The following is a 115,343-nucleotide window of genomic DNA, read 5'->3' on the forward strand; positions in this document are numbered from 1 at the left end:
AAGGTGAGCCCTCCACTCAAGCCAAACTGATTATTAATGCGATCAAAGAAGTACGTTCCGTTACAGATATGGGATATATTAATATCAACACCAATGCGGGATTGAATGATCATATCCGGGGAATTGTGGATGCGGGTCTTGATCTCATGCGAGTAAGCACAATTAGTGCATTGGACGACCATTACAATGCGTATTACAAGCCGCGCGGATACACGCTGGCTAATGTGGAAAAGTCACTCCGTTATGCGTCCGATCAGGGAGTGTATACGTCCATCAACTATTTGATTTTTCCGGGTGTAACAGACCGGGAGGAAGAAATTGAGGCAATGATTGAATTTGCCAAACGCACTAAGCTCAAGCTGATTCAAATGCGTAATCTGAATATTGATCCTGAAAGCTATCTGGAGTTGATTCCACCGGCTCAAGGGGAGATACTTGGTATGAAGCAAATGCTTGAGATTTATCGTGAGGAACTGCCGGATGTGGTTATCGGTTCTTACACTCATGTGCCGCCGCAAGGGCTGGCACGTCCCAAATTTGCCAGAACCTAAACGGTCGGGAGTTATTTGAAACACACCGATCTTACACTGTTTTGTGTGCTAAAAAGATGTTGAAACACTTATATTCAAGTGCTATAATTTGAACATGTGTTCATACAACTCTGGGCTGATAGGACGTTCAGGGCGGAAAGAGGTGAAAGTTAATGCAACAGGCTATTCAACCGAAGTATAACGTAACTAATGTTACTTGCGCTTGCGGGAATACGTTTGAAACTGGTTCTGTAAAGGAATCTCTGCGTGTGGAGATTTGCTCCGCTTGCCATCCGTTCTTCACAGGTAAGCAGAAGTTTATTGATGCTGGTGGACGTGTGGATCGTTTCAAAAAGAAATACGGTATGTAATAAGTTGCCGCAAGAGATAAAGTTATTAGAGCCTTCTGCAATTGCAGGAGGCTCTTTTTGTCGTTATTTGCTATTTGCATTTTGTGCAACCATGAGATATACTTATTTTCACCGTGCTAGATGGGGAGGTAGCGGTGCCCTGTAACTCGCAATCCGCTATAGCGAGGTTGAATTCCTGTTAGAGGTGTTGTTGATGTGAGGCTGGTCCCTGCGCACAATGTTGACGGTTGGGTCCTCCGCAATGAGTACTTGTGAACCTGGTCAGGTCCGGAAGGAAGCAGCCATAAGCAAGTCCACTCTTGTGCCGGAGGGTTGCCTAGCCCGAGTTGTTGCTCAGGGTTGCCGCTCGGATCACAACGATCAATAACAGGTGCACGGTATATACTTAGGGATTGAAACATCTTGGCGATTATGCGAAGGTGTTTTTTTGTGCTTATAATTTGAAATGTGTCTGGTTTAGATTCGGACGGGAGTATAGTATAATGAAGTGACCATAAATGGTCATGAAAGTGAATGGGAAAGAGGGAACGCGCATTGGAACATATAGCGTTGTACCGTGCTTGGCGGCCGCAGGCTTTCAAGGACATGGTAGGACAACAGCATATTATCCAGACATTGCAGAATGCCATCCGCGAAAATCGCACGTCCCATGCCTACCTGTTCAGTGGTCCGCGAGGAACGGGTAAGACCAGTGCCGCCAAAATTTTGGCCAAGGCAATCAACTGTGAGCATGGACCTGCGCCGGAACCTTGCAACGAATGCGAAGCCTGTAAACGGATCACGGCCGGAGCGGTCATGGATGTGCAGGAGATTGACGCAGCCTCTAACCGGGGTGTTGAAGAGATTCGTGATTTGCGCGATAAAGTCAAATATGCGCCCACAGAAGTGCGGCACAAGGTTTATATCATTGATGAAGTGCACATGCTGACGACGGAAGCGTTCAATGCGCTGCTCAAGACGCTGGAAGAGCCGCCGCCACACGTAATGTTTATATTGGCTACGACAGAGCCGCATCGGATTCCCGCGACAATTATTTCACGTTGCCAGCGTTTTGACTTTCGGCGAGTATCGCTGGAGGAGCAGACAGAGCGGCTTGACCTGATATGTCAACAGGAGAACATCCAGGCTGATTTGGATGCACTGCAATATATTGCACGTCTTTCAGATGGCGGGATGCGAGATGCGGTTAGCGTTTTGGACCAGATATCCTCGTTTACTGATGGCAGGGTTACGTATCAGCAGGTGCTGGATATGACGGGCGGGATCGCATCCGAGCAATTCGGTAAATTGGCCTTGGCATTACTGAAAGAAGATGTGGGCACAGTGCTCCAATTGATCGAGAACTTTATGCAGGAAGGTAAAAGTGCGGATAAGTGTATGGAGAATCTTCTGTACTATTTCCGAGATCTGCTAATGATCAAGATGGTGCCGCAGGCGACCAAAATGACAGAGCGAGTGCTGAATCCGGAGCAGTTTAAGGAAGTGGCAGATGCTTTTACCAAGGAGCAGCTCTTTGCAATGATCGACACCCTTAATCGTTATCAAGGTGAGATGAAATATGCCGTTCAGCCCCAAACTTTATTTGAGGTAGCTCTATTGAAGTTATGCAGCATTCCGGGGGAAGCGGGAACTGCTGCTCAACCGACTGTACAGCGCTCTGGTGCTGCTGCTGGTCAAGAAGAAGTGGCCGTGTTAAAGCGCCAGCTTGCTGAGCTGGAAAAGAAGCTGGAACGTGCAATGCAAGGTGGCTTGGCCGCTGGAGTGGGTCAGGAGGCATCTTCAGGCGGTCGTCAGGCTTCTGGTGGTCGTGCCCCTGCTCCACGTCTTTCAGCGCCAGCTAAACTTCCTTCTCAGTTGGATCGCTATATCGCTGAGAAGTCAAGCGAAGCGTTCGCAGCGGTGGGGCGCAAGTGGAGCCAGATTTTGCAAGGGGTAAAAGAGGCGAAAGTTACGGTTCATGCTTGGTTTATGGATGGTGAGCCGGTTTCTGTGTTAGAGGACAGTGTGCTGGTCGCGTTTAAAAACAACATTCATCGTGAAACTACCGAAAAGCCTGCCAATAAGCAGGTCATCGAGAAGGTTTTGCATGAGCAGTTGGGTCATCCTTATCGTTTGGTAACGATGATGCAAAAGGATTGGAATGCTGCGATTGAAGGAGTTTCTGACCAGCCTGCCGAAGAATTGCAACTGGAGCCGGAGCATGATGCGCCGGGAAAGTCCAAGGAGCCCTGGATTGATGAAGCGATTCAGCTGTTCGGGGAAGACCTGGTAGTCATTAAAGAATAATGAAATGTAGATGTATACTTCATTAAAGGAGATGATTGAAATGAACAATATGAACCAAATGATGAAGCAAGTGAAAAAGATGCAGGAACAAATGCTGAAAGCCCAAGAGGAGCTTGGTGGGAAAGTAATCGAAGGTTCTTCTGGTGGCGGTGTGGTAACTGTAGAGGTAAGTGGACATAAAAAAGTGTTGTCCATCACAATCAAACCGGAAGCTGTAGATCCTGATGATGTAGAAATGCTGCAAGACCTCGTACTCACTGCAGTCAATGATGCTTTGTCCAAAGCGGATGAACTGGCTAATGATGATATGGGTAAATTTACAGGTGGTATGAAAATTCCGGGCTTGTTCTAGTCTACTCATAAAGGAGAAACACGCTATTGCATTATCCCGAGCCGATTGCAAAGCTGATTGATGCTTTTACGCGCCTGCCGGGAGTAGGCCCAAAAACAGCTGCCCGGTTGGCTTTTCACGTACTGAAAATGAAAGAAGATGATGTGATTGATTTCGCCAAAGCGCTGGTCAATGTAAAACGCAATCTTCGCTTTTGTTCAGTCTGCGGCAATATTACGGACACGGACCCTTGTCGGATCTGTCAGGATAAAACGAGGGATGCTTCCGTCATTTGTGTTGTTCAGGATGCCAAGGATCTGGTGGCTATGGAGCGTACCAAGGAGTTTGATGGTTTGTACCATGTGCTTCACGGGGCAATCTCTCCGATGGAGGGGATTGGTCCTGAGGATATCAAACTCAAGGAGTTGCTGACCAGGCTCAGTGATGAACGCGTCAAGGAGTTGATTCTGGCTACGAATCCGAACATTGAAGGAGAGGCCACGGCTATGTACATTTCACGGCTAGTGCGTCCTTTTGAAATCAAGGTTACTCGTATTGCTCACGGTTTGCCTGTGGGCGGGGATTTGGAGTATGCTGACGAGGTCACCCTGTCCAAAGCACTAGAAGGCCGCAGAGAGCTCAATTAGTAGGTGTAGTTATACGTTATAAGTTCTGAGACTGAAATGTCCTTGGGACATCCTTGATTTGCTTAGGGAGCCGTTACGGCTCCTTTTTTATTTGCATGAATAGATGGCTTTATAGTCGTTTCTGGTTCTAAGTTTGTCCTTTGTTCAATAAGTATGAATAAGGTGGTCTTGCAGACTGTACACATAATTCAGCTTGTGAGGAGGATGAATGAATGTGGGAACGGATGAAGCAAAATTTCCGTCGTCAGGAGAATGGGAAGACAGAAGCGGAGTATCGCCAGGAATTGTTTGCTCAGATTCGAGCTTCGCATGCGGAATGGTTAAGAGCACATCGTTTATTTCATGAAGCTACGGGTAAGGATGAAATCGACTACGCCATTTTTGTTCTGGAAGCTGCGGAGCGTAAATATCAAATACATTTAAAAAGCGCAAAGCAGCAAGGGCTACATCGTTTTCATCTGCCAGCAGATGAACCGGGGTATGCCAATGATGCTGACCGGGTTCACAAACGGAGAGCGGAATGAGAGGGGTAGTCTGGCTTGTCTTGATTGCCTGTGCCGGATTACTGATGTACCTAATCCTCAAAAAACGTCTGAGGATCGGTTGGTTTGTAGTATTCGGAGCGCATATGGCTCTGGCAGCTATTGCACTGTATGTTATCAATTATTCAGGGTGGATTACACAGGTGTACATTCCGATTAACCCAGTGACGATGGGAGCAGTAACGATATTAGGCTTGCCAGGAATTGCGCTTTTACTGGGATTGAAAATAATATTGTTCGGACAGGCTGTCTGAAAAACATTATTGTAGCAGTTGTTAGGGAAGGGGAGTGTGCAAAAAAAGATGGGGTTTGGTTAGTCTAATGCGGTATTGTTTTATTTTATAAATTATAGTTGACGACGAATTCTGAAATGTGATACATTAATTCTCGGCCTTTAAAGCCCGGGAATTTTTTTGTGTGAGCAATGCTTAAATGAAATTGAAAATAATTTTAAAAAAGTGTTGACTTAAATCCCGATCGTATGTTATATTAATTAAGTCGCCGCTGAGATGCGGTGGTGAAACAAAGTGAAATATTATGAAGGTTTGATCTTTGAAAACTGAACAACGAGTGAGTAAACTGATTTTGTTCGCAAAATCAAACAAAGAGATATTTTATCTCGTCAGTTTCAAAATGAGCTAATCGCTCTTTCTATAACCAGCTTCGGCTGGTCTTTAATGGAGAGTTTGATCCTGGCTCAGGACGAACGCTGGCGGCGTGCCTAATACATGCAAGTCGAGCGGGGTTAGTTAGAAGCTTGCTTCTAACTAACCTAGCGGCGGACGGGTGAGTAACACGTAGGCAACCTGCCCACAAGACAGGGATAACTACCGGAAACGGTAGCTAATACCCGATACATCCTTTTCCTGCATGGGAGAAGGAGGAAAGGCGGAGCAATCTGTCACTTGTGGATGGGCCTGCGGCGCATTAGCTAGTTGGTGGGGTAAAGGCCTACCAAGGCGACGATGCGTAGCCGACCTGAGAGGGTGATCGGCCACACTGGGACTGAGACACGGCCCAGACTCCTACGGGAGGCAGCAGTAGGGAATCTTCCGCAATGGGCGAAAGCCTGACGGAGCAACGCCGCGTGAGTGATGAAGGTTTTCGGATCGTAAAGCTCTGTTGCCAGGGAAGAACGCTTGAGAGAGTAACTGCTCTTGAGGTGACGGTACCTGAGAAGAAAGCCCCGGCTAACTACGTGCCAGCAGCCGCGGTAATACGTAGGGGGCAAGCGTTGTCCGGAATTATTGGGCGTAAAGCGCGCGCAGGCGGCTCTTTAAGTCTGGTGTTTAATCCCGAGGCTCAACTTCGGGTCGCACTGGAAACTGGGGAGCTTGAGTGCAGAAGAGGAGAGTGGAATTCCACGTGTAGCGGTGAAATGCGTAGAGATGTGGAGGAACACCAGTGGCGAAGGCGACTCTCTGGGCTGTAACTGACGCTGAGGCGCGAAAGCGTGGGGAGCAAACAGGATTAGATACCCTGGTAGTCCACGCCGTAAACGATGAATGCTAGGTGTTAGGGGTTTCGATACCCTTGGTGCCGAAGTTAACACATTAAGCATTCCGCCTGGGGAGTACGGTCGCAAGACTGAAACTCAAAGGAATTGACGGGGACCCGCACAAGCAGTGGAGTATGTGGTTTAATTCGAAGCAACGCGAAGAACCTTACCAGGTCTTGACATCCCTCTGACCGGTCTAGAGATAGATCTTTCCTTCGGGACAGAGGAGACAGGTGGTGCATGGTTGTCGTCAGCTCGTGTCGTGAGATGTTGGGTTAAGTCCCGCAACGAGCGCAACCCTTATGCTTAGTTGCCAGCAGGTCAAGCTGGGCACTCTAAGCAGACTGCCGGTGACAAACCGGAGGAAGGTGGGGATGACGTCAAATCATCATGCCCCTTATGACCTGGGCTACACACGTACTACAATGGCCGGTACAACGGGGAGCGAAACCGCGAGGTGGAGCCAATCCTAGAAAAGCCGGTCTCAGTTCGGATTGTAGGCTGCAACTCGCCTACATGAAGTCGGAATTGCTAGTAATCGCGGATCAGCATGCCGCGGTGAATACGTTCCCGGGTCTTGTACACACCGCCCGTCACACCACGAGAGTTTACAACACCCGAAGTCGGTGGGGTAACCGCAAGGAGCCAGCCGCCGAAGGTGGGGTAGATGATTGGGGTGAAGTCGTAACAAGGTAGCCGTATCGGAAGGTGCGGCTGGATCACCTCCTTTCTATGGAGAATCGTTTCCTGCAATGGAAACATTCAAATATGAAGCGTAAGCTTCAAAACTCAGGTTTAGGCCTGTTACTCACTCGTTGCTCAGTTTTGAGAGTTCAAACTCTCAAGCGTTTGGTGGCGATAGCGGAGGGGTTCCACACGTACCCATCCCGAACACGACCGTTAAGCCCTCCAGCGCCGATGGTACTTGGACCGCAGGGTCCTGGGAGAGTAGGACGCCGCCAAGCGCAACCACTAAAGAATAATTTTTTTTGGTGGTTTATTATGGGCCCTTAGCTCAGTTGGTTAGAGCGCACCCCTGATAAGGGTGAGGTCGGTGGTTCGAGTCCACTAGGGCCCACCATATAACTTTATATTTCCTTTTGGGGCCATAGCTCAGCTGGGAGAGCGCCTGCCTTGCAAGCAGGAGGTCAGCGGTTCGATCCCGCTTGGCTCCACCAAAAGATTTATCATTGCACCTTGAAAACTGGATACCGAAACGAAATTGCGTTTTAGAATATTCCTTTAAGCTGATCTTGTGTAAACAAGTGAAATAGAGGTAGCAGATATCGACATTTTCTTTTTATGAAAGAAAAGTCTAGGTTAAGCTACAAAGAGCACACGGAGGATGCCTAGGCGCCAGGAGCCGACGAAGGACGTGGCGAACAACGATAAGGCCTCGGGGAGCTGTAAGCAAGCTTTGATCCGGGGATGTCCGAATGGGGAAACCCGGCTGTCTTCATCGACAGTCACTACTCACTGAATTCATAGGTGAGTGAGAGGCAGACCAGGGGAACTGAAACATCTAAGTACCCTGAGGAAGAGAAAACAATAGTGATTCCGTCAGTAGCGGCGAGCGAACGCGGATTAGCCCAAACCAAGGAGCTTGCTCCTTGGGGTTGTGGGACGTCTCACATGGAGTTACAAAGGAACCGGTTAGATGAAGAGGTCTGGAAAGGCCCGCCAGAGAAGGTAAAAGCCCTGTAGTTCAAAACCCGTTCCCTCCGAGACGGATCCCGAGTAGTGCGGGGCACGTGAAACCCCGTATGAATCCGGCAGGACCATCTGCCAAGGCTAAATACTCCCTGGCGACCGATAGTGAAGCAGTACCGTGAGGGAAAGGTGAAAAGCACCCCGGAAGGGGAGTGAAATAGATCCTGAAACCGTGTGCTTACAAGAAGTCAGAGCCCGATCTATGGGTGATGGCGTGCCTTTTGTAGAATGAACCGGCGAGTTACGTTCCCGTGCAAGGTTAAGGTGAAGAGCTGAAGCCGCAGCGAAAGCGAGTCTGAATAGGGCGAATGAGTACGTGGACGTAGACCCGAAACCGGGTGATCTACCCCTGTCCAGGGTGAAGGTGCGGTAACACGCACTGGAGGCCCGAACCCACGCATGTTGAAAAATGCGGGGATGAGGTGGGGGTAGCGGAGAAATTCCAATCGAACCCGGAGATAGCTGGTTCTCCCCGAAATAGCTTTAGGGCTAGCCTCGGAAAGAAGAATCGTGGAGGTAGAGCACTGATTGGGTGCGGGGCCCGCAAGGGTTACCAAGCTCAGTCAAACTCCGAATGCCATAGATTTAGTTCCGGGAGTCAGACAGTGAGTGCTAAGATCCATTGTCGAAAGGGAAACAGCCCAGACCATCAGCTAAGGTCCCCAAGTGTGTGTTAAGTGGGAAAGGATGTGGAGTTGCACAGACAACCAGGATGTTGGCTTAGAAGCAGCCACCATTGAAAGAGTGCGTAATAGCTCACTGGTCGAGTGACTCTGCGCCGAAAATGTAACGGGGCTAAACACACCACCGAAGCTATGGCTTGATGCTTTGCATCAGGGGTAGGGGAGCGTTGAATGCGGGTTGAAGGTGTACCGGAAGGAGCGCTGGACTGCATTCAAGTGAGAATGCCGGTATGAGTAACGAAAAGATCTGTGAGAATCAGATCCGCCGAAAGCCTAAGGGTTCCTGAGGAAGGTTCGTCCGCTCAGGGTAAGTCGGGACCTAAGGCGAGGCCGATAGGCGTAGTCGAAGGACAACAGGTGGAAATTCCTGTACCACCGTAATCCGCTATGAGCGATGGGGTGACGCAGTAGGGTAGTAACGCGGACTGATGGATGTCCGTCTAAGCAGTGAGGCTGGTGTGTAGGCAAATCCGCACATCGTGAAGGCTGGGCTGTGATGGGGAGCGAAAATTATAGTAGCGAAGGTCATGATCTCAGACTGCCAAGAAAAGCCTCTAGCCAGGAGAAGGTGCCCGTACCGCAAACCGACACAGGTAGGCGAGAAGAGAATTCTAAGGCGCGCGGAAGAACTCTCGTTAAGGAACTCGGCAAAATGACCCCGTAACTTCGGGAGAAGGGGTGCCTCGGTAGGGTGAATAGCCCGAGGGGGCCGCAGTGAAAAGGCCCAAGCGACTGTTTAGCAAAAACACAGGTCTGTGCGAAGCCGCAAGGCGAAGTATACGGGCTGACGCCTGCCCGGTGCTGGAAGGTTAAGGGGAGTGGTAAGCCTTCGGGCGAAGCTATGAACCGAAGCCCCAGTAAACGGCGGCCGTAACTATAACGGTCCTAAGGTAGCGAAATTCCTTGTCAGGTAAATTCTGACCCGCACGAATGGCGTAACGACTTGGGCGCTGTCTCAACGAGAGATCCGGTGAAATTTTAATACCTGTGAAGATGCAGGTTACCCGCGACAAGACGGAAAGACCCCATGGAGCTTTACTGCAGCTTGATATTGAATTTGGGTACGATCTGTACAGGATAGGTGGGAGCCGTTGAACCTTGAGCGCCAGCTTGAGGGGAGGCATCCTTGGGATACCACCCTGATCGTATCTAGGTTCTAACTTGGTACCGTGATCCGGTGCGAGGACAGTGTCAGGTGGGCAGTTTGACTGGGGCGGTCGCCTCCTAAAGAGTAACGGAGGCGCCCCAAGGTTCCCTCAGAATGGTTGGAAATCATTCGAAGAGTGCAAAGGCAGAAGGGAGCTTGACTGCGAGACCTACAAGTCGAGCAGGGACGAAAGTCGGGCTTAGTGATCCGGTGGTACCGCATGGAAGGGCCATCGCTCAACGGATAAAAGCTACCCTGGGGATAACAGGCTTATCTCCCCCAAGAGTCCACATCGACGGGGAGGTTTGGCACCTCGATGTCGGCTCATCGCATCCTGGGGCTGAAGTAGGTCCCAAGGGTTGGGCTGTTCGCCCATTAAAGCGGTACGCGAGCTGGGTTCAGAACGTCGTGAGACAGTTCGGTCCCTATCTGTCGTGGGCGTAGGAAATTTGAGAGGAGCTGTCCTTAGTACGAGAGGACCGGGATGGACGTACCGCTGGTGTACCAGTTGTTCCGCCAGGAGCACCGCTGGGTAGCTATGTACGGAAGGGATAAGCGCTGAAAGCATCTAAGCGTGAAGCCCCCCTCAAGATGAGATTTCCCAATTAGTAAGACCCCTTGAAGACGACGAGGTAGATAGGTTGGGGGTGGAAGTGCAGTAATGCATGGAGCTGACCAATACTAATCGGTCGAGGGCTTATCCTAAGATAAGACGCAATGAAGTTTCGGATCCAGTTTTCAAGGTGTAACCTTGGAATTACGCTTGATATTCAATATCATTTTATTGATAATCTGAATATCTTGTAGAATTTCACTAAGCGAGTCCGTTTATATGGAGAGATACCCAAGTGGCTATAAGGGGACCCTCTGCTAAGGGGTTAGACTGCGTAAGTGGTGCGAGGGTTCGAATCCCTCTCTCTCCGCCATTTAGGACAAGCTAGTAAATTATGTTATGGCGGTGTAGCTCAGCTGGCTAGAGCGTACGGTTCATACCCGTGAGGTCGGGGGTTCGATCCCCTCCGCCGCTACCATACATACCCAGGAGGCTTAGCTCAGCTGGGAGAGCATCTGCCTTACAAGCAGAGGGTCGGGGGTTCGATCCCCTCAGCCTCCACCATTGTGCCGGTGTAGCTCAACTGGTAGAGCAACTGACTTGTAATCAGTAGGTTGGGGGTTCAAGTCCTCTCGCCGGCACCATTTTTTTTGAAAAATATAGGGAACTGTGGTGTAGAGGCCTAACATGCCTGCCTGTCACGCAGGAGATCGCGGGTTCGAATCCCGTCAGTTCCGCCATTTTTCAGCTTAGTATTTTCGCCGTACTAAAGTGGGAAGGGGTATCCCTCCGCACTTTATTTTTTTGCCAATGGATATGGCTCGGTAGCTCAGTCGGTAGAGCAGAGGACTGAAAATCCTCGTGTCGGCGGTTCGATTCCGTCCCGAGCCACCTTTATATGGAGGATTAGCGAAGTGGCCAAACGCATCAGACTGTAAATCTGCTCCCTTACGGGTTCGGTGGTTCGAATCCATCATCCTCCACCAGTTTTACGAGCCATTAGCTCAGTTGGTAGAGCACCTGACTTTTAATCAGGGTGTCGAAGGTTCGAGTCCTTCATGGCTCATCAGAAGTCATCAACTATAAGTTGATGGCTTTTTTTGTATTGTTATAAGTTATGTTTTTATATAGCTTTTTATTTTAAGGTATCGACGGGTTATAATGAGTTCATTATGTTCGCTTAGTGTTTAATCTATATTCTAAAAAAAGTGAAGTGGTGATCGCGTGACTTTGGATACAGAATGGATTCAGCAACAGCTTCAGAATATAATTCAAGCGCCTTTTACCATAGTGCCTTGGTGCCCAGAAATGATGGCTGAAGGTGAAACAGCCGATTCAGTTATACCGGATAGATCGTTTGTTAGTGAGAATAAATTATATTTTCCGTTTCGTGCATCGGTAGGTGAACTGGCTGCTTTTGCGGTAGAGGACAGATATTTGACGGATCGAGAACGGAAGTTGATAGAAGCGTTACTGGGGAACATGGAACAAGTCTGGCAGAATGGTTCACGCTTGTCGATCAACCCAGCCTATAGCGAGGAAGAGCGGATGAATCGTTTTGGACAATGGCTCATACAGCAGGCTGCCGACCTAAACAGTGAGGAAGAAGTTCCCACTGAATTGGAGCTTCGTGATTCGTTATCAGCGTGTATGGTGCCTTTTTTACTGAATGGCGAGGGAACACAGGATGGGGCTATCACCTATACGCAGCTTCATCGATTGTTAGCGAGCTATTTTGGAGGGGAAGTGCTGCTTACTCCATTAGACGAACAATCTTGGCTGATTCTCGCAAAAAAGGAGCTGTTATTAGGAGCCGACGATGAACGGGATAAAGATCCTGAGACTAGAGAGGCAGATTTTGCGGAACCGCTGGAGGAGGTACTTACGGCTTTTAGCTTGGGGTTATATGAGCTTATCGCGAATGAATGGGTCGGTGTATTCCATTTGGCGATTTCCAAGCCTTCGGTCCCTTTGCAAAGTTTCCCCCACGAGCTGAATTTATTATGGGAGACGATCCATCTTGGCAAGCTTTTTCATGTAACAGAGCACATCCACCTTTCATGGGAGCTTCATTTGGAGAGACTGTTAAATCGCATTCCCAAGGAGCAGCGTGTACTATTTTTGGAGCAGGTAATGAAGTCATCTGTCATACTGGAAGACTCAGAAACGATGGCTACATTGGATATCTTTTTTCAACTGGATTGTAATGTGAGTGAGACAGCCAAGCGTCTGTATGTTCACCGTAATACATTGATTTACCGTTTGGACAAGATTAAACAGGAGACCGGATTGGACGTGCGGACGTTTAATGATGCAGTTTTGGTCAAACTATATCTGCTATTGTACAAAGTGACAAAAAGGAAATAGCATTTTTGTGCAGTTTGCGAATAGCCAGGGTTTAGGTACTAGGGTAAGATACAAGTAGAAAATGTATTCGATTTCAAAACTTGACCTTGGGGAGGCAAAAGCTATGGCTGGCGTACGTTTAGAGCATATTTTTAAGAAATATCCGGGTGCAGAAAAAGCTACGGTTGTTGATGTCAATTTGGACATTCAAGATAAAGAATTTCTCGTATTGGTTGGTCCTTCTGGTTGTGGGAAGTCTACTACACTTCGTATGATTGCTGGTCTGGAGGAAATTTCGGACGGTAAATTGTACATTGGTGATCGTGTTGTGAACGATGTGGCTCCAAAAGACCGCGATATCGCGATGGTATTCCAATCCTATGCCTTGTATCCGCATATGAATGTATACCAAAACATGGCTTTTGGTCTGAAGCTCCGCAAGGTTAAAAAGGAAGAAATTGATAAACGCGTACGTGAAGCAGCTAAAATCCTTGATATTGAGCATCTGCTGGATCGCAAGCCGAAAGCGTTATCAGGCGGTCAGCGTCAGCGTGTTGCCTTGGGACGTGCGATTGTGCGTGACCCACAAGTCTTCTTGATGGATGAGCCACTGTCCAACTTGGATGCCAAGTTGCGTGGTCAAATGCGTGCGGAAATCACGAAGTTGGCTAAGCGTCTGGAAACGACCGTTATCTATGTAACACATGACCAGGTTGAAGCCATGACGATGGGTGATCGGATTGTAGTTATGAAGGATGGTATCATTCAACAAGCTGCATCCCCGGATGAACTGTACAACCGTCCAGTGAATCTGTTCGTTGCTGGTTTTATCGGCTCTCCTACAATGAACTTTATCTCGGGTAAGCTAGTTGAAAAAGAAGGTGCATTGCATTTCACAGCACCAGGTCTGGATCTGTTTGTACCTGAAGGTAAGGGACAGATTTTGAAAGCGAAAGGCTACATTGGCAAAGAAGTGATCTTGGGCATTCGTCCTGAGGATATTCATGAAGAGCCTGTATTCTTGGAGGCTTCTCCGAACACGATCTTTACATCCACTGTGGATGTAACGGAAAATCTCGGTCATGAAATGCTGTTGTACCTGAGCGGTGCTGGAAACGATACGATTATTGCCCGTGTAGACGGACGTTCCAATACTCGTGATGGTGTCAAAGCGAAGTTGGCTGTTGATATGAACAAAGTTCATATTTTTGATAAGGAATCGGAATTGAGCATTTTGGTTGGCGAATAAGATCAGCCTCTGGAAGAGAGTCGCAGTTTTCCCAAGCGGAGAACTGCGACTCTTTTGTATATCATATCCGCTACTAGCTTCGGCATTGCATTCAATGGAAAATTCCGATACGATGGGTGTACAATGGTGCAGGTCTAGATTTAGACAAGGTTCGTTGGCAGGAGTTCCAGATTGGGGCCTCCAACTGTCGGGATAGGGATAGCCTGGAATCCCATTGTTAAATCAAGTGAAGTGTGGACTCATTCAGGATAGACTGCGTGGGGTTGTATGGTTAATAGAATAATGCTACATAAATCAAATGGCGTATAGAATCCGGTTTTTGCAGATGAGGAGAGAATACAATGGCTAAACAGGTAAAGGTATCCGAGCTTGTACAGCAATTCCAAATGGAGGTTATTTCCGGTGAAAAGGGTCTGCGCAGACTGATCACCGTGGACGATTTGAATCGCCCAGGCCTGGAGATGGCCGGGTATTTTGAATATCATACACAGGAGCGGGTACAGCTTTTGGGAAGGTCTGAGCTGGCCTTTCTGGGTATGCTGCCTCCTGAGGAGCGACGGGATCGAATGGAGCGTTTGTGTACAGAGCTGACTCCATGTATTATCATCACACGTGGCCTGGAGGTACCGGCCGAGCTAGTGGAGGCAAGTACAGAGCGAGATATTCCTGTACTGCGGACTAATATGGCGACGACGATTTTATCGAGCCGTATCACAGGTTTTCTGGAAAGAAAGCTGGCACCTACGGCAACTATTCATGGCGTATTATGTGACGTGTATGGCGTGGGAATGCTTATTACAGGCAGTAGTGGAATTGGTAAGAGTGAAACAGCACTGGAACTTGTCAAACGTGGGCATCGCTTGGTAGCAGATGATGCGGTAGAAATCCGGCAAACGTCCGATTTTCAGTTGCATGGAACAGCACCTGAACTCATTCGTCACCTGCTTGAAATTCGAGGTGTAGGCATTATTAATGTGATGACACTGTTTGGTGCTGGTGCAGTTCGTAATAATAAGCGAATTACACTGGTTGTCCGCCTGGAGGCATGGCAACAGGACAAGCAGTATGACCGTCTCGGTCTCGATGAAGAAACTACACGCATTATTGATACAGATGTTCCACTCGTTACGATTCCAGTTCGTCCAGGCCGAAATCTGGCTGTTATTATCGAGGTAGCGGCGATGAACTATCGTTTGAAACAAATGGGAGTTAATGCAGCCCTGCAATTTACAAACAAGCTGACTGCTACGATTTCTGAAGATATGGAAGAGATGGATTAAGGTTCGTTCGGTTGCAAGGAAGGACAAGGAGTGAGAGAAACATATGTCAACGGCAACATTACTGCTGAATCCGATTGCTTTTTCAATCGGGGCAATCAAGGTCCATTGGTATGGGCTTATTTTGGGGCTGGCGGCGCTTGTGGGTTTATATCTCGCCATCCGTGAGGGAAAAAGATTCGGTATTCCGCAGGAATTCTTTATGGATATGCTGCTTCTGGGTGTTCCATCGGCCATTATTGGAGCGCGTATTTATTATGTAGCCTTCAAATGGGAAGACTACCGGGATAATCTATGGGATATCTTTAAAATTTGGAATGGCGGTATCGCGATATATGGTGCCTTGATTGGTGCCATTATATGTGCGGTTATTTATTTCCGTTATAAAGGGTATAACTTCTGGCGTGTTGCTGATATTTGTGCGCCGGGTCTATTAATCGGTCAAGCGATTGGACGCTGGGGTAATTTTGTCAATCAAGAGGCTTACGGTGGACCAACGGAGGAGACTTTTTTGCGCAGTCAGCTGCATCTACCGGATTTCATTGTGAATCAGATGAATGTTAATGGGGTGTTTCACCATCCTACGTTCCTGTACGAATCGCTGTGGAGTATCGTGGGCGTGATTTTGCTGCTTGTGATTCGCCGGATGAAATTTGTACGTGCGGGTGAAATGTTTGCATTTTACTTCATTTGGTACTCTATTGGTCGCTTTTTCATCGAGCGGGTGCGGACGGACAGCTTGGCCTTTCAGGGACCGGACTGGCTGGCTTCCTTTGTGAATGCTCTGTGGTCCCCTATGGTATGGCTAGGGTTTGAACCGGGGTACTTGGACCCGAATTACGGTAATGTACGGATCTCACAGTTGCTTGCTATTTTCATCATTGTGGCTGCCGTGATTTTTATCTTGGTTCGTCGTCGGAAGGGCTCGGCCGTTGCGAGATATAGCGACCCGATTGTCTCCAGCAAGACGGGGATTGATCAGGTACCTGATATGACGCCAGAACAAGTATCCCGTCCTGGGCAGGATGCGGTTTCTCCAACAGCCACAGCGGATAAGCTATCTAAGGAAGACACGGATGAGAACAAGAAGGAGCATCTATGATAAATACGATTTTGTTTGATTTAGACGGTACCATTATGGATACGAATGAGTTGATAATCAGCACATTTCTACACATTTTGAACCATCCAGATGCGGATCCGCTAACGCGGGAGCACATTATTCCTCATATGGGGGGAACGCTGGACGATCAACTCCGTACTTTTACGGGATTAACGGATGTATCTGAGCTGGTTAAAGACTACCGTGCTTATAATCAAATTCATCATGATCAAATGGTTAAGCCATTTCCATATGTTATTGAGGTTATTCAGGAGCTACGTGCACGAGGAATTAAGCTGGGGGTTGTGACAACTAAAATACGACCATCCACGATACGTGTACTTAACCTGTTTAATCTGACTTCCTCTATGGATTACATTGTGACGGTAGACGATGTGGAACATCCGAAGCCTCACGCGGAGCCAGTGCTCAAGGCTTTGGCAGGTTTGAATGCTAAAGCGGAACATACGTTGATGGTTGGAGACAGTTCCTTTGATATTTTGTCAGCTCAGGCGGCAGGTGTGAAATCTGCGGGAGTGGCCTGGTCGCTCAAGGGTGAGGAAACTCTGCGCGGATATGGACCAGACTACATGCTATATGATATGAGGGATTTGCTGAAGCTGGAACTTCAAGGTGTCAATGTATCGTGAGAAAGGTGAACCGCTATCCTGTAGAAGGTCCCAATGCATTGTGGCAAATTTATCGGACGGTGAGCCCTTGGAAAGGCGTTAAGAACTTCATTTTTATACAGATTGCCCGGTATTGTCCTGTGCTTTCTCTGAAAAATGTTATCTACCGCAGAATGCTGGGGATGAAGGTTGGGCAACATGCAGCCTTCGGTCTGATGGTGATGGTGGATGTTTTTTTTCCAGAGCATATCACAATCGGGAACAATTCGGTCATTGGATATAACACGACCATACTGGCTCATGAATACCTTATACAGGAGTATCGCATCGGTAAAGTGGTGATCGGGGATCGTGTGCTGATCGGGGCAAACACAACCATTTTGCCGGGTGTTACCATCGGTGACGGGGCTGTGGTAGCGGCCGGAGCGGTTGTGCATAAAGATGTACCGGCAGGTGCTTTTGTAGGCGGTAATCCATTGCGTGATTTAAGACGCTCTGGTGTGGATGAGTAGTCAATAGTACATTAAGAAAGGCCCCTTGTATATTAAGGGGTCTTTCTTGTGCAGTTTTTCTGTATAATAAGTGGGTAATACATGTTGGTTATGTTTAAAAATTGATAATAGATATTTTTGCAAAGCGATATGGGAGCGTGTTGATTTGGTCAAAAAAGAACGTATACCAGAGCTTGATATTTACCGGGGAATATTAATTGCGGCCGTCATTACCATCCATGCAACTTCAATGGCTTTGATTGATGCGCGTCATTCTCTATTGTTTTATCCTTTTTTATTTTTAAATATGTTTAGCAGCTTCGCAGTGCCTGTATTTATTTTTGTGAGCGGTTTTGTTCTATTTTACAATTATGTCGATCGGCCACTTCGTGGAAAGAGTATGCTTTTGTTTTTTCGAAAAAGACTGATGTTTATTGTGTTACCCTACGTTTTATTTTCTCTTATGTACTATTTGACCTTGGTGACACGTGGGTTGATGCCGCTTAGTGATCTTCCGCTCGTGCTGCTAACGGGAAAAGCGTATACGCATTTGTATTATGTCATTATCATCATCCAATTTTATTTGGTCTTTCCGCTGTTGTTGTGGGGAGTGCAGCGTTTACGTCATTGGTTATCGAGTCCGCGGAGAGCAGCTTTTGTCATTTTGACAGTAGGGTTAGTCATTCAATGGGGGTTTGTACTACTGAACAAATACGTTTGGCAAGAGGAGAGAGGAAGCCTTGCGATTACGTATATCAGTTACTTTGCCTTGGGTGCCGCTGTAGCGATTGGATATGAAGGGTTTAAAAAGTGGCTTTTTCCAGTCCCAGGCACGGTAATAGGTCGCGGTCGATTGATCAGCTGGTGGGCCCTGTGGGCGGCTTGGTTATTACTGGGGGTCGTTTATGTACAAGTATGGTTTGTAGCCTACCGCAAAGCCATTTATGCAGACTCACTGGTCTATGAACTGCTACATAATGCATATGCTCTCGTATCTGCATTGGTGCTGTTTCAGTTATCGGTTTTTTTATATCGTCATACTAGTGATAGACTGCGAATGTTCATCAGTTGGCTGGGAGCATGTTCTTTCGGTATTTATTTACTTCATCCGGCGTTATTACGAGTGTATCGCAAACTGGATTTGCATGGTACACCCATAGAATATGTCTTCTCTGTTGCTGGCGGATGGGTGTTGGCGCTGTTTGGAACATGGCTGATTGTGACGTTGTTTTTTCGATATGTACCATTTTCATGGATCGGTTTGGGGACAGTTCCGAAGTTTCCATCCCAGAGTAAAGATGAACAGGCAAACTACTAAATACTTTGACTTAGACTGTTGGCTTAAGGCTGACAGTCTTTTTTTAGGATTCATGTATTTTGCATTGGATAAAATATAGAGAGGGACAGCGACTTGTCCGGGCTGTAAAAATGGGCTTCTACGTTTGGTTGACGTTCATAAGTAGGGCATGATAATATATCGAATATACTTTAGTTTGTTAGCACTTTACCATGATAAAGATATTGTGAAATCATGAGGTGATAGAGATGTCTAAGCCAAAAGGATTTGAGATTCCTGTAGGGGTTCGAGATTATCTTCCACGTGCAGTGTCGAAGCTGCGGGCCATTGAACTGAATGTACTCGCATGTATGGAGCGTTGGGGTTACCGTCAGATTATGACGCCTACGATGGAATACTACGATACAGTGGGAGTGGCTAGTTCTACTTCTGATCGGAAGCTGTTTAAATTGCTCAACAACCGGGGGACTACGTTGGTACTTCGTTCTGATATGACTGCTCCGATTGCACGGGTGGTGTCTTCGTTGCTAAAGGAAGAAGAAGTACCGCTTCGCCTGTCCTATCACGCCAATGTATTTCGAGCGATTGAGGAAGAGGCAGGAAGAGAGGCGGAGTTTTTTCAAACAGGCGTGGAGCTGGTAGGGGATGATTCACCTGAGGCTGATGCAGAGGTTGTAGCATTGGCCATTGCATCATTGCAGGCAGCGGGTGTTAACTCTTTTAAAATTGCCATGGGACATGTGGGATTCCTGAACGGGTTATTTGAAGAGATCATTCCAGGTCGCCAGGCTGAACAGCAAGCACTAAAAGAACTGTTGCTCAGTCGTGATGTAGTGGGCTACCGAGCGGCGATTGAAGCTTTAGGTTTGGCCCCCGCGCATCGGGATAAGCTGGAGGCCATTCTTCGGCTTCGTGGTGGGAAGGAAATTTGCGAGCAGGCTACCCGCCTTAGTGTGGAGCAGCAGACGATTCAATCCATTGCACATTTGTGCGAGGTGTGGGAAGTGCTGGAGGCATACGGCGTATCTGAGCATGTGTTAATTGACCTTACCATGATCGGTGATTTTTCATATTATACAGGAATGACTTTTGAGGGCTATGCAGCGGAAATTGGGTTTCCGGTATGCAACGGAGGTCGTTATGACAATCTGCTTCAGCAGTTTGGGCGATCGGTACCGGCAACGGGATTCGCATTGAAGACGAACCGAATCGTCGATGGTGTGGATGGAATTTCAATTGAGACGAAGCGTCCGATATTTATCCGTTATGACGAGCAGGAACGACAAGAGGCGCTATCCGCCGCAGCACAGCTACGTGCAGAGGGTTTTACTGTGGTGACAGGACTCACGGGGGGACCGGAGGATCGACGTCGTGAGCAGCAGGATCTGTACGCAGAGGTATACAGCTATACAGCTGAAGGAAGACGGCCCGTACAAAGGGGGGAATTGTCATGACGGAAACATTGAAGGTAGCCATGCCGAAGGGACGGATTTACAAGCAGGCTTCCAAGTTGTTCCGCCAGGCAGGGGTTCCAATTCCACTGGATGTGGACGAAACCCGCAAGTTGGTCATCCCATTGCCTGAGCTGGGAATGGAATTTATTATGGCGAAGCCCGTCGATGTTCCTACGTATGTGGAGTATGGTGCAGCTGACATCGGCATTGTCGGTAAGGATGTTTTGCTGGAAGAAAACAAGGATGTATATGAGCTGCTGGATCTGGGGATTGCCCGTTGCCGGATGTCGGTAATTGCTTTACCTGATTGGCAACCAGGTATTCGTCAGCGGGTCGCTACCAAATATCCAAATGTGGCTTCCCAGTATTTTCGGGAGCAAGGTCAGCAGGTGGAGGTCATTAAGCTGAACGGCTCCATCGAGCTGGCGCCGTTAATTGGTCTGGCAGATCGCATTGTAGATATGGTGGAGACAGGACAGACCTTGCGGGAGAACGGATTGGTTGAGCAGATTAGCATACTGGATATTACCAGTCGTTTGATTGCCAACCGGGTCAGTTACCGGATGAAAAATGGTCCGATTCAGGCGTTGTGTGATCGATTGCATCAGGTGATCCCAACTGAAGTAGTACCGAAGGATTAAAGGAACGGAGCAACGGTTCAGGAACATTCTGCAAGCAAGCAGCAGGTAGGGGGAATGAGCAAATGAAGATCGTAGCAGCCCGTGATTTCAGCCTCCAACGAGAGGTGGATTACGGAACACCGGAGCAAAACGAGGCCGTGCGTACGATTATTCAATCGGTACGCCAAGAGGGGGATGAGGCTGTCCTGCGGTATACGAAAGCGTTTGATGGTGTATCGCTGACAGCGGAGCAGCTTCGTGTGACAGATGAAGAATTGAAGTCGGCTTATGACAAGGTAGAGCCTTCATTTATACAGGCAATTCGAGAAGCGGCGGATCATATTCGCGCTTTTCACCTCAAGCAAAAGCGTAACTCATGGATGGATTTACAGCCAGACGGTAGCTTACTCGGTCAAATCATCCGGCCGTTGAAACGTGTAGGCGTGTATGTTCCAGGCGGTAAAGCCGCCTATCCATCCTCGGTGTTGATGAATGTCATTCCCGCTCAGGTGGCTGGAGTACCGGAGATCGTCATGGTGACACCCCCGGCGACAGGCGGCAAGGCAGGGATCGACCCCTATACACTGGTAGCTGCGGCAGAGGCTGGTGTAACGGAAATATTCAGGGTTGGCGGAGCGCAGGCCATTGCCTCTCTTGCATACGGGACACATAGTATTGAACCGGTCGATAAAATTTGCGGTCCCGGCAACATTTATGTAGCGCTGGCTAAGCGAGAAGTATACGGTGCAGTGGATATCGACAGTATTGCAGGACCGAGTGAAATTGTCGTATTGGCTGATGACACGGCCAATCCCTCTTATGTAGCGGCTGACCTACTTTCACAGGCAGAACATGACGAAATGGCCTCAGCCATACTGGTTACGCCCTCGCAACGCTTGGCCGAAGAAGTATCAGCCGAGGTAGGGCGCCAATTGGCGGAGTTGCCGCGCAGAGATATTGCTGCTGCATCGGTAGAGGCATACGGAGCCATCATTGTCGTTGACAATTTGGAAGAGGGCATTCGTATTGTCAATCGGCTTGCGCCCGAGCATTTGGAGATCATGACAGAGCAGCCGATGGAACATATGGGGATGATCGAAAATGCAGGAGCTATTTTTCTGGGAGCGTACAGCTCGGAGCCGGTAGGCGATTATTTTGCCGGACCTAACCACATCATCCCGACTAATGGAACGGCGCGTTTTTCCTCGCCAGTGGACATTGATGATTTTATCAAGAAGTCGAGTATGATCTATTACAGCAAGGAAGCACTGCTGCGCAATGGAGAGACCATTATGCAGCTTGCCCGGCATGAAGGGCTGGAAGGCCACGCACGGGCGATACAAGTTCGATTGGACAATGAGAAGAAGGCGGTGGATGGCGATGGGGAACGAAAATAACGAAGCAGGGCGTACAGGCAGTGTCAGCCGGAAAACGAATGAAACAGACATTCAGCTGTCATTTGCAGTAGACGGGACAGGGCAGGCAGAGATTGAAACGGATGTTCCTTTTTTAAATCACATGCTAGATTTGTTCACCAAGCACGGACAATTTGATCTTAATGTACAGGCCAGAGGGGATGTGGATATCGACGACCACCATACCGTCGAGGACATTGGGATCTGTCTGGGGCAAACCTTGCTGGAAGCATTGGGTGATAAAAAAGGCATAAGGCGCTATGCCAGCGTCTTTGTACCGATGGATGAGGCGCTCGCGCAGGTTGTTATTGATCTGAGTAATCGACCTCATTTTGAGTATCGTGCAGAGTACCCGTCTCAGCAGGTAGGCAGCTTCTCGACAGAGCTGGTGCATGAATTTCTATGGAAATTTGCGTTGGAGGCTCGCATGACGTTGCACGTCATTGTTCACTACGGGCAAAATACCCACCATATGATTGAGGCGGTGTTCAAAGCGCTGGGGCGTGCTTTGGATGAGGCGACCTCCATTGATCCGCGGGTGACAGGAGTGCCTTCAACGAAGGGAGTGCTGTAGTCCATGTCCATTGCCATTGTGGATTACGGCAGAGGGAATCTGCATAGTGTGAGCAAGGCGGTTGAGCGCCTTGGCTTTGAGGCTGTAGTGACAGGAGATGCTCAAGTGATTCGTGCCTCCAGCGGTGTGATTTTGCCGGGTGTAGGGGCCTTCGGGGATGCGATGGAGCATCTGCGTTCCAGCGGATTGGATCGGGTTATTCAGGAGGTTGCAAGTGCTGGACAACCGCTGCTCGGTGTTTGTTTGGGAATGCAGCTATTGTTCACTCGTGGTGAAGAATACGGCAGTCATGAAGGACTTAATATTTTACCAGGCGAGGTCGTTCGGTTTGCTCCTGATCTGGGCGTTAAAGTGCCGCATATGGGCTGGAATCGTCTGCGTATGACTCAGCCGGAGCACCCGCTGTTGCAGGGCTTGGAGGAAGGGCATGTGTATTTTGTGCATTCCTATCATGCGAAGCCGGAGGTCGAAAGTGATCTGCTGGCGGTGACCGACTACGGTGGGCCCGTAACGGCTATCGTGGGCAGAGGCCATGTGTATGGCATGCAGTTCCATCCAGAGAAAAGCGGAGAAATGGGGATGCGCCTGCTTCGTCAGTTTTTGGAACTAGCAGAAGCGAAAAAGCGAGCGTAACGATTCGTGAGTCTGCATTTTGTGGTACGCCAACTTTGGTCGCTGATTGATGTAAAGGCATATAGATGTTGAATAGCTCACAAGGGGGTCTTAACTTTGTTCACGATATACCCGGCGATTGATATTCGCGATGGCAAATGTGTACGACTGGTACAAGGTGATTATAACCAGGAGACAATATACAACGAAAATCCGGTGGAAGTAGCACGAGAATGGGAGCGCTTGGGCGGCTCCTACATTCATTTGGTTGATTTGGACGGTGCCAAAGCAGGTCAACCGGTGAATGATGCGCTCATTGGACGGATTGCTTCTGCGGTGCAAGTACCTGTACAAGTGGGCGGCGGCTTACGTACGCGCGAGCATGTGGAACGGCTGTTGTCGCTGGGCGTGAGCCGGGTGATTTTGGGCACGGCAGCTATTGAGGATCGTGCTTTTACGGAAGCGGTATTGGGTACCTACGGTGATCGTATCGCCATCGGTTTGGATGCGCGGAATGGCTATGTGGCTACACGTGGGTGGCTCAAAACCTCGGAGGTCCGAGCAGATGAATTGGCTGCTGAGCTGGCCTCCAAGGGAGCTGAAACATTTATTTTCACAGACATTTCCCGCGACGGAATGATGCAAGGCCCGAATGTGGAGGCGATCGCAGCGCTTGCCAAAAGCAGTGGGCGAACCGTGATTGCATCCGGCGGTGTCAGCAAGATGGATGATCTAATCACACTGAGCACCTATGCGAAGGAAGGCGTAGGCGGAGCTATTGTGGGTAAAGCATTGTATACAGGGAGCATTGATTTACAGGTTGCCGTACAAGCTGTAGCAAAGGCATAGGGGGAGTAGGCATGCTGGCTAAACGTATTATTCCCTGTCTGGATGTAAAGGATGGCAGGGTGGTTAAGGGCGTTAATTTTGTGAACTTACGCGATGCAGGTGATCCGGTGGAGCTGGCTGCGCTTTATGACCGGGAAGGGGCGGACGAAATCGTGTTTCTGGATATATCCGCTTCGGTTGAAGGTCGCGCCACGATGGAAGAAGTAGTTCGCCAGACAGCCGGGGAAATTGCCATTCCTTTCACTGTAGGTGGCGGGATATCTCATGTCGATGATATGAAACGCATTTTGCGTGCCGGTGCTGATAAAATTGGCGTAAATACGGCGGCTGTTCGTAACCCGCAGCTGATTGCGGAAGGTGCGCGCAGCTTTGGTTCACAATGTATCGTTGTTGCCATTGATGCCAAGTACAATGAGGCGTGGGGCGAATGGGAGGTATACACGCACGGAGGCCGCACGCCATCGGGTATTCGAGCCTTGGCCTGGGCTAAGGAAGCAGAGCAACTGGGAGCCGGTGAGATTCTGCTGACCAGCATGAACGCAGATGGAACCAAGGATGGCTTTGACCTGCCACTGACTTCCGCTGTTTCGGATACCGTAGGGATTCCAGTGATTGCTTCCGGCGGAGCCGGCAAACAGGAACATTTCTATGACGTGTTTACGTCAGGTAAAGCAGATGCTGGATTAGCAGCAACGATTTTTCACTATAAAGAAATCGGGATTCCTGAGTTGAAACGAGATTTGAAGCGCAGAGGAGTGGAGATACGATGAGCAACGAATTGAACCAACAGCTATCTCTGGAGCAGATACTGGATAATGTCCGCTGGAATGAGGCCGGGCTTGTCTCGGCGATTGTGCAGGATGATGCTACGCTTCAGGTATTGACGCTGGCCTACATGAACCGTGAGTCGCTGAAACTGTCTTTGGAGTCAGGAGAGACCTGGTTCTGGTCACGTTCCAGACAGGAGCTGTGGCATAAGGGGGCAACTTCAGGGAATACGCAGAAGATCTCTTCCATTCAGCTGGATTGTGACGGCGATGCTCTATTGGTGCGTGTCATTCCGAGCGGTCCGGCCTGTCATACAGGCGCAACGAGTTGCTTTTCTCGTGATATTTCCGTGCCAGGGACAGCTGTAGTAGCTGGGGCAGGAAATGCAGGAGCTCAAGTGCAGGCAACCCGTACCAATGCTATTTCCAGTGCTTCAGAAGGCCGCTTTGAGGTGCTTGCCCAGTTGGAGGCAATTATTAAGGAGCGCGAGGAGACACGTCCTGAAGGAGCCTATACGACCTATCTTTTTGATAAAGGCGTAGACAAAATCCTGAAGAAGGTTGGCGAAGAAGCCTCCGAGACGATTATTGCAGCCAAAAACAAAGATAATGAGGAGTTGCGCCTGGAGGTCAGCGACCTGATTTATCACCTGCTGGTGCTGTTGCAGGAGCGCAAGCTACCACTCGATGACGTGCTGGCTGAGCTGAATCGCCGTCATGAACGCCCTCGTCGTGATTAGGACGGGTATTGTAGGGTTTGAAAAGGGGAGGGCTACATGAAAATTGACTATCATACGCATCATTCCCGCTGCGGGCATGCGATAGGAAGTCTGGAGGAGTACGTACAGCAGGGAATTCGACTGGGGCTGGATCAGCTCGGTTTGTCCGATCATATGCCGCTGCTGCATGTAGAACCGGCCAACTATTATCCAGAAATGGCGATGCCTATGGATGAGCTGCCTCGATACGTGGAAGAATGCTTGGATTTGAAGGAACGCTACAAAGGGCAAATTGATATTCGTGTTGGTTTGGAAGGCGACTATATCGAGGGCTGGGAACGCGAAATTGAAGATATCATCCATGCATACCCATGGGATTATGTGATTGGCTCCGTCCACTTTCTCGGTGAGTGGGATGTCACCGACTTCCGTCAGGTACACCATTGGGAAGGCAAAAATGTGCTGGAGGTATACCGCACATATTATGATGCGGTTTCCAAGGCGGCCGCTACGGGTTTATATGACATCATGGGTCATTTGGATGTCATTAAACGTTTCGGCCATCATCCGAAGCCGGAGGAAGAGGATGAGCTACGTGAATTGGAGCGCTCCGCACTCTCAGCGGTGGCCCGCAGCGGTCGGGCCATGGAACTGAATGCATCGGGGCTTTCCAAACCCTGTGCCGAAATGTTTCCGAGCCGACGCATGCTAGAGGAAGCTTTCACGCTAGGTATCCCGTTGACCATCGGCTCGGATGCCCATGATCCGGCAAAGCTGGCTGAGCACTTGGAGAAGGCGCGAGCGCTTTTATATGAAGTTGGCTATCGCGAGCTCGCTGTATTTCAGCACCGTGAACGTTCACGGGTTCCGTTAGCGCTATAATACTTATTTATTGGGTCTTAATGTTATATCTAGTTGCTAGCCGAACGCGCCTTTCATACAGGGGAAATGCGCTCGGCTATTTTGCGTATTTTTGCATATGTATCTATTGGGGTACGAGTACGGAACCGTTTTTTGGAATGAGGTAGGATCGACTGTCAAGTCGTTTTGAAGTTGTGGTATACTGAAGGGTATGAACATGCCAGTTACTTTTAAAGGAGGTGCCTTGGTTATTTATGAAAGGGAAACATCTGCGAGTTTCGGAACCTAGCCCTAAGATTATTGCTTTGCGTTTCGACGCATCTTTCTTTTTTGAGAAAGCTGTGCGCTCGCTTGATCGCAATCATTATGACAAGGCATTGAAATATTTTCGCAAAGCCGTTGAATATGAACCGGATAATCCGGTGAATCATTGCAATATGGCGGGTATATTATCAGAGATGGGGGATTATGCAGGTTCGAATGAGATCCTGTCCTCTGTTCTGAGTGACGTAGACTCGTCGATGACAGAATGTTATTTCTATATGGCGAATAATTACGCTAATATGGAGCAGTTTGAAGAAGCGGAAAAAGCATTGGTCACGTACCTGGAGGAGGACGAAGAAGGCCAGTTTCTTGATGAAGCCGAGGAAATGATGGAGCTGCTCTATTATGAGCTGGACCGTCCAACGAAGCTGAACCGCATTAAGGCCCGGCAGGGAGTGGTCGAGCATGATCAGGCCCGTGTTCTGCTGGAGGAAGGGAAATTTGCTCAGGCAGCCCAACTGCTCAAGCAAATTTCGGAGGAGCAACCGGACATGTTCGCTGCGCGGAATAATCTGGCGCTAGCGTATTACTACATGGGATTGTTCCAAAATGCTAAGGCTACCATTATTCAAGTGTTGGAGGATGAGCCGGGTAATTTACACGCATTGTGCAACTTGGCGATTTTTTATCAGCACGAAGGCGGCGGCCCAGAATTGGATCGTCTGGTTCAAACCTTGGCGGTCACTATACCGTTTCAGGAGGAGCAGGTGTTCAAGCTGGCGACCACTATGGGGATTCTCGGGCGCCATGAGGAGGCTTACAGGCATTTCCGCAGGTTGCTTCATAGCAATGGAGAGAACAATGCGGACGCTTCTTTGTACCATTACACAGCGGTGGCTGCCAGCAATACGGGAAGATATGCGGAAGCTCGGCGGTTATGGAGTCATTTGCAAAAGCAGGATGCTTCCTCGGAGGTTCCAAGGTTTTTCCTATCCAGATTGGAAGAGCTTCAGCAGGAAGGTACACCGCTGCAAGTGCTCAGCTATCACTATCATCTCCCGTTTGAGGAGCAATTCCGCATGTGGGAGAAGTTTGGCGCTGAGCAGGTGCCTGACAGTATGAAGAAGGACCCGCTAATCCGATCATCTTTCTTCTGGGCCTTGCGCCACGGAGACCGAGCGACTCAGCTACAGGTTATTCAGGCGTTAAGCTTGATCGGTGACGATGAAGTGCGTCAGGCACTGGAGTCCTTCGTAGAAGATCCTGATCAGGAGAGTGAACTCAAACGCCGTGCTTTGCAAGTATTGCAAGAGCTGGCAGAGCAGGATGTGCACCATACACACACGGAAACAGAACATCCTGAGCGGTTAGAGGCTGAGCAAGATCCGCATACAACTGAAGGTGACATTTCTGCTTCACCAGTTGATCCACAATGGCAGGCCGTGCTGGACAAGGTACTAACCGTCATGAGCAAATCATCCGATACGGCCATGCAGCATGATTTGAGATCACTTTGGCAGGAGTATTTGGATCGGCTTGCTCCAGAGGTCCCGATGGTTCAGCATACTGAGGGATGGGCAGCTGCACTGGAATATTTGACAGCCAAATTGCATCATCATTCCGTCACCTATCAGGAAGTAGCTGACCGCTATGGTATTTCCGTATCGACCGTAAGCCGCTACGCACGTCAAATTGACAGCGTGTGTGGTATCAAACAGAAGCTAAAGCAGCCGCTCTCCACGTTTAAAAAGCAGGTCTAACATCTGCTCCAAACATCACTTAAAGGAGGCAACAAACGTATGTATAAATCCATAATTATTGGTACAGGTCCTGCAGGCTACACAGCCGCTATTTATTTGGCACGCGCCAACATGAATCCGCTGATCATTGAAGGAATGCAGCCCGGTGGGCAGCTTACCACAACGACTGAAATTGAAAATTTCCCGGGTTTTGAGCAAGGTATTCTCGGACCTGAGCTGATGGATAACATGCGCAAGCAGGCCGAACGTTTTGGCGCTGAGTTTACTTCCGGTTGGGTAGAGGAAGTCGATTTCAGCAAGCGCCCTTTTAAAGTGAAGGTAGAGGGTAAAGGCATCATTGAGGCGGAGTCGGTTATTATTGCTACAGGCGCGTCCGCCAAATATCTCGGCATTCCGGGTGAGCAGGACAATGTAGGTCGCGGAGTTAGCACATGCGCAACTTGCGACGGCTTCTTTTTCCGTGGGAAAAAGATTATCGTGGTCGGCGGTGGCGATTCAGCCATGGAGGAAGCGAGCTTCTTGACCCGTTTCGCTTCCAGCGTAACCTTGGTCCATCGTCGTGACGAATTGCGGGCATCTAAAATTATGCAAGACCGCGCACGTGAAAATGAAAAAGTACATTGGGCATTAAATCGTACTCCTCTGGAAGTTGTAACAGGGGAAACTGGCTTAAAGGGCTTGAAAGTACACAATAATGAGACCAACCAGGATGAGCTGATTGAGGCAGATGGCGTGTTTGTGGCGATTGGCCATACACCGAACACAGGCTTCCTGAACGGACAAATTCATACCGATGAACACGGCTATATTGAAGTGAAGCCAGGCACGACGGAAACGAACATCCCGGGTGTTTTTGCCTGTGGGGACGTGCAGGATAACCGTTATCGACAAGCCATTACGGCTGCGGGAACGGGATGTATGGCGGCTATGGATTGCGAGAAGTATCTTGAAGGCAGCGCTGTCCACGACTGGAGCGAAACACTGGATCAATAAAGAGTGTCTATAATACACAAAGTGGCTCATGTGAGGGGCTAAGCCCCCTCTGTTAAGCCCCGTTGTTTGTTCAGGAAGAGAAAGCCTGGTGCATTTGCACAGGCTTTCTCCTTTTTATGATTATTGAATTTATAAATTTTCAGCGGAGCTGAACAATTCTATAATCGCAAGAAAAATTCCGTTAAGCGTGGTCTGGCTTCCTTGAAAGTACGTCAATAGACGTTTTTCTTACGGAGGCATGAGTTTAAAAGTTCAGCTAATCGTACATTTTTCAACAGGTAAGTGTCCTTGACCGTAACGGGGGCTTCAATTATAGTTGGAACGTAGGATTACTCCTACGAGGCAGGAATTTTAAGCATATATTTTATACCAGATTTTTAAGTAAACATAAAGGTGGCTTGGAACATGTCTGAAAGTATCTATGTAGGTGTCGATTTGGGCGGTACCGCGATTAAAGTCGGCATTTGTAATGAAGACGGACAGCTTTTGCACACATATGAGGGACCAACCGAAACCGATAAAGGTGTAGACGTTGTCATCGGTAATATCGAAAAATATGTGCGGCATATTGTTGAGCAATCTCCTTATGAGTGGGATCAACTAAAAGGTGTCGGTGCAGGTGTTGCAGGTTTTACGAATGTTCGTGATGGTATTATTGTCCTCGCTCCTAATATTGGCTTTCGTGACGTACCGATCCGTGCGCTCCTAGAGAACCGGATTGGCAAGCCTGTAAAAATAGACAACGATGCGAATGTTGCTGCGCTGGGTGAGGCTTGGGCTGGCGCAGGCAAAGGCATAGAAAACTGTGTATGCTATACCCTGGGAACAGGTGTAGGTGGCGGTATTATTATAAATGGTAGAATATACCAGGGTTCTTCGGGTATGGCTGGGGAAATTGGACATATCAGCGTCGTGCCTGATCTGGAGGCTATTCAGTGTGGATGCGGCAAAATGGGTTGCTTGGAAACTGTATCTTCCGCAACAGGCATCATTCGTATGGCCAAGGATGCTGTGGAACGTGGCGACCGGACCTCTCTGGCGCTGGAAGATCACATTGCTGCCAAGGAAGTATTCGATGCTGCTAAAGCCGGGGATGAAGTCGCGTTGCGTATCGTGAACCGGGCTGCCTTTTATTTGGGGAAATCGATGGCAGCGGTTGCCGCTGTGCTTAATCCAGAATTGTTTATTATAGGCGGCGGTGTTTCTAAAGCAGGCGACTTTTTGTTTGAAGAGATGCGTCGCGTATACGCCAAGCTGGCACCTGAGCCGCTTCAAAAAGGGGTATATATCGTACCAGCGGTTTTAGGCAATGACGCGGGTATCGTAGGGGCTGCTGGGTTGCTGCTGCGCTCTTAATCCGGGGTTGACGATAGGGGTAATGACATAGAGCAAAGAAGCAAAAGGAGAGGGAAGTCCATATGACAGATAATTTAAAAAATGCTGCACCGTGGGCAACGCTCATTATTATTACAGGGATGTCAGGCGCAGGGAAGACCATTGCGGTGCAAAGCCTTGAAGACTTGGGCTTCTTCTGCGTTGATAATCTGCCCCCTGTGCTGATTCCCAAATTTGCCGAGTTGATTGAGCAGTCTAACGGTAAAATTGGCAAGGTGGCTCTCGTCATTGATCTACGCGGACGAGAATTTTTCACCGCCTTGTCAGAATCGCTAAATTATATTAAAGATCATTTTACGATTCATTGTGAAATTTTATTCTTGAATGCGAATGACGGTGTTCTTGTACAACGGTACAAGGAAAGCCGTCGACGGCATCCGCTTGCTCCAGATGGTATGCCTTTGGACGGGATTCGATTGGAGCGTAAGATGTTGGAAGAACTCAAAAGCTCCGCTACACAGGTTATTGATACCAGTACGATGAAGCCCGCAACCTTAAAGGCGAGGATTATTTCGAGATTTTCCCATCTGGAGAGCAGTATGCTGTCCGTGAACATTACATCTTTTGGCTTCAAGTATGGTATTCCCATTGATGCCGATCTTGTATTCGATGTGCGCTTCCTGCCTAATCCCCACTATGTGGACCAACTACGTCCACACACGGGACAGGATAGCGATGTATATGATTATGTTATGAAGTGGCCGGAGACCCAGGCGTTTCTAACCAAGTTGTTGGATATGTTGCACTTTTTGATTCCGCAGTATCGCAAAGAAGGTAAAAGCCAGGTCATTATCGGTATTGGCTGTACTGGAGGTAAGCATCGTTCAGTTGCAATATCGGAGTATTTAGGAAAAATGCTGGGTGCCAGCGAGACAGAATCCGTTTCTGTTTCGCATCGGGATGCTGATCGGGACCGGCATTAATGAGGTGAAATCATGAAAGAGACCGGATCACAACGGGAGCGCCCACGTATTGTTGTTATGGGCGGCGGAACCGGCTTGTCCGTCATGCTGCGGGGCTTGAAGCAAAAGCCGCTGGATATTACGGCTATTGTTACAGTCGCTGACGATGGCGGAAGCTCCGGGATATTGCGCAGTGAGCTGCAGATGCCCCCTCCAGGGGATATCCGCAATGTGCTGACTGCCTTGGCTGACGTGGAACCAGTAATGTCAGATATGCTAAAATACCGTTTCGGTGCTGGATCAGGATTGTCAGGCCATAGTCTGGGGAATTTGATCTTAGCAGCGATGACTGATATATCGGGGGATTTTGTAACGGCGGTGCGTGAGCTTAGCCGTGTATTTGCTGTCCGGGGGCGTGTACTGCCAGCGGCTGAAGAAGGCGTTGTGCTCAGCGCCGAGATGGAGGATGGCACGGTGATCACCGGGGAGTCCAAAATCCCGGAAGCGGGCGGACGCATCAAACGTGTTTTTCTTGAACCGACTCACGTGGAGCCGTTGCCTGAGGCTGTGGAAGCCATTAATGAAGCCGATGCGATTCTGATTGGTCCCGGCAGTCTATATACCAGCATTTTACCGAATCTGCTTGTGCCAAAGCTTGCTGAGGCTGTGGTGAAATCAGATGCGATCAAAATATTTGTCTGCAACGTGATGACCCAGCCAGGGGAAACCGACGGCTATACAGTGGGAGATCACCTGCAAGCGATCTATGAGCATGTTGGGCATCACCTCTTTGACTATGTCATTGTGAATAACGGGGAAATTCCACCCCAAGTACAGGAGATGTATGCCGAGCAGGGAGCTAAGCCTGTTCAGGTAGACATGGGCGAGCTGGCTGATCGAGGATATAAAGTAGTGGCAGATACGTTAGTTCTGTTCCGTACGTATTTACGGCATGATGCCGACAAACTGAGCCAGCATATTTACCAATTGGTACAAAACTGGATGTTAAGAAGGAGGTGAGTCCCTTGTCCTTTGCGGCACAAACGAAAAAAGAGCTTACGATGATTGAAAGCCAGCCCTGCTGTGAAAAAGCGGAACTGTCTGCGCTCATACGTATGCTCGGATCCGTACAACTGTCGAATAAAAGGGTGATATTGGACGTGTCCACAGAAAATGCCGCGATTGCAAGGCGGATTTACTCCTTGATCAAAAAGCATTTTCAACTTCACATCGAACTGCTTGTACGGAAAAAAATGCGCTTGAAAAAAAATAATGTGTATATTGTCCGTATCCCCAATGGTGTACAAGAGCTGCTAAAGGAGCTTTATATTGTCTCAGAAGGGTTCTTGTTCACTGACGGGATTAATCGTGATATCATTCGGAAAAACTGTTGTAAGCGGGCTTATTTGCGGGGTGCCTTTATGGCAGGTGGCTCTGTGAATAATCCAGAGGGGTCGTCTTACCACCTTGAGATTTCTTCGATGTATGAGGAGCATTGTCAGGCGTTAGTTGATCTCGCTAATGAGTTTCATCTCAACGCCCGCTGTATTGAGCGAAAAAAAGGCTTTATCCTTTACATCAAGGAAGGCGAGAAGATCATTGAGCTGCTCAGTATCATTGGGGCGCACCAAGCCTTGTTCAAGTTTGAGGATGTACGCATTATGCGCGATATGCGCAATTCCGTAAACCGTATTGTTAATTGCGAAACAGCGAATTTGAACAAGACGATCGGAGCCGCTGTCCGGCAAATTGAGAATATCAAGCTGCTGGAGAGGGAAGTTGGTTTGGAGACCTTGCCGGATAAGCTGCGTGAAGTGGCAGAAATTCGACTCGCTCATCCCGATTTGAATTTGAAAGAAGTCGGGGAAATGCTCAAAGGGGTCGTGAGTAAATCGGGTGTAAATCATCGACTTCGCAAAATTGATGAGATGGCTGACAAAATCAGGGGGGAAAACGGCCTGATTCCGTAAAAAAGGGTCTGTGGGGCTCTTAGCCCCGGTTTTTTTAGTTTTTTTTCTAGTGTCTGTCCCGGGTTAATGTTATAATGTGATAAATAAAATGGAGTAAATAGCGTCCAGATTTATTTGATGAGGGGGTAAGCTGACATGTCAAAACATCCAGTAGTCGTACGCTTGAAAACAGGACTGCACGCCAGACCTGCTGCGCTGTTCGTACAGGAAGCGAATAAATATTCATCAGAAATTTTTGTGGAAAAAGAAGACAAAAAGGTTAATGCCAAGAGCATCATGGGTATTATGAGCCTCGCCATCAGTACAGGTACTGAAATCAATATTAGTGCCGAAGGTGCGGACGCCGAACAGGCTGTAAACGCTTTAGTAAGTCTGGTTAGTAAGGTTGAGCTGGAAAATCAATAAACGAACATCTGCTTTGTGATATGATGTATCTCTTAGTGAAAGCCCCCTTGGGGGCTTTTTTTTGTATCCAGAGAAAAGTATTCAACCCGTCCCACCATTAAGCTATTGATGTATATTTATTTGAATATAGCGACCGCATTAAGTCCAAGCTACAAATAATTAAAACCCCTGTGGTATGCCTTGTTTCGGAAATTTATACCGCTTGACTGCAACCTTTTCCCGTTTTTTCCGTCTGGAAGGTACAAACATTTTCAAGAAAGAGGTTGAGTACGATGAGAGTTTGGACAAAAACAGTAAGCACAGCAATTCTTGCAGGAGCATTATTAGCTGGAGGAGTAGCAGGAGGGCTGTGGACGGGGGCTGATCGCGCTTATGCTGCAACGGCGACGACGGCGAATGGTGTAATTAACGTGAGTGGAAGTGGTGAAATAATGGCTAAGCCAGACATCGCTTATCTCTCCATTGGGGTGCAATCGGAAGGAAATACTGCTGCTGCTGCTCAAAAAGCTAATGCTGCGAAAATAAACAAGGTCACACAGCTGTTAAAAGGAAAATGGAGTATCAGTGCAGACGATATTCAGACAAGCCAGTTCTCTGTACAACCTAACTATACCTATAACGAGAAAGAAGGACAGAAGCTCAAAGGCTACATGGCCAACCATACACTTTCTGTGAAATATCGCAACTTGGACAAAATTGGTCAGCTGCTGGATGAGGCTACAAACTCCGGTGCAAACAACGTAGATAATATACAGTTTTCCGTAGAGAATCCTTCTTCTTATGAGGAAGCTGCTATTGCAAAAGCGTTGGATAACGCTCAATCCAAAGCCAGTGCCGTAGCAAAATCAGCTAAACGCGGCTTAGGGGCTCTGGTGAATGTGACAGTAGATGGCGGGGAAGCTCAGGTTTTCACACAACGTGAGAATGCCATGTCCAAAGCGCTCATGGATATGAGTGGCGGAACAGAGATACAGTCGGGCCAAGTAACGGTGAAAGTCCAAGTGTCTGCCCAATATGAGATGAACTAGTATAGGCCATTAAACGGAGCCGCAAGCGCCTGCAACATTGCAGGGTGACTTGTTGGCTTCTTTTGTCTATTGAAACCGTTTTGTAATGAGTCTGTCATAGCTAATGGCTGTTAGGTGTACAGATTGAAATCAGTGAGTGTACAGATTGTAAACTACATACAATAGGGTATAGATATAATAAGAAAAGTGATCAAAACACATAGATAATACAGATTCACAATAGGAGGAATACTTACGATGAACAAGCATACGAAAAAATGGTGCTCAGCACTGCTGGCAGCGGGAATCTTAGCAGGGGTTGCGGTCGTTCCCGTTTCCTATATTGAGGCAGCTTCGACCAAACAGCAGCAAGCGACAACACAGCAACCCGGGATCGCCATCCAATGGAATGGTAAAACGTTGGCCGCTAAAGGTGTACAAGTGAACGGGAACACAATGATTCCAGTGGCAGCACTGCGTGATAGTTTGGGAATTCCGGTGAGCTATGACACCAAGGAAGGGACATATACAGTGGGGAGCGGGTACAACAAGCTCTATATCGTGGTCTCCTCCTCGGATGCCTATGCCAATGTGAACGGGATCAACACGCGCAGCATGGATGCCAAAATGATCGCCGGGAAGCTATATATTCCTATGAGTCTGCTGAAAGACTATCTGGGTATCGATGCGCAGTGGAATGCAACTCAGAAAACAGTAACATTGAGTAAAAGCCAGCTAAATCCGATCACAATTGCATCTCAGACGCTTCCAGCTTCGAGTAATGCAAAGGTATCCTATAAGATTAAGTATCCGCAAATCAGCGGCAGCCAGCTGAATCCTGAGGCTCAACAGGCCATTAATAATATGCTTAAAAAGCATGCAGAGACAGTATTGGCAGCAGGCAAAAAGATGGTGGCAGAGGGAGAGGTTACAGCAGAAAGACCGTATGATTTCGAAAATGATTTTGCAATTGCCTATAATAAGGACGGTATTCTAAGTGTGATTATGCAGGACTACTCGTATACAGGTGGCGCACACGGTATGACGGCACGTAAAGGATATACGTTCTCGCTTGCTGATGGTAAGCTGTTGCAATTGTCTGACGTATTGAAGGCAAATCCTAACTACAAAAAGTTCCTGAATGCTGATTTGAAGAAAAAAATTGATGCGCTCCAGGCTGGCGAAGGTTTTGAGAAATTTAAAGAGTTGGCCGCAGATCAGAATTTTTATGTGACCAACAGTGGAGTAACCATCGTGTTTGATTTGTATGATTATGCGCCATACGCTTATGGAATTCCGGAGTTTACTTACTCGTTCGCTCAACTGCTGCCTCAGGGCGGTAAGCCTTTTGCGGGACAAAATCAATAATCTGGATTAGTTATATATTGAAAATTAATAGTAAATAAAAAAGACTGCCTACCGGATACGAAAATCCGAGGCAGCCTTTTTATTTACCAGCTATTCAGAAGAAAACCACTTTTCTTATACACCTTCTGGAGAGGAGCTAGTTAACACTTTATCAATAATACCGTATTCCTTGGCATCATCAGCGGACATGAAATAGTCACGGTCTGTGTCTTTTTCGATGCGTTCCAGTGGTTGACCTGTGCGATCTGCGAGAATGCGGTTCAACTTGTCACGCATTTTCAGAATGCGACGGGCGCGAATTTCGATATCCGTTGCCTGTCCTTGTGCACCGCCTAGTGGCTGGTGAATCATAATTTCACTGTTTGGCAAGGCAAAACGTTTACCTTTGGCACCTGCATTCAGCAAGAAAGCACCCATGGAAGCAGCCATACCTACACAAATGGTAGATACGTCAGGTTTAATGTATTGCATCGTATCGAAAATGGCCATACCAGCTGTGATGGAACCGCCAGGGCTGTTAATATACAAGTGAATGTCTTTTTCAGGATCTTCAGCAGCCAAAAACAGCATTTGGGCAATAATTGAGTTGGCTACAACGTCATTGACGTCCGAGCCCAACAAAATAATGCGATCCTTCAACAGTCTGGAATAAATGTCATAGGCGCGTTCGCCGCGGTTACTTTGTTCTACTACCATAGGAACATAGCTCACGTCAAAAAACCTCCCTTAAATCGTTAGTGGATTTGGTGGATATGCCGAATACACATCCCTATTTATAAACTGTTACCGTATTAACCACATGATAAACAATTTCAAACAAAAAGTCAAAGAAAGTCAAACTATTGATTAAAAAAAAGAACGCTTAGCGCTCTTTTTGGTTAAAAACATTATATGGAACATTTAGCCAATCATATAAAACGACGCGCCCGCGAGGAATCGAACCTCGATCTCAGGCTCCGGAGGCCTACGTCATATCCGTTGGACCACGGGCGCAAAGATGAATCATTACAAGCAACCAACTAATTAATTGGAAACAAAGATGATTATATGATATACGGCATTGAATTGCAAGCTTTTATTACGTGCGCATATTCACATAAAAAGTTGAGAAATATAGGTTCAGATAGACTTGCATGTGAAGCAAATATTGGGTAAGATATACGTGGGACTTAAAAAGTTATCCCGGGACATTTTAAGACCAGTTAGAGATATAGCATAGAGACAGAACTTAGAAGTGTGCGGGAGTGGAAAGCATGCGAAAGATATTAGAAATACAGAAGCAGCTTCTGCCCGACCTCATGGATGTTTTGAAAAAAAGGTACACGATCCTGCATCAGATTATGTTGTCCGAAGTTATCGGACGCAGAACACTGGCAGCTTCACTGGATATGACCGAGCGCGTACTGCGCGCTGAGACTGATCTCCTTAAAGCGCAAGGGCTAATTGAGATTGAGAGTGTGGGCATGAAGGTGAGCAAAGCAGGACTGGATCTGCTGGAACAGCTGGAGCCGATTGCGAACAACTTGTTCGGCCTGTCCCAATTGGAGGATCAGATTCGTCAAGCCTACGGTTTGAGGAAGGTGGTTGTCGTTCCAGGGGATTCGGATGCTTCACCGTTAGCGAAGCAGGAACTGGGCCGTGCTGGCGCAAAGGCGCTGCTGAGTGTTATGGATGACGAGGACGTGGTCGCTGTAACAGGTGGCACGACGATTGCAGATGTGGCGGAACAACTGGCATTACCTGCTAACGGCCCGCTTAAGGGCGGATGGTTTGTACCGGCACGCGGGGGTTTGGGAGAGAGCATGGAAATGCAGGCAAATACAATTGCCTCCACGATGGCTCGCAAGGTCGGCGCTCAATACCGTCTGCTCCATGTACCGGATTTGCTCAGCAATCATGCTTACAACTCCTTGCTTGAGGATACGAATATTCAGGATATATTAAGCCTGATTCGAGAGAGTCGTATTATCATTCACGGGATAGGCAACGCCATAGCAATGGCCCACAGACGCAAGCTTGACCCTGAAACCTTTGCCCAGATCAGCAATGAGGGTGCGGTCGCCGAATCGTTTGGTTATTATTTTAACGAAGACGGCGTCGTTGTTCACAGAATGCTGACGCTCGGACTCCGTTTGGAGGACATCAGGCGTACGGAGACGGTGTTAGGTGTGGCTGGAGGCAAGAGCAAGGCTGCTGCTATTCATGCAGTATTGCGTTTCGGACAGGAAGACATTCTTGTCACCGACGAAGGCGCTGCTGCCGAGATTGTAAGCCGTTATTTAAGAGATTGATAAGGTTTTTTAATTGTGTTGTCTTGACAGGCTTTCGGGTCTGTCTTGAATATATAAAACTAAACTAAACGAACTTTGGGAGGAACTCACTCATGACAGTTAAAGTTGGTATTAACGGTTTCGGACGTATTGGACGCCTTGCTTTCCGCCGTATTCAAGACGTAGAAGGTATTGAAGTAGTAGCAATTAACGACTTGACAGATTCCAAAATGCTGGCACATCTGTTGAAATATGATACAACACAAGGTACTTTCCAAGGACAAGTAGAAGTACATGACGGTTTCTTCAAAGTAAACGGTAAAGAAGTTAAAGTTTTGGCTAACCGTAACCCTGAAGAATTGCCTTGGGGAGACCTGGGCGTAGACATCGTTCTGGAATGCACAGGTTTCTTCACAACTAAAGAAGCTGCTGAGAAACATTTGAAAGGCGGCGCTAAAAAAGTTGTTATCTCCGCTCCAGCTACTGGCGACATGAAAACTGTCGTTTACAACGTAAACCATGAAATTCTGGACGGAACTGAAACTGTAATTTCCGGTGCTTCTTGCACAACTAACTGCTTGGCTCCTATGGCTAAAACACTGCAAGACAAATTTGGTATCGTTGAAGGCTTGATGACTACAATTCACGCTTACACTGGCGACCAAAACACTTTGGATGCTCCACATGCTAAAGGTGACTTCCGTCGTGCTCGCGCAGCAGCTGAAAACATCATCCCTAACACTACTGGTGCTGCTAAAGCAATCGGTCTGGTTATCCCTGAGCTGAAAGGTAAATTGGATGGTGCAGCTCAACGTGTTCCAGTACCAACAGGTTCCCTGACTGAGCTGGTAACAGTTCTGGAGAAAAACGTAACTGCTGAAGAAATCAACGCAGCGATGAAAGAAGCTTCCGATCCTGAAACTTACGGATACACTGAAGATCAAATCGTTTCTTCTGACATCAAAGGTCTGACTTTTGGTTCCCTGTTTGATGCAACTCAAACTAAAGTTCTGACTGTTGGCGACAAACAACTGGTTAAAACTGTAGCTTGGTACGACAACGAAATGTCCTACACTGCACAATTGATCCGTACGTTGGAATACTTCGCTAAATTGGCTAAATAAGAATTCCTTATCGAGCAACATCATAGAGCGGAAACAGGTGTTATTGTTTCCGCTCTTTATATATCAAAATGTGCCTTAAATTCCTGTTTCGTAAAATTATAAGGGTGCGGAGGAATATGGAGATGAACAAAAAGAGCGTACGTGATATAGAACTGAATGGAAAACGGGTGTTTGTTCGTGTAGATTTTAACGTTCCGGTTGAGGATGGTAAAATTACCGATGACAAGCGTATTCGCGAAACCTTGCCAACCATTAACTACCTAATTGAAAAAGGTGCAAAAGTTATTTTGGCGAGTCACTTTGGACGTCCAAAGGGTCAAGTTGTTGAATCCATGCGTCTGACTGCTGCTGGTGTGCGTTTGTCAGAACTGCTTAATAAACCTGTTGTTAAGGTGGACGAAGCAGTTGGCGAGGCTGTTAAAGCGAAAGTGGCTGAACTGAAAAACGGCGATGTGCTATTGCTTGAAAATGTACGCTTCTACCCAGGAGAAGAGAAAAACGATCCTGAACTGGCGAAGCAATTTGCTGAGCTGGCTGACATTTTCGTGAATGATGCTTTTGGTGCAGCACACCGTGCTCATGCTTCTACAGAAGGTATCGCGCATCTTCTTCCGGCTGTTTCCGGCTTGCTGATGGAAAGAGAGTTGTCTGTTATTGGTAAAGCCCTGTCGAATCCAGATCGTCCTTTTACAGCCATTATTGGCGGTTCCAAAGTAAAAGACAAAATTGACGTAATCGACAACCTGCTGAACATTGCAGATAACGTAATTATTGGCGGCGGTTTGACTTATACATTCTTCAAAGCTCAAGGTCATGAAGTAGGTCAATCTTTGCTGGATGAATCCAAACTGGACGTAGCTCTTGGATTTATTGAAAAAGCGAAGAAGCTTGGCAAAAACTTCTACCTTCCTGTGGATATCGTTATTTCTGACGATTTCAGCGCTACAGCGAACACGAACATTGTGGACATCGACGGCATTCCTGCAGATTGGGAAGGCGTGGATATCGGACCGAAAACTCGTAAAATCTATGCAGATGTTATCAAAAACTCCAAATTGGTTGTTTGGAATGGACCAATGGGTGTATTTGAAATCGAGCCTTTCGCTGGCGGTACTCGTGAAGTAGCGGAAGCTTGTGCTACAACAGAAGCATACACCATCATTGGTGGCGGTGATTCTGCGGCTGCGGCTGAAAAATTCCACTTGGCTGACAAAATGGATCACATCTCCACTGGCGGCGGCGCATCCCTGGAATTCATGGAAGGCAAAGCACTTCCGGGTGTTGTTGCACTTAACGATAAATAATCAAACGCATTACGCGTAATAAAGGCTTTAGGGCACCTAATAGTTAGGAGTTGAAACCATTGAGAACACCGATTATCGCGGGTAACTGGAAGATGTTCAAAACCGTACCAGAAGCTAAAACCTTCATCGAAGAGATCAAAGGTAAAGCAGAGGTTGCAGGAGTGGAGAGCGTTATCTGTGCTCCATTTACAAATCTTCCTGCTCTGGTTGAAGCAGTAAAAGGTACATCTATTAAAATCGGCGCACAAAACCTGCACTTTGCAGAAGATGGCGCATTTACAGGTGAAATCAGCGGCGGAATGCTGAAAGATCTGGGCGTAGACTACGTTGTGATCGGACACTCCGAGCGTCGTGAGTATTTCAACGAAACAGACGAAACGGTGAACAAAAAGGTTCATGCAGCATTCCGTCATGGCCTGACACCAATCGTATGCGTAGGCGAAAAGCTGGAAGACCGTGAAGCAGGTCAAACCAAAGAAGTTGTAAAAGTGCAAACTGTAGCAGCTTTTGCTGGTCTGGCTAAAGATCAAGCGGCACAAGTTGTAGTTGCTTATGAGCCAATCTGGGCCATCGGAACAGGCAAATCCTCCACTTCGCAGGATGCGAATGAAGTGATTTCCTACATCCGTAGTCTGATTAAAGAGCTGTATGATGAAAATACAGCAAATGCTGTACGTATTCAGTACGGTGGTAGTGTAAAACCTGAAAATGTTACTGAGTACCTGGGTCAAAGCGATATCGACGGCGCGCTCGTGGGCGGTGCCAGTCTTCAACCGGCGTCGTACATCGCGCTTGTTGAGGGGGCGAAGTAAGATGACAGCACCAAAACCGGTAGCTTTAATTATTATGGACGGATTCGGACTGCGTGACACTGTGGAAGGCAATGCGGTTGCACAGGCCAATAAACCGAATTACGACCGGTATTTAAAACAGTATCCACATACTACTTTGACGGCTTCTGGTGAAGCGGTGGGTCTGCCGGAAGGACAAATGGGTAACTCCGAAGTAGGTCACTTGAACATCGGCGCAGGCCGAATCGTATATCAAGATTTGACTCGTATTTCGAAGTCCATCCGTGAAGGCGAGTTCTTCGACAATGAAACATTGGTTAAAGCCGTGCAGCATGCGAAGAAGAACAACACTAAACTTCACTTGTACGGACTTCTGTCCGACGGTGGTGTGCATAGCCATATCAGCCATCTGTTCGCTATGCTGGATCTGGCTAAAAAAGAAGGATTAACCGAAGTGTACATTCATGCTTTCATGGATGGACGTGACGTTATGCCTGATAGCGGCGTAGGCTTTATGCAACAACTGGTCGCTAAAATTCAGGAAGTGGGCATTGGCCAAATTGCAACCGTACAAGGACGCTATTATGCAATGGACCGCGACAAACGTTGGGAACGTGTTGAGAAATCTTACCGTGCAATCGTATACGGTGAAGGTCCTCAATATACCGACCCACTCGAAGCATTGAAGGAATCGTATGAAAAATCAGTGTTCGATGAATTTGTGGAGCCAACTGTTATTGTGAAGGCTGATGGAAGCCCTGTAGGGCTGGTTGAAAGCAATGACTCTGTCGTATTCCTGAATTTCCGTCCTGACCGTGCGATTCAATTGTCTCAAGTATTTACCAATGAAGATTTCCGTGGTTTTGACCGTGGGCCACAATGGCCTAAAAATCTGCACTTTGTTTGCCTGACCTTGTTCAGTGAAACGGTTGGAGGCTTTGTTGCCTATGAACCGAAAAACCTGGACAACACGTTTGGCGAAGTGCTGGTACAAAACAACAAAAAGCAATTGCGTATTGCTGAGACAGAAAAGTATCCGCACGTTACTTTCTTTTTCAGTGGCGGACGCGATGTGGAGCTTCCTGGCGAAACTCGTATTTTGATCAACTCGCCTAAAGTGGCTACATATGATCTGCAGCCTGAAATGAGTGCGTATGAAGTAGCGGATGCTGCTGTTAAGGAAATCGAAGCCGACAAGCATGATGCGATTATCCTGAACTTTGCCAATCCGGATATGGTTGGACACTCCGGTATGCTGGAACCAACAATTAAGGCAGTAGAGACAACGGATGAGTGTGTTGGACGTGTTGTAGATGCAGTTAAAGCCAAAGGCGGCGTGGTAATTATCATCGCTGACCATGGTAACGCAGATATGGAAATTGATGAGCAGGGACGTCCGTTCACAGCTCACACAACGAATCCGGTTCCGTTCATTTTGACTGACGAAAATATCGTTCTACGTGAGCATGGAATTCTGGCTGACGTAGCTCCAACGCTTCTGGATTTGATGCAACTTCCGCAACCTGCGGAAATGACAGGAAAATCTATGATTGCATCCCGCAAGTAAGCTTGATTTAATAAGTATAGGCTTGACCAATAAATTATGAATTACAAAGGAGATTAAGTACAAATGACTATTATTTCTGACGTGTACGCTCGCGAAGTCCTCGACTCCCGTGGTAACCCTACGGTTGAAGTTGAAGTATATCTGGAATCCGGTGCGATTGGTCGCGCTATCGTTCCTTCTGGTGCGTCCACAGGCGCTCACGAAGCTGTAGAGCTTCGCGACAACGACAAATCCCGTTACCTGGGTAAAGGTGTTCTGCAAGCAGTTAAAAACGTGAACGAAATTATTGCTCCTGAAGTAATCGGCTTGGATGCTGTGAACCAAGTAGAAATCGATACATTGATGATCAAATTGGATGGTACTCCAAACAAAGGTAAACTGGGTGCAAATGCAATTCTGGCTGTATCCATGGCTGTCGCTCGCGCTGCTGCTGAAGCTCTGGGCTTGCCACTGTACACTTACCTGGGTGGATTCAACGCTAAACAATTGCCAGTACCAATGATGAACATCGTTAACGGTGGTGCTCATGCCGACAACAACGTTGACGTACAAGAATTCATGGTTCTGCCTGTAGGCGCTCCTACATTTAAAGAAGCTCTGCGTGTTGGCGCAGAAATCTTCCACAACCTGAAATCTGTACTGAATTCCAAAGGCTTGAACACAGCTGTTGGTGATGAAGGTGGTTTTGCTCCTAACTTCAAATCCAACGAAGAAGCTCTGTCCACTATTATCGAAGCAATCGAAAAAGCTGGTTACAAACCAGGTGTTGACGTATTCCTCGGTATGGACGTTGCCTCCACTGAGTTCTTCAAAGATGGCAAATACACTTTGGAAGGCGAAGGCAAATCCTTCACTTCTGCTGAGTTCGTTGACCTGCTTGCTTCTTGGGTTGATAAATACCCAATCATCACAATCGAAGATGGCTGCTCCGAAGATGACTGGGAAGGTTGGAAATTGCTCACTGAAAAACTGGGCAACAAAATCCAATTGGTTGGTGACGACCTGTTCGTAACTAACACTGAGCGTCTGGCTAAAGGTATCGATGAAAACATCGGTAACTCTATCCTGATCAAAGTAAACCAAATCGGTACGCTGACTGAAACATTCGATGCTATCGAATTGGCTAAACGCGCAGGATACACAGCTGTAATCTCTCACCGTTCCGGTGAATCCGAAGACAGCACAATCGCTGATATCGCTGTTGCAACAAATGCAGGCCAAATCAAAACTGGTGCTCCTTCCCGTACTGACCGTATTGCGAAGTACAACCAATTGCTCCGCATTGAGGATCAACTGGGCGAACTGGCTCAATACCATGGCCTGAAATCTTTCTACAACCTGAAAAAATAATATTGCGAAAAATGCTGACAGCCTCTTAGATTGATGGTTTATGATCACGAAGTCTGAGGCCCGAAGCTTTTACGCATGAATTAACCAGACCTGCTCGCTATATGCAAGCAGGTCTGGTTTTTGTTATGAATAATGTATCTATTATCTACACAAGCTTAATGGCTAAGTGTCTTACTGTAGCTGTTGTTATCTACTGGAAGCTGTGGTAGAATAAAAATAGTGTTTTGCGTTAATTTCCGGCTATTTAAAGCATGATATGTGCATGTTTTCATAAAAGAGGCTGTGTTGTTTTGCAAAACAGATGTATAAGCTCAGGAGGTGGGATTTTTCATGGAAATCTTTTTGAAAGTGCTGCTCGTTGTGTTCTCGATTGCTGTTATAGCGGTTGTTTTACTGCAAAAGGGGAAAAGCGCAGGTTTGTCCGGTGCCATCTCTGGCGGTGCTGAGCATCTGTTCGGCAAGACCAAAGCTCGCGGTATGGATTTGATTTTACAACGCGTAACTGCTGTTTTGGGTGCATGTTTTATGATCGTTTCCGTTTTGGTTGCATTTTTCGCAAAATAAGATAAGTATATACCTTAAGCCTTCGTTTCATGGGAAACGGGGGCTTTTTTGGATTTTGGACAGGCAGGGATGCCGTCGATTAAATTCGTGTATACTAGGGTATGAGTATATTAAGAGCCTTGTATCAGGAACAAGGAACATGCGGATTTATTACTGAAAATTAAAGGTCACCCGAGGTGGACAAAATTATGATAACAGAGCAACAACTACTTGATTTCATGCGCGAGACCGCATACAAGCCTATGACATACCAGGAGCTGGAGCAACATTTTGATGTTAAGGATGCAGAAGAGTTTCGTGAATTCCTTAAGCTCTTGAACGCATTGGAGGAAGACGGGAAAATTCTGCTGACCCGCACAAACCGTTATGGTGTTCCAGAACGGATGGATTTGCAGCGCGGGCGTTTGCAGGCCCATGCCAAGGGCTTTGCTTTTTTGATTCCAGAGGACCGGGAGCACCCGGATGTATACATTCATGCTAACGACTTAAAGAGCGCAATGAATGGAGATACGGTACTGGTAAGAGTGACGTCAAAGGGACCTGCGGGTGGCCGATTAGAAGGCGAAGTTGTGCGAATCGTGAAGCGCGCAGTGCTTCAGGTAGTCGGTGTGTTTCAGAACCACGAAGCATATGGTTTTGTTTTGCCTGATGATAAACGTATTAATCGGGACATTTTCATTCCTAAGGACAGCTTCAACGGAGCTGTGAACGGGCAAAAGGTCGTCGTGCGTATTGTGAGCTATCCGGAAGGACGTGCAGCGGCAGAAGGCGAAGTGCTGGAGGTGCTGGGTCATAAGGATGATCCGGGCGTCGACATATTGTCCGTTATTCGCAAGCATCAGCTCCCGGAAGCCTTTCCGGATGAAGTGATGGCGGAAGCGGATCAGGCTCCTGATGCGATTACGGAAGAAGAGATCATACGTCAAGGACGGCGTGATTTGCGCGATAAGATCATTGTTACCATTGACGGTGAGGATGCCAAAGACCTCGATGATGCGGTTAATGTAGAGCGCTTGCCGAACGGAAACTACCGTCTGGGCGTTCATATTGCTGACGTAGGGTATTATGTGCGTGAGAATTCCAAGCTGGATCAGGAGGCATATAACCGCGGTTGTAGTGTGTATTTGGTTGACCGCGTCATTCCGATGCTTCCACATCGACTTTCAAACGGAATATGTTCATTGAATCCTCAGGTGGATCGACTGACTTTATCCTGTGAGATGGAATTCAATGAGCATATGAAGGTCGTAAAGCATGATATTTTCACCAGCGTGATTAAAACAAAGGAACGGATGACCTACACGAACGTTCGCAAAATCCTCGAAGAGGAAGATGCAGAACTGATGGAACGCTACAAGGACCTGATTGATGTATTCCGTACGATGAAGGATTTGGCGTTGAAGCTGCGTGCAAATCGGATGCGCCGGGGTGCGGTTGATTTTGATTTTGATGAGGCCAAAGTGATTGTAGATGACGAAGGCAAAGCTGTCGATATTGTGAAAAGGGATCGTACGATAGCCGAACAAATTATCGAAGAGTTTATGCTGGCGGCCAATGAAACGGTAGCCGAACATTTTCACTGGCTTAAGGTACCGTTCTTGTACCGAATTCATGAGGACCCCGATCCAGAGAAGCTGCAAAATTTTATGGCTTTCGCAGCTAATTTTGGTCATCAGATCAAAGGTCGAGGAAATTCCATTCATCCGCGTGCACTGCAAACATTGTTGGAAGACATTCAGGGTACGAAGGAGCAAACGGTGCTTAGCACGATGATGCTGCGTTCGATGAAGCAGGCAAAGTATGATGCAGAGTCAACAGGACATTTTGGACTGGCCGCGGAGTATTACTCTCATTTTACATCACCGATTCGTCGTTACCCTGACTTGGTAATTCACCGTGTTATTCGTGAGGTGTTGGAGAATGGCGGGGCTTTGACAGATGAGCGTCAGGAATACTTGACTGCACGCATGCCAGACATTGCTCAGCAATCCTCCGAGCGTGAACGTGTGGCTGTGGATGCAGAGCGTGACACAGAGCAAATGAAAAAGGCTGAATACATGCTGGACAAGGTTGGCGAGGAGTTCGAGGGGATCATCAGCAGTGTAACCAGCTTTGGGATGTTCATTGAGCTAGACAACACTGTCGAGGGTCTGACGCGTCTGAGTGCACTTACGGACGACTATTATCATTTTGACGAGCAGCATATGGCGTTAATCGGAGAACGCACCTCTAAGGTGTTCCGCATTGGGGATGAGGTTAAGGTTCGCGTCGCACGTGTGAATATGGAAGATTACACAATTGACTTCGAACTCGTCGATATGAAGCAACGGCAACGCCGTGAACGGACGGGTGGCTCGGGCCAGGGCGGAGATTTTACACGTGGCGAGGGCCGCGGTAAAGGCAGGGGCCGAGAAGGACGTGACCGCAAGGGCGGCAAGGACAAGGCTGGTAGAGAGCGTAAAGGCGGCCGTGAGACGGCTGGAAAGCCTAAAGAGGGCGGCAACGGAGGCATCAGCACTGCAGGTCGTGCAGGTCGTGGTGGCGGAAACGGTGTCGGTACAGGCTCGACAGGCAGCTTCGGCTTTGGTAGTGGCAAGGGCGGATACAATTCGCCAGCATCCGGGGCAAGCAAGCGGCGGAAGAAGACGTCTACCAGCGGGATATTCATTGGTGATGCAGCTACCCCAGGTAGTGATGCCAGACCAGGTGGTGAAGGCGCAGCACGTCGCAAGCGGAAAAAAAAGGGCGCTAACGGCGGGAATAGCACCGCTGGGTTTGTGCGGAAAAAGAAAAAATAGGTTGATATAACTTACTGTTAGGAGATTGGGGCTTCCGAGAGCAGTGAATGAAGCTTACGGATGCTTAGGTATATGAGCGGTTTCTGTCTGTAGTAATGGATAGAAGCCGCTTGGTTTTAGTGTGCTATACGTGTAATGAGAAATGTAGAAGGCTTGACCTTTCTTGCTTTTACCCTCCGAAATTTGTTACAATATATTTCTAGGTAGCTCTTTGTAGCAAGAATTCTAGATTGAATCTAAGTTATTCATAAGGAGTGGTATTCATGGGTAAGAAGGCAGATGGGAAAGTGCTCGCCCAGAACAAAAAAGCTTCCCATGACTATTTTATTGAGGACACCTACGAGGCGGGCATGGTGTTAACGGGAACGGAAATTAAGTCTCTGCGGAATGGTCGCTCTAATATAAGCGATGCTTTTGCTACGATCCGTAATGGCGAAATCCATATTCACAATATGCATATCAGCCCTTTTGAACAAGGTAATCGTAACAATCCGACTGATCCGACGCGCACGCGTAAGTTGCTGCTGCATAAAGAGCAGATTCGTAAGCTTATTGGTCTGTCCAAACAGGAGGGCTACACCATCGTGCCTCTCAAGATCTATGTTCGCAACGGTTATGCCAAACTGCTGCTTGGACTGGGTAGAGGTAAAAAGCAGTATGACAAGCGAGAAACGGCTGCCAAACGTGATGCGCAGCGTGATATCCAACGTGCTCTACGAGAGAAGCAAAAAATTGCAAGATAAGTTACTGCTGATTAGAATGGTACAAATTACGTGGATAAGTTACTTGTTCCTGTAATGGTGCTATTTTATCAAGCTATAATGGCTTCAATCCGTTTCGTTATGACATGTAATATGTTATACTAACGAAGTAGTAATTTTTCAATGCATCTTGATTTAACATGGTTCGAGTGTTGAATCTTAGGATTCAGCTTTTGATATTATGCACTTATGCTCCGGTATTTCCGGATTTATCCGTGGAGCCCTTTTATAATAAGGGGGCGTTTATGGATTCGACGGGGATAGTTCGAGCATGGGTAGCGGGTAGTGGGGACGCGTCCACTTCATCAACGCTAAAGCCTATTAAACGGCAAACAACAAAACAACTACGCTTTCGCAGCTTAATAACCTGTGAGCGTGCTCCTCTCCTGCATCGCCCATGTGCCGGATGTAGGGGCTAACCTATAGTGGGATACGCTGCCACATCTCCGCCTGGGGTGTGCTGAAGAAGACAATCAGGCTGACCCAACGTATAGCCGGTTACGGGGCGATACTCGGGTGACATCAAAACTGTGACTACACCCGTAGAAGCTTATGTGTCGTTATCTTCGGACAGGGGTTCGACTCCCCTCGCCTCCATCGATCAAATCCACAACTTGTAGCTTAAAGATGACTTCTACATGTTCTTTGTAGACGATCACCTTTTCTACATAGCTGCCGATGAACTTCTTGATCTCAGGAAGGTTCCGGCTGGTGATGTGGTCCTGAAAGCCAGAAAGCAGTTGTCGCAGAGCATCCTCTGTGATGGCTGCTTTTTCTTTTACCTGCTGAGCCTCAAGCAGTTTCGTTTCTAGCTCAATCTTTTGCTGCTCCAGTGAGGACAACTTTTCAAGAATGGTAGGATTGTTCAGACCGCCAGCCACCGCATTTACAATGTTATCAATCTGGCGCTCCACACCTTCCAGACTCTTGGTCAGGCGTTGTTGATCGGCTTTGACGCTCGTTTGCTTGGAATTCTGGTACTCATTAAGCTGTTTAGCCAGAACAGGGATAGCCTGATCGTTAAAAATCTTCTCCTGAAGCTGAGCCAGCACGTAGGCTTCAATGTATTCGCGGCGCAGCTCAGGGTTTTTACATGCCTTTGTCCGATCACGGTTACCGCAACGGTAGGTGACATATTTCAGTTTGCTTCTACCGCTGTATTTGGTATTGCCCATCATGGCATACTGAATACCTACGTTTTTCAAACATTCCCCACAAACAATGAGTCCGCTAAGCAGGTATATTTCTTTTGCCTTGTAAGCGCCAGGTTGGCGCTTGTTTTGATTCATCTTTTCCTGTGCCTTCTGAAAATCTTCCTTGGTTACAAGCTGTGGCATACCACCTTCGACACGAATCACATCTTCACTATTTTTATGCCGATTGCCGTTTCGTTTACCAGCCGCATCCTTGCTGTCGGTGAGGTTGAAAATGTAGGTGCCTGTGTATTTTTCATTGCGAAGAATGGTACCTAAGGTTCCCTTGCTGATCGGTTTCCCATAACGTGATGTGTAGCCTTGCTCTGTTAGTTCCCTAATGATCTGGTTGTACCCATGACCAGCGAGGAACATCGAAAAAACAGTTTCGACGATGCCACATTCCTCTTCATTAATGATGTATTTCCGTGTTACAGGGTCTACTGCGTAACCAATAGGAGGCAGACCGCCTGTATGCTTGCATTGGTATGCGGTTTCTTTCATTCCTTTCATGACCTCACGGGCCAAGTTTTTAGAATAGTATTCAGCCATACCCTCCAGCAACGATTCTAGAATGACACTTTCGGGGGAGCCGTCTAGGTTTTCGGTGACGCTGTACAGTTGAATGCCATTTAATTTCAATTTGCGTTTGTATTTAGCGCTGTCATATTTGTCCCGGCTGAAACGATCAAGCTTATGGACAATAAGTACCTCAAATAACCCCTTTTCACTGTCTGCAATCATCTGTTGAAACTGTGGTCGTTTGTCGGAGGTTGCGCTTTTGGCGCGGTCGATATAGACTTTAACGAGTTCGAAGCCTTTTTGTTTGCAGTAGGCTTCAATGGCTCGAACCTGAGCGTCGATGGATTCATCCCGTTGGTTGTCACTGGAAAAGCGAGCGTAAGCTGCGGCGCGTTGAATAGTCATTGGTATAATTACCCCTTTCGATGTAGGCGAAATGATAGTAAATAGAAATCAAAGGCTGGCTCCTCAGAAAAGAGGAGCACAGCAAGATAAAGATAAAGCGAGCCTATTGGTTCAGCGTTGCTTTTTGAGAATGGTATCCAGCATCTGCACAGCAGGAAGATAGTAACATTCCGTTGTTTCCCGCACTTGGTCGATTTGGTTCCACGACGTCGTATCTGGATCAGTACAGGTGTGTTTCAGCTTATGCCTTGAAATACGAGTGACGTAATGTGTGAGTATGATGATCTCCCCCGATGGCTTATTTTTTATTTTGACTAATAATCTCTATGGTCAGTTGAGCTGCTGCAACGATGAGGGCCAAGATTAACTTTTCCAATTTAAAACAACCCCCTTTCCTTCATGCTGACATAGCCATCCTGGCCCAAAATGATATGATCCAGTAGCTCGATACCGAGCAATTCCCCACTCTTTTGAAGCCTTATGGACATGGAAATGTCTTCGCTACTTGGCGTAGGGTCCCCCGACGGGTGGTTATGACAAGCGATGATGGATGCTGCATTGGAAAGAATGGAAAATTTGAAAACCTCCCTGGGATGCAAGATAGATGAATTGAGCGTGCCAAGTGAAACCTGCTGTAAGGCCAGCGGCTGGTTTTTGGTACTCAGCGTGAGAATACAGAAGGACTCCCGATCACAATCACCAATAAACTCTCGAAAGAGTTGGACGGTATCGTCCGGCTTATGAACTTTGCGACCTGAAAACAGCATTGACTTTTCTCGAATTAACTTCAAGTGAATCACTTGAACTCGCTTCATAGTGTTATTCATGTGATAACCTCCAGAGCAGAATATTATAAGATAGACGCTGTTAATAGGCCCATCCTATTTATAATTTCTGTTTGAAGCCTTATTTGAAACGTTTTAACGTGCTTTTAATAACTTGTATTCAAATATACTTAACTAAAATCATCTCGTGATTCATTGGTAAACCGGAGATGACATTCCAAATCAATAGAGCTTTCATCTACATGTAACCATTCGGCAACCGAGCGGACAACACTAGACGTGTAAAAATGATGTTGTTCGAAGGTTATAACATAGTCATGATCTCCGGGCTCAAAGGTAATGAAGTACCATCCATCCTGAACGCTCCAATCTTCGCAGGTACCCTGTAAATGCTTGGTCAGTTTGAGTATAGAAAGGTCATCGAGATGTACTTGATCACAAGGAATGCGGATAACGTAATGCCCTAGGATGCAGACACTCGAATAGATGTATTCTAGCAATTCACTGATTGTGTACGGTTCATTATAAAATTTCATAGTGATTACCCCCATATGATAAAAGTTTTTGGAAAAACAACATAGAAAATGATTACAAACAAATGAAGCTCGTTTAAGAAATCGTGCTCAGTGTCGTGGCGTTGTAGCGACCCGAAAGGAGCGTTTGTGAAATCCTGTGCCACGGCCTTCTTTCCTTGCAGGACATGGCTTTTTTTAGGTTTCGTGGCGTTTGTGACCCTTTTTCTGAAAAAATTCTCTTTTTATTTTTAGGTGATTAAGAATGAAAAGATTTGTCAGGGGGGAAAAGAAGCCACAAGCGCCCCGCTTTCTTCAAACCCCTTACCAGGCAAGGAGTCCAGGCGTGGCGTGCCTTTGATTTACCTGCCACACCTTCGTCCCTGACTGTCCTACAACGCCTCGGATTACCGTTTAATCCAGGTCATCAATGTTATCAACGACTTGGACTTGAGTGCTTTTCATCCAAGAAGGCTTAGGAGCGAATTTCAGGCAAATGCCTTTGATTAAACGTTCCCCGCCGGACTTATTGGTTTCAAATACAATTCCTTGTTCATTCAAAACTTCTTTTACTTTATTCGTCAGTTGCTGGTTGCTGATGTTGGACAGACCGTTATGGCCTTCACGCTGACACCAGTCTACAAAACCAGCTTTTAGATTCTTGTTAAGCAGTCTACTCTCAGGATTAGCTTCAATCATATCCTCAACAAACATTTGAACAGGGTTGATCATTTGGCTGTACTGGTTAGCCAGTTGTTGTACCTTTTTCGACTTTGTAAAACGGTATGAGTGTTTACGTAAACGTTCCAATCCTTTTAACGCGAAGTTCAAAATACCAGCACCCTCCTTCATCAGCTTGTCCTTCAAATTCGGATCTTTTTGCTCGTCTGTAAATGTCTTTTCAAAGGGAAGGATGGTCATTTTACGTATTAGTCCGTAGCTTTTGTCCTTGGAGTAGGGCAGGTTGTTCGTTGCAAATATGAGCTTACAAAACAGCTCCTGCATGTAGCCCTGTTTGAACTTTTCTTCCGTACGAACGGGATCGCCGGAAGCGATAGCCTTTAGGTAGCTCGTTTCAATCCCCTTACTGCCTACTTCATTCTCGGTGGTGATGTTGACCAGTTTGTTAATCATCTCGGAACGGGCAAAAGGTTTTTCCAGGTCATTTAAAGAGAGAGCCGATGTATTACGTTCTCCAATCAGGCTTTTCAGCACATGAATGAGTACAGACTTCCCGTTAGATCCTTTGCCGTAAAAGAGAAAGACTTGCTCGGCTTGGGTGGATGTGGTCAGACAGTAGCCAAAGATTTCGGCAATGAGGTCAATACGCTCCTGGTCCTGATCGAAAATATCATTCAAAAAGGCTTCAAATTTTGGACATGTAGCTTCAGGGTCATACGCGATGGGAACCTGTACGCTGGAATAGAACTTAGGATCATGATCGTCCAACTGGAAGTTACGTAGGTCAAGCATCCCATTTTTTAGGTTAATGTAGTCGCGCTTGCCGTCCATTGGATGTTCCCGTGTGCAATCACGTGTCAAGGCAGTCATGTACTCCGCTTCGATTTTAGAATTCCAGAAATAAGGAACCCAAGTGTGAAGAATTTTTCGTACATTCTTTTTGAGTACATCGGGAAGTTGATCCCGCCATACTCCAGAATTGTAAACATAGTAACGTTGCTCAGGAGCTACAAAAATAGTTTTGAGGTAATGACGACGGATGAATTCAGAAAATAGGTTAGGGTTTAAGCGTGTCGGCTTATTGTTATTATCTAAGGTAAAGCCAACGTCTTTCGGACCTATATTATGCAGAGACTTCAGTTTGGACGTTTTGGACATGTAGGAATTAGGACGAGTACTTTTTTTGGTTTTGGGTTGACTTAACATTTTAGCAGGACTATTCACGATGATTCCCTCCTCATTTGTACGTACATGGTTTTGGAAGCAAGTGGCGATTTGTTGTTCATTACAGCCAAACGTGCGGCAGCGCGTAGGTGGCTTCTTGTTCTGCTGTAATTGACGAATGCGATTCTGACTATGTGTGTCGTGTTTATCAGAAAGCGCAGAAAACTCTAATGCTAACTCCTTTGGGAGTAACTGTACCCACTTAAACCAGGTTTCTTCATCCAGACCCTGTTGTTGCTGGGTGACGTAATCCTGGGCAAAACGGGGGCAACGACCGTACAAGGTTTTCAGGTTACCTTGTACGTTGGTTTGTGCAGATGCAAACGTGTTTTTGTTGGTCGGCACCCGAGTAGGATGCTGAAAAATCCATGAGGGTGCTTCTGCCAGCAATGCACTGGCCTTTAGGGTTCGATGATCCATTGGTATTGACCTCCGTTTGTATGAATGGATGGGGGAAGAACGGTCTGACGTCCACTTCCCAACACGTTTACTTCGCAATGTGACTCCGTCGGGTGTCGCTCTACCCAACTAGTGAACGACGAACCTTCCGGGATTTTGTACAAGTATCTCATTCCTCCACTAGGGGTACTGAATTGCCATGTAGAGGGTACAAACCCTTGGGAAAGGCGCTCTAGGATGTCAAATCCCTTCTCTCCATCCACATCGATGCCGATGATGCTGCTATTTTCTCCTAGTACCAACCCGATGTTACATGACGGGCATTTGGAGAGCCAATGGTTAATCTTGGCTTGGGATGGTGGCGCAGCCTCTTGCCATCCCTTAAACAAAGGAACTTTTCCAGGATGTCTGCACGTTTCTTTATGCCTCTCAGACATCCCTTCGTGATTGTGAGGGCAAAGTGGTATGACAGGTAAGCCCATGGCAGCGTATTTGTAAAAGTAACGCCGTATTTCCTCCGTACGATCTGTAGCATTCTGACTATTTGGGTTGTTCATGATGTTATTCCCCTCTCTGTTTTCTAAACCTTAACCGCATTTCTATCTCTTGAAGAAGGTAAAGCGGCTAAGCGTATTTGGTTATCAAAGAACTTGTTGCAAGCTTGTTCAAGTTAATTTGCGTTGCTTGCATAATAAGAATATCAAAGATAAAAGGACGTTTTTTGTAGTTGAGTAGGATTGAATTTTTGAAAAAAAATGAATAGGGATATTGAAGCTCCCCTGTTGTGTTTTTGAGAGTATTTAAGTTCCCAAAATTCTATCAAGGGCGTTGCTTTTTATATGAATTTCTCGTTTTTTTGAGGTTTTACGTTAAATTTCTCCCGTTTTGAAAAATAACTATAGTTGAATCAAGGGAATTTTTAAAAAAAGAGCGATGAGGAATTACTCCTCACCGCTCAAATTAAGGTTCTTCTCTTTTTCTTTCTTTTTCTTATCAGCTATCTGTCGTAGTTTGTCGATCTGTTTTATGGAAAAATATTTAATAATAATTTTAATCAAATATTTCTTGGATAGGTGTTCAAGGGATTCAGCCATTTCTACTTTGTCTTCTTCTTTTAGCGCCTTATTTTTATTCGTTCTTTCTCGTTTCAGCTTTCTTAACAAGTTATTCGTTTCTTGTGAAACTTCTTTAAGTATTTTTAGAACTTCATTATACTTAGCTTGATTGTACAAGTGCTTTATTGGCTGGTTAGTTATTAGGATTTCCTTAACGATCTTAGCCGCGTGCTCATCTTGTCCTGATATTGTTAATAGAATACGATTATCCAAAATATCAACTTCAAAATCAGCATACAGGATATCTGCTTTATTAATAATTGCCCCTATATTATTGCGTAGTTTCTCTCTGCTTCTTTTAATGGCTGGATTCATCGTTGTAGTCTCTCCCTTCTTGAAAAGTATATATGGAAGCAGGCTAAAAGTTAAGAAGGACTTACGATGACTTACAAAGTGCAAAAAAAGACGAGATTTTACAGCTCGTCTTTCTGTACATCTAGCTCCTATTAAACTAGTAGCTAGATCCGTGTTTAGTTTTTAACAAAAACTCCATTAGCGTATTTGTATTCCTCGTACAGTCCCTGCGAACCGTATGGAAGTAGGAACTGATTGCCAGACATTAAAATATCCGATTGTCCCATACCACTCCACATCAGTTCTAATGGTGAAGTTCCTTGTTCTGAAGCCATGAAATTATATGTGAGTATCCACACATACATGTCGGCTTGCCCATCGCTGGCGACTACAACAATTTCAGGCGTTCCATCTTGAGTAAAATCGTGTTCTTTGACAGCCAGGGAGTAACCAGGCAACAGGTCTCCAAATTCATCAAAGGGACTACTGCCTTCTATGGAAGGCAAGGATATGTTCCAGCCCTGCCCCAAAGCATGATCCACAACTTGTGCTTTCACGCCATTGGGATGATCCAAACCCAGCACAATGTCCATGTTATCCCCATCTAAATGAACAGGATAGGTGAGATCAGCAGCAGGAGGAGTCCAGTGGTTGAAGTTTTTTAAGCTCACCGTTGGGACGGCATCGGATGTTGGCGCTGTTTTCTGTGCTTCCTTCACAGGTGTTGTAGCTACCTGCACAGAAGGAGCGGGTTCCTGTTCAGATGATTTGGCTTCGACTTTGGTTTGAGTCGGCGGTTCTGACTGAGGGGACGTTGATGTGGAAGAAGTAGAGGCGTTTTCTTGCCAAGCCTCTTTATCCGAGGATGGGGGACTTCCATCCAGTTTGGAAGTAACCTCTACTAAAAAGTAAGTCCAGTCCGACAGTTCTTGCCCATCTCCATCAATATCATAAGCAACGGGAGTGAATTGATTTTTGGAAAACACTTGAAATACGGTTTGAATGTTGATGCTCACACCTTGATCGGTGTATGTGGCTTGGTACATAACGTATTTGTTTACATCTTCTTCGTTGCCGTCCTTGTTGACCTGTTTCCAGACGACATTGCTAAAATACTTATCATTGCTCAGGGCTTCGTCCATCGTATGATGGGTGCCGCCTGGAACCGTAGCATCTTTAACCCAGGTGACGTATGGATTATCAAAGCCTCCGCGTGATGCAATGACAAGCAGTAAAATGAGAATCGCCACAATCCCCGCACTTACTATGCCAAATATTTTTTTAGGCTTGTTGCTTAGGACTTGGGGAACGATGGAACTTTGTCCCGTTTCTGTGTTGTCGGAATGCTTTACTTGATTGATCGTATTGGCTAGAACTTGAATGAATGAGTTTGCATCACCGTTAGAACCAGTTAGGATGTTCAGGTTGTTTCCTGAGCGTTCGCAGATTTGAATGTTGGTGTTAAAGGTGCGCCACAGAAAAAGAGCAGTCAGGAGTAAAGGTAAAAAGTTCATGGTGATCAGAGTTACGAATACAAACAAAATAGCAAATACCAGGTCAAACCAATTGATCTTGGAGCCAACAGCTATGGAGTTGATGTGGGTGAGCGGAATGTCCTGAGTCGATGGTTGTAAGGGAAAAGCGCCTAAGATGAGGTTTTGTCTAGTGAGCAACAGCTTTTCGCCCTCTAATGTAGCGGTTGTTCTCTTTTTTAAGTACGTAAGATAACTGAAACCCCCGTTCCATTCAAAAGTAAAATTTTTGGGTGTGGATGGAGTTTCTTCGGCCTTGGTTAGCATTTGAGGTACACCTTTCTACATTAATTTAACGTAGTTAATGAAAATAAATATAAGTTATGAGATTTGTACTATTATGAATTAGTCCAGTTTAGTTATTTGTTGTTTTGTGCAAAAGGCCAGCTTCGGGCTGGCCTTGTTTCCTATCTTTGGAGGGAAAACCTACCAGCTCTACATCCAAAGGTTTCTAAAGATCCATTTACGAATGATCACGGCGAGAATAGCACCAAATACTATACCCGACCCTACATTTGTATCCGTAAGGTAAGCGCCGATTAGCCCAAGGACTGCTCCCCCAATAGCCCATTTTAACAACATTGTCTTCAACCCTTTCAGTATGAAATAGAAGATGATTAAGACGACTTGTCACCTATGCAGAATACTGGTGACATACAATTTGGCCTACTGCTTAAGAGCCAAGCGTACTGACTTCATTTAAACTTAATCCTGGCAAATGCCTAAACTAAGAATCTTTTCCTACATATAAACCAGTCCTTTTTATCATTGTTATTTCCGTTTTTACGTCTTTGGATAGTCAAATTGTACCATAAACAATCCCTTTGGAATATATATTTATAATTATATATTCTATTGACTATTGGAGTGAGGATTACTTGTAGCTATGTTTACTGTAAGGTGATTAATTTGAAAAATATAATGGTATCTATCGGACAAACCATTAAAAACTATCGAAAGAAACGTGGCTGGAGTCAAGAAGAACTGGGTCATCAATCTGGTTTGCATACAACTTATATTGGGAAGCTTGAGCGAGCCGAAAAAGTTTGCAGTGTAGAGGTTCTTGCTAAAATCACAGAATCTTTTGAAGTTAGCCTTACGGAGTTTTTTAGTCACATTCAATCTCCTAATATTAGCGAATCAGAGGAGAGGCTTTTGAAAATAACGAATGAAATTCGCTTTATGGAGAAAAAAGAGCAGGAGCGAGTACTTAAAATTATTGAATTGATATTGGAGGGTTATTAAACCTTCTTTTTTTGTTTGGATTTATTTTCAGATGATTTTTGACTTTAAAAGCATAATGCTATCCTGCTTATGCGTTTAGTTAACCTTTCAGATACTTCTCATTTATACTTATTTTTGTTTCCTGAAAATGAGTGTAAAACTTCATGTCACGAGTTGATTGGTTGGCTTGGTCTGTAAAAGCCTGCTGGAGTGAGGAATCCTCCGTAATAAAGTAATCCCTTCCTTTCTGCTTACCAAACAAGGAAATCAATGCATATTTAAAGCTGGCGGGATTACAAATGCCTCCGGTACCCAAAGGGAGCAGCTCAACGGTCTGTCCAATGGTAAGTTTTTGCCCCACCTCTGGCTGCTCGTCCAGCAATGAGAGTAGACAAGCGAACAGGACGTCTGCATTGGAGCGTAAAGTGATTTTCTCCAAGTCATAGTATTCTGTTTTAACGTCATTCCAAGAAAATTGCCAGATGTGAGGCTCATTGGTGGTGTAGCTGCGGTCTACATTTTTGTAAGCATGACGGTTGCCATAGGCTTTTAGAAAGCGGTCGAGCTGTATGCGGTTGTGTTCGCCAAAGGAGAATTTGGGTAAGATAGCGCGGAAAAAGCTGGAGTAGTTTTCAAGGTCAAGTAACGAACGTGACAAGCTACGGTCGTTTCCCTGGTGATTGATTGTTTGAAGCAATTCATACATGGCTTGAAGGCGATGGGAGTCCGTGATTTCGTATTCGTCAGGACGCATAAGGTGTACCAGGAAGGAAACAGCCTGAAATCCATTCGTCCAGTCTGTCAGCCGCTTCTCCCAAAATTGAAGGATGCCAGTGGATTCTGGGGGCACCTTTTCTGTGAACTCCGGCCACAGCTTGATGATGCTTCTAACTACACTACTTTGTGCAGAGGGCATATCTTTCCGCTGCCACCCTCCGAATGTCCAACCAAGTATTTGTTTTAAAATCGTTGGCGTCACAGTAGCTGGATCACACAAAAGACGCTTCCATTCTTCCAAAGGATACATGGGATATCTGGCGAAAGGAAAGCGAGATAGATGCGTGTCCATTTGCTCTTGAATGAGAGTTGCAAGAGCACGTTTTTCTTTTTCCGTGAAGGTTAGCGTTGCCATGGTTTTCGCTCCATTTCTACATGAAAATAGCGACAGTATGGACATTCACATGCCCGTACTGTCGTTTTTTGGTTGGTAAGATTATTTACAAGGAGAAGGGATCATCTTCTTTTGCACTCTGCATGAACATGATGCGTTGCTCCGGTGTAAGGAACGGATCTTCTAGCGCAATGTAACAAGGATCGGCTAATTCATTCACCCAACGTAAGGCATCTGCAATTTCACCGCCATGAAATACAGGGCTGTCTGACAATACTTCATCCTCTTTTACAATATCTACAATTCCAGTATCCTGGTCTATTGTCACAAACAGACTCGTACCATCCACGTATCTGTTTGTTCCACACTGATCGGTTGTTCTGATGATCACACGTACAAAAAAGGCCTGTTCGGAATGGAGCACTTCATGCTCTTCCAAACAGGCGGGTAGGAACTGTTTTTGATTGTGGGTGAACGGCCTAATCGCTAGCGCCATGATCCAAGTGTTTCCGTACGATTCAGGATTATTTGCAACGTCCCCGTTGTATTCAATGACCTCTTTTAGTTTATTTAGTACATTGTCCTCATTTGCCTTTAAACTTCTGCTAGTTCTTTCAGCCATTGTTCGGCCTCCTTGTGGTGAATTCCGAATTGTGTAAACAAAGTGATGATGTAGTCATTGGTGGTCATGACAGCAATCTTGTAGATTTGGATGTTGCCGAGGTCATACAACTCGACGTATTCAGGGCAACTACCGAAAAGTCCGTCGTCTTCTCGTCTAAGACCTACGAGGCTGAGATCGTGTAGGTTATCCCCTGCCTCCAGGATGAAGATGGGACCGTGAGGCTGGAGGGAGAAATATGGATCATCTTTGTCATGGAATGAGTCGCGAAGCTGGGTAAAGTATTCCTGGATGTGATCCAAGAGGGCGGGGGGAAGCGGGGATACATGTAAAGAATCCATGTCTTGCTGGGTCTGTATGATACGCATGATACAACCTCCTAAAATAAATTAATATAAACAATAAAGTAATTATTTCAAATTAATAATATATAATTTATTTCAAGACAAAGACGGCTTTGGGATAAAAAGTTAAAAAATGAACGGGGCTTTCTGTAAACAAAATCACTTATCTATCCGATACATACATAAGAATCATTTGCTGTTAAAAATAACCTCTTAAACTCGCGATCTGAATTGTATGGTAGCTACGAACACATATAAACACAAGGTAGCTGGCGAACGTGCCTTGTGTCGCTGGGAAGGAGATATGAAAGCATTTGGACGTACTGCAAAACGGAATAGGGTATGAAAGTCTACGCTTATACGGTCCTTTTCAACCTCAGCATATGGAACAATTGCGAATTACCAGGGCCGTTAACGATCATGTATTCCTATATGTGAGCGGCATGCTGTCGGAAGAACAGGGAGCCGCGTGCATTGGACAGGACATGGAGCAGGAACCGATTGTCATACGTCAGCTAGATGAGCAAGGGCAGTCGCTTAGACGTTTATTTCATGGATTAATTACACGCATGTCTGTGCACTGCATACGGGGAGTATACACTTTTGAACTGGAGGCGGCTTCGCATTCCTATCAAATGGATACCAAAACGAAAAGGCGCTCCTATCAGGATATTCACCGTACTTATGATGATCTAGTCACTACAACGGTTCGGAAGTACATGTATGGGGATGCCATTGATACGGTGACTAATTATGCTAAATTAGGTACTTTTGTTTTACAATATGAAGAAACCGATTGGGCCTTTTTAAAGCGTCTTGTCTCTCGCTTTGGTTCGGTACTTGTACCGGAGATCACGGCTGCATCACCTAAGATTTTCTTTGGAATGCCAGAAGGCAAGCAGTACAAGGTGGAACGAGATGTATTTTACAGGGTACGGAAAACATTTCATGAGTTAGATACAGGAAAACCAGGGAAACGTGTTGGCGCGTATGTCACCTATACGATTGAAAATCTGCAATACTATGCGCTGGGTGACTTGATTACGTTACCCATTGGACAAGGCAAAGAGCTGGTCGTTGTGAGGGCAGTGACAGAGTTAAAGGACGGTTTACTCCAAACTCGTTACGATCTCCAAGCCGAACAGGATATTCAGTATGCTCGGTATGAAAATGATCAAGCCATCGGGATTTCACTCACGGGAACGGTGTTGAAAGTACAACAGGATTTGGTACAACTTCAACTGGAAATTGATCCGAAGCAAGACCCAGCTAAAGCTTGTTGGTTTCCCGTAGCCACCCGTTATGTAGCGGAAGAGCATAGCGGCTGGTACGACATGCCTGAAATTGGGGAACAAGTGGAGCTGTATTTACCTACACACTGTGAACAGGAAGCCTATGTGACCGATTCCTTACGACAGCATCGCCACGCCAATGGACAACCAGATGTGAAGGTATGGAAACACGTACAAGGCAGCGGCATCGAAATGTCTGAGCAGGAGCTGATCCTGTCCACTTCCGATGGGTTTTCGATTACACTACATGAGGATACGGGCATCACTGTCAACAGTCCGGGGAATGTACAGATCCAGGGCGGTCATGTAAAGCTGGATGCAAGTCAGGAACTATCACTGGAAGCTGGAACTGCACTATATTTAAAAGGTGGAGCCAGCAGTATGGTGCTAGATGGTGAGACAGATACCAAAGCTCCAGTGATTTATCAGGAAGGTACGGTAAAAGCTCCAGTTTTCGTAGCTGATCTTCCTCCTGTACCTGAGCCTCCATTGATGAGTATTAAAGCCTATGAAGCGGCTCAAACTGCAGCAACAGCCAAAGCTCCATCCAGCAATACTCCTACCGCGAAAGTCACAAGTCCAGCGGCGCTTCAGCAGGCCAATGCTTTGCTGGGTACAGTATCCAAGCTATTAGGCTCTATTCCAGCAGTCGGGAAAGTAGCCAGTGTGATGTTGAATACATCGGGTGGAATAGCAGGTAAAGTGGCGGCAACGGTTTTACAAGTATCCGCAGCAATCCCTGTTCGGAGCAAAGGAACGCCTACCTTGGGAGCATCTAAAGAAGCGGGTGTACATCCGTTGAAACATTTGGCAGGTCTGGCGCTTCAAGGATTGATTAGTCAGTATGAGCATGAGCAAGCGAAACAAGCCTATTATAGCAAGTGGATTTTAGGCAAAGTATATACGAGTGCACGCCATGTGGCGCATTCCGGTGGCCCCCTAGAGTTCGTTCAAAACTTGCTGAAAGAATCGAATGCTATGACTCATGCCTATCAGCAAATTCCTGCGGATTTGAGACAACGCTGGAGGGCGAACTATGACAGTTACATGGCTCAACAGCCGAAGCCGAAGCAAGAGAAAGAATCTCAGTCATGGTGGGATCTTATGGCGGAAGTCCAGCTCCAGAATGCGGAAAATGAAGCCATTATGGCGAAGCAGATGGCGAACGAGTTGGAGTATGCCGCAGATGTGAGTGGAGAAGTTGTATTAGGAGCAGCAGCAGCGGTTGTAGAAGATTATTCGTTTGGATTAATGAATAAGGAATATACCTCAGATCATCCGATGGCGCGTAAAACAGGTGAAGTGATCGGACATTCTTTGACAACTGTAGCCGGAGCCGTAGAAACGGTTGGTGCTGTGACGGAAGGATTCTTAGGTGGTTTGGTAACAGCTTCAGGAGTAGGGGCACCTGTAGGCGTCCTTGCTATGGCACAATCTGTCGTTTTGGGAGCACATGGGACGGCGGTAACGTATACGGGAGCATCCAATAGTGTGGAAAGTGCTAAGGACCTTTATCTAATGTCTAAAAGCGAGGGTCCAAATAGTTCAACGTCGTCTAAACCATCTGGCGGAAAGCCAAGCAAGAGCGAAGGAACACCTGGCTCACAGAAACCGAGTAAACCCAACGAGAAGCCGTCCGGGACTAAGGGGAAGGATAAAGCTCCTAATAAGGCTTCTGCCGATAATCCATTTGATGATGCAGGGAAACTTAAACCGAATGTGAAGTATAAAGCTGGTGAGCATCAGTATGATTATGAAACAGATCATCTGGGTAGAATTGATAAATTTAGTACTGATGATTTAAAATTAACAACAAGAGAAGAACGTTTACCACATAATCCGAAAACGCCAGGCAAAGAGCCAGGCGACCATGCGGGTCATTTAGCAGGAGATAGATTTGGTGGTTCACCAGATCTGGACAATTTGGTTTCACAGTCTAGTAATATAAATTTAAGCCAATACAAAAAAATAGAGAACCAGTGGGCTAAAGCCTTGAAAAATGGAAAACAGGTGAAAGTCGACGCAGAAGTTAAATATGAGGGGGATAGTTTGCGACCGTCCGAATTTAATGTACAGTATGAAATAGATGGTGAGGTTTTCACCAAGAATTTATTGAATTGAAAAGGAGATTATTATGACTAAAGTTTTTGAAGATAGTTTTAGTGAATTACAAGCAGACATGGTTTCAATTTGTATGGAATATGTCAGAGATAAAGCTGAAAAAATCTTTATATATTGTTCATTTGAAGAAAGAGTTATTTCAAACGATTTTTTTTATTGTATCAACGGGAAAGCTGTTAAGAAGCATAAGCTTAATGATGCAGTAGATGCTATAACAGAAAATATGGCATATAATACCTCTGTAGAGCGTCAAAAGGCTGTTATGAATATTATTAATGATGATATTAAAAAAATATACAAGTTATGTAATGAATACAAAAGAGAAATGCCCACAGAGATTAAATTAGTTTATGATGTGAGGGAAAATAGCCTGAAAGCTGAGTATAAATATGATTTAGTATATTCCAATGATCCGGTTAAAACTGCTGATGACATTGCTATGGAGTGGTTTGAACAGATCGAAGCGGATTTTAACAATAAATAAACTTTTAATATATATATTTCACCTGGGTGTGCTAAAAATTTTGTGTAAATCAGTTTACAATCACAACAACAAGATGGTATAGACAAGAATCTTGGTAAACACACTTGATAAGCTTTAAAAGGTTCATTCCAACTTGAACGGTTAAGAGGAATGAACCTTTTTTGCATGTTTAATATAAGGGGGAAGCAAACAATGGCGGAACTTTATATGAATAAGCTTGAGGGAATATTTGGTCAGAAAGACGTTATACGAAAACCTTCAGATGGAAGTACGCCAATACATGTGTTCTTTTACTATGATTTACCTGAAGAAGGTATGCTAACAGCGGTGACGTATGGTTTATCTGATGGTGAATTTATAGGCTGGAAGAACGCGAAACCAGAACTAAGGGAGTAAAGGCATTCTCTTATGCAGATTTGTTTACTTTAGATGAACCTATATCACAAGAGTCTGATATGACAGGTTATTTTGTTTTTGCCTCTGCAATACTAGAAAAAGAAGACTCGGTGATTGAACTGCCCGATAAGACAACACAGTTAGTTGGGATGTACCCTTTGTACAAAGAGGAATTTAATCTAATGAAAAGAATAGGGATCAAAGATAAGATTTTTGGCATAACAAGGACTATGATATATACAGTGTTAATAGGATTAATCTAGCAAAGGCGAATATTTAAAAGCACTTAAAGGTGGAGAAAGGCTCCTCTAACGTCTAGAATAATTTTATGACTGTCTTCGAATTGGGCTACGTTTTGAGATGGCCGAAAGCAAAAACAGGGTGTACCTCTTTTCTTTTGTTGTAGAGATTGCATAGTAATGAAAAACATACTGTTTTAGAAAAATATAATGATGACAGATTAATTTTAATTCTGTTCGATAAAATTAAAAGTTGATATGGTGTGCTCCATTAAATTAGAAAAATAGCGACGGTACCGATGTTGGCATAGAGTGATGCTTTTGTCGGTATCGTCGCTTTTTTTGATTGGAAAAGGGACAGAGGAAAGACGTTTTATAGCTTTACGGTGAGTGGCAATAATTTATATTTACGAAGAAAAATGCAGTTTATAACTATTTATTCCGGTTTTTACCCGTTTAAGAGCAAATATATTACCGTCGTCATACTATTGACTCTTAGTTATCACATCAATAATTTAACATAATATAACTTTTAGATATTATCCCGGTACGTAGAATAAATTGTGTACAAGCCTATTACTGCTAATATAAGGATAATGTAAACAATAATTACGGGTAACCCGAACGCTACTCCATTACCCAATGCAATACCTATTTTTCTCATTATTTTTCGCCTCGTTTTTTATTGTTTATTCTTTTCAAATGGAAGATTAACGAACTGCTTAAACAGCGTTTTGGTCTGATCCGATTTTAAAAATTCAAGTATCAGCTGATGTTTTCCAAAAGCTAGCATAGCTAATATGAGATAGCGAATTAGTGTTACATTCCTGAAAGTGAAGCCACCTGGATAGAACCTATTAATCTGATGTACTATTTCCTTTATAACAGAGTTAACGGTGGGACTTTTGCTTACAGCCTCAATTTCATTCCAGTATTGTTGAATGCAATGGATGATTTCCAGAATGTTGTCATAGTCATCTTTTTCTGAACGTTGTATGGATTCTTTTATTGTTCGTAAGTTCAACCAGTCCAAGAACATATCGGCATCAGCAATAGTTTGAGTTGTAACATTTGGATTAGGTCTAGAGAAGAGCTTTAGCCCCTGACATGTCATACTACTACCTGCTGCTAACAGTTGTACAAGACTGAGGATATTTCGGAAAGATTCTTTCTCTGCCTCCTGTTGTTGTTGGAATTCTTTTAGATCTTGATTTGAAGGCCTTCCTGGTTTTTTCTTGGGTACAGATTCTTCAATCATCTCATTCAAAATGTAATCTGCGAATTCTGGATCTTTAGTCTTGTTATTGACCTCGGTGAACTTATCCTCAATTTCAAGTGCAAAATTATAAACCGCATCCTTTAGCTTATGCCATGAAATATTGTACCCTCGCCAAAACAGTGTGAATATAATGTGTTTTTGATTTATCCCCTTCAAGCTTTGAATCTCCTTTAAAATGTCCAAGGACTCCTCAGTAAAGTGCGACAGAGTTCCTTTGGCTCGGCCTCTCCCTTTTGTATCAGAGCATATTAAACCTAAGTTGATATAGCGGTTTAACTTACTCTCTGTGATTGGTAGATTTTTTAATTGAGCTTTTGTAATTAACTCTTTTTTATCCATAGTCGACCTCCTTATAGCACAATATTAGATCCTAATTAATGTGAAAACTATAGCACTTCCATGCATAAATGTAAGTAGGACTTTCCATACAAGGAAGATGAAGGGGATGTAAATTTGAAAAGTAGAATTCCACTTTCGAGATTTGTGCAAAGTATAAAGCTGTATTTCCGTATTTTTCTAGAAGAAGGCGACGATTTCGACTTTGTCGTAGGGTGACGCTTTCGTCGGTATCGTCGCTAAACAATATTGATAGATATTGAATAATTTACAATATTAAAACGGAAGGGATTTGAACTAGCATGGTGAAAAGTACTGGAAATGACTACAGAAAAGGAGCTGTAAGAGATAGATCTCAAACTTACAATCCTAAAAATGACACGTGGGTCAAAAGGGATGCAAGTAACGGAAGATTTCTAGAAGCTAAAACGTCTGATAACAATCCTTTTAAGGGAGTTAGGAAGGAAAAGTAACTTTTTAATAGAGGGTTAGTAATTTTATATGTGTGGAGTACAGAGAGTAGTTTGTATTTTTTCATTCTAAGCAAAATCAATTTAACTGATTGGTACGCTGATTCAAATAAAAGCAGCGGTTGAAACAGAAGTCATTCTGTCTTGACCGCTGCTTTTTTTAGCTGATCTAGTTTGGGTTTTGTCTATGTGATTTTAGAGTTGAGGCTATTTTATATTTGTTCAATTTTGAATTTATTATCTTCCTTTGAAAAAAACAAATATACCGACATAAAACGACAAATTTTTCATTAGGCAAATGGTATTATTACTTTTGTCTCATTTCGTAGAATTGGGGTGTACTTGAATAGGTCTTATTGATTAATTGGGGAGAGTGGAATATGAAGAAAGTAGGTATGTTGATTTTTTCCTTGCTACTAATTCTAGCACAACCAGGATTTGCACAGGCTGCAACCAGTGGAAAAGAAGAATTAGAGAATCACTGGGCAGGTTCATTAATGAACGAGTGGCTAACCAAAGGGATCTTAAAAGGATACGAAAATGGCAAAGTATATCCTGATCGTCAAGTTACAAGGGCAGAGTTTATAACCATACTACATAAGGGGTTTGATGGCCAAAATACTTATGATGTAGCGGAACAGAAAAGCAAGTTTAGCGATGTGAAGGAGAGCAATTGGTATTACAAGGATGTGTTGAAGGCTGTTGACGAGGGATTTATTAAAGGATATCCCAACAACACGTTTCAACCGAATAAGACTCTGACTCGTCAAGAGGCTGCTGTTATTTTAGCGAACAAGTTGCACCTGAAAGCAGACGATTTAAATCTTTTGAAAGAATATAAGGATTCAAATACTGTAGCTGAATGGGCTAATACTAGCTTTTCCGGTGTCTTAAAACATTCCATACTGCAAGGTTACCCTGATAAGACGCTGATGCCTAAAAACCAGTTAACACGTGCAGAGGCGGTAACCTTACTAGATAAGGCTATTAAATTTGAGGCGTCCAATAAAACTGTAACGATTCCTCCTATTAATTCAGATAGTAGTACAGATATAGAACAGAATGAAAGTACTCAAACGGGTGGCAGTACTACAAGTAATACGGATACAGATAAAAAATCAAAGAAAAATAAAATTGATACAAAACTGGATTCTGATAAGGATGGTTTGTCTGACTATAAAGAAGAAATGATAGGTACAGATAAACTCAAACCAGATACAGATGGGGACGGTTTAACTGATGGTCAAGAAGTAAACCTAATCGGCACTAATCCATTAAAAATTGATACCGATGGAAATGGCGTGAATGATGGTGATGAGGATAGCGACGGAGATGGCTTAACGAACGCGGAAGAGATAAAACTTGGAACTAATCCTGGCAACAAGGATACTGATTTCGACGGTTGGGATGATGCCTACGAGTTAAAGAAAGGTACAAATCCACTAGAGGCTGATTCAGATCACGATGGGTTAAAGGATTCTATCGAGGAAAAATTTAAAATGGACCCTCTTAATCCCGACACAAACGGTAATGGCATTAAGGATGGAGACGAATCCGTTGTATATAAAACTGAGATAAACTCCATTGAACGTGACTCAAATGTTACCCCTTCAGTAAAAATTACTTCTGATGCCAAAGAGGCAACTTCTACAGTAATTACAAATGTGTATGGAATGGACGCCTTTATTGATAAGGATATTCCGGGGTATATTGGTGCGCCTTTTGAGTTCACGACAGATGTCAAATTTGCTACTGCCGCTATCACATTTGAGTATGATCCGAGCTTGGAGTCAGATGATTTCCGTCCGGAAATATTTTACTACAATAAAGAGAAGCAGCTCTTGGAAAAAGTAGAGAATCAAACGTATGATCCGAGTACCCATTCAGTAACAGCGATTGTTCCTCATTTTAGCACCTATATTTTGTTAAACGGTAAGGCATGGGATGCAGCTTGGGCAAAGGAAATTAGATTACCTAAAAAAGACCCTTCAACGGGGCGTGAGCGTAAAGTTGATGTCGTGTTTAGTATTGACACTTCGGGAAGTATGGCCTGGAATGATCCAAAGAAGATGAGATTGCAAGCAGTTAGTAATTTTGTAAGTAAGCTGGAAGAGGATGATAGAGCAGCGATTTATCAGTTCGATGATGATTCTGTTCAAAGAATTGCTTTGACCTCTGATAAGCAGTCAGTACAGGATGCTGTGTATAAGGTAAGTGGGGATGGAGGGACTAATATTTACTCTGCTTTAGATTCTGCATTAGTAGAGCTAGAGCAAAATGGAGAAGACAACCATGATAAGTTTATTGTTCTGTTAACCGATGGACAAGGAAACGTGGATAATTATTATATTGATGATGCGTTACAAAAGGCAAAAAGCGAGAAAATTTCTGTTTATACAATTGGTCTAGGCGAATCTATTGATGAGAGAATGCTTAAACGTATTGCGTCAGAGACCGGAGGTTCATATTTCCATGCTACAACAGCAGAATCGATTGACTTAGCGTATGAACATGTAGCGGACGAAACAATTGACGCCTCATTAGTATTGGACAGTGATAAAGATGGAATCCCTGATTATTTTGAAATTAATGGTGTTCGTCTAAGTAATGGAAAAATACTATATAGATTATATCCAGATAATGATGGTAACTTGTACGGATTAGATCCTAATAATGCTGATACAGATGGGGATGGAATCCCCGATGGAGAAGAGCTAATCCTAGCTTCTAAAAATTATGATCAAGACCCTGTTTATTTTACATTGATTTCAGATCCAACAAAAAGGGACTCCGATGGAGATGGCATAAGTGATACAGTTGATCCTCAACCTCTTATTTATAATGTGACAGAACGCCATAATGTCATGGTTAGTGAACTTAGTTATGTAAACTTAGAATTTATACAAAATAGAGAGTTCGGCGGACCACTAGAAGAAGTTATAAAAACCAAATTTAATGATAGCGATGTTCGCCTTGATAAAGAATTGGAAGGGTGGAAGATCGTTAAGGCTTATGACAGTAAATGGTACGACCTTAGCTTTGGAGCTGTAGCTTTGAAAAAGGGGAATAACATCATTATTGCATTCAGGGGAACTGAACTTGAGAGTGGCTTTGGAAACGGTGCAATGGATGGTATTAATGATTTAACTATATTTTTAAAAAATGATAATTTTCAAACAAGTAAGGCCGAAGGATTCGTGGCAAATGTAATTGAAGAATATCCAAATGCGGATATCTATATCACGGGTCATTCATTGGGTGGTTTTTTAGCAAGTGTTTTATCTTACGAATTAGCTTCATTGGACCTAACAAGTATGTATGGTGACCGAGATGCATATAAAGTATTCAAAAAAAATAATTACCAATTTACTAAGGGAAGAACTTTTAACGCTGCCCCATACTTTGTTAGTGGATACTCTATAGATTTTGTAAGGAAGTGGGGACTGGATATTTTCACTCCGTTTACAGATAGCCCGGTTCCGCCATTAGCATTATTGAGTGATGAATATAATGATAGAATCGAAAATTATACAACAGAAGGTGAATTTTTAAGTCTCCTTAAGGAATATGCTTTTGGTTTGCGTTTGGGGAAAGTATTCGAACCATTCCCAAGTAGTGGCGATATGATGGAGAGGCATTCAATTTCTAAGTTTTATGAGCACTTTCCACTTAATTAAATTGAAATAAAACGTGACAATACAAAAAGGTTACTTTTCCTTTCTTGAATGGAGTGAATATGTTGAGGCCTAAAATGAGGGAAATAGAGATATCTACTGATCAGCAATTGCAAAATTGTATGGATTCAAAGATAACCGTTCAACTTTATCTGTGCGGTGAACTTGACTATACAGGAACCGTCGTTGGGTTTTCTGCTGATTCTATAGAAACAGAATGTGGACTTTATTTAAGAGAGAACTGCATAGTGAAAACAAAAAAAAACTACTTAAAGTTGTTAAAGTACTAGTTTTTAAATATTACGATTATGGAGCTGATTATTCATGTCAAACTTATGTACAACGCTTACTGAAATTTTGCGCAGTATTGAAAAATATCCTAGCATTCATAATAATATTGGTAAGTTATGGAAAGATATTTTTCAACTTCAAAACAAGCCCGACTTTGAAGTGTATATAAAAGATGCGGAATTCAGGTCGTTAATTTATAAAGCAAGGCTTGAGGCAGAAGAATATGGTGGAAAAGAAAGAAATCCGTTTCTAAAGCATTTTGATACATTTATAAAAATTTTTCAGGATTTGAGTTTGCAGAGTAGTGTCCAAAAAATCAAACAGGACGAATTTAGCAATGCCTTGGTAGGCATTGAGTCATGCGCTTTTGCTCTTCAAAAGTCTGATCCTCAGCCAGATGTTAGTAAGGAAGAGTTAGAAGAGTTCATTGTTGAAATTGAAGAACTATTTCAACAAGCTGACAAAATAGATTTTCCAAGTGAATTGAAGATTCAAATACTAGATAACATACACTTTATAAAAAAGGTGGTTGTTGATTTTAAGATTAATGGTTCTAAAGATATTAGGAGAGCAATTGAAGCTAATATGGGACAAATACTTTTGAATCACAAGACGATGAGTGAGACTAAAGGTGGGGCAGAGTATATTAGTGCAGCAATTGGCCTTATGAGCAAGATAAATACATTGTTCTCCTTTTATCATAATAGTCAGGGGCTCTATTCAGGTGCAGTACAATTTTTTAAATCTTTAACCTAGAAAATGAATCAATAGTGAAATTTTCCGTTGAGTGATAAACAAAGAGACTAGAGCTCTGTTTTCATTGTAAACGAGTCAAATTAAACAGGTCCAAATAAGAGCGGCGGTTGAAACAGAAGTAAATTCTGTCTTAATCGCTGTTGTCTTTATTATCCAATTTTAAGCTTGCTTCTCTCTGAAAAAAACAAGCAAACCGACATAAAACGACAAAATTTTAATTGGGTCTATGGTATTATTACCTTTGTTTTGCCCTACATTTGAACAGTTCTTTAGAAGCTAATTATACTTGGGATTACAGAGAAGGAAGATACGAGAAACTCTTATCTGTTTATTCTCAATTGTATTTAAAATAACTGATGGGAGGAACGATAGATGGAATCCGAAAACTATGTTAACAGGACTGACCTACTTGCTCGTTTGGATCGCCTTTTAGATTGGATTAAGAGTTGTGATACTAAAGCCTCTATAGTTATCGCTGGTATAGGGCTATTTCTCACTTTGTTCACTTCAGAAAACTTCTTTAGTATATTGAAAGCAATCTTAACCGGAGCGTTTAGTCATTTAAATTTTTCTAACTTACTTTTTTTAATTTGCTTTGCGCTCGCATTCTCACTCTTTGTATATGGTTCCTATTGTTTAATCAGGGTTCTTGCACCTAGACTGAGTAGCGATGTTGAAATTATGGAGGGTATGCACACTGATTCATTATACTTTTTTGAAAGTATATCTAAAAATAACTTTAGAGAATTTGCAGAAAAGGTACGAGGAAGAAACGAAGCTGATGATATTAATGACATTCTATCTCAGTTATATATAAATGCCAAAATATGCACTGTCAAGTACACGTATTACAGCAAAGGTATTAGGTATGGAGCAATCGGTTTATCAACGTTATTAATACTTTTTATCTTGGGGGTAATTTTATCTAAAGCGGGAGGGTTCCAATGAATTTTAATGGTTACGATTATAGAGAGCGTAAAAAGAAAATAGAGGAAATTTTAGACAATACGGATGAGGTTAAGGAAGTGGATAAATTTCCGAGGGATGCTGACTTCACTTATACTAACGGATATCAGGCTTGGGCAGGTGCTATTTTCGTTGATTTACGGGATTCAACTTCGTTATTCTCAAAGCAGGATTACGAAGTTGAGATTTCTAAAGTCATAAGGGGGTTCACTTCCGAAATTATAGAAATACTCAGAAAAGATACAGATGATACAGAACTTAAAGAAATAGGCATACGCGGTGATTGTGTATATGCTGTATATTCGACTCCGAGCATTGATGACATTTACGACATATCCAATCGTGCTTGTTATATAAACACATATATGAAAATGTTGAACAAATTGCTGGAAGCTCGTGCTCTGCCCACAATTAAAATAGGGATAGGAATGGCCACAAAAAAAACTTTAGCTGTTAAAGCAGGTCGAAAATCTTCTGGTATTCATAATTTAGTTTGGATTGGGGAGTCTGTAGCTAAAGCTTCTAAGCTCTCAGATCTTGGCAACAAGGATGGAATTGGCCCTATTATTATGTCCAGTACATTTCATCATAACTATACGAAAAAAGCAACAGACAAAGAAAAAGGATTTTGGACAAAAGAAGAAGATTCAAAATACGGGGTCTATTACCACGGCAACGTAATTATTACTGATTTTGATAATTGGATATCTAGTGGTATGCAGTAATTTCCTTAATAATTCAGATAGATTCGATTATAAGAGCGCATTTAATTTAACTAACAATCGATAGTTATTCTCCGTGGGATTCAGATGCTTGGCTACATGAATTGGCTAACTTGGAGCTTGGTCCAGTATGAATAAGACCTCAAAAATAAAATAAGCTACTCGCAAAGAGTAGCTTTCCTGTTTTTTCTACATATTTTATTCATTCGTGTGAAAACATATCTCATCTACCAATTGATCGATGACTTGCTGGTTTGGTAGCTGTCCATCATAAGTGCTTCCAAGTCTACATAATTGGATATAGGAAGGGTATCTAATCATTCTTAAGTCAGTAGCATTAACCTGTGTGTTACCGCTGAACTGCCTAAAGTAGCGATCAACCAGTGTGGAGTTCAAGTATATTGAAAGCCCTTTGGCAAATATCAAATCGAGCCCGGCTCCATTGTTATGGTAAAAATTTATTTTATTCTCAAAGGCAACAAGAGTGTTCCTTTTCTCGTATAAAGCTGCAACGACCCTTCTTGGTTCCTCTTTTGAGGTCATTCTTTTCACAACTACATAATTGCCGTCGGGACGTAATCGTGAAGCGTTCTTTTCAGTTGGCAATAAAGCATTATACTTTTTTACATTCAATCTAGGCCATCTTACATAGCCTTGGCCTTGACTGAAATGTTCAGGATATATTAATGGTACGGTATCATACGTATGTTCTTTGAATAGAGTATCTTTAGGTTCTCTAAAGTCTACTATTGGCCCAGTAGATAAAGAAATTTTCAGATCAGTTAATTTACTGGGTAGAGACTCCATTCTAGTCTTAATTTCATTGTCGTCGTTATCCTTTACTATTCTAAATATCGACAGTGGGTCATCAGGTAGTACCAACTCATTAAATGTTACTTGATTTGTTTGAATCTCAGAAATGTTATGGTTTTCGCTAAACGTTAGTGTAACTAGGCTATTGGGTCGAGGGCGTTGCCTGATTGCATGATAGATTACACTCTCCTGTAACACGTCTTCCCCAGTAAATACTTTGGAGCGAGATTCAAACAAGTGAAAGTGATTTATAACAGTATTATTTATTAAATCTTTTCTAAAATTTTTAAAATACTGCCCATTACAAAAACTTCTAGGAGTTATGGCAACAAACTCTCCTTTAGGAACAAGCCATCTCAGAACCAGCGAAACGAATGCTGCATAATAATTAGATACATCAATTCCCATGGATAATAACAGTTTATTTTCTAATGAATCATTAGAAACCTTTTTATAGGGTGGATTCAATATAGCTAGATCAAATTGATCTGACTTTTTAACAAGAGGAAGTAGAGAAACACTTTGGTGTATGAAGTTCTCTTGAATAATTTGACTGCTAAATCTAATACCACATTCAGAACAAAGCTCATGACAAACACTGTATGTCTCTTGAAGTGAGGGAATCAGTTCGATATCAATCTCATAAGCTATAAGTTCAATTTCAGTAGGTGGTTGTTTCCATGAACATATCTCCTGAACAACAGCTGCTCCGAGTACTCCCATGCCAGCACCTGCATCTAGGATTCTTATATTTTTCTTGCGACGGGTTTTAAATAAACCAGCCATAAAAAGCGCAGTCGGTACATCCGTGAAAAACTGCTCAAATGCTTCTTTATTATTGTCTTTTATACGAGTTCTTGTGGAAGTCATAATGTTAGTAATTAACTTAGAAAAATCAATAGGGTGAATGGCCTCAGCATTGAAGACCATTTCACCCCCTTGGATTAAAAGCCCCATATACAGCAACTCCTTGGAATGAAAATATTGACAATCATAAAAAATCATGAGAGTATATAACTGCAACGTTGCAGTTTAAGTGGAAGTAAGGAGAATCTTATATGACATTAAATATGGAAATAGTAAAAGAAATACTTAAAAAGGTTGGGTTCCCAGAACAGAATTGTACTGACACTACAGCAATATGCGTTCTTGCTCTCCAAGATCAGACCCCGCGAAAAGGACTTATACTGGGACATAAGAGTTTATCGGAAGGTGCAAGAATAACAGATATTTTAGAATTTGCAAGAAACGATTTGAACAAGAATTATGCCGAAAATACTCGTGAGACTATAAGGAAACATAGTCTAAAATATCTTGTGGATTTTGGATTAGTACATGTTAATAAGGATGACCCAACAAGACCAGTAAATTCAGGTAACACGAATTATACCTTAGTGGATGAGTTTGCTGAATTACTAACTATTTATAATGATCCTAATTTATTCTCATCTAAAATGCAGGGGTTTGTCAATGTGGCAGCAATTAATAGAAGAAACTACCTAGAAAGCTTAGAGAAACACAAAGTCCAGATCAGTGTTCCCTTTAGGACTTGCGATCCTCTAACACTTTCACCTGGTGACCATAACATTATAGAAAAGCTTATTGTTGATGAGTTATTTAAAGAGGACAACCGTAAGACTCATCTAGTTTATTTAGGTGATACTAAAAATAAAAAGAGACATATAGATCCTTATTTGGTTGAAAAAATTGGGATATCAATTGATGAACATGCCAAATTACCCGATGTTATCGGTTTTGATGAAGTAAATAATGACGTTTTGATTTTTGAAGCAGTGGCATCATCTGGGCCCGTAGACTTTTTAAGAAAGAAGGAACTGGAAGTTTTATTTGCGCAATGTCCCTTTCCATTGATTATGAATACGGTTTTTTTAAAACGCAGAGTATTTCAAAAATTTTCAACTAATATAGCTCCTGATACGAGTGCGTACGTAATTGAAAGTAAATTAAAGATAAGCTATGAAGCTTATGACATTTAGGGCGTGAGTAAACTTTTAATTATCGGAGGAAGTTACAAAATTTGGTGAAATTGAAGGTTTGTTTATTTCTTCGACGGATTTAAAAGCAATGTCCAAAAAGAAATGGCAAGTAGTTTTTTTCGTGTCAGGTTATGGACACAAAGGAGGCCTTGTTTAAGCACTATGACAAACTAGATGAGGAAATAAGGGGAGAGTTACCTTTAAAACGTATACGGTCTATTGCTGTTGCAGAGGATAACTGATTCTATATCTTCATCGGACTAAAACGATGCTCTTTCATTTTTTTAGGCATGATGAGGGTATAGCTAATCAGTAATATTCTGAGGTTAAACAAAGTGATCTGTTTAACCTCAGAATATTTGCTTTTTATGGCTTGTCATATGTTCTATAGAGGAAATGATCTAGAAAAAAGTAGTTACTCACCTTTTTCCATAAAAAGTGGTAATCTTTTATCAAACTCAATGCTTTAAATGTATTATTTCTTGAAAAGTATGTTAGTTCTGTTCCAGATTTATATATTGTATTATGACGGAAGTCAAAATCCTTTGTTCCTTGCGAGTATGTTTTTTGATTCACATAGTGAGGATTGTCGGTACCCATTAAGAAGTATCCCATTCGATATTGCCTTGAGTTCTGTACATATTCCTCTAAGTTCTTAAGGTCACAAAAAACTGCATATCGATTTTTAGGTTCTCTAAGTCCCTCTTTAAGGAAGTATTTTAATTCAATAGCACATGTAGTCACCTTAGATGTACTACCATACCACTCTAAAGTAATATCAATCTTTGATCTGCTTGAATCACTCTTTGAAAGAATGGATTTAGTCTTGAAAGGAGTCTCGAGGTTGATTTTTAGATGGTGGCCAATGCCAAACTCGAATAACTCTCCAACTCTTTTCAAGATATAAGAAAAATGAAGCTGTAGGTCTGCCTCATTGTTAATCTCTACCTTGTAATGATCAATTTGTCCGAATAGGATATCTCGACTCATTGTAATAATTTGCTTTAGCATCTCAACTTCACGAAGTCCATTGTAGCTATAAGAAGGTATTGCTTTTAAGTCAGGGTTATACATAAGAATCAACACTGCCTTCATTTTTAATTTTATTATAACAAGAAAAGATATGAAAAAGCTGTATTAAGAACTAAAAATGGTTTGCAATGTGGCCATTCACGTTGAACAAAGCAGGCTCGTTTTTTCGATGGTTCTTATTAAATTTACTTTTTCAGGGTGTTCCTTAGGTCTCAAATAAAACTCTGCATATGGAATGTACAGTTTGCTTTAGGGTAACTCCCGAATCGATCGAGAGACAATCATCACATAACTCTACATTGATAACTTGGCAATGATACGGTCTTTGTTTTTCATATAGATGACTCACAATCAATAAAAATATCTGATCGATGAGGGGGTTAGTTTGTGTCTTCAATACAATTTGACCGTGCTAAGACTTCTGTTGGTCTATCTAATTTTGTATTATTTTTTGACGACTATCAAGACTTTTATAGGCAGCACATATCGTCTATTCATATAGATACAAGAAAACTTGCCCAGAAGTTATTAGACAATAATCCAAGAGCTAGATCTTTGGGTGCCCAGAAGACTAGGGTTGGTTATGCGGTCGAAATTTTTAAGAACAAGTGGGAAAAGGGCATGTTACAAGCCGTAATTGAATCTAACCATTCAGAAATTACAGAAGAAATAAAAAATAGAGCACAAGAGTTAATAAGATCACTAAACCAATAATCCTGGCAGAATTAAATTTTGATTATCGTGGAAACCAATCAAATTGTAAATACTTTAGGAGGGGACTTAATGGAGAAATGGTGGATGGTAAGGGCAGGAGACAACAATGAGTTGGTACCTGAGTGGCTAGAAAAACAGGTTGCAACAATTGGCTGGAGTTCTCTTGGGGATCCAATGCAATTCCTGAGTAGAGATAAGCTGATTGAGAAGACGCATGTTGTATATTCTAAGGAAAAGCCTAAAGCACGTATTGGGTGGGGACACCAAGTATGGAAGTTCAGCAGAGAAATATCCGTTAACGACAACATAATTACCTATTCAAAAGAAAAACGAGAATACATAATAGGAAAAGTAAACAAGCCTTACTTATATGACCCAACGATGGTCAATGATTACTATCCAAATGTGATTGGAGTTAAGTGGGAATCCAAACATATCCCGCGTGATCAATTATCTCAAGGAGCTAAAAACTCCCTTGGGGGAATATCCACTGTGTTTCGTGTTGATACCTGGGGTGATGAATTTGAGCGCTTACTGTCGGAAGATTCAGTAGTCTCAACCTTTCCAACGGTGTTATCTAATGCAGTGAATAATGTATACATTGATAATTCGGATTTTATCCAGCAAGCAATAACATTGTTAGAAGATGCAATAGATGGACTTGGTGAATGGCAAATGCAGGATTTGTTTGGAGGTTTACTTGAAGGTATGGGTTATCAAGTCCGAGTTAGCCCCAAGGGCCCCGACGGTGGTGTTGATATTATTGCGCACCGGGATGCATTTGGATTTGAAAAACCGATAATAAAAGTTCAAGTGAAGCACCGTAAGGCATCTGCTGGTAGTCCGGAAATCCAACAACTACTAGGTTCTAACCCTATGGGGGCAAGCAGTTTGTTTGTATCTACTGGTGGCTTTACCTCGCAAGCCAAGAATGTTGCCAAACAGCATGGTGTAAAACTTGTAGACCTATCTGAATTAGTTGAATTGGTCGGGGAGTGGTATGAAAAAATGTCATCAGAGAGGCAGTCTTTATTACCCTTAAAAAAGGTATATATCCCGAATGCATAATAATAATAATAATGTAGCGTAATAGGCAATGAAGTTAAGCTACTTCCCCAAATATTCTCAATAATACAACACGTCGAATTGTGGATTTATCGTGCCATGGTTCAGATGTTAGAACCCTTGTCCAATCAAAACCACAATGGTTAATGTTGGACAGGGGCTTTTCATACCAATGATTAATCCTTTGGAACCACATATTCTGACAATTTTATTCCTTTACTAACTTCGGTCGCATATGAATTGTTTATACCAGAAGTTGCTACAATTTCCTTTACACTATAATTGTTTCTTTGTATGACATCCGCATACTTAACACCGAATAAATGTATTTTAGCAACTTGTTTTCCGTGAGGTGCCTTATTATACATGTCACTTAGAATTCTCCCTAACTCTTGAACATTCAAGTGAAGTCCCCCCATTTCGATTTTAATTATATCAATTGTATTTCTGTGGGGTCCAAGATAAATCCTGCTACGAGCTTGATTCAAAGTAAGATTAAAAAGGGGATGGACTTTATTTGTAAAGCTCTCGTCAGGACGCTTCCTCAAGCAATCTAAGTATCACACCACGTCGAATTGTGGACTGGTGAGCTGATAATATATCTATATTTCAAATTTTCACTCCTTATCTTATTCTTGTTTAAAAGTGAAATGATAAAAAGGGAGATTGTTTATGACAGTTATAGCAATGTATCGTTTTGACGACTCTGCTATTTTCGTATCAGATTTTAGGACGACTCTTGGTGATGGGACGCAATATGATGTTATGTTGAAGTTTATAGACTACGATAAAAGGTTAGGCCTTTTCCTTTCGGGTGATGTAGGATTCTGGAAGTCTGTCCTTCCAAAGGTCGAAAATAGATTAAGTGAGATTACTTTAGGTAATATAGACGATCCTGATGGTCCGTTTAGGGAGGAATTAAGGTTTGGTGCATATACTGGTCTAGAGAGAAGTAGAGCTCGTGCTTTAGGATTCATTATCGAGGGTAAAAATAATCGTATATTTCAAGTGGATTTGACTCCAGGTGGTGCGGCTATTTGGGAAGAGATTCCTCAATACAGTGGAGTTGTTATTGGCTCAGGAGGACATCTGTATCGAATTCAAGCTCGAATCGAAAATGCAGCTCGCCACACTGTCATGAACTTTGGTATGGATTACTATCGTATTGCTGACAGTGTAAGAAGGGAAATTGGAGATTGCATGCGAGATGCTGGTGCTGGTTCTTATATGAAACTTGGAGTTTCTCCCTATATGTGTTTATCTAGTCTTGTTGGTGGGCATTTTATGATTCGCGGAGAAGAGGTCGAGGGGACTCAATATGATACAGATGGACCTTCGCGCCCATTTTCCTATCAATTTATACGAAAAACAGATCATACCCTTGTCCTTCGAGATCTTATTGAAGGGGTGGAGCACAAGGTTTATAACTTTAATACTTCCGATGATGTTGACAACTATGAAGTGTTTGACCCCGAAAGGAAAACACTACCGTCTTTCGATATAACAGAGACCCTTTCGGAAAAGGATCATGTATTTCTCTTTCATCAATGGGTTACATATTATAAAGAAGATGAAATGTATAATGTATATCGTAGTGTAAAGAAAATTGAATTTATTGAAGTGCCAGGAAGAAGGAAAATCCAAAAGGGGTCTGCTCCGATTATTTCCCACCGGGATTTCCCTTCTCCAATTGGTGAGAGATATATAGATTGTAGGGATGTGTACATTGAGTTGAATCCGGACAAGGAGGAAGAATTCGAAAAAGATATGGATGAATCACTTCTGTTCGATGATTCCTGGTTAGCTAATCATATTTTTAATTATTACTCAACTTTTTTAGGGGAAATGTGAACCAACAAAACATCTTTTAAGCAAAAGAACTGGTGGCTTACGCTACCTCCCAATACAACCTGTGCATAATTAGACGTCGAATTGTGGATTTGCCGTGCCACGGTTCGCCTCCATTTGAGTAAGACAAGAAAGCCATCAGCCAGTGTTTCTGGTTGATGGCTTTTTATTATGGTTTTAATAATTGAGATAAAGAGGCCTTACAACTGATTTTGGTACTAATTATAGTTAAGTCACGACGATTTGCCTTTCATCTATTGTTTATATCAAGCGATTCCACGCTACAATATCCACTTTTTTACATGCGGATACGCCTCATATTTTCTAAGAAATCTTATGTAATATTTCCCATGCACAAGGTACTTCTCGATAGTACCAACGTCCTCTTTAGCGATATGCTTTGAAGCAAAGGAAATAATAGTTGGCTTCAATAAGTTCACTCTTTTGGGATTAGGTAGAGCCAATGTGAATGTGATTCGCTATTTTAATATCTCTTTTCTTTTAGGGGCAAGACGGTTTTGGGGAGCTTCATGCATTCATTTGTTAGCCATGTTAATTCAAAATAACAGAACGGATGGGGCTTTCTGTAAACAAAATCTTTATTCTATCCGATACATACATAAGAATGGTTTACTGTTAAAAATAGCCTCTTAAACTCATGTTTGAATGGTGTGATAGCTACGAACACATGTAAACACAAGATAGCTGGCGAACGTGCCTTGTGCCGCTGGAAAGGAGATATGAAAGCATTTGGACGTACTGCAAAACGGAATAGGGTATGAAAGTCTACGCTTATACGGTCCTTTTCAACCTCAGCATATGGAACAACTGCGAATTATCAGGGCCGTTAACGATCATGCATACCTGTACGTGAGCGGAATGCTGTCGGAAGAACAGGGAGCCGCGTGTGTTGGACAGAGCATGGAGCAGGAACCGATTGTCATACGTCAGTTGAATGGGCAAGGACAGTCGCTTAGACGTTTGTTTCATGGGTTAATTACACGCATGTCTGTGCACTGCATACGGGGAGTATACACTTTTGAACTGGAGGCGGCCTCGCATTCCTATCAAATGGATATCAAGAAGAAAAGGCGCTCCTATCAAGATATTCACCGTACTTATGATGATCTGGTCACTACAATGGTTCGGAAGTACATGTATGGAGATGCCATTGATACGGTGACCAATTATGCTAAATTAGGTACTTTTGTTTTACAATATGAAGAAACCGACTGGGCCTTTTTAAAGCGTCTTGTCTCTCGCTTTGGTTCGGTACTTGTACCGGAGATTACGGCTGCATCACCTAAGATTTTCTTTGGGATGCCAGAAGGCAAGCAGTATAAGGTGGAGCGAGATGTATTTTATAGGGTACGGAAAACATTTCATGATTTAGATAGAGGGAACCTGGGGGAACGTGCTGGTGTGTATGTCACCTATACGATTGATAATCTGCAATACTATGCACTGGGTGACTTGATCACGTTACCCATCGGACAAGGCAAAGAACTGGTTGTTGTTCGGGCAATGACAGAGTTAAAGGACGGTTTACTCCAAACTCGTTATGATCTCCAAGCTGAACAGGATATTCAGTATGATCGGTATGAAAACGATCAAGCTATCGGGATTTCACTCACGGGAACGGTGCTGAAGGTACAACAAGATTTCGTACAACTTCAACTGGAAATTGATCCGAAGAAAGACCTAGCTAAAGCTTGCTGGTTTCCCGTAGCTACCCGTTATGTCGCGGAAGAACATAGTGGCTGGTATGACATGCCTGAAGCTGGGGAACAAGTGGAGCTGTATTTACCTACACACTGTGAACAGGAAGCCTATGTGGCAGATTCCTTGCGACAACATCGCCACGTCAATGGACAGCCAGATGTGAAGGCATGGAAACACGTACAAGGTAGCGGCATAGAAATGTCTGAGCAGGAGCTGATCCTGTCCACTTCCGATGGGTTTTCGATTACACTGCATGATGATACAGGCATCACCGTCAACAGTCCGGGGAATGTACAGATTCAGGGCGGTCATGTAAAGCTGGATGCAGGCCAGGAACTATCACTGGAAGCTGGAACCGCACTATATTTAAAAGGTGGAGCCAGCAGTATAGTGCTAGATGGTGAGACGGACACCAAAGCCCCAGTGATTTATCAGGAAGGTACGGTAAAAGCTCCAGTTTTCGTAGCTGACCTTCCTCCTGTACCTGAGCCGCCGTTGATGAATATTAAGGCGTATGAGGCCGCACAATCTAAAGCAGCCAATGCTTCTTCCAGTAGTACGGCTCCTGCTCCTACAGCAAAGGTTACAAGTCCAACGGCACTTCAACAGGCCAATGCTTTGCTGGGTACAGTATCCAAGCTATTAGGCTCCATTCCAGCAGTCGGGAAAGTAGCCAATGTGATGTTGAATATATCGGGTGGACTAGCAGGTAAAGTGGCGGCAACGGTTTTACAAGTATCCGCAGCAATCCCTGTTCGGAGCAAAGGAACGCCTACCTTGGGGGCGTCTAAAGAAGCAGGCATACATCCGTTAAAACATTGGGCAGGTCTGGCGCTTCAAGGATTGATTAGTCAGTATGAGCATGAGCAAGCAAAACAAGCCTATTATAGCAAGTGGATTTTAGGCAAAGTATATACGAGTGCACGTCATGTAGCGCATTCCGGTGGTCCCCTAGAGCTCGTTCAAAACTTGCTGAGAGAATCGAACACTATAGTTCATGCTTATCAGCAAATTCCCACCGAGTTGAGACAACGCTGGAGGGCGAACTACGACAGTTACATGGCTCAACAGCCGCAGCCGAAGCAAGAGGAAGAATCTCAGTCCTGGTGGGATCTTATGGCGGCAGTCCAGCTCCAGAATGCGGAAAATGAAGCCATTATGGCGAAGCAGATGGCGAACGAGTTGGAGTATGCCGCAGATGTGGGTGGAGAAGTTGTACTAGGAGCAGCAGCAGCGGTTGTAGAAGATTATTCGTTCGGATTAATGAATAAGGAATATACCTCAGAGCATCCGATGGCGCGTAAAACAGGTGAAGTGATCGGACATTCTTTGACGACTGTAGCCGGAGCTGTAGAAACGGTTGGTGCTGTGACGGAAGGATTCTTAGGTGGTTTGGTAACAGCTTCAGGAGTAGGGGCACCTGTAGGCGTCCTGGCTATGGCACAATCTGCCCTTTTGGGAGCACATGGGACAGCGGTAACGTATACCGGAGCATCCAATAGTGTGGAAAGTGCTAAGGATCTTTATCGAATGTCTAAAAGCGAGGGTCCAAATAGTTCAACGCCGTCTAAACCTTCTGGCGGAAAGTCAGGTAAGAGCGAAGGAACACCTGCTTCACAGAAACCGAGCAAACCCAACGAGAATCCGTCCGGGACTAAGGGGACAGGTGACGTTGTTAGTAATATTAAACTTACAGAACCTTCTTTACCAAAGGGTAGTAAACCTAAAGGTAATTATGGAGCAGGAGATTCACATGGAATAAAGAAACAAAATGAAACAGCCGATTTCTTGGCTGACAAAGGTTATGACATTAAGATGTTGGATGAAATTGATGGTGGAAATGGTTATGGGATTAAAGAAGGATCGAATCCAGATTTTTTAATCGAAGGGAAAGTATTCGATTGTTATGCGCCTAAGCCAGATGGTAAGGTACAAAGTATAATAAAAGAAATAGCAGGAAAGACAAAGAACCAATCTGGAAGAATTGTTCTCAACTTAGACAACTTTCCAGATGAAAAAATTGCAGAAATTACTGGAACAATTTTAAGAAAAGCAAATCCGAATGGTGATTTAAAAAGACTTGAAGAATTAATTAGTGTTAAAGATGGCACAATTACAAAAGTATTTGGAGGAGAAAAGTGAGATGGACTGTGAATTACTTTTAGTTTCAAATTTAGGACCTGAAACATTAAAGAGAACAATTTATAACATAGTAAGCGAGACAGTTAAAGATAAAGTAACTAATTACGAAAACTTTTCTCGTCTTAGCTGCAGATATTTCACAATTGATATTGAAACAGAAGATATTACTAGCATTGATTTTTTAAGAGAAGAATACGGCATGAAAATAAATACAGAAATTAGTGTTCAATTGTTTGGGAAAACATTTTATGAAGGACTGGAGGTCTTATTTCAAACTATTGGGAAGATTTTAAAGAGCTTTAATCCTGATATGGTGTTTTTGGAAAATGGTACAGATCAACTATTTAGAAAAGAAAATGATACTGTAATTGTAAACACAAATTTAGACCAGTATCAAAAGAACTATCTATCTAATAGAATAATTGATTCGCTAAAATATCCATATATTGAAAAAGATTTATCTAACTAAAATAAATTTACAATGTCAGTTCAGGAAATTATCAATGAGTCTGATGAAGGTATAGCTAATTATGGACTTCATTCTCACGAAGAGTTTGAAAAGTATATAGCTAAACAAAAGTATCCGAGTGAAAATGTATTTTGTGTGCCATTAAAAGGTATAGATTATAAAGCATTGATTATTTCAGAGGGAACAAGCAAGTTTGTTGATTTAAAACTTGGTTTATATATGCTTGATAGAGAGTATGATATCTTCATTTATTAGAGAACAGAATTAAGGTTTGAAGATATTGGTAAATTTTTACAAGGCGAAGATTTTATTAAATTCAAATCAGAGCTTTCTGAACATAATCCTAGTAATCTAAAAAAATGAATTTATTCTAAGTAACCTCCCCCAGTAGTTCTGAGCATCACAATACACCAAATTGTGGATTTGCCATGCCATGATTCGCCTCCATTTGAAAAACCCGCTCATAGAGCGGGTTTTTGCTTTTTAGTAGGATCGATTGCGGACTAAGTATATTCCAACTCTACAAACTCCGATTATCCAAATCATTTTTATTATGGGAGCGGCCTTTCCAAGTCATAATAACTGCTTTTATTCTGAGCAAGGAAGGATTCAATTCGATCCATTGTCCGTTCCGATATCAATCCCCTTCTCCATATTAATTTCAGAAATATACATTGAAAATAACACATGGGATGGTTCTTTCTGTAAACAAACTCTCTATTCTGGCCGATACATACATAAGATGGGTTATTGTTAAATATGCCCTTTTGCTTTTATATTTTGAATTAAATACTTATCTTTTTTACGAAGAAGGGACTAACCCTATGAGCTATATGGACGAGCATATTTTAAGTCTCAAAAATAGGCTTAATTATGATGTTGCATCTAATAACGTAAATACGAGTCTTTCTCAAACTGCTATATCCGAACGGGATCAATCCGTTTTCGGGAAAAATCAGGCGTTGCGGTTAGGTGATGAGTTCATTACGTTGGAATGGAGGATGATTTTGGACGGACAAATGGAGGTTAGCGTCCCAAAATCTTTTAGCTTGATGCCACTGGAGCAGGCCCAATTTAAGTATCCTTCGGAATATCGTCCAGAGGTCATTTATACCTCGGAGGATGGAACGGTGAATATCACCTTTAATCGGACAGAGTCCACTTTGGCAGACGAGGAACTTTCTGAGTTTGTGGAGCAAATGGCGGACACTTTGCGAGCTGTACAACCAATCCGTAACTGGCTGGGCACTCAATTGATCGTGAATCATTGCGGTCTGTCCATTGGCATGATCCGTTTTATAGCTGCAGGCGTGGATACGAATTTGTACAACGAAATTCTACTGTTCACCCATGCAGGACAGGTGATGATGGGGACGTTTAACTGTACGGAATCGGACATGGAGGTATGGATACCTGTAGCGGAAAACACAGTGCAGTCGCTTCATGCAGTTTCATTGCCCTTACAAACTACGCTTGAGAAAGGAGCGGATTCGCTATGAGTCTGGGCTACGATAATATCCAAATCCAGCCTTACGAGCTGGTTGAGCTGGAGCAGCTTACCCTCACGAAGAAAATCAACGAGCATACTCGGCTCTATTTTACAGGGATCATCCCGGAAGAGATGCAAGACAGCTATGTGGAAACGACGGAAAAGAACACGGTGATTGAGGTAAGCCAGCAGAATGAATTGGGTGAAAGTAAGCCGCTATTCAGCGGGATTGCGCTATCGGTCGAAGTGAAGGTTGTGCGGGATGTGTACTATCTGGAGGTAGAGGCGATATCCCATACTTATCGGATGGATATTCAGCAACACACCCGTTCTTTTCAATATACCAAAATGACGATTCCTCAGATGCTGGAGCAGATTGGTAAGGATTATGAAGGGTTGGATGTGATTGATGGAGCGACAGGTGGAGAGCCTATCGGACGGATTGCCATTCAGTATCAGGAAACGGATTGGGCTTTTTTAAGACGCATGGCTTCCCGCTATCATACGAGTCTGATGCCTGTGGCGCGTTTTGACAGTCCTAAATTTTATTTTGGCATTGAAGACAGCCCTGCACAGACCGTGCTAGATCATACCCGTTATACGGTACGCAAGCAGATGCTGCCTTTTCGCTACTTTCAGGAAAATGAGCAGGCGAAGGTGAACGAAAATGATTTTATTTTTTATGAGGTGGAGACAGACGAGGTGCTGGATCTGGGCGCTCAGTTGACCTTTCAGGGACACAGTTTGTATGTCATTGAGGCTTATACGGAGATGAGGCAAGGGCTGTTGCGGCATCAATATGTGCTTGCCTCGTACAAAGGCTTACGGCAGAAAGGCTATTATCAGGAAAAGCTGGCGGGTGCTTCATTAGGCGGGGTGGTCGTAGACGTACGTCAGGATCAGGTACGTATCCATCTAGATTGCGACAAGAAGCAGGCGGTCGATCAAGCGCATTGGTTCAATTATTCGACGGTGTATAGCGGCGGGGGACATACAGGCTGGTACGTAATGCCGGAGAAAGGGGACCCGGTTTCACTCTATTTTCCGGGCAGCCGTGAAGAGGATGGGGTAGCAGGCAGTGCAGTCCGACGTGCAGACAGAGGAAGCGGGCATAACAAGCTTTCCAATCCGCAGATGAAAATATGGCGAACACCTCATGGAAAAGAAATTCGTTTGGGACCGGATGAACTGGTCGTGACGGGTAAAGATGGTGCTATTTTTATCAAGCTGGACGATAAGGAAGGCATTCATATTATGAGCAATAAACAGGTAAGTATCTCGGCGGGTGGTAACCTGAGCTTGTCGGCTGGGAAAACGATGAATTTGTCGGCAGGCAGCGAGCTGCGTATGGATTGCAATGGCAGTCATATTCAATTGAGTGGATCAGCGGATATGAAGGGCAGTGAAGTGAAGTCGAATTAGGCTGTAGGGCAGCGGATGAATGGCATCAGCCTGAAGATATGAATTTATGAGAGCTTTAGGTGGTGGTTGAGTACAAATGGAGAAGCCTATGGATGAGTTCAAATCGCAATGGCAGGACATTTTGAATCAGGCATGGTTTCTCATCCGCAGAGACTGGGCACTGAAGTTCAAGGTGACGCAGGAGCAACGGATTCAGGCCTGTGTCGAAGAGTTTCGGGGATATTGCCAGCACATTCGGCAAGAGCAGCTTCAAGGAAGAAAAGGAAGGATCGGTTATATCACGTACTCTATGCTACGTACCATGTGGCTGGAAGAACGGCCTGGTTATCTCGTAGAGATTTCCGATGCTTTATGGATGCTTGATCCGCAGCCGATCCGTTTTGAATGGGATACAAGCTGGATATATTCCTACTGGACCGATTTGCAGCGACAATTGCGAGGGGAGGTAGAGAAGCAGCATGTTTCTCTATCGGAGCTTGAATGGGAGCAGATAATGTTGGAGGCAGTAGTACACATTCATACGCTCGTTGTGAACGTGTTGCGTTTGGCGATGAAACAGGCTGTGTGCTTGCCGGAGTTTCAAGAGCTGGAGCGAGATGAGACGTTCGAGATTCGTGTGGGGGAATATATGGATCATAGTGTGTCGGTATATCGAGAAGATCGCAGAGCCATGGAGGCCAATGAGATTCGGTCGTGGTTGGAGGAAAGAGAAGAACATGCGTACAGCTATCAGGCGTTGACCCAAGTTGAACTATCGGATGGGGATTACAGCCTGTTGGATTTCCGTTATACAGCCTTTCGCCAAATCAGAATGGAACACAGCCGTCTGCATGGTTGTATCCTGGTAGGAACGGTGTGGCAGGAAAGTCAGCTAAATGGAATCGATTTGACATACAGCGTACTTCATGGAGCCAATTTTAGCGGATGCTCGTTGAAAGGGGCCATATTGGATGTCGTTATAGGTAACGCCGGATATGGATCAGATGCTTCACTAGATTGGGAGCCATTGGGTTTTGCTGGCGTAGATTTCGCAGGGGCGAGCTTGCAGGGGGCCCGTTTTCAAGATGCACAGTTGCGGGGAGCCATATTTCAAGAAGCGTTACTACAAAAAGCGTCCTTGGACGGGGCAGACCTCACGGATGCCTGCTTTGTTGGAGCAGATGTGACAGGTGCATCCTTTAAAGGGGCTTGCCTGATCGGGACTGATTTTACGGGTGCAAACGTACAAGGAGTCATTTTTACCGATGAACAGCGTAGAGGAGCCATTGGTTTGGAGTGGTCTACACAGGTCAGGGATGCTGCTAGCAAAAGGGGGTGGCTGCACTGAGATATTTTCGACTGATGGTAGACGAGCGGGTAAAGCATCGGGTGGAGCCTGCTGCGCTGTCTCCTTTGCAAGTAGAAGATATCCTGACGGAGGCCGAGGGACAGCAACAGCAGGATGAACCTCTTTTTTTGGCTGTACATACCGATCCACGAACAGTGTACCCGGATTTTTTGGAATTTCCCCTACCACTGGTGTCCGATCGGATGAAAGTATTATTGGAGAAATATATGCCGGAACTGAAGTGGAAAGCAGCCATCCTTACCGATTTCCAGCAGGCCAGACAGGAGGTATACTGGGTGCTTCGTCCGCCGATGGTGGACTGTTTGTCCGCACAAACGGAATGGTACCTCAATGGTACGTTGAAGCGTTTGCTACTGAGACAGGGGGAGATAGAGCCTCCTGTTTTTCGGATTGAGGGACTGATCGAACCTTATATCTATATCCATTTGGGCGTGGCAGAAAGCCTGCTGCGCCGATCTTTTACAGGTATTCGAGTGCTAAGAGTTGAGATAGAAGCACTAAGGAGGATGGGGTAAGTGGGAGAAGCCCAGGTGAGACCGGGAACGGGTGCAAAAAAAAGCTATGTCGTGGCAGGAGCGATCTTAAGTTGTAGTTATGGCACACAACCTACCCGTTTGAAGAGACCTTTTAGCCATGGAGTCTACGTAAAAAACAAAGCACAAATGAACATTGGAGATTACGTTCCAGGAGTGAACATTCAGTCTTTTGGAAATTGCTCCAGTCCCTTAAATCCGGCTGTGCAGGCTAGTGAGATGGTAGACATCTATGGCGTGAAGAAGGCTCCGTGTGTTCCAGTCCTGACCATGCCGTGGCTGAATGGGAAAAGTGATGTGAAGATCGAAGGACAGCCGGCTTTGACACAAAACTGTACCCATCAATGTCTGTATTGTGGTCATATTCAAATTGAAAATGATGGACAGGAGCTGGACTAAGGGTCTGTTTCAAAGCTGTTAGGTTTCGAATTGTATTCGGGACGTGTATACAGTTGAACTGAAGGCTGCTTCGCATTCGTATCCGATGGATATCCAGATAAAGAAGCGATCTTATCAGGATATCCATCGTACCTACGATGGTCTGGTCACTGCAATAGTACGTTTAAAGTACAAGTAATATCAGTATGGAGATGGCCTTGATATTATGGGGGTGAAAAGCAACTCAAGGGTCTATCTTCTTCCCTTTTTAATAAAGTGTTGACAAGAATAAAAAAATATTATATCTTTATATCAAGATAAATAAATTAAAGATAAAAACAAACAGAAAATTTTGCATAGGGAGGTATACACATGATTGCGATTTTAGAAAGAATTAATCAGTTGGCAAACAAAGCAAAAGAAGTTGGGTTAACTGAAATTGAAAAAACGGAGCAAATGGATCTTCGCAAGGAATACCTTCAAATCTTCCGGGGCTCTGTACAAAGCATTCTCTTGAACGCTACGATTTATGATCCAAATGGAGATGATGTTACCCCTGAAAAACTTAGAAGAGAGCAGGCTAAAATCGTTAAACCATGAATTTAGCTTTGCTAAATATCTCTAATTTAAAAATCTTTAAATAATAAGTATAATATGGAGCGTGATTTTATGTTGGCGAGTGGATTGTTGTTGATACGTTTGGTAGTAGGATTGCTATTTGTGGGGCACGGGGCTCAGAAGCTTTTTGGCTGGTTTGGCGGTTATGGTCCAAAAGGTACCGGTGGTTGGATGGAATCAATCGGGATCAAGCCCGGAGTATTGATGGCCGTGGCCGCTGGATTGATGGAATTGCTGGGAGGAGCTCTATTTGCTGTAGGACTGCTTACTCCACTGGCTGCACTGTTGATTACGATGACGATGCTTGGAGCGATTGTCAAAGTACATGGTCAAAACGGGATCTGGGCCACCGCTAATGGCTATGAATATCCGCTGGTTCTTATTGCTGTCGTAGTCGGTATTGCGTTGATAGGCGCAGGTCCATATTCCATTGATGCAATACTTCATTAATACATGAACTAAGTCATTAAAAATTACCAATGATAAAAATAAGGATTTCTACAATTAAAAGGAGGATTTTATATGTCACTTCAAACTGCAGGTATTCATCATATTACAGCTTTTGCTGGTAATCCGCAGGCAAATGTCGATTTCTATGCAGGTATTCTTGGACTTCGGTTAGTGAAGAAAACGATCAACTTCGATGCTCCTGAGGTTTACCACTTGTATTTTGGTAACGAGGCAGGAAGTCCTGGAACGATCATTACTTTTTTCCCGGCACCAGGAACTCCCAAAGGGCGAGTCGGAGGCGGTCAGGTGGGCATAACCTCGTATGTGGTACCGCCAGGTTCACTTGATTTTTGGCAGCACCGTTTGCAAAGCTTTGGGATTGAAGTTACGAAAACAAGCCGTTTTAATGAACAATATCTTCAATTCGAGGATAATGAGGGCCTACGTCTTGAGCTTGTTGAACGTGCAGAAGGAGCGAACAGTACTTGGTCTTACGATGGCATTTCGGCTGATAACGCCATTAAAGGGTTCGGAGGCGCCGTACTATTTAGCGTCAATCCACAGAAAACGATGGATGCATTGGAGAGCATACTCGGATTTACGAAAATCGACGAAGACGCCGAATATGCTCGTTATCAATCTGCAGGAGAAATCGGTAATATCGTGGATGTTCCGCTTGCGAAAATGGGCTTAGGCTTTGGTGGAGCAGGCACGGTACATCACATTGCATGGCGCGCAAAAGATTTCGAGCAACATGAAGAGTGGAGAAGCACAGTCCAGCATTATGGCTATCAGCCGACCCCAATCATCGACCGCCAATATTTTAATGCAATATATTTCAGAGAAGCGGGCGGCATACTATTTGAAATTGCTACAGATCCACCGGGATTTGCTAACGATGAACCTGCGGAATCTTTGGGGCAGAAATTAATGCTACCAGAGTGGTATGAACCGCAGCGGGCTCAGATCGAGGCAAACCTGCATACTATTGAAGTGAGAACATTAACAGATAAACAAAAGTAAACGAAATAGCTGCTGTTTTGCATCCAGATAAAGTCACATATATCCACAATCTCATTCGATTGTGGATTTTTCATTCGATGAATTACCTCCTGAAAATGAAATCTTCCGCAATTAACCTATATTTATGATTTGACTAATCTAATATACGACATTATCTATCCAAGACAGAACCTGCTTCCAGGTATATATCTCATGACCTTCCACCCTCTTGTTATTACACCAGCTTTTCAGACTTTACTAACATTTCTCGTAACACATGAGCGACTCGGCTTTTCCGGTTCTCAGCTTTCCTTTGTATCGCTCGTAATGATTGTTGGTATGCTGGGGTGTTGTTGTGATAATAAAACTGCTTGGCAGCAATGCGTAGTGTCCTTCTCAACAACATAGCTGATGGACGTGTTAACCTGGAACGGAGCCCCCTGCGCAATACTCGTAGCGTATTTTTGTAGGTCTCAAAATCCTCGGATGGAGGAATCAGAGCAAATAAATTTAACGAGGAGTCATTGAACCCGTAAGTTTCATACATGATTCTTAAATTTTCCGTATTTAAAACGTTACCTCTAAGATGGGTTGGATGCTCCTGATGATACCCGACCACCTCTTTGATGCAATAAAAAGGGATTTTTAAGCGATGCAGTCTATAGCCAAGATCCCAGTCTTCGAGTCCGTACAGCACAAACCGTTCATTGAAACCTCCAATACGAATTAAGTGGTTGCGTCTGATGGCCACACAACGAGTTACTAGCATCATCCAGGGAGCTACGTCCGTTGAGGCAAATTGTTTCTGCGTATTGGGAGGAACCCTTGTGGGACTAACGACTTTAGACAGTGCGCCCGTTTGATGAAGGATATCTTCTGGCGTTATGACCGGGGTAATTTCATTCGCTGTTTCAAAGTCAGGATTCCATAAGCCGGATTGTGTAAGTATGCTCCGACAATGTTCTTTTTCTTCCACAGAAAAATCAGGGTGATAGTGGGTAAATGCATCGTCCCACGAGTGCGGAATGCCTGAAAGCACAGATTTGGGATACTTGCGGTGATAACGGCTCACGGTTTTAATGAAATGAGGTAGCACCAAAAAGTCAGCGTCACAGAAAATGATGTATAGCCCTTTTGCTCGGCGCAGTCCCAAATTTCGAACGGCAGATCGACCGCGTTGTTCAGGGTGTGACACATAGATAAGAGGATAGGATGCTTTGAAGCCTTCGACCATTTCTTTCGTTCCGTCTGTAGAACCATCATCAGCTACAATGACTTCGAATAGTTGCTTCGGGTAGGTTTGTGATTCAAATGAAGCGAGTGTGAGCAACAGCTGCTGGGCGCGATTATAGGTTGGAATGATGACGCTGTAGCGGATAGCCAATGTGATCTCCCCCCCACCATTCTAATTAGAGAACCTTTGAACGAGATAAATAATAACAATGTATTCAAGGATTTTAGCCTGGTCTAGTCAAACAACCCACAAAGTTCGAAACAGGCTTGGTCCTATGCGGATGTTAATGTGGAAGTGCTGTATTTTTTGCTGATTTGCAGATATGTTTCAGTGGTGTGATGTATATGTCATGGTAGCATTATGCATAAGGATGTAAAGTAGAAGGGACACAAACAAACATGAGATGAAATGGGCATGTTTATGGTAAACTATATGGAGTTATAGAAGACCTGAAAGAGGAGTACTATATGACACAATTTGTCTATAAGCAAATTATTGACGATCTTAAAATGAAAATTTTCGCTGGAAAGTTTGCAGATATGAGATTGCCAGATGAACGTAGTCTTAGTGAGACTTACCAGGTTAGTCGTAGTTCCATTAAACGTGCTCTGACTAAAATGGAGAGTGTCGGAATTATTTTCAAAAAACAAGGTTCCGGGACATTTATTAATCCCTTATACATAAGAAATGAATCTATCTTTAACTACGAGGGCTCTAATCTAGGAGTTACTGATAATTTTCAAATGCATGGCAAAAAGCCAAAAATCAAAGTATTGAGTTTTGAGGTCATTCCACCGACAGAAGAACTACAGCGCGATTTGTTCTTGGACACTCATGATTTTGTTTATAAAATCGTTCGGTTACGTCTGTTTGATGATGATCCATTTATGATCGAAACGGGCTATATCCCCATTAAAATTGTCCAGGATTTAAATCAGACCATTATTGAGGGTTCCATTTTTAATTATTTGGAGGACTCGCGGAACCTGGCCGTCACCAAATCCTTTTTATCTATTTTTGCAGAACCGTCTGAAGAGAATGATCAAAAGCTACTGCAATTGAAAGAAAATGAACCCGTAGGCATTATGGAGGGTGTTTTCTTTTTGGATAACGGTACCCCATTTGAATTTTCGCATATGCGATTTCACTACAAATATTTGAAATTTAATACCTTTGTATCGGTACACTAATGAAAAGACTGGAGAATTCTCCGGTCTTTTTTTTATAGTTTCGCAAAAGGATTAGAGTCTGCAAACTCTTCATTTATCACAAATTTTATTGGTTTATCCTTCTATATATTTTAATGTAAGAGCTTTTTTACTGTCTTTTTAATTTATATTTCATAGTATGTTCAAAATTTCACAAAATTGGACCGTATCACTTATGAAAAAGGTTGAATTAATTCAGTGTAGCGTTATGATGTACATGTAGATGAAATTTCCGGAAATAAATTACAAACAAAAATTACTAGGGAGTGGACACCATGGCTTTATCACCCGTGTTAGAAGATTACTCGTCTAAAACATATTTGGAAAAACTTGATGCATACTGGCGTGCAACGAACTACATTTCAGTAGGTCAGCTTTATTTAAAAGACAATCCTTTGTTGAGAGAACCTTTGAAAGATTCGGATGTAAAGGTCAAGCCTATTGGACACTGGGGCACGATTCCAGGCCAAAACTTTATTTATGCTCATCTTAATCGTGTTATTAATAAATATGATTTGAACATGCTTTACATTGAAGGCCCTGGTCACGGCGGCCAAGTGATGGTTTCAAATTCATATCTTGATGGAAGCTACACCGAAATTTATCCGCAAATCACGCAGGATATCCCAGGTATGAAGAAACTGTTCAAACAATTTTCATTCCCTGGCGGTATTGCTTCACATGCTGCGCCTGAAACCCCTGGATCTATCCATGAAGGCGGGGAGCTGGGCTATTCCCTTTCTCATGGTGTAGGTGCTATTTTAGATAATCCGAATCTGATCTCGGCTGTTGTTATTGGGGATGGTGAAGCTGAAACGGGTCCATTGGCCGCTTCGTGGTTCTCTAACCGATTTATCAATCCAATCACGGATGGCGCAGTGCTGCCGATCTTACATTTAAATGGCTTCAAAATTAGTAACCCAACGATTATGTCTCGCCAATCAAAAGAAGAGTTAACCTCGTTCTTTAAAGGTTTGGGTTGGGAACCATTCTTTGTTGAAGGTGAAGATCCTAACCACATGCATCCAGAAATGGCGAAAGTATTGGATACTGCCATCGAAAAAATTGAAGCTATTCAAAAGAATGCGCGTGAAAATAATGACCTTACTCGTCCGGCGTGGCCAGTGCTTATCTTCCGTTCCCCTAAAGGCTGGACAGGTCCAAAGGAATGGGACGGCGTGCCGAATACAAATTCGTTCCGTGCCCATCAGGTTCCAATTCCGGTCGATCAAAAAAATATGCAGCACGCGCCTGCTTTATTAGAATGGCTGAATAGCTATAGACCAGAGGAATTGTTTGACGAAAACGGTCGGTTAAAAGCAGAGATTGCTAAAATTTTGCCTACTGGCGATAAACGAATGGGAATGAATCCTGTTGCGAATGCAGGTAACCTTATTAAAAACTTGAAATTGCCTGATTTCCGTAACTATGCGTTGGATAACTCCACGCCTGGTAAAGTGATTGCGCAAGATATGTCTGTGTTAGGTAAATACGTTAAAGATGTGGTTGTTTTAAATGAAGAGAATCGTAATTTCAGAATCTTCGGTCCTGATGAAACGATGTCTAATCGCTTGGCACCTGTTTTTGAAGTAACCAAACGCCAATGGATGGATCAAATTATTGAGCCTAATGATGAATTCTTGTCTTCGTATGGTCGTGTCATTGATTCCCAATTATCCGAGCACCAAGCTGAAGGATTGCTGGAAGGTTATGTGTTAACGGGTCGTCATGGTTTCTTTGCAAGTTACGAAGCCTTCCTGCGTGTGGTTGACTCGATGATCACTCAACACTTCAAATGGCTGCGTAAAGCAACGGATCAAGGATGGCGTGCAGATATCCCATCATTGAATGTTGTAGCAACTTCAACGGTCTTCCAACAGGATCATAACGGGTATACACACCAAGATCCAGGTTTGTTAGGTCATTTGGCTGATAAGAAACCAGAATTTATTCGTGAGTATCTGCCAGCTGACGCCAACTCTCTGCTAGCTGTTTTTGACACCATTTTAAATGACCGTCAAAAGATCAATCTGGTTGTTTCGTCCAAACACCCACGTCCACAATGGTTCTCTGCTGATGAAGCGAAAGAATTGGTAGACAAAGGATTGAAGATTATTGACTGGGCAAGTACAGATCAAGGTGGAGAGCCTGATATTGTCATCGCTTCTGCTGGTACAGAGCCAACGATTGAAAGCTTAGCTGCAATCTCGATCTTGCATAAAAAACTGCTTGACTTGAAGATTCGCTACATCAACGTAGTAGACTTACTGAAGTTGAGAAGCCAAAAGTTAGATCCTCGTGGATTATCTGACGCTGAGTTTGATCAATTTTTCACAAAAGACAAGCCAGTCGTATTCGCTTTCCATGGTTACGAGGGTCTGATCAAAGACCTGTTCTTTGATCGTCACAACCATAACCTGCATGTACATGGTTACCGTGAAAATGGCGATATTACAACACCATTTGATATGCGTGTATTGAATCAAATGGATCGTTTTGACTTGGTGAAAGAAGCTGTTCTAAACTTACCTGACGCTGGAAAGTACGCGAATATTGCGGATGAAATGGATGCAATGGTTAAGAAACATCATCAATTCATTCGTGAAGAAGGCATTGACTTGCCAGAGGTAGAGAACTGGGTATGGGAAGGTCTAAAATAAAAAGTACAGTACATGTACTTTTCAGCTTTATGTTGGACAGCCAAGCAGTCAAGCATGAAGTGAAATATATGATTTGGTAGTAGTATAGAAGTGCCTGACCCCTTGACTTCAAGTATGATTTCAACGGGGATCAGGCACTTTTTGATGTAGCACACTGAGAATTTAATAGGGAAGTCACGAGCAAGTGGGTAATAAGTATATGGGAACTGAGTGGTTCGCTGCATTTTGTCTGAATATTGAAGAGGTGTTATGGTATAAGGGAATAGGAGAGGAGGCTGTTAATATGAACCATCAAATTCCGGAGAAGGTATTGAATGATGGCACTAAGGTGCCTGTTATTGGATTTGGAACTGCTGGATTGAAGGGTGCAGATGGAGTAAAAGTGATAGCCGCCGCGATTGATGCCGGTTACCGTCTAATTGACACAGCTTTTAACTATGAAAATGAAGGCGCTGTCGGGAAAGCTGTCCAGCAGAGTTCTATACCGAGAGAAGAATTATTGATTTGCTCCAAACTTCCAGGTCGTCGACATGCGTATCAGGAAGCTATTGTCACGATTGAAGAGTCATTATATAGAGGCGGTTTGGACTATTATGATCTGTATTTGATCCATTGGCCGAATCCCCAAATTGATCGTTATGTTGAAGCCTGGCAGGCGTTGATTGAGGCGAAGAAGCGGGGCTATATTCGTTCCATCGGGGTCTGCAATTTTCTGCCTGAGCATAATGAACGTTTGATTCGGGAAACAGGTATCGCACCGAGCATCAATCAGGTTGAATTGCATCCATTGTTTAACCAGGAGCATCAGCGTACAAAAGATGCTGAACAGGGCATTGTGACGGAATCGTGGAGCCCTTTGGGTCGCGGTCACAGCATGATGGAAAACGAAGAGATTGGGAATATTGCTGCTGCTCATGGCAAAACCGCGACACAAGTGATTTTACGTTGGCATATTCAACTGGGAGCGATCCCAATTCCTAAGGCTTCTTCTGTAAAACATCAGACGGAAAATCTGGACATTTTTGATTTTGAGTTGTCACCAGAGGAAATGAACGTGATTTCAGCGCTTAGCAGGGAAGATGGACGGCTATGGGACCAGGACCCCAATTCCTATGAAGAACTGTAATCTACAACAATGAATTCGAAGGGTTCAAAAATCTGTAGAGGGTTTTTGAACCCTTTGCTTTTTAGTAATAGCGGAAAGGATGCGATAGGCCTGAGTATAGCTATGATGAATGATGAACATTTTTAACCGGATTTGATGTATGATATGGGGGAATGCAGTCTTTTCGAAGGAGGTCATTATGGGTATTTTGTCAAGGTTTAAGGATATTATGAAGGTGAATATCAGCGCCTTATTGGATAAGGCGAGCGATCCGGAGAAGACCATTGATGATTATATGCGGAACTTGAACAGTGATCTGGGCAAGGTGAAAGCGGAAACAGCCTCGGTACTAGCTGATGAGAAAAGAGCGAAAAGAGCACTGGATGAATGTAGAGCTGAGATCAAAAAGCTCCAGCATTATGCAAGTAAGTCTGTGGAAGCTGGCAATGAAGATGAGGCTCGAAAGTTTCTGGAACGTAAAATCTTGCAGGCAGAGAAACTGGAATCGTTACAGACCTCTTATGACTTAGCTTCGGCAAACGCCGTACATATGAAACAAATGCAGGAGAAATTGGTGTCCGATATAGGGCGTCTGGAAGTGCGGCGTGCCGAACTTAAAGGGAAGCTGGCGATCGCCAAAGTACAGCAAACCTTGAATGCTATGGGCGACCATGATTCTGGCTTTGAGGCCTTGGAAGAGAAGGCAAACAAGGCATATGATGAAGCGATGGCGATAGCTGAGCTCCGGGGAGAGACGAAGGACGACCTGGATGCGTTATTCACGCAATATGAGAAGAGTACCAATGCAGAAGATGAGCTGGCTGCAATCAAGCAGAAAATCAATTCCAAAGAATCATAATAGTTTCTACATGAAGAGGTGAGCAGATGCCGGTTATCGAATACAAATGCCCCAACTGCGGCAGCGGTATGGTCTTTGACAGTGAGACAGGAATGTTATCTTGCCATAGCTGCGGAAGAGAGGACAACATCGATACGATTCCTGATCCTCTGACCAATCGTGTTTTTTCAGAAGATGAGGCCCATGAGTATCATTGTAATAACTGTGGAGCAGTAATTATGACCGAAGTGGAGACGAGTGCAACGGTGTGCAGCTTTTGTGGTTCTGCCGTGGTACTGGGTGATCGACTGACCGGGAAGCTGGCTCCGGCGCAGGTTATTCCTTTTTCGATCAGCAAGGAAGAAGCCATAGCTGCGTTCAAAAAATGGTGCAAGAATGGCCGTCTGACACCGAACCGATTTATGATAGCCGACCGAATCAAGGGAATAACCGGTATGTATGTCCCCTTCTGGTTATATGAATTACATAATCAAATTGAGGTTCAAGGTGAAGGTAACCAAGTGAGAACCTATACGAGCGGAGATTACGAATATACAGAAACGAAGCATTTTGATGTATATCGGAAAATCCGTTTGAATTACGTGAAGGTTCCGATTGATGCTGCGGAGAAAATGAATGACGAGCTGATGGATAAATTGGAGCCTTTTCCTTATGATCAGCTCAAACCTTTTAAAACGCCATATCTAGCAGGATATATTGCGGAAAAGTATAGTTATAACGAAGAGGAGCTTTTCCCGCGCGTGAAAGACAAAGTGAAGGAATATATTGATGCTTATATTCAGTCCACGGTGTCAGAGTATACGTCTGTGAGTTACACGGAAAAGCAAATTGATACTACATTAAAACAAGCGGATTATGTCCTGCTCCCAGTATGGGTCATCCACTATGACTACAATCAATTGGAGCATACGTTTGCGATGAACGGTCAGACGGGCAAAGTAGTTGGTAAGCCTCCGATTAGCAAGTTCAAAGTGACAGCTTGGTTTGCAGGCATTTTCGGCATAACTCTCTTTTCATTAAGGTTCATAACTTGGCTAATAATGGGGGGAGGATTCTATTGAAAAAATATAGAGCCATTGTGGCTGTTTTGTTGTTCTTTGCTGTTTTTCTAGCGGTTCCTATGGAAATGAAGGGCGAAGTAGCAACGACAGAGATGAAGCCATTGATTTTTGACGAGGCGAGTCTACTTAATCAGGAAGAGTATGATGTGTTGAACTCTATGGCTAATCAATACGGAGCTGAAAGAGAGACAGACATTATTATTTATACGACCAACAATCCTGACAATATGGATGTTATGAAAATGACACAGGATTTTTATGATGATCATGGTCCGGGTTATGACAGGGCTCATGGAAATGCAGTCATTTTAACGATGGATATGAGGAATAGAGAGGTGTACTTGGCCGGATTTTATAAGGCAGAACGGTATCTGGATGACGACAGGCTTACTAAAATCCGCCATGAAATTACCCCGGATCTGACGAATGGCAACTATGGACTTGCATTTCAAAAGTATATTCTCGGCGCGCACAAATATTTGGCTATCCGCCCAGGGGTGAATCCGGACAGTATATTTTTCAAAGGCTGGCTTCACTTGGCGATTGCGCTGGGATTGGCGTCTATTATTGTAGGTAAGATGGTTTCGAGTTCCGGCGGTCGGGTTACGGTAAATCGGCAGACCTACGAGGATGCAAGCACCTCAGGGGTTCTTGCACATCAAGATCTGTACACTCACACCACGACAACGAAGCGGAAGATTGAAAAGAGCAGTAGCAGCAGCTCATCAGGCGGAGGGGGCGGAACCACCAGCGGCGGTCATTCGCATAGCGGCAGCAGAGGATCATTTTAACGGAAGGGATGGATACAGCACATGGGATTCTTCAGAAATCAATTTGCAAATATAGTAGAATGGGAAGAATTTAGGGATGACATGATCTTTTGGAAGTGGAGCAATCGTGAAATTAAAAAAGGCAGTAAATTAATCATCCGCTCCGGTCAGGATGCGATTTTTGTCAATAATGGCAAGATCGAGGGTATCTTTGAGAATGAAGGGTCATATAACATGGACTCGGATATTATTCCATTTCTATCGACATTAAAAGGGTTCAAGTTCGGTTTTAATAGCGGCATGCGGGTGGAGGTCTTGTTCGTTAATACGAAGGAGTTTACGGTCAAATGGGGAACACAAAATCCGGTTTTGATCCCGACTCCCCAATTGCCAGGCGGGATGCCGATTCGGGCCAACGGTACGTTTAATTTTAAAGTAAACGATTATGTTACGCTTATTGATAAGATTGCCGGGGTAAAGGACAGTTATCTTGTAGAGGACGTTAAAATACGCATTACTTCGGTGTTGGATCAGTTATTGATGAAGTGGATCAGCAGAGAAGGCAAGGATATGTTTAATCTACAGGCAAATGCTTCTGATATTTCGAAGGGCATTCAAGAAGACCTGGATATGCAAGTGATGGACAACGGTATGACGATTACAGGCTTTCATGTGATGAGCTTCAATTATCCTCAAGAAATCCAAGATATGATTACGAAGACGGCTTCTCATGAAATGATCGGTAATCTGCAAAAGTACCAACAAGTGACGATGACCGACGGTATGGCATCGGGGAATGTAAAAGGCGGCGGTGCTGCGTCGGATATGGCGAGTATGATGATGGGCATGAATATAGCCAATGAAATGATGAAAAATTTGAATCCAAGTCAGCAGCCTCAGGCTGAGACTCAGCCTGCACCCGATGCCCCCACTCCTTCTGGCGACGGTAAAAGGCCAAATTTTTGTCCGAATTGTGGTACAAAAAACGAGGGAGCTAACTTTTGTCCGAATTGTGGACAGAAATTGAACGGGTAGCTTTGTAAACCAAACAGCAGTTGTTGCAGAGTATTCTCTGTGATAACTGCTTTTTTATTGTAGTTTGTTCAAGCATTTTCTTTATAAATCTGATTTATTGGATTGAAAAAAGTACACAGGATAAGGTACTATAGCTATATAGTACGCATTTATATTAACTAATTAGGTATTACATTAATAAACTATAGGTATAGGAGCCACAAAGATGACCAAATTCCAAGATCAAATCATTGCGCGGTACAAGTTTGATGATGCAGAGAATGTCGGCAAGGATAGCTCCGGACAAGGTAATGACGGGATTGCTTCAGGCACAGCAGTACCTACGATCTCCCATGCTACAGGAAGAGCGGCTTTGGCACTTGAGGGAGGACCCAACGGAACATCTTATATTCAGCTCCCTTCTGATCTGTTTAAAGATGTAAGCGATAACACCGGTGTTACAGTGACGGCTTGGGTAAACTTCGGCAGATTCACGGATATGTGGGAACGTGTTTTTGACTTTGGTAAAGCGCATACTGGGCCTTATATGTTTATGACACGGAATCTGCGCGGAACTCTTTTCACTGAGGTAGATTTGTCCGTAGACCCAGGAAGAGGCTTTGTCAGGGATGAGTGGATGCACATCGCCCTGTCTGTCATCGGCACAAAAGGCGGTACATTAAGCAGTGCGGGACCGGTGGTATATGTTAATGGTGAAGTGGCAGCAGACGGTTCCATTAGCCAAACCTCCAGTGGTAACTATGCTAAGCTGCGCAAATGGTTCGAAACATTTGCAGATACGACCAACTATAGTAACAATTTTATCGGTCGTTCCCAACATGCAGCCGATGTAGACTTTGCTGGCTCGGTTTCGGACTTTCGAATTTATAAAGCAGGTTTGACGGCGGATGAAATTATTGAGGTCATGTGCGATTCATTGACAGATGAAGAGATCGTGAAGCTTGCCCGCGATAAGTATTTATCATTTCCGACGACAATTATAACCAAAGACATAGCTCTGCCAACGGTTCTGATGGGTGGAAGAGTAGAAGTGACCTGGAAATCCAGCCAGCCTAGCATACTCTCTGACCAAGGTCAGGTTCAGGCGATTACTTCCGCACAGGGAGTCACCGTTACGGCTCTCTTGACCAGAGGTTCAAGCAGGATAGAAGAAAGCTTTGAAGTATCCGTTCTTCCAGAACAGTTGCCTCCATACACGCTGACCATTCATGGGAATAAAGAAGTTGTGGATGTCAGCGAAGTGATGTACGGCTTGTTCTACGAAGATATCAATAACGCGGCAGATGGCGGGATATATGCAGAACTTGTACAAAATCGCTCCTTCGAATCCTTTGAGTTTGATACGTATTCCCATGCTTCTGGTGAATGCGGCTGCTCTACAGGACGGAACCGCAATCCATTGTTCGCCTGGTCTGGTGATACGGACAAGATGGCTCCACAACATAGCGGTGGATTAAATGAGTTTTTGGGCGCAAAAGACAAGGATGTGAACTCTTATTACGTAACAGTAGCGGATGGGGCAACGATTCGAAACAAAGGCTTTTCCGATTCTAACCAGAATTGTGCCATGTCCATCCAAGAAGGTGCCAAGTATGAGTTCACCATCTGGGCGAAGGCCGATTCTGCGGGTACAATCACACTGCAACTGCAAGACTCGAAGGAGAAGGCCATCAGTGATTCGGTAACCGTACAGGTGGAAGGTGGCAACACGTGGAAAAAGTACGGCGTCGATTCCAAGCTGGTGCTGACAGGTACAGCTACGGTTCTGGGACAGCTGGCGCTTACATTTGAAGGCGACATTTCCATTGATATGGTCTCCTTATTCCCACAAGATGTATGGGGGGCGGGAGAGGAAGAGCAATCCCCATCGGCACACGCCAACTATCAGGGTAATCCGAACTACCGATTGAGAAAAGATCTGGTGAACGCACTGGTCGGCATGCATCCGAAGTTTTTGCGTTTTCCAGGGGGATGTATTTCCGAAGGATCATTTATATGGGAAAACGTATATGACTGGAAGGAATCCATTGGGGATATCGAGCTGCGCAAGGAAAACTTTAATGTATGGGGCTATATGATGACCATGGGTCTTGGTTATATGGAATACTTCCAGTTGGCAGAAGACCTCAATGCAGCTCCGCTTCCAGTTATGGCCTGCGGTGTGCTCTGCCAAGCCCGCTCGGATTATGCTCATCCGGCTGGCGGCGCATTAAGAGAATACTATATCAAGAATTTTACGGATCTGATCGACTTTGCGATCAGCGTTGATTTTGAACACAATGAATGGGCCGCCATGCGTAAAAAAATGGGCCATGAAGCACCGTTCGATCTGCGTTATCTGGGCGTGGGGAACGAAAACTGGGGCACAGAGTTCTTCGCCAACTTTGAAGTGTTCAAGACATCGATTGATGAGTACATGGAGAAAAACTACCCAGGATATGAGCTGCACATTATCTCCACGGTTGGCGCTCAAGCAGACGACGATGCCTATCAACAGGGCTGGAAGTTCCTGAGCGGTAATATGGAGGGCTCTGCCAAGGTTGCTTTTGCGGACGGTAACCAGGTGACGGAAGAAACTGTAACCTGGTATGAGAAGCAAAAAGACTATATGGACACCATTGCCGATGAGCACTATTACCGTTCTAATGAGTATCTGTTGAATAATGTGGACCGCTATAATTATTACTATAGAGCTTATAACGCTGATGGCAGTGTCAACTGGAAAGAAACGTCGAAGGTGTTTGTTGGGGAGTATGCCTCAACAGATAAAAATACATTGGCAGGCGCAGTCGCAGAAGCAGCAGTGATGACGGGCTTCGAAAATAATGCTGATGTCGTCCGGTTGGCTGCCTATGCGCCGCTGTTTAACAAAGTCCTGACGGACGGAACGTACAGATGGACACCGGATTGTATCTGGTTCGATGACGAAACTGTATGGTTTACACCAAACTATTATGTGCAGCAAATGTATGCCCAATATTTGGGTAATAAAGTATTGGCCACTTCGTTCTCTACTTACAAAAACGGCCAGCCAATCGACCTCATTCCTCAGGGTGGAATTGAGATCGCGACAGGTAACGCCGAGGTTGTGGTTAAGCGTGTGACTGTTACTTCGAATAAGGACGGCAGTGTGCTGCTGGATCAAGATTTTACCAAGGAATTGAATTCAGCCTGGCAAGTTATTCCTGGCTCCGTGGGATCTACGGTGGAGGAAGGTAAGGGGCTTGTCCTCAAAGCCCAAGATAGCGGTCTGAACGGCCTGTACATCTTGAACGAAAGCTGGAACAACTACAAGGTAGAGGTCGTTGCTTCCCGCATTTCCGGCACGGACGGTTTTTATGTGGGCGCAGGTCTCACGGATATTACCACTGAGAAAAAGAATGTCATCGAATACGCGATTGGCTATGGCGGCAATGCTACCGGCGTGAAGGTTTACAAGCAAGGTATAGAAGGCTATACCATGGGTGACTACTCTTCCAGTACAGCTGCGGGCAACTTGAGAGCAGCCAGCTATGAAGAACTGGCCGATAATACCGACTACACCATCACGGTGAACTATGGGGGAGAAACGGGCAACAATCTGATTTGCTCCTACACGGACGGCAAGACAACCAGCAAAGTGCTGGATTACAAGCTGGAGGCTTACAACAGAGACGTGTTTCATTCGGTGACCCGAGATGCTGAACATGTATATGTGAAGCTTGTAAATGCCGACAACGTAGATAAGGCAACGCAGCTGAATCTACAAGATTTGAATGTTGAGTCCAGCGCCAAGCTGATTACACTAACCGGCGATTCCTCGCTTGTTCATGTACCTAACGTGAATAAGAAAAATGATGAAAAGGTAGTGCCTACCGAACATCAGGTCACACTTCATACAGATTCTGTCCTCTTACAATTACCGGCTAATTCGGTAAATGTACTGGTACTGGATCTAAAGGCGTAGTACCACTAAGAAGTCAGGCGAAGAGTTTTGTGTTTTTCACACACTGGACATATTCATATGAAAAGTTAAAACCCGCTCATTGAGCGGGTTTTTTCTATGAATCGAGTCAGAATGTTGTTGTATCGATTTCCCTGATGGGCATTACTTCGTGCTTCTGTTTACCAATTCACGTGGATTGGTGCCATCGTCTATCGTTAGCGGGGTAGGAGCACCTGTAGCAATTCGTTCCCAAGGTACCATTTTAAAGTTCTGATTTAACTTCTTGCCGTTTTGGAGATTTTCGTCATCTTGTGCAACGAAGATACCATGAGGGAAATTCTTGCCTAATCCATAGCCAAGAACATCAATACCGTCTGTGACAGACGTACCATCTACGGTAGGGCTGTCGCCGATCGTGAAGTTGCTAATATAGGCATTGTCGCCTTGTCGTTCATAGATCGCATAGCTGCTGTTGCCTTGACTGGAGGCCATCAGGTACCCCTTGCCGTCCTTGCCATAATATAATGTGAGTCCCTCTATGTCATCGTGAAGTCTGCGTCCATCTGCAATATCAACACGTTGCAGCGGCTTGGATGAACCGTCTGGCTCGGCGCTATATTTCCAAATGGCGTAATCCTCTTCAGCAATGTACAGCGTACCATATTCATCATCGGCGACCATGCCCTCGGATTGCGTAGCCAGCTTAAACTGGCGGACAAGCTTGCCGGCAATTTTGCCGTTTCCGTTGTCAGTCAACTCATATTGCTCGAATTCGCCCTCTTTGCCCAAAACGAGCGCGTAAAACTTATCTGTCTTGAGGCTATGGTACAAACTGAATCCATATACTTCTTTCATGGTTGCTTTAATAGGTTTATCAACCACGTTGGTTAATGTTCCTGATTCACCGTCAATGGCAAAGATATCGATCGTGTTATTGGTACGATTGGTTGCGCCGGCGATATCAATTTTTTTACCGCCCAATGTGAAACCATAACGAAGATCCACGTTGTTCATTTTTCCGACTTTGATGTTCTGCAGTTGCTTGCCATCTAGATCATAGACTAAAATTCCGCCTCCTTTATTGGTAGCTAAAATTCTGCTTTTATCCGGATCAACCGGATTGAGCCAGATCGCAGGGTCATCAGCTGCATCTTCTCCATCCTCCACGGCTTCTGTTTCGACAGATGGGGTCACTTTATAGGTGGGAACTGCGTCTTTAGGATCTGCATATTTGCTATTTTCTGCTTCAAGCGCAGTAATCACTTTTGTAGGAAGATATACATTTCCATTGATTATTTTAATTTCACGGTCTGCTTTTCCGGTTTGGCCGGCTAGACGATATTGCTTCTCACCGACTGTAAAAGTTCCCACAATGCCATTTTTCAGCTTGACCAACACTGAATGGTCATCACTATCCCATGTAATAGTTGCCCCCAATTTATCTGCTTGTGTTCGTAGTGGTGCATACCCAGATGGTTGAGTGTCTGCCGCATGGATCAGGTCTGGTGATACCAGAATCCCTGTTAACATGGTTAATAATGCTAGTTTAGTTGACTTCATATGTATGCCCCTTTTCTGATGTGAAAATGATATAACCGACTCAGTATAAAGCGACAATATCAAAAGAATACAATCGAAATGTAAAAGAAATGTAAAAGAGACGTAAACATTCAATTGGTGGCTGGTTTCCAGTATTGCTGTCTGTAGTTTTTCGGCGACATTCCGAATCTTTCCTTGAAGCACTTTGAAAAATAGCTGGCTTGGGAGAATCCTGTTTCCTCCGTAATTTGTTGGATGGACCAGTCGGTTTGCAGCAAAAGACTGCGTCCCTGATCCAGACGGTAGTCCATTAAATACTCAAGTGGTGTACGCTGAAAGGTGGCCTTCATGCATCTAGCAAGATAATTTTGATGTACGTGAAAATGCGCCTCCAGGTCTTTATTAGTAATCGCATTTCTGTAGTTTTGTTTTAAGAAAATTTCGATCTGTTCAGCTAACTTGGAGGAACTGCTTTTATAATTCTCATCATATTCCAAACTCTGAAAAATATTCACAAATGTTTGTTGAGTCTCCCATAGAGCCAGCTTTCGGGTTTTTAGAGTAGAGGCTAGTAAATAGTCCAATTTGGAGAACAGCTCATGGGGATTAATTAATTTCTGATATTTGGGTAGATGGATGGTGGTATGTTCTGAGTGAAAATGCAGTTCAGGAATGGGGGTGCTAGGGATAATAAAATTCGGCGAGGATTGGGCACACCACATACTGTTGGTTTGAAAATGAAACCAGTAAAAGGAGGTTTGTTCTGTACATGCCTCTATGGGGAAATGGTGCTTGTCCGGCTCAAGAATGAGAGCATGATTTTCAGTTATCTTCCACGATTCATCTTCCTCACCGATGTGCAGTAGTCCTTCTTTAATGATAATTACGTCAAAATAACCCAAGTTATAGCGATTCGGATGCCAGTCCCCTTTTTGATATGTAGTAAAATTTCCCTCTATGAAATAGGGCAATGGAGGGACAAGGAAAGATAGAAAGTCTGTTTTGCTCATAGAAGTCAGCTCCTTTGTGTGTGAAATCGTATAAGTTTTAGTTAAAGATCGCGATTTTTTTTATAAATTCAGGTTGATAAAATAAGGACTGTAGCAAGGGGCGCTCAGGTTAGCCTGTTCGATATTATCATTACTTTATCCTTATTTTTTCAAAAATGAAAGCGTTCTATTTCCAGGAAGGGATGTTTATTCAATGAAAACGGCAAAGCCAGTGAAGCATGTCATCGTCGATGATTCATTTTGGAAAAAGTATAAGCAGGTTGTGGCGGAAGAGGTCATTCCCTATCAGTGGAAAGCACTAAATGATGAATTACCAGATACAGAACCCAGTCATGCGATTGAGAACTTTAGAATTGCAGCCGGTGAATCCAGTGGGGAGTATTATGGAACCGTTTTCCAAGACAGTGATCTTGCCAAATGGCTGGAGACGGTCGCTTTTAGCTTAAGGGATCATCCAAATTCTGCGCTTGAAAAGCGGGCCGATGATGTTATTGAACTGTTGGGAAGAGCTCAGGCTGAGGATGGGTATCTGAATACGTATTATCTGCTCAAGGAACCCGATAATCGCTGGACGAACCTAAGAGATAATCATGAGCTGTATTGTGCCGGGCACTTTATAGAAGCGGCTGTTGCTTATTATGAAACGACAGGTAAGACGAAATTTCTTTACATTATGGAGAAATACGTAGACCTGATTCAGCAGACTTTTGGTACAGAAGAAGGGAAACGGAAAGGCTATCCGGGCCATGAAGAAATTGAGCTGGCCTTGATCAAATTATACGACGTAACGGCTAAGGAACAATATCTTAAATTAGCGCAATATTTTATCCAACAGCGGGGACAGCATCCAATTTATTTTGTGGAGGAGCAAGAAAAGAGAAAGCATATTCAAACAGAGCCCACCTGGAATGATGATAACAACATTAATTTTGGCCTAGGCTTTGAGTACCAGCAGGCACACCAACCTGTACGGGAACAAAAAGAGGCGGTCGGTCATGCGGTAAGAGCAGTGTATTTGTATATTGCGATGGCGGATCTGGCCGCAAAAACGGGAGATGCTTCCCTGTTACAAGCCTGTGAAACGCTGTGGGATGATGTCACGAACCACAAAATGTACATTACCGCCGGAATCGGGTCTACGGTGAACGCGGAAGCGTTCACTTGCCATCATGATCTTCCCAATGACAGCATGTACTGCGAAACTTGCGCCTCTGTAGGGCTGGCCTTCTGGGCTAACCGCATGCTGCGCTTAGCGCCGGACCGGAAATATGCCGATGTTCTGGAGCGCGCGTTATACAACGGAACGATCAGCGGAATGGATCTGGATGGGAAACGGTTTTTCTACGTGAATCCGCTGGAAGTCAATCCTTTTCAAAAATCGAGAAAGGATCAGGAGCATGTAAAAACAGAACGGCAAAAATGGTTCTTCTGTGCCTGCTGTCCACCCAATTTGGCGCGAATGATTGCATCAGTGGAGGACAATATGTACACCCAGACTGATGATACGTTATATACGCATCTGTATATTGCCAGCAAGGTGAACATGAATTTATCTGGCCAAGACGTTGAAATTACACAAACTCATCATTATCCGTGGGATGCGGATCTTGCTCTTTCGATCCATGTAACAGAGCCAACTGCATTTAAGTGGGCACTGCGAATTCCAGGGTGGTGCAAGCAGGCAGAGGTCAAGGTAAATGGGGAAGCTATCTCCATAGACCATCTGGAAAAGGGCTATGTCGAGATTCAGCGTACTTGGAAGGACGGTGATGTGGTCACTTTGCATTTGGCTATGCCGGTCGAGCGCATTCGGAGCAACCCGCTTGTCTCCATGAACCAGCAGCAAATTGCTCTCCAACGCGGTCCAGTCGTGTACTGTCTGGAAGAAGCCGATAATGGGGCGAACCTGGCAGGGTTAAGATTACCAAAGGATAGTCCTATTACAGAAGAGTTTAGCGAGAATCTGCTAGGTGGCATTGTAAAGCTGACCATAGAGGGATATCGGGTAAAAAGTTCGAATGCATTATACAGCTCGGAGCCCCCTGAACTTGTTCCTCAACAAATTACCGCTATTCCTTACTACGCCTGGTGTAATCGGGCCAAAGGGGAAATGCGTGTATGGGTTTATGAATCATAATTCATTCGCATGGGGAGAGGAAAGATCATGAGTACGAGAATTGTGAGTACGGAACCACCTGAAAAAGCAACCAGTACCGTTCCTTTTCATCGTAAAATCAGCTATTCATTAACGGATACGGCTGGCAATCTACTATACTGTGTCATCTCCAGCTATCTGTTATATTTTTATACAGATGTATTCGGTCTTTCTATCGGGATTGCCGGAACATTACTATTTATCACCCGTTTTATTGATGCCATTGATGCCCCGATCTGGGGCATCCTGATTGACCGGACCAAGTCCAAATACGGTCAGAGCAGACCTTATTTTCTATGGCTAGCTGTTCCGTTTGCCGTGTTCATGGTCCTTACGTTTACGACACCCAATTGGAGTGAATCGGGGAAAATTGCATACGCGGCTATCACTTATATCATAGCGGGTATCCTGTATACGGGAATCAGTACGCCGATTACGTCTATTCTGCCTAACCTGAGCACCAATTCCAATGAACGTGTGGTCTTGAACTCTTTCCGTATGGTCGGGGGAAACGTGGGCTTCTTCATCGCCACGACGTTCACATTACCCCTCGTAGCCTTCTTTGGACAGGGAAATGATCAAAAAGGCTTTTCCTTAACGCTCGTTTTATTTGGAATCATGGCGATTATTATGTTTTTCATAGCGTTTGCCGATTTGCGTGAAAATGCGGCAGTGAAAACGAAATCTGTCCCGATTGCTAAAAGCTTTACAGCTATCAAGCGAAACTGGCCCTGGATGCTCGTTGTAGCTGCTAACCTGTGTTACTGGATCGGCTTGAATATTCGTTCGGCTACACTTATTTTTTATCTGCAATACAATTTGGATAGTAAGGACTTGGTACCTTTAATCAATGGACTCACCTCTTTGCAATTGATCTCGATGGTTCTGATTCCGTTTTTCGCTAGAAAATTAAATAAAAATACGATCATGATTATCGGATTGATATTAGCTGCACTAGGTCAAGTCGTGATTTTAATGGGGAGCACAAACTTAACCCTTATTATTGCCGGTTGGATCATAGGTGCCTTAGGATCAGGCTTTGCGTGCTCGATGCCATTTGCAATGTTGTCCGATACAGTAGATTATGGGGAATGGAAAAATGGTATTCGGGCAAGTGGATTCCTGACTTCTATTGGAAGCGCATTCTGTATTAAAGCGGGTAGCGGAATTGGCGGATTATTGCCAGCATGGGTTATGGGTAGCACAGGCTATATTGCTGGAAAGGTTCAAACTCCGACTGCTTTGTCAGGCATTCAGTTCAGCTTCATCTGGCTACCGTTTATCGTCTTCTTGATCGGAATCATTCCTATGTTTTTCTATAAGAAATTCGAGAAGAATGAAGCTTCTATTCAACAAGATTTAATTGCGAGAAGATCATAATCATTCTTATAACAAGAGGTTAATAACGTTTCATAACATGGTCATACTGCTTAAAAACCTGTTCATTAAGCTGAGCAGGTTTTTTCGGTTTTTTCTATTCAAATGTGAGCAAAACCATTGACAGGATTTTCTTTTAGAGTGATACTTCTATGTAGAGAAAAGTGTACAGAATCAAGAGCCAGAGACATCTAGCCTTGCAACTTTATACATTTTTTCGCCATGAAAGACTCTTCTGCTGAAGGGTTTTTTTCAATTTGATAAAAAGAATGTGATAATATGAGTCAACTGAGTGTAAGGATGAGAACGCATGGCTTTCTAAATAGACATTTTTCAGGAGAGTCCATTGATTATCGGCAGATTATCGCCCTGTTTATCCCGCTTCTGATTGATCAGGCTTTTATCGTAGGTCTTAATTTGGTGAACACGGCTATGATTAGCTCGTCAGGAATGGCGGCGGTCAGTGCCGTAAATATGATTGATTCATTAAATATTTTTCTAATTAATGTGTTTGTGGCTGTGTCTACCGGGGGAACGGTTGTCGTGGCGCAGTATAAGGGGAGCGGTAATGACCTTATGGTCTCTAAAGCAACCTCCGGTACCATATCCTCCGTTTCCTTGCTGGCCTTATGCATCAGTCTGTTTATGATCGTGTTGTACAATCCAATTTTAAGTGTGCTGTTTGGCTCCGCCTCGCCTGATGTATTGGCTAACGGCAAGGTGTATCTGCTGGGAAGCTGTATGTCTTTTGTAGGGATTGCGATTGTTGAAGCGGTATGTGGAGCGCTGAGAGGGATCGGCAAGACGAGGGCATCGCTGGCTCTTTCGCTTATCATGAACCTTTCGTACGTGCTGCTGAATGTCGTATTTATTAACTTGTTGGATATGGGTGTACTGGGCATGACGATTGCAGTCAATGTGTCCAGATATGCAGGGGCTGCCTGCGCGTTGATTTATTTGGTCAGGGTAGATGATGACTTACGTGTCCAGCTTAGGGATATGCTTTATTTTAATCTGGCTATGCTTAAAAAGATTCTGTTTATTGGTCTTCCTTTTGCGGCGGAACAGATGTTTTTCAATGGGGGTAAAATTTTAACCCAAATTTTCATTGTGAACCTGGGGACCAATGCATTGGCGACGAATGCCATTTGCTCATCCCTAGCTAATGTGTTCCAAATTCCTGCAAATGCTCTGGCTCTTACAATTGTGACCGTGGTCGGTCAATGCATGGGGCGGCGAAATGTACACGATGCCCGCAAGTTTACCAAATCGTTTATTTGGCTGTCGTCCGCTTCGTTTATTGTAATGGGGCTGATCCTAATGCCTTTGTTTAAGCCGATGGTAGGGCTGTTTCATCCGCCTGCTGAAATTGTAGATGACATTTTTATGGTCATGCTGATTAATACGTTGGCCCAGATTCCGCTCTGGTCCATCGCCTTCATCACACCCTCTGCGCTTAGGGCAGCAGGTGATTCTAAATTTACGTCCCTCACCTCAATGCTGTCCATGTGGCTATGTCGGGTAGTGCTGGGATATGTTTTGGGTATTGTGTTCAATTGGGGAATTGTTGGTGTTTGGCTGGCCATGGATATTGAATGGGGGGTGCGGGGGATCGTTTTCCTCTGGCGCTTCCGCGGCAACAAATGGGTTCAGCATCGTTTGATCGACTGAATAAATCCACTACTATAAAATTGACCTCGGAATGAGGCCTTTTATAGTAGTGGATTTTTTTCTAGACGCATAGGGTTACGTGCGTATTACTCCATGCTGATCCCTATATTGCCTAGCTGCGCTCCCTGCTGCATACGGTAAAAGGCTTGCGCCGTATCTTGTAGAGGGAAGACGCCGTCTATAATGGGATGAAGGGAATGACGCTCCATGAATTGGAGCATATCTGCGAATTCCTCGCTGCTCCCCATAGAGGTACCGATGATGCTAATCTGTGGGAAAAATATGGAGCGAAGCGGAATCTCTATGTGATCTCCTGAGCTTGCGCCAAATGTAACGATTCGACCATCCGGTTTGATGACATCCAGATATTTATCGAACGTAGCGGGTCCGATGCTGTCAAGGATCAGATCCACGGTGTCTCCGTTCATACTTTCTTTCCAATCGCTATCACTGTCGAATGCATGATGAGCACCATGGGCGAGGGCAGCTTGCTTTTTGACTTCGCTACGTGATGTGACGCTGACCTGTGCACCCGCCGCTAAGGCCATAA

The 115,343-nt window shown here is 44.2% G+C and carries 93 protein-coding genes, 11 tRNA genes, 3 rRNA genes and 2 other RNA genes (2 of these 109 running past the window's edge); 90 read left to right on the forward strand and 19 right to left on the reverse strand.

The genetic code is table 11. The features are described from left to right. The 46 genes from ACUC6J_RS00690 to ACUC6J_RS00915 form a co-directional block, all read left to right on the forward strand. On the forward strand, positions 1 to 551 hold the end of the coding sequence (locus ACUC6J_RS00690; RefSeq protein WP_447249600.1) for a radical SAM protein. 721 nt of this gene lie to the left of the window's left edge; only the last 551 of its 1,272 coding nucleotides appear in the window; its start codon lies beyond the left edge, outside the window; it ends in the stop codon at positions 549 to 551. Positions 552 to 703: 152 nt separating this feature from the next. Beyond that, a complete protein-coding gene (rpmE, locus tag ACUC6J_RS00695; protein WP_016818578.1) occupies positions 704 to 901 on the forward strand; it encodes a 50S ribosomal protein L31 in 198 nt (65 codons plus the stop codon). A 111-nt stretch (positions 902 to 1,012) separates the two neighbouring features. Further along, an RNA gene (ffs, locus tag ACUC6J_RS00700) (signal recognition particle sRNA large type) lies at positions 1,013 to 1,279 on the forward strand. Between the two features lie 156 nt (positions 1,280 to 1,435). After that, positions 1,436 to 3,187, forward strand: coding sequence for a DNA polymerase III subunit gamma/tau (gene dnaX, locus ACUC6J_RS00705; RefSeq protein WP_447249601.1), 1,752 nt, complete (start codon positions 1,436 to 1,438; stop codon positions 3,185 to 3,187). Between the two features lie 40 nt (positions 3,188 to 3,227). Then, positions 3,228 to 3,539, forward strand: coding sequence for a YbaB/EbfC family nucleoid-associated protein (locus ACUC6J_RS00710; protein ID WP_013368784.1), 312 nt, complete (start codon positions 3,228 to 3,230; stop codon positions 3,537 to 3,539). A 26-nt stretch (positions 3,540 to 3,565) separates the two neighbouring features. Beyond that, positions 3,566 to 4,165 (forward strand): recombination mediator RecR, encoded by a 600-nt coding sequence (recR, locus tag ACUC6J_RS00715; RefSeq protein WP_447249602.1) that lies wholly within the window; start codon positions 3,566 to 3,568, stop codon positions 4,163 to 4,165. A 212-nt stretch (positions 4,166 to 4,377) separates the two neighbouring features. Beyond that, on the forward strand, positions 4,378 to 4,689 hold the full coding sequence (locus ACUC6J_RS00720; RefSeq protein WP_016818581.1) for a DUF2508 family protein: 312 nt from the start codon (positions 4,378 to 4,380) through the stop codon (positions 4,687 to 4,689). Continuing rightward, complete coding sequence (locus tag ACUC6J_RS00725; RefSeq protein WP_025363687.1) at positions 4,686 to 4,961, forward strand: pro-sigmaK processing inhibitor BofA family protein; 276 nt, start codon at positions 4,686 to 4,688, stop codon at positions 4,959 to 4,961. Before ACUC6J_RS00720 ends, ACUC6J_RS00725 begins: the two co-directional genes overlap by 4 nt. A gap of 420 nt (positions 4,962 to 5,381) precedes the next feature. Then, positions 5,382 to 6,935 (forward strand): 16S ribosomal RNA (locus ACUC6J_RS00730). A 118-nt stretch (positions 6,936 to 7,053) separates the two neighbouring features. Next, positions 7,054 to 7,170, forward strand: a 5S ribosomal RNA gene (gene rrf, locus ACUC6J_RS00735). 39 nt (positions 7,171 to 7,209) lie between these two features. Beyond that, positions 7,210 to 7,286: transfer RNA gene (locus tag ACUC6J_RS00740), tRNA-Ile, on the forward strand. 21 nt (positions 7,287 to 7,307) lie between these two features. Further along, positions 7,308 to 7,383, forward strand: a tRNA-Ala gene (locus ACUC6J_RS00745). 140 nt (positions 7,384 to 7,523) lie between these two features. Continuing rightward, a 23S ribosomal RNA gene (locus tag ACUC6J_RS00750) occupies positions 7,524 to 10,450 on the forward strand. Together the 16S, 23S and 5S rRNA genes with 10 tRNA genes alongside form the textbook arrangement of a ribosomal RNA operon. A gap of 129 nt (positions 10,451 to 10,579) precedes the next feature. Further along, positions 10,580 to 10,671 (forward strand) — tRNA-Ser (locus tag ACUC6J_RS00755). A gap of 28 nt (positions 10,672 to 10,699) precedes the next feature. Next, positions 10,700 to 10,776 (forward strand) — tRNA-Met (locus ACUC6J_RS00760). A gap of 10 nt (positions 10,777 to 10,786) precedes the next feature. After that, a tRNA-Val gene (locus tag ACUC6J_RS00765) sits at positions 10,787 to 10,862 on the forward strand. A gap of 4 nt (positions 10,863 to 10,866) precedes the next feature. Then, positions 10,867 to 10,942, forward strand: a tRNA-Thr gene (locus ACUC6J_RS00770). Positions 10,943 to 10,961: 19 nt separating this feature from the next. Next, positions 10,962 to 11,038 (forward strand) — tRNA-Asp (locus tag ACUC6J_RS00775). 78 nt (positions 11,039 to 11,116) lie between these two features. Beyond that, positions 11,117 to 11,189 (forward strand) — tRNA-Phe (locus ACUC6J_RS00780). A 9-nt stretch (positions 11,190 to 11,198) separates the two neighbouring features. Beyond that, positions 11,199 to 11,284 (forward strand) — tRNA-Tyr (locus ACUC6J_RS00785). A gap of 7 nt (positions 11,285 to 11,291) precedes the next feature. Next, positions 11,292 to 11,364: transfer RNA gene (locus ACUC6J_RS00790), tRNA-Lys, on the forward strand. Between the two features lie 158 nt (positions 11,365 to 11,522). Then, positions 11,523 to 12,665 carry a PucR family transcriptional regulator gene (locus ACUC6J_RS00795; protein ID WP_153794397.1) on the forward strand — a complete coding sequence of 381 codons (1,143 nt, stop codon included), beginning with the start codon at positions 11,523 to 11,525 and terminating at the stop codon, positions 12,663 to 12,665. 103 nt (positions 12,666 to 12,768) lie between these two features. Then, entirely contained in the window at positions 12,769 to 13,893 is a 1,125-nt protein-coding gene (locus ACUC6J_RS00800; RefSeq protein WP_019685783.1) for an ABC transporter ATP-binding protein, read from the forward strand. A 341-nt stretch (positions 13,894 to 14,234) separates the two neighbouring features. Then, positions 14,235 to 15,173 (forward strand): HPr(Ser) kinase/phosphatase, encoded by a 939-nt coding sequence (gene hprK / locus ACUC6J_RS00805; protein ID WP_016820103.1) that lies wholly within the window; start codon positions 14,235 to 14,237, stop codon positions 15,171 to 15,173. 43 nt (positions 15,174 to 15,216) lie between these two features. Further along, a complete protein-coding gene (gene lgt / locus ACUC6J_RS00810; RefSeq protein WP_151256050.1) occupies positions 15,217 to 16,272 on the forward strand; it encodes a prolipoprotein diacylglyceryl transferase in 1,056 nt (351 codons plus the stop codon). Further along, positions 16,269 to 16,922 (forward strand): pyrophosphatase PpaX, encoded by a 654-nt coding sequence (ppaX, locus tag ACUC6J_RS00815; RefSeq protein ID WP_151256051.1) that lies wholly within the window; start codon positions 16,269 to 16,271, stop codon positions 16,920 to 16,922. Before lgt ends, ppaX begins: the two co-directional genes overlap by 4 nt. Continuing rightward, positions 16,919 to 17,413 (forward strand): acyltransferase, encoded by a 495-nt coding sequence (locus ACUC6J_RS00820; protein ID WP_019685786.1) that lies wholly within the window; start codon positions 16,919 to 16,921, stop codon positions 17,411 to 17,413. The genes ppaX and ACUC6J_RS00820 overlap by 4 nt, the downstream gene beginning before the upstream one ends. Before the next feature lie 145 nt (positions 17,414 to 17,558). Beyond that, the gene (locus ACUC6J_RS00825) at positions 17,559 to 18,710 is read left to right on the forward strand and encodes an acyltransferase (protein ID WP_126666607.1); all 1,152 of its coding nucleotides are present in this window, start codon (positions 17,559 to 17,561) and stop codon (positions 18,708 to 18,710) included. A gap of 227 nt (positions 18,711 to 18,937) precedes the next feature. After that, the gene (locus ACUC6J_RS00830; RefSeq protein WP_016820113.1) at positions 18,938 to 20,143 is read left to right on the forward strand and encodes an ATP phosphoribosyltransferase regulatory subunit; all 1,206 of its coding nucleotides are present in this window, start codon (positions 18,938 to 18,940) and stop codon (positions 20,141 to 20,143) included. Further along, the gene (gene hisG, locus ACUC6J_RS00835; RefSeq protein WP_016820114.1) at positions 20,140 to 20,784 is read left to right on the forward strand and encodes an ATP phosphoribosyltransferase; all 645 of its coding nucleotides are present in this window, start codon (positions 20,140 to 20,142) and stop codon (positions 20,782 to 20,784) included. Before ACUC6J_RS00830 ends, hisG begins: the two co-directional genes overlap by 4 nt. A 62-nt stretch (positions 20,785 to 20,846) precedes the next feature. Next, positions 20,847 to 22,160 (forward strand): histidinol dehydrogenase, encoded by a 1,314-nt coding sequence (hisD, locus tag ACUC6J_RS00840; protein WP_045244935.1) that lies wholly within the window; start codon positions 20,847 to 20,849, stop codon positions 22,158 to 22,160. After that, positions 22,144 to 22,752, forward strand: a complete 609-nt coding sequence (gene hisB, locus ACUC6J_RS00845) for an imidazoleglycerol-phosphate dehydratase HisB (RefSeq protein WP_026065472.1) — start codon at positions 22,144 to 22,146, stop codon at positions 22,750 to 22,752. Before hisD ends, hisB begins: the two co-directional genes overlap by 17 nt. A gap of 3 nt (positions 22,753 to 22,755) precedes the next feature. Beyond that, positions 22,756 to 23,385: an imidazole glycerol phosphate synthase subunit HisH gene (gene hisH / locus ACUC6J_RS00850; RefSeq protein WP_016820117.1), complete on the forward strand. Its 630-nt coding sequence runs from the start codon at positions 22,756 to 22,758 to the stop codon at positions 23,383 to 23,385. Positions 23,386 to 23,481: 96 nt separating this feature from the next. After that, positions 23,482 to 24,213 (forward strand): 1-(5-phosphoribosyl)-5-[(5-phosphoribosylamino)methylideneamino]imidazole-4-carboxamide isomerase, encoded by a 732-nt coding sequence (gene hisA, locus ACUC6J_RS00855; RefSeq protein WP_107734400.1) that lies wholly within the window; start codon positions 23,482 to 23,484, stop codon positions 24,211 to 24,213. 11 nt (positions 24,214 to 24,224) lie between these two features. Further along, a complete protein-coding gene (gene hisF / locus ACUC6J_RS00860; RefSeq protein ID WP_016820119.1) occupies positions 24,225 to 24,983 on the forward strand; it encodes an imidazole glycerol phosphate synthase subunit HisF in 759 nt (252 codons plus the stop codon). Further along, positions 24,980 to 25,720 (forward strand): bifunctional phosphoribosyl-AMP cyclohydrolase/phosphoribosyl-ATP diphosphatase HisIE, encoded by a 741-nt coding sequence (hisIE, locus tag ACUC6J_RS00865; protein WP_016820120.1) that lies wholly within the window; start codon positions 24,980 to 24,982, stop codon positions 25,718 to 25,720. The genes hisF and hisIE overlap by 4 nt, the downstream gene beginning before the upstream one ends. 36 nt (positions 25,721 to 25,756) lie before the next feature. Beyond that, entirely contained in the window at positions 25,757 to 26,581 is an 825-nt protein-coding gene (hisJ, locus tag ACUC6J_RS00870) for a histidinol-phosphatase HisJ (RefSeq protein WP_016820121.1), read from the forward strand. A 233-nt stretch (positions 26,582 to 26,814) separates the two neighbouring features. Further along, positions 26,815 to 28,584 (forward strand): tetratricopeptide repeat protein, encoded by a 1,770-nt coding sequence (locus ACUC6J_RS00875; protein WP_257126534.1) that lies wholly within the window; start codon positions 26,815 to 26,817, stop codon positions 28,582 to 28,584. Between the two features lie 39 nt (positions 28,585 to 28,623). Next, the gene (gene trxB / locus ACUC6J_RS00880) at positions 28,624 to 29,577 is read left to right on the forward strand and encodes a thioredoxin-disulfide reductase (RefSeq protein WP_013368806.1); all 954 of its coding nucleotides are present in this window, start codon (positions 28,624 to 28,626) and stop codon (positions 29,575 to 29,577) included. 405 nt (positions 29,578 to 29,982) lie between these two features. After that, positions 29,983 to 30,933, forward strand: coding sequence for an ROK family glucokinase (locus ACUC6J_RS00885; RefSeq protein WP_016820123.1), 951 nt, complete (start codon positions 29,983 to 29,985; stop codon positions 30,931 to 30,933). A 62-nt stretch (positions 30,934 to 30,995) separates the two neighbouring features. Next, positions 30,996 to 31,895, forward strand: a complete 900-nt coding sequence (rapZ, locus tag ACUC6J_RS00890; RefSeq protein ID WP_013368808.1) for an RNase adapter RapZ — start codon at positions 30,996 to 30,998, stop codon at positions 31,893 to 31,895. Positions 31,896 to 31,907: 12 nt separating this feature from the next. Next, positions 31,908 to 32,894, forward strand: a complete 987-nt coding sequence (locus tag ACUC6J_RS00895; protein WP_013368809.1) for a gluconeogenesis factor YvcK family protein — start codon at positions 31,908 to 31,910, stop codon at positions 32,892 to 32,894. Positions 32,895 to 32,899: 5 nt separating this feature from the next. Then, positions 32,900 to 33,844 (forward strand): DNA-binding protein WhiA, encoded by a 945-nt coding sequence (gene whiA / locus ACUC6J_RS00900; protein ID WP_013368810.1) that lies wholly within the window; start codon positions 32,900 to 32,902, stop codon positions 33,842 to 33,844. 135 nt (positions 33,845 to 33,979) lie between these two features. Beyond that, entirely contained in the window at positions 33,980 to 34,249 is a 270-nt protein-coding gene (locus tag ACUC6J_RS00905) for an HPr family phosphocarrier protein (RefSeq protein WP_013368811.1), read from the forward strand. Positions 34,250 to 34,521: 272 nt separating this feature from the next. Beyond that, entirely contained in the window at positions 34,522 to 35,277 is a 756-nt protein-coding gene (locus tag ACUC6J_RS00910; protein ID WP_016820124.1) for an SIMPL domain-containing protein, read from the forward strand. Positions 35,278 to 35,514: 237 nt separating this feature from the next. Next, positions 35,515 to 36,624, forward strand: coding sequence for a PdaC/SigV domain-containing protein (locus ACUC6J_RS00915; RefSeq protein WP_447249603.1), 1,110 nt, complete (start codon positions 35,515 to 35,517; stop codon positions 36,622 to 36,624). A gap of 114 nt (positions 36,625 to 36,738) precedes the next feature. Here ACUC6J_RS00915 and clpP read toward each other — a convergent pair whose 3' ends face one another. Continuing rightward, the gene (gene clpP, locus ACUC6J_RS00920) at positions 36,739 to 37,335 is read right to left on the reverse strand and encodes an ATP-dependent Clp endopeptidase proteolytic subunit ClpP (RefSeq protein WP_013368815.1); all 597 of its coding nucleotides are present in this window, start codon (positions 37,333 to 37,335) and stop codon (positions 36,739 to 36,741) included. 210 nt (positions 37,336 to 37,545) lie between these two features. Beyond that, positions 37,546 to 37,617, reverse strand: a tRNA-Arg gene (locus ACUC6J_RS00925). Positions 37,618 to 37,877: 260 nt separating this feature from the next. Here ACUC6J_RS00925 and ACUC6J_RS00930 point away from each other — a divergent pair. From ACUC6J_RS00930 to ssrA, 10 genes are all read left to right on the forward strand, one after another. After that, the gene (locus tag ACUC6J_RS00930; RefSeq protein WP_017427871.1) at positions 37,878 to 38,915 is read left to right on the forward strand and encodes a sugar-binding transcriptional regulator; all 1,038 of its coding nucleotides are present in this window, start codon (positions 37,878 to 37,880) and stop codon (positions 38,913 to 38,915) included. Positions 38,916 to 39,007: 92 nt separating this feature from the next. Continuing rightward, positions 39,008 to 40,018, forward strand: coding sequence for a type I glyceraldehyde-3-phosphate dehydrogenase (gene gap / locus ACUC6J_RS00935; RefSeq protein ID WP_017427870.1), 1,011 nt, complete (start codon positions 39,008 to 39,010; stop codon positions 40,016 to 40,018). A 122-nt stretch (positions 40,019 to 40,140) separates the two neighbouring features. After that, entirely contained in the window at positions 40,141 to 41,322 is a 1,182-nt protein-coding gene (locus ACUC6J_RS00940; protein ID WP_016820125.1) for a phosphoglycerate kinase, read from the forward strand. 59 nt (positions 41,323 to 41,381) lie between these two features. Further along, positions 41,382 to 42,134: a triose-phosphate isomerase gene (tpiA, locus tag ACUC6J_RS00945; RefSeq protein WP_013308264.1), complete on the forward strand. Its 753-nt coding sequence runs from the start codon at positions 41,382 to 41,384 to the stop codon at positions 42,132 to 42,134. 1 nt (position 42,135) lies between these two features. After that, a complete protein-coding gene (gene gpmI, locus ACUC6J_RS00950) occupies positions 42,136 to 43,680 on the forward strand; it encodes a 2,3-bisphosphoglycerate-independent phosphoglycerate mutase (RefSeq protein WP_016820126.1) in 1,545 nt (514 codons plus the stop codon). Between the two features lie 63 nt (positions 43,681 to 43,743). Next, entirely contained in the window at positions 43,744 to 45,030 is a 1,287-nt protein-coding gene (eno, locus tag ACUC6J_RS00955; protein ID WP_013368821.1) for a phosphopyruvate hydratase, read from the forward strand. Positions 45,031 to 45,360: 330 nt separating this feature from the next. Next, positions 45,361 to 45,594 (forward strand): preprotein translocase subunit SecG, encoded by a 234-nt coding sequence (gene secG / locus ACUC6J_RS00960; RefSeq protein WP_013368823.1) that lies wholly within the window; start codon positions 45,361 to 45,363, stop codon positions 45,592 to 45,594. Between the two features lie 188 nt (positions 45,595 to 45,782). Beyond that, positions 45,783 to 48,392, forward strand: coding sequence for a ribonuclease R (gene rnr / locus ACUC6J_RS00965; RefSeq protein ID WP_447249604.1), 2,610 nt, complete (start codon positions 45,783 to 45,785; stop codon positions 48,390 to 48,392). Between the two features lie 263 nt (positions 48,393 to 48,655). Then, the gene (gene smpB / locus ACUC6J_RS00970) at positions 48,656 to 49,135 is read left to right on the forward strand and encodes an SsrA-binding protein SmpB (RefSeq protein ID WP_007428162.1); all 480 of its coding nucleotides are present in this window, start codon (positions 48,656 to 48,658) and stop codon (positions 49,133 to 49,135) included. Between the two features lie 253 nt (positions 49,136 to 49,388). Beyond that, positions 49,389 to 49,753, forward strand: a transfer-messenger RNA (tmRNA) gene (ssrA, locus tag ACUC6J_RS00975). On the opposite strand, the gene ACUC6J_RS00980 is transcribed toward ssrA, so the two are convergent. The 6 genes from ACUC6J_RS00980 to ACUC6J_RS01005 form a co-directional block, all read right to left on the reverse strand. After that, positions 49,714 to 51,273 (reverse strand): recombinase family protein, encoded by a 1,560-nt coding sequence (locus tag ACUC6J_RS00980; protein WP_447249605.1) that lies wholly within the window; start codon positions 51,271 to 51,273, stop codon positions 49,714 to 49,716. The genes ssrA and ACUC6J_RS00980 overlap by 40 nt on opposite strands. Before the next feature lie 377 nt (positions 51,274 to 51,650). Beyond that, on the reverse strand, positions 51,651 to 52,100 hold the full coding sequence (locus ACUC6J_RS00985; RefSeq protein WP_139625353.1) for a JAB domain-containing protein: 450 nt from the start codon (positions 52,098 to 52,100) through the stop codon (positions 51,651 to 51,653). Between the two features lie 884 nt (positions 52,101 to 52,984). Continuing rightward, positions 52,985 to 54,895: a DNA primase family protein gene (locus tag ACUC6J_RS00990; RefSeq protein ID WP_447249606.1), complete on the reverse strand. Its 1,911-nt coding sequence runs from the start codon at positions 54,893 to 54,895 to the stop codon at positions 52,985 to 52,987. Then, positions 54,877 to 55,431 carry a bifunctional DNA primase/polymerase gene (locus ACUC6J_RS00995; RefSeq protein ID WP_165084489.1) on the reverse strand — a complete coding sequence of 185 codons (555 nt, stop codon included), beginning with the start codon at positions 55,429 to 55,431 and terminating at the stop codon, positions 54,877 to 54,879. The genes ACUC6J_RS00990 and ACUC6J_RS00995 overlap by 19 nt, the downstream gene beginning before the upstream one ends. 384 nt (positions 55,432 to 55,815) lie before the next feature. Further along, on the reverse strand, positions 55,816 to 56,304 hold the full coding sequence (locus ACUC6J_RS01000; RefSeq protein ID WP_165084487.1) for a hypothetical protein: 489 nt from the start codon (positions 56,302 to 56,304) through the stop codon (positions 55,816 to 55,818). 155 nt (positions 56,305 to 56,459) lie between these two features. Next, positions 56,460 to 58,082 (reverse strand): hypothetical protein, encoded by a 1,623-nt coding sequence (locus tag ACUC6J_RS01005; RefSeq protein WP_447249607.1) that lies wholly within the window; start codon positions 58,080 to 58,082, stop codon positions 56,460 to 56,462. 642 nt (positions 58,083 to 58,724) lie between these two features. Between ACUC6J_RS01005 and ACUC6J_RS01010 the strand changes: the two genes are divergently transcribed. After that, positions 58,725 to 59,060: a helix-turn-helix domain-containing protein gene (locus tag ACUC6J_RS01010; RefSeq protein WP_165084483.1), complete on the forward strand. Its 336-nt coding sequence runs from the start codon at positions 58,725 to 58,727 to the stop codon at positions 59,058 to 59,060. A 79-nt stretch (positions 59,061 to 59,139) separates the two neighbouring features. Here the strand turns inward: ACUC6J_RS01010 and ACUC6J_RS01015 are convergent, their stop codons facing one another. The 3 genes from ACUC6J_RS01015 to ACUC6J_RS01025 all read right to left on the reverse strand — a co-directional run bounded on the left by ACUC6J_RS01015 (position 59,140) and on the right by ACUC6J_RS01025 (position 61,140). Next, entirely contained in the window at positions 59,140 to 60,171 is a 1,032-nt protein-coding gene (locus ACUC6J_RS01015; RefSeq protein WP_165084481.1) for a hypothetical protein, read from the reverse strand. Positions 60,172 to 60,256: 85 nt separating this feature from the next. Further along, positions 60,257 to 60,772, reverse strand: a complete 516-nt coding sequence (locus ACUC6J_RS01020; RefSeq protein ID WP_447249608.1) for a hypothetical protein — start codon at positions 60,770 to 60,772, stop codon at positions 60,257 to 60,259. Then, complete coding sequence (locus ACUC6J_RS01025; protein WP_165084477.1) at positions 60,745 to 61,140, reverse strand: hypothetical protein; 396 nt, start codon at positions 61,138 to 61,140, stop codon at positions 60,745 to 60,747. Before ACUC6J_RS01025 ends, ACUC6J_RS01020 begins: the two co-directional genes overlap by 28 nt. 290 nt (positions 61,141 to 61,430) lie before the next feature. Here ACUC6J_RS01025 and ACUC6J_RS01030 point away from each other — a divergent pair, with 290 nt between their 5' ends. The 3 genes from ACUC6J_RS01030 to ACUC6J_RS01040 all read left to right on the forward strand — a co-directional run bounded on the left by ACUC6J_RS01030 (position 61,431) and on the right by ACUC6J_RS01040 (position 65,409). Continuing rightward, entirely contained in the window at positions 61,431 to 64,529 is a 3,099-nt protein-coding gene (locus ACUC6J_RS01030; RefSeq protein WP_165084475.1) for a DNA/RNA non-specific endonuclease, read from the forward strand. A 13-nt stretch (positions 64,530 to 64,542) separates the two neighbouring features. Further along, positions 64,543 to 65,013 carry a DUF600 domain-containing protein gene (locus tag ACUC6J_RS01035; protein ID WP_165084473.1) on the forward strand — a complete coding sequence of 157 codons (471 nt, stop codon included), beginning with the start codon at positions 64,543 to 64,545 and terminating at the stop codon, positions 65,011 to 65,013. A 192-nt stretch (positions 65,014 to 65,205) separates the two neighbouring features. Then, positions 65,206 to 65,409, forward strand: a complete 204-nt coding sequence (locus ACUC6J_RS01040; RefSeq protein WP_165084471.1) for a hypothetical protein — start codon at positions 65,206 to 65,208, stop codon at positions 65,407 to 65,409. Positions 65,410 to 66,330: 921 nt separating this feature from the next. Here ACUC6J_RS01040 and ACUC6J_RS01045 read toward each other — a convergent pair. Next, a complete protein-coding gene (locus ACUC6J_RS01045; protein WP_165084469.1) occupies positions 66,331 to 67,266 on the reverse strand; it encodes a hypothetical protein in 936 nt (311 codons plus the stop codon). Positions 67,267 to 68,113: 847 nt separating this feature from the next. Here ACUC6J_RS01045 and ACUC6J_RS01050 point away from each other — a divergent pair. The 4 genes from ACUC6J_RS01050 (at position 68,114) to ACUC6J_RS01065 (ending at position 74,145) form a co-directional block, all read left to right on the forward strand. Next, positions 68,114 to 71,410, forward strand: coding sequence for an S-layer homology domain-containing protein (locus tag ACUC6J_RS01050; RefSeq protein WP_165084467.1), 3,297 nt, complete (start codon positions 68,114 to 68,116; stop codon positions 71,408 to 71,410). A gap of 321 nt (positions 71,411 to 71,731) precedes the next feature. Further along, positions 71,732 to 72,454: a hypothetical protein gene (locus tag ACUC6J_RS01055; protein WP_165084466.1), complete on the forward strand. Its 723-nt coding sequence runs from the start codon at positions 71,732 to 71,734 to the stop codon at positions 72,452 to 72,454. Between the two features lie 372 nt (positions 72,455 to 72,826). Then, positions 72,827 to 73,402 carry a Pycsar system effector family protein gene (locus ACUC6J_RS01060; RefSeq protein WP_165084464.1) on the forward strand — a complete coding sequence of 192 codons (576 nt, stop codon included), beginning with the start codon at positions 72,827 to 72,829 and terminating at the stop codon, positions 73,400 to 73,402. Then, positions 73,399 to 74,145: an adenylate/guanylate cyclase domain-containing protein gene (locus ACUC6J_RS01065; RefSeq protein WP_165084462.1), complete on the forward strand. Its 747-nt coding sequence runs from the start codon at positions 73,399 to 73,401 to the stop codon at positions 74,143 to 74,145. Before ACUC6J_RS01060 ends, ACUC6J_RS01065 begins: the two co-directional genes overlap by 4 nt. Positions 74,146 to 74,340: 195 nt before the next feature. On the opposite strand, the gene ACUC6J_RS01070 is transcribed toward ACUC6J_RS01065, so the two are convergent. Continuing rightward, positions 74,341 to 75,912: an Eco57I restriction-modification methylase domain-containing protein gene (locus ACUC6J_RS01070; protein ID WP_165084460.1), complete on the reverse strand. Its 1,572-nt coding sequence runs from the start codon at positions 75,910 to 75,912 to the stop codon at positions 74,341 to 74,343. A 101-nt stretch (positions 75,913 to 76,013) separates the two neighbouring features. Here ACUC6J_RS01070 and ACUC6J_RS01075 point away from each other — a divergent pair, with 101 nt between their 5' ends. Continuing rightward, positions 76,014 to 76,952 carry a BsuBI/PstI family type II restriction endonuclease gene (locus ACUC6J_RS01075; RefSeq protein ID WP_165084458.1) on the forward strand — a complete coding sequence of 313 codons (939 nt, stop codon included), beginning with the start codon at positions 76,014 to 76,016 and terminating at the stop codon, positions 76,950 to 76,952. Between the two features lie 366 nt (positions 76,953 to 77,318). On the opposite strand, the gene ACUC6J_RS01080 is transcribed toward ACUC6J_RS01075, so the two are convergent. Beyond that, the gene (locus ACUC6J_RS01080; RefSeq protein ID WP_447249609.1) at positions 77,319 to 78,026 is read right to left on the reverse strand and encodes a hypothetical protein; all 708 of its coding nucleotides are present in this window, start codon (positions 78,024 to 78,026) and stop codon (positions 77,319 to 77,321) included. A 345-nt stretch (positions 78,027 to 78,371) separates the two neighbouring features. Here ACUC6J_RS01080 and ACUC6J_RS01085 point away from each other — a divergent pair, with 345 nt between their 5' ends. Next, positions 78,372 to 78,698: a hypothetical protein gene (locus ACUC6J_RS01085; RefSeq protein WP_447249610.1), complete on the forward strand. Its 327-nt coding sequence runs from the start codon at positions 78,372 to 78,374 to the stop codon at positions 78,696 to 78,698. A 69-nt stretch (positions 78,699 to 78,767) separates the two neighbouring features. Then, entirely contained in the window at positions 78,768 to 79,766 is a 999-nt protein-coding gene (locus tag ACUC6J_RS01090) for a restriction endonuclease (RefSeq protein WP_165084453.1), read from the forward strand. 173 nt (positions 79,767 to 79,939) lie between these two features. On the opposite strand, the gene ACUC6J_RS01095 is transcribed toward ACUC6J_RS01090, so the two are convergent. Then, positions 79,940 to 80,167: an HTH-like domain-containing protein gene (locus tag ACUC6J_RS01095; RefSeq protein WP_165084451.1), complete on the reverse strand. Its 228-nt coding sequence runs from the start codon at positions 80,165 to 80,167 to the stop codon at positions 79,940 to 79,942. Between the two features lie 268 nt (positions 80,168 to 80,435). Between ACUC6J_RS01095 and ACUC6J_RS01100 the strand changes: the two genes are divergently transcribed. The 12 genes from ACUC6J_RS01100 to ACUC6J_RS01155 all read left to right on the forward strand — a co-directional run bounded on the left by ACUC6J_RS01100 (position 80,436) and on the right by ACUC6J_RS01155 (position 93,205). Further along, positions 80,436 to 81,614: a hypothetical protein gene (locus ACUC6J_RS01100; protein WP_165084449.1), complete on the forward strand. Its 1,179-nt coding sequence runs from the start codon at positions 80,436 to 80,438 to the stop codon at positions 81,612 to 81,614. 747 nt (positions 81,615 to 82,361) lie between these two features. Beyond that, the gene (locus tag ACUC6J_RS01105) at positions 82,362 to 85,475 is read left to right on the forward strand and encodes a CdiA C-terminal domain-containing protein (protein ID WP_447249611.1); all 3,114 of its coding nucleotides are present in this window, start codon (positions 82,362 to 82,364) and stop codon (positions 85,473 to 85,475) included. A 1-nt stretch (position 85,476) separates the two neighbouring features. After that, positions 85,477 to 85,944 carry a hypothetical protein gene (locus ACUC6J_RS01110; RefSeq protein ID WP_039276509.1) on the forward strand — a complete coding sequence of 156 codons (468 nt, stop codon included), beginning with the start codon at positions 85,477 to 85,479 and terminating at the stop codon, positions 85,942 to 85,944. Between the two features lie 12 nt (positions 85,945 to 85,956). Beyond that, on the forward strand, positions 85,957 to 86,199 hold the full coding sequence (locus ACUC6J_RS01115; protein WP_153795464.1) for a hypothetical protein: 243 nt from the start codon (positions 85,957 to 85,959) through the stop codon (positions 86,197 to 86,199). A gap of 569 nt (positions 86,200 to 86,768) precedes the next feature. Continuing rightward, a complete protein-coding gene (locus ACUC6J_RS01120; RefSeq protein ID WP_447249612.1) occupies positions 86,769 to 87,443 on the forward strand; it encodes a hypothetical protein in 675 nt (224 codons plus the stop codon). Further along, complete coding sequence (locus tag ACUC6J_RS01125; protein WP_447249613.1) at positions 87,440 to 88,855, forward strand: hypothetical protein; 1,416 nt, start codon at positions 87,440 to 87,442, stop codon at positions 88,853 to 88,855. Before ACUC6J_RS01120 ends, ACUC6J_RS01125 begins: the two co-directional genes overlap by 4 nt. A gap of 76 nt (positions 88,856 to 88,931) precedes the next feature. Continuing rightward, a complete protein-coding gene (locus tag ACUC6J_RS01130; RefSeq protein ID WP_447249614.1) occupies positions 88,932 to 90,182 on the forward strand; it encodes a pentapeptide repeat-containing protein in 1,251 nt (416 codons plus the stop codon). A 14-nt stretch (positions 90,183 to 90,196) separates the two neighbouring features. Further along, the gene (locus ACUC6J_RS01135) at positions 90,197 to 90,718 is read left to right on the forward strand and encodes a hypothetical protein (RefSeq protein ID WP_447250277.1); all 522 of its coding nucleotides are present in this window, start codon (positions 90,197 to 90,199) and stop codon (positions 90,716 to 90,718) included. Continuing rightward, entirely contained in the window at positions 90,719 to 91,135 is a 417-nt protein-coding gene (locus ACUC6J_RS01140) for a DUF4280 domain-containing protein (RefSeq protein WP_016820136.1), read from the forward strand. 351 nt (positions 91,136 to 91,486) lie between these two features. Further along, positions 91,487 to 91,714 (forward strand): DUF896 domain-containing protein, encoded by a 228-nt coding sequence (locus ACUC6J_RS01145; protein WP_016820137.1) that lies wholly within the window; start codon positions 91,487 to 91,489, stop codon positions 91,712 to 91,714. Between the two features lie 69 nt (positions 91,715 to 91,783). Further along, positions 91,784 to 92,182: a DoxX family protein gene (locus ACUC6J_RS01150; RefSeq protein WP_016820138.1), complete on the forward strand. Its 399-nt coding sequence runs from the start codon at positions 91,784 to 91,786 to the stop codon at positions 92,180 to 92,182. Between the two features lie 72 nt (positions 92,183 to 92,254). Further along, positions 92,255 to 93,205, forward strand: coding sequence for a ring-cleaving dioxygenase (locus ACUC6J_RS01155; protein ID WP_447249615.1), 951 nt, complete (start codon positions 92,255 to 92,257; stop codon positions 93,203 to 93,205). A 214-nt stretch (positions 93,206 to 93,419) separates the two neighbouring features. Here the strand turns inward: ACUC6J_RS01155 and ACUC6J_RS01160 are convergent, their stop codons facing one another. Then, a complete protein-coding gene (locus ACUC6J_RS01160) occupies positions 93,420 to 94,568 on the reverse strand; it encodes a glycosyltransferase (protein ID WP_447249616.1) in 1,149 nt (382 codons plus the stop codon). A 317-nt stretch (positions 94,569 to 94,885) separates the two neighbouring features. On the opposite strand from ACUC6J_RS01160, the gene ACUC6J_RS01165 reads away from it, so the two are divergent. The 8 genes from ACUC6J_RS01165 (at position 94,886) to ACUC6J_RS01200 (ending at position 107,062) form a co-directional block, all read left to right on the forward strand. After that, positions 94,886 to 95,608, forward strand: coding sequence for a GntR family transcriptional regulator (locus ACUC6J_RS01165; RefSeq protein ID WP_016820141.1), 723 nt, complete (start codon positions 94,886 to 94,888; stop codon positions 95,606 to 95,608). Between the two features lie 293 nt (positions 95,609 to 95,901). Continuing rightward, entirely contained in the window at positions 95,902 to 98,286 is a 2,385-nt protein-coding gene (locus ACUC6J_RS01170; protein ID WP_447249617.1) for a phosphoketolase family protein, read from the forward strand. Positions 98,287 to 98,569: 283 nt separating this feature from the next. Next, positions 98,570 to 99,412: an aldo/keto reductase gene (locus ACUC6J_RS01175; protein ID WP_016820143.1), complete on the forward strand. Its 843-nt coding sequence runs from the start codon at positions 98,570 to 98,572 to the stop codon at positions 99,410 to 99,412. Between the two features lie 178 nt (positions 99,413 to 99,590). After that, complete coding sequence (locus ACUC6J_RS01180) at positions 99,591 to 100,250, forward strand: PspA/IM30 family protein (protein ID WP_031462608.1); 660 nt, start codon at positions 99,591 to 99,593, stop codon at positions 100,248 to 100,250. A gap of 26 nt (positions 100,251 to 100,276) precedes the next feature. Further along, a complete protein-coding gene (locus tag ACUC6J_RS01185) occupies positions 100,277 to 101,311 on the forward strand; it encodes a TFIIB-type zinc ribbon-containing protein (RefSeq protein ID WP_107734419.1) in 1,035 nt (344 codons plus the stop codon). Then, entirely contained in the window at positions 101,308 to 102,102 is a 795-nt protein-coding gene (locus ACUC6J_RS01190; protein ID WP_330721337.1) for a TPM domain-containing protein, read from the forward strand. Before ACUC6J_RS01185 ends, ACUC6J_RS01190 begins: the two co-directional genes overlap by 4 nt. Before the next feature lie 21 nt (positions 102,103 to 102,123). Further along, positions 102,124 to 103,116, forward strand: a complete 993-nt coding sequence (locus ACUC6J_RS01195; protein ID WP_330721338.1) for an SPFH domain-containing protein — start codon at positions 102,124 to 102,126, stop codon at positions 103,114 to 103,116. A 205-nt stretch (positions 103,117 to 103,321) separates the two neighbouring features. Further along, on the forward strand, positions 103,322 to 107,062 hold the full coding sequence (locus tag ACUC6J_RS01200) for an alpha-L-arabinofuranosidase C-terminal domain-containing protein (protein ID WP_447249618.1): 3,741 nt from the start codon (positions 103,322 to 103,324) through the stop codon (positions 107,060 to 107,062). A gap of 141 nt (positions 107,063 to 107,203) precedes the next feature. Here ACUC6J_RS01200 and ACUC6J_RS01205 read toward each other — a convergent pair whose 3' ends face one another. Both ACUC6J_RS01205 and ACUC6J_RS01210 read right to left on the reverse strand, forming a co-directional pair. Then, positions 107,204 to 108,601, reverse strand: coding sequence for a phytase (locus ACUC6J_RS01205; protein WP_025363717.1), 1,398 nt, complete (start codon positions 108,599 to 108,601; stop codon positions 107,204 to 107,206). A gap of 110 nt (positions 108,602 to 108,711) precedes the next feature. Then, entirely contained in the window at positions 108,712 to 109,590 is an 879-nt protein-coding gene (locus tag ACUC6J_RS01210; RefSeq protein ID WP_016820150.1) for a helix-turn-helix transcriptional regulator, read from the reverse strand. A gap of 193 nt (positions 109,591 to 109,783) precedes the next feature. On the opposite strand from ACUC6J_RS01210, the gene ACUC6J_RS01215 reads away from it, so the two are divergent. From ACUC6J_RS01215 to ACUC6J_RS01225, 3 genes are all read left to right on the forward strand, one after another. After that, positions 109,784 to 111,727, forward strand: coding sequence for a glycoside hydrolase family 127 protein (locus ACUC6J_RS01215; protein ID WP_447249619.1), 1,944 nt, complete (start codon positions 109,784 to 109,786; stop codon positions 111,725 to 111,727). 27 nt (positions 111,728 to 111,754) lie between these two features. After that, positions 111,755 to 113,125 carry an MFS transporter gene (locus ACUC6J_RS01220; protein WP_025363719.1) on the forward strand — a complete coding sequence of 457 codons (1,371 nt, stop codon included), beginning with the start codon at positions 111,755 to 111,757 and terminating at the stop codon, positions 113,123 to 113,125. Positions 113,126 to 113,401: 276 nt separating this feature from the next. Further along, complete coding sequence (locus tag ACUC6J_RS01225; protein ID WP_017427856.1) at positions 113,402 to 114,793, forward strand: MATE family efflux transporter; 1,392 nt, start codon at positions 113,402 to 113,404, stop codon at positions 114,791 to 114,793. Positions 114,794 to 114,879: 86 nt separating this feature from the next. On the opposite strand, the gene ACUC6J_RS01230 is transcribed toward ACUC6J_RS01225, so the two are convergent. Then, positions 114,880 to 115,343, reverse strand: the 3' end of a protein-coding gene (locus ACUC6J_RS01230; RefSeq protein WP_447249620.1) for a zinc-binding dehydrogenase. It continues 526 nt past the right edge of the window; 464 of the gene's 990 nt are visible here — the last part of the coding sequence; the start codon falls outside the window, past its right edge; the stop codon is at positions 114,880 to 114,882.

The sequence above is a fragment of the Paenibacillus sp. JJ1683 genome (assembly GCF_053006485.1).

Coding starts and splice junctions, on each gene's coding strand:
- rpmE (WP_016818578.1), top strand. CDS start 704: ATGCAACAGGCTATTCAACCGAAGTATAACGTAACTAATGTTACTTGC.
- ACUC6J_RS00710 (WP_013368784.1), top strand. CDS start 3,228: ATGAACAATATGAACCAAATGATGAAGCAAGTGAAAAAGATGCAGGAA.
- ACUC6J_RS00720 (WP_016818581.1), top strand. CDS start 4,378: ATGTGGGAACGGATGAAGCAAAATTTCCGTCGTCAGGAGAATGGGAAG.
- ACUC6J_RS00725 (WP_025363687.1), top strand. CDS start 4,686: ATGAGAGGGGTAGTCTGGCTTGTCTTGATTGCCTGTGCCGGATTACTG.
- ACUC6J_RS00800 (WP_019685783.1), top strand. CDS start 12,769: ATGGCTGGCGTACGTTTAGAGCATATTTTTAAGAAATATCCGGGTGCA.
- hprK (WP_016820103.1), top strand. CDS start 14,235: ATGGCTAAACAGGTAAAGGTATCCGAGCTTGTACAGCAATTCCAAATG.
- lgt (WP_151256050.1), top strand. CDS start 15,217: ATGTCAACGGCAACATTACTGCTGAATCCGATTGCTTTTTCAATCGGG.
- ppaX (WP_151256051.1), top strand. CDS start 16,269: ATGATAAATACGATTTTGTTTGATTTAGACGGTACCATTATGGATACG.
- ACUC6J_RS00830 (WP_016820113.1), top strand. CDS start 18,938: ATGTCTAAGCCAAAAGGATTTGAGATTCCTGTAGGGGTTCGAGATTAT.
- hisG (WP_016820114.1), top strand. CDS start 20,140: ATGACGGAAACATTGAAGGTAGCCATGCCGAAGGGACGGATTTACAAG.
- hisD (WP_045244935.1), top strand. CDS start 20,847: ATGAAGATCGTAGCAGCCCGTGATTTCAGCCTCCAACGAGAGGTGGAT.
- hisB (WP_026065472.1), top strand. CDS start 22,144: ATGGGGAACGAAAATAACGAAGCAGGGCGTACAGGCAGTGTCAGCCGG.
- hisH (WP_016820117.1), top strand. CDS start 22,756: ATGTCCATTGCCATTGTGGATTACGGCAGAGGGAATCTGCATAGTGTG.
- hisF (WP_016820119.1), top strand. CDS start 24,225: ATGCTGGCTAAACGTATTATTCCCTGTCTGGATGTAAAGGATGGCAGG.
- hisIE (WP_016820120.1), top strand. CDS start 24,980: ATGAGCAACGAATTGAACCAACAGCTATCTCTGGAGCAGATACTGGAT.
- hisJ (WP_016820121.1), top strand. CDS start 25,757: ATGAAAATTGACTATCATACGCATCATTCCCGCTGCGGGCATGCGATA.
- ACUC6J_RS00875 (WP_257126534.1), top strand. CDS start 26,815: ATGAAAGGGAAACATCTGCGAGTTTCGGAACCTAGCCCTAAGATTATT.
- trxB (WP_013368806.1), top strand. CDS start 28,624: ATGTATAAATCCATAATTATTGGTACAGGTCCTGCAGGCTACACAGCC.
- ACUC6J_RS00885 (WP_016820123.1), top strand. CDS start 29,983: ATGTCTGAAAGTATCTATGTAGGTGTCGATTTGGGCGGTACCGCGATT.
- rapZ (WP_013368808.1), top strand. CDS start 30,996: ATGACAGATAATTTAAAAAATGCTGCACCGTGGGCAACGCTCATTATT.
- ACUC6J_RS00895 (WP_013368809.1), top strand. CDS start 31,908: ATGAAAGAGACCGGATCACAACGGGAGCGCCCACGTATTGTTGTTATG.
- ACUC6J_RS00905 (WP_013368811.1), top strand. CDS start 33,980: ATGTCAAAACATCCAGTAGTCGTACGCTTGAAAACAGGACTGCACGCC.
- ACUC6J_RS00910 (WP_016820124.1), top strand. CDS start 34,522: ATGAGAGTTTGGACAAAAACAGTAAGCACAGCAATTCTTGCAGGAGCA.
- ACUC6J_RS00915 (WP_447249603.1), top strand. CDS start 35,515: ATGAACAAGCATACGAAAAAATGGTGCTCAGCACTGCTGGCAGCGGGA.
- ACUC6J_RS00930 (WP_017427871.1), top strand. CDS start 37,878: ATGCGAAAGATATTAGAAATACAGAAGCAGCTTCTGCCCGACCTCATG.
- gap (WP_017427870.1), top strand. CDS start 39,008: ATGACAGTTAAAGTTGGTATTAACGGTTTCGGACGTATTGGACGCCTT.
- ACUC6J_RS00940 (WP_016820125.1), top strand. CDS start 40,141: ATGAACAAAAAGAGCGTACGTGATATAGAACTGAATGGAAAACGGGTG.
- gpmI (WP_016820126.1), top strand. CDS start 42,136: ATGACAGCACCAAAACCGGTAGCTTTAATTATTATGGACGGATTCGGA.
- eno (WP_013368821.1), top strand. CDS start 43,744: ATGACTATTATTTCTGACGTGTACGCTCGCGAAGTCCTCGACTCCCGT.
- secG (WP_013368823.1), top strand. CDS start 45,361: ATGGAAATCTTTTTGAAAGTGCTGCTCGTTGTGTTCTCGATTGCTGTT.
- rnr (WP_447249604.1), top strand. CDS start 45,783: ATGATAACAGAGCAACAACTACTTGATTTCATGCGCGAGACCGCATAC.
- smpB (WP_007428162.1), top strand. CDS start 48,656: ATGGGTAAGAAGGCAGATGGGAAAGTGCTCGCCCAGAACAAAAAAGCT.
- ACUC6J_RS00980 (WP_447249605.1), bottom strand. CDS start 51,273: ATGACTATTCAACGCGCCGCAGCTTACGCTCGCTTTTCCAGTGACAAC.
- ACUC6J_RS00985 (WP_139625353.1), bottom strand. CDS start 52,100: ATGAATAACACTATGAAGCGAGTTCAAGTGATTCACTTGAAGTTAATT.
- ACUC6J_RS00990 (WP_447249606.1), bottom strand. CDS start 54,895: ATGGATCATCGAACCCTAAAGGCCAGTGCATTGCTGGCAGAAGCACCC.
- ACUC6J_RS00995 (WP_165084489.1), bottom strand. CDS start 55,431: ATGAACAACCCAAATAGTCAGAATGCTACAGATCGTACGGAGGAAATA.
- ACUC6J_RS01000 (WP_165084487.1), bottom strand. CDS start 56,304: ATGAATCCAGCCATTAAAAGAAGCAGAGAGAAACTACGCAATAATATA.
- ACUC6J_RS01005 (WP_447249607.1), bottom strand. CDS start 58,082: ATGCTAACCAAGGCCGAAGAAACTCCATCCACACCCAAAAATTTTACT.
- ACUC6J_RS01015 (WP_165084481.1), bottom strand. CDS start 60,171: ATGGCAACGCTAACCTTCACGGAAAAAGAAAAACGTGCTCTTGCAACT.
- ACUC6J_RS01020 (WP_447249608.1), bottom strand. CDS start 60,772: ATGGCTGAAAGAACTAGCAGAAGTTTAAAGGCAAATGAGGACAATGTA.
- ACUC6J_RS01025 (WP_165084477.1), bottom strand. CDS start 61,140: ATGCGTATCATACAGACCCAGCAAGACATGGATTCTTTACATGTATCC.
- ACUC6J_RS01035 (WP_165084473.1), top strand. CDS start 64,543: ATGACTAAAGTTTTTGAAGATAGTTTTAGTGAATTACAAGCAGACATG.
- ACUC6J_RS01040 (WP_165084471.1), top strand. CDS start 65,206: ATGGCGGAACTTTATATGAATAAGCTTGAGGGAATATTTGGTCAGAAA.
- ACUC6J_RS01045 (WP_165084469.1), bottom strand. CDS start 67,266: ATGGATAAAAAAGAGTTAATTACAAAAGCTCAATTAAAAAATCTACCA.
- ACUC6J_RS01050 (WP_165084467.1), top strand. CDS start 68,114: ATGAAGAAAGTAGGTATGTTGATTTTTTCCTTGCTACTAATTCTAGCA.
- ACUC6J_RS01055 (WP_165084466.1), top strand. CDS start 71,732: ATGTCAAACTTATGTACAACGCTTACTGAAATTTTGCGCAGTATTGAA.
- ACUC6J_RS01060 (WP_165084464.1), top strand. CDS start 72,827: ATGGAATCCGAAAACTATGTTAACAGGACTGACCTACTTGCTCGTTTG.
- ACUC6J_RS01065 (WP_165084462.1), top strand. CDS start 73,399: ATGAATTTTAATGGTTACGATTATAGAGAGCGTAAAAAGAAAATAGAG.
- ACUC6J_RS01070 (WP_165084460.1), bottom strand. CDS start 75,912: ATGGGGCTTTTAATCCAAGGGGGTGAAATGGTCTTCAATGCTGAGGCC.
- ACUC6J_RS01075 (WP_165084458.1), top strand. CDS start 76,014: ATGACATTAAATATGGAAATAGTAAAAGAAATACTTAAAAAGGTTGGG.
- ACUC6J_RS01080 (WP_447249609.1), bottom strand. CDS start 78,026: ATGTATAACCCTGACTTAAAAGCAATACCTTCTTATAGCTACAATGGA.
- ACUC6J_RS01090 (WP_165084453.1), top strand. CDS start 78,768: ATGGAGAAATGGTGGATGGTAAGGGCAGGAGACAACAATGAGTTGGTA.
- ACUC6J_RS01100 (WP_165084449.1), top strand. CDS start 80,436: ATGACAGTTATAGCAATGTATCGTTTTGACGACTCTGCTATTTTCGTA.
- ACUC6J_RS01110 (WP_039276509.1), top strand. CDS start 85,477: ATGGACTGTGAATTACTTTTAGTTTCAAATTTAGGACCTGAAACATTA.
- ACUC6J_RS01115 (WP_153795464.1), top strand. CDS start 85,957: ATGTCAGTTCAGGAAATTATCAATGAGTCTGATGAAGGTATAGCTAAT.
- ACUC6J_RS01120 (WP_447249612.1), top strand. CDS start 86,769: ATGAGCTATATGGACGAGCATATTTTAAGTCTCAAAAATAGGCTTAAT.
- ACUC6J_RS01125 (WP_447249613.1), top strand. CDS start 87,440: ATGAGTCTGGGCTACGATAATATCCAAATCCAGCCTTACGAGCTGGTT.
- ACUC6J_RS01130 (WP_447249614.1), top strand. CDS start 88,932: ATGGAGAAGCCTATGGATGAGTTCAAATCGCAATGGCAGGACATTTTG.
- ACUC6J_RS01135 (WP_447250277.1), top strand. CDS start 90,197: ATGGTAGACGAGCGGGTAAAGCATCGGGTGGAGCCTGCTGCGCTGTCT.
- ACUC6J_RS01145 (WP_016820137.1), top strand. CDS start 91,487: ATGATTGCGATTTTAGAAAGAATTAATCAGTTGGCAAACAAAGCAAAA.
- ACUC6J_RS01150 (WP_016820138.1), top strand. CDS start 91,784: ATGTTGGCGAGTGGATTGTTGTTGATACGTTTGGTAGTAGGATTGCTA.
- ACUC6J_RS01155 (WP_447249615.1), top strand. CDS start 92,255: ATGTCACTTCAAACTGCAGGTATTCATCATATTACAGCTTTTGCTGGT.
- ACUC6J_RS01165 (WP_016820141.1), top strand. CDS start 94,886: ATGACACAATTTGTCTATAAGCAAATTATTGACGATCTTAAAATGAAA.
- ACUC6J_RS01170 (WP_447249617.1), top strand. CDS start 95,902: ATGGCTTTATCACCCGTGTTAGAAGATTACTCGTCTAAAACATATTTG.
- ACUC6J_RS01175 (WP_016820143.1), top strand. CDS start 98,570: ATGAACCATCAAATTCCGGAGAAGGTATTGAATGATGGCACTAAGGTG.
- ACUC6J_RS01180 (WP_031462608.1), top strand. CDS start 99,591: ATGGGTATTTTGTCAAGGTTTAAGGATATTATGAAGGTGAATATCAGC.
- ACUC6J_RS01185 (WP_107734419.1), top strand. CDS start 100,277: ATGCCGGTTATCGAATACAAATGCCCCAACTGCGGCAGCGGTATGGTC.
- ACUC6J_RS01195 (WP_330721338.1), top strand. CDS start 102,124: ATGGGATTCTTCAGAAATCAATTTGCAAATATAGTAGAATGGGAAGAA.
- ACUC6J_RS01200 (WP_447249618.1), top strand. CDS start 103,322: ATGACCAAATTCCAAGATCAAATCATTGCGCGGTACAAGTTTGATGAT.
- ACUC6J_RS01205 (WP_025363717.1), bottom strand. CDS start 108,601: ATGAAGTCAACTAAACTAGCATTATTAACCATGTTAACAGGGATTCTG.
- ACUC6J_RS01210 (WP_016820150.1), bottom strand. CDS start 109,590: ATGAGCAAAACAGACTTTCTATCTTTCCTTGTCCCTCCATTGCCCTAT.
- ACUC6J_RS01215 (WP_447249619.1), top strand. CDS start 109,784: ATGAAAACGGCAAAGCCAGTGAAGCATGTCATCGTCGATGATTCATTT.
- ACUC6J_RS01220 (WP_025363719.1), top strand. CDS start 111,755: ATGAGTACGAGAATTGTGAGTACGGAACCACCTGAAAAAGCAACCAGT.
- ACUC6J_RS01225 (WP_017427856.1), top strand. CDS start 113,402: ATGAGTCAACTGAGTGTAAGGATGAGAACGCATGGCTTTCTAAATAGA.